The following is a 112358-nucleotide window of genomic DNA, read 5'->3' as shown; positions in this document are numbered from 1 at the left end:
CAAGCCGCCGGTTTCTCCTCTGCTGTTCGAGTACGGGCGCGAATTTCCGTCCTTCATCGAAACCTTCGAGTACGCACGCGAGATGCCCTGGCTCGCGGATACCGCACGCATCGAACGCGCCTGGCTCGATGCCTATCACGCCGCCGATGCGTCGCCGCTCACCGCCGATGCGCTCGCTTGCATCGATCCGTCCGCGCTCGCGCAGGTGCGCTTCGTTCCGCACCCCGCCGCACGCATCGTGCGCTCGCGCTACCCGGCTGTCGCGATCTTCGCGATGAATCGCGCGAGCACGCCTGTCACGCCGCTGCATTCGGGCGATGCGGAGGATGCGCTCGTCACGCGGCCCGACGCCGACGTGATCGTCTCGCGCCTGCCTGTGGGCGGCGCGGCCTTTCTCGTTGCACTCGTCGAAGGCGCCACGCTCGGTGCGGCTGCGGAGACGGCCTTCGAGGAATCCGCCGATTTCGATCTGCCAGCCAATCTCGCCGCGATGATTTCAGCCGGTGTATTCGCTGCGGTTCAAACGGGGCAGTAGTTGGCCTGTCGATTCGGCAAGCCCGGAGGCCGGCCATGAAAACGCGAGATCTCGTCGATCGCCTCGCAAGCGGCGTGTCGCCCGTCGAGCACAACGCCGTTGCGCGGTTGCTCAATCGCGCGCTCATGACTGGCCTCGGCGGCAGCGCCGTGCTGCTGGCCGCGCTATACGGCGTGCGCAGCGACATGCCCGAGTTGATCCTCACCGCCATGTTCTGGGTGCGCCTTGCGTTCCCGCTCGCGATCATTGCCACCGCCATGAAGCTCGCGGAGCGGCTCGGCCGTCCCGGCGCGCCATTGAAGCTCGCGTGGTGCGCGGCGGCGCTGCCCATCGCCGCAATGCTGCTCGCCGCCGGCAGCATCGTGCTGGCGACGCCGCCGGGTTACCGGCTCCAGTTAATGCTCGGCATGACGTGGCGCACGACGACTGCGAACATCGTGCTGCTGTCGCTGCCTTCGCTCGCCGCGATGCTACATGCGATGAAGCAGCTTGCGCCAACCCGTCTCGCGCTGGCCGGAACCGGCGCGGGCCTGCTCGCGGGCGCGCAGGGCCTGCTCGTCTACTCGCTGTATTGCCCGGAGATGGCCGTGCCGTTCTGGGGCGTCTGGTACGTGCTCGCGATCGTCATCACGACGGCCATCGGCGCGGCGATCGCACCGCGTTTTTTGCGCTGGTGAGTTTTTCGAATTAAATATTCGGCCGCTGTAACCGGCACATTGCCATTCCCGAATTAGCTGGTGTATCCGCTGCGGATACCACTCTTTCCTTCTACTGGAGATCGCTCATGTCCACCAAGATCAATGTCAGTTCCGCGCTGCTTGCCGGCGCCGTTGCCAGCCTTCTCGCGGCCACGGCCCATGCCGCGCCGCTCACCAAGGCGGAAGTCAGCGCGGCAATGGCCGCGCATAAGGAAAAGTGCTATGGCGTCGCGCTGAAGGGGCAAAACGATTGCGCCGCCGGTCCGGGAACGACCTGCCAGGGCACGTCGACGATGGATTTCCAGGGCAACTCGTGGAAGTTCGTTCAGGGCGGTACATGTGCGAGCATCGTCGTGCCGGGCGGCGGCCACGGCTCGCTCACTCCCATGAAGTCCTGATCGCGCATCTGATGAGAGGAGACGGACGGCCATGAACCCTTCCACTGGCAGCGTGACGGCACATGCGCCCGGCCGTCCTCTTCGCTCAGTCGACGCCGCACGTGCGAAGCCCGTGCTGACCGGCACCAGCTTCAAGCACGAGCACTTCGCCGCCATTCTCGACGATGGACTGGAAAACGGTTTCTTCGAAGTCCACGCCGAGAACTACATGGGCGCGGGCGGCCCGCCGCATCGCATGCTAGGCACGATCCGCGAATCCTGGCCGCTCTCGCTGCATGGCGTGTGCATGTCGATCGGCGGCCCGGATGCGCTCGACGTCCAGCACCTCGCCCGCTTTCGCGCACTGGTGGAGCGCTACGAGCCGCTGCTCGTCTCCGAGCATCTGGCGTGGTCCTCGCATGGCGGAACCTTCCTTAACGACCTGTTGCCGCTGCCTTATACGAAGGCCACGCTCGACAGGGTTTGCGCGCACATCGATCAGGTTCAGGAAGCCATCAAGCGCCCTATCCTGCTCGAAAATCCTTCCACCTATGTTGCGTTCGCGTCTTCGACCATGAGCGAGCCCGAGTTTATCCGCGCCGTCGCGCAACGCACGGGCTGCGGATTGCTGCTCGATGTGAATAACGTTTTCGTTTCGGCAGTCAATCACGGCTATCCGGCTCGAGCGTATCTTGCGGAATTTCCGTCCGAATACGTTGGCGAGATTCATCTCGCGGGACACAGCGAGCAGCGCGACGACGAGAATGCGCCGCTGCTCATCGACAGTCACGACCGTGCCATTGCAGAACCCGTCTGGGAACTCTACGGGCTCGTCATCGAACACCTCGGCCCCGTGCCGACACTGATCGAATGGGACAGCAATCTGCCGGCGTGGTCCGAATTGCGTGCGCATGCAAAGACGGCACGGCGGATCGCTGCCGCTACGCTCACTTCCGTTTTGAATGGAGAGCAATCATGATGTCGATCCAGCAAGTTCTCAAGCCATCCCTTTTCGGCATCGTCACGATAGCAATCGTTCGTGCGCGGCGCCTGGTCGAAAAGCTCGCGCAACCGTGGTTCGTGCAATTGCTGCTGCGCATTGCGCTTGCCGTGCCGTTCTGGCGGTCGGGGATACTCAAATGGCACGGCTTCCTCCAGCTCAACGGCACGGCCATCGATCTGTTCACCGAAGAATTTCGGCTGCACCTGCCGGGCGGGCCTTATCCGTTTCCTGCGCCGGCTGTCTTCGCGTTTCTTTCGGCATGCGGCGAGATCGCATTCCCGGTGCTGCTCGTGCTCGGCATCGGCACACGTTTCGCTGCGCTGGGTCTGTTGCTAATGACCTGCCTGATCGAATTGACGGTACCGGATGGCTGGCCGGTCCACATTACCTGGGCCGCCATGGCGCTCGGCGTTGCCGCCTGGGGCCCCGGCTCGATCTCGATCGATTATCTGCTGGGCGACCGCAATCACCGGACATGAGCGTGCCACGTTGCCCGCTGATTTACCGGCAAGCGAGTAATATTCAAGCCCTGCATGTTGCTTTATTCATCTGGAGGGGGCGGCATGGAGGCAGTCAAGGAGATTGCCGCCAGCCAGACGCAAGCGCGTCATGCATGAAAGGTCTCGAGTAGCCGATTCAGCGGAGCACACCATGGATGTAGCGGTTTTCAGTTCGACGCGCTACGAGCGCCAGTTTCTCGACGAGGCCAACCGGGCCGCGCAACACGATCTGCACTACTTCGACGTCCTGCTCGATATGGACAGCGTCGGTCTTGCGGCCGGCTACGGCGCGGTGTGCATCTTCGTCAACGACCGTGCCGACGCACAGGTACTCGAAGCGCTGCACAAGGGCGGCACCCGCCTGCTCGCGTTGCGCTGCACGGGCTTCAATAACGTCGATCTGGAAGCTGCCGCGCGGCTCGACATGAAAGTCGTGCGTGTAGTCACATACTCGCCGTACTCGGTGGCCGAGCACGCGGTGGCGCTGCTGCTCGCGATCAACCGCAAAGTGCACCGCGCCTATAACCGCACGCGCGATTCGAATTTCTCGCTCGATGGCCTGACCGGCTTCGACCTGCACGGCAAGACGGTTGTGGTGGTGGGAACGGGTCAGATCGGCTGCGTGTTTGCGAAGATCATGCTCGGCTTCGGCTGCAAGGTGATCGGTTTCGATCCCTATCCATCGCCTCAATTCGAAGCGCTTGGCCTTGGCTACGCAACAGCAGGCACATTTGCCGAACAAGCCGACGTGATTTCGCTGCACTGTCCGCTGACGCCCGAGACGTATCACATCATCAATTCGCAGACGCTCGAGTGCGCGAAGCCCGGTGCCATCCTGATCAATACGAGCCGGGGCGGCCTGATCGACACGGAAGCCGCCATCGAGGCGTTGAAGAGCGGCCAGCTAGGCGGCCTGGGGATCGACGTTTATGAGCAGGAGGCGGATCTGTTCTTCCGCGATCTCTCCAGCGAGATCATCACCGACGACGTCTTTCAGCGCCTCGTGTCGTTTCCCAATGTGATCGTCACCGGGCATCAGGCCTACCTCACGCGCGAGGCATTGACGACGATCTGCGAAACCACGGTGGAAAGCATTACGAAGTTTGAGAAACAGCTGGAATTGAAGAACGAGGTGAAAGCCCGCTAGGCATACGCGTCGACTCCGCGCACGAGCCGCCGGGCCAGCCGCGGCTCCCTCAACTGCTCCAGCCACCATTGCAGCGCGCGGCCCTCATGCTCGTTGCGCCAGCCGACGTACAGCACGTTAGGCTCGCGCGGATTCGCGGTGCGCTTTTCCACCAGTTCGCCGCGCTTGAGCAGCGACGCCACGCGATGCCGGGGCAACCAGCCGATCCCGAGCCCAGCGCGCTGTGCCTGCGTCTTGGCGCGCATGGAAGGCGCGGCCAGCGAACGCTGCCCGCCCACCGTGCCGTACGCGCGGCCCGCTGTGGAACGCGACGAGTCGGCCACCACCACCGCGCGGTGGCGGGCGATGTCCTCACGCGTCAGCGGTTCGCGGGCCGCCGCGAGCGGATGCCGGGGCGAGATCGCGAACACCCACTCGACCACGCCCAGCTCGAACCACCCGAGATTGGGAATCGCCGGCGGCTCGTTGGTCGCGCCGACGACCAGATCGGCCCTGCCGTCGCGCAGCGCTTCCCAGGTGCCGGCGAGCACTTCATGGGTGACGCGCAGGGCCACCCCGGATTCGAGCTTGTCGAATGCATGCATGACCGGCATAAGCGTTTCGAACTCCATCAACTCGTCGGTCACGATCCACAGCTGGTCCTCCCAGCCGTTTGCCACTTGCCGCACGCGCTGCGTGACGCGCGAGACGTCCTGCGCGAGCCGCGCGGCTTCGTCGGTGAGCACCTCGCCCGCGCGCGTCAACTGCAAGCGGTAGCGGCGACGGTCGAACAGCAGCGCGTCGAAGCGCTGCTCGAGTTGCCGCGCGGCGTGCGACACGGTCGAGGGCGCCTTGCCCAGCCGCGCCGCCGCGCGCGACAAGCTGCCTGCGTCGCGGATGGCCTCCAGCAGGGCCAATTCGTCTTCCGACAACATGTGCAATTCCTTCGAACGTGTTCATCGATACGATCGTATGGCAAACCGCTATGCCGCGTCCATACTGCACTCACGCAATCGACGAAGTTCCACCCAAGTTCCACTTTTTCCACTGGAGAACATCATGAATCGCTTCGAAGGCAAGACCGTTCTGGTCACTGGCGGCAACAGCGGCATTGGCCTGGCGGCCGCACAGGCATTCGCGAGGGAAGGCGCACGCGTGATCATCACCGGCCGCGACGCGGCAACGCTGGAAACCGCCCGCGCCACGCTGGGCAGCAAGGCTCTCGCCATCCGCAACGAAACCGGCACAGTGCATGACGCGCGCGACCTGGCCCGCCAATTGTCCGAACAAGGCATCCGTCTGGACGCCGTTTTCATCAACGCCGGCGTCGCCAAATTTGCGGCGCTGCCCGATGTGAACGAGGCGCTCTGGGATGCCACCTTCAACGCCAACGTGAAAGGCGCGTACTTCCAGATTCAGGCGCTGCTGCCGCTGCTGAACCCTGGCACCTCGATCGTGCTGAACGGCTCGATCAATGCACACATCGGCATGCCGATGTCTTCCGTGTACGCCGCCAGCAAGGCCGCGCTGATCTCGCTGGCCAAGACGCTGTCGGGCGAGCTGATCGGTTCGGGCATTCGCGTGAACGTGGTCAGCCCCGGACCGGTGACGACGCCGCTGCACGGCAAGCTCGGCATGGATGCCGACACGCTGTCGGCCACCGTTGCGCAAATCCAGAACCAGGTTCCGCTGGGCCGCTTCGGCCTGCCGGCGGAGATCGCCTCGACCGTGCTGCATCTTTGCGCGCCGGAATCGGCTTTTATCGTCGGCACCGAAATCATCGCCGATGGCGGCATGAGCCAGCTTTGAGCCTTCAGGGGGAGGGCCTGAGTTGTTGCTGGGAGCAAGATTTCCAGCACGATCGATTTCGCTGTGGCTGCGTCCACTGTCGAAGCACCCGGCGTTCTGAAGATGCGGGACGTGCCGCTGTCGAGCTCGCAGCGGAAACCAGGCGCGACGGGAGTCGCTCTGCTTCGCGCCTGCCAAAGAAAAACCCGCGAGGCGCAAAGCCATCGCGGGTTGGCAGCGATGCGGGGGTGGCGGCGAACTTCGCCGCCACATCCGATCAAGCCATCAGAAGCGGTGGATGATGCCCACGCCCACCGCAACCATGCTGCGCGACGACGAAGGCGAGCCGTTCTGGCCGTCGCCGATGTCCGCCGTGGCGTTGATGATGGTCTTGCCGTTCGTGCCCAGCGTCTGGCCGTTCGCGCGCTGATACGCTTCCAGCGCATACAGGCCCGTGCGCTTGGACAGCGAGTAGTACTGCGAGAGGTTGAACTGGTTGTAGCTCGCCGCGCTGGTGATGCCGTTCGATTGCGTCGCGGCGGTGTAGCTATAGCCAGCGGCCAGGTCCAGCGCCGTGGTCGGCTTCCAGTGCAGCACGGCGCCGGCCGTGTTCCAGATCTGCGTGCCGTGGAACAGCGAAGCCGTGCCCGCCGCGTATTGCACGTTCGAATACGAGAGCGACACGTCCCACTGCGAATTGAACGCATAGCCGCCCGTCACTGCCACGCGCTGCTGCTTGGCTGCCGACTGGAAACCATTGTTGATGCCCGAAACACCCGGCTGCGAGCCGTTGTTCGACGCGGTGGAGTTCGCACCCCATGCGCCGCCGCTCGTGTTGCCGTTGTCGATGCGCTGGATACCCGCCGCGATGCCGACCGGGCCGTTCAGGTACTGCGCCGCCACGCTCCAGGTCTGGCCGGCGCCCGTGCTGCCCGGCGTGCCGCCCAGCGCGTACGAGCCGCTGACGGTGAGGCCGGCGATGGTCGGCGACGTATAGACGAGCGAGTTGTTCACGCGGTACAGCGTATCGAGCGAGTCGATATCGCCCGGGTGCGCGCCATATGCGCCGGTCAGCCAGGTAGTCGGGCTGTACGGCGAAAGCAGCGTGTAGTACGAGGTGTACTGGCGGCCCGCCGTCAACGTGCCGAAGCGCTTGTCCGTCATGCCCACCCACGCCTGACGATTGAACATCAGACCCGACACGGCTTGCGCGCCGTTCGCGCTGTTGAAGCCCTCTTCCAGCTGGAAGATCGCCTTCGTGCCGCCGCCCAGATCTTCCGAACCCTTCAAACCGAAACGGCTGCCGGCCCAGATGCCGTTATTCATCTTGACCACCGAGCGGCCGCCCGAGTTCGAGCCGAGCGCCGCCGAGCTGCTTTGGTAGCCGATCCCCGTATCGACGATACCGTACAAGGTCACACTGCTTTGCGCATGGGCGCCGAGGGCGACCAGCCCCAGAGCCGAAGCCAAAAGCGTCTTTTTCATTTTTTCTCCTCTGCTAGAAACGCTATTTATGCGGCCTTGAATGAAGGCCGCCGAGTGTGAAAGCCAACGTGGTTGAAACATCCAGAATCAATACACCGGGTGGCCGTTGATGAGGCTCGGCAACCAGGTCGAAAACCACGGGACATAGGTGACGATATTGATAGCCGAAAAGATAGCGAGGTAGTACGGCCACGCGACCTTGGTGGTTTCACCAATCGACACATTGCCGATCGCGCAGCCGATGAACTGCACCGAGCCAATCGGCGGATGCACGAGACCGAGCGCGCAGTTCAGCAGAATCATGATGCCGAACTGCACCGGACCCACGCCGTTGTGCATGGCCATCGGCAGAAACAGCGGCGTCGTGATCAGGATGTGCGCCGCCATGTCGACGAAGGTGCCGAGAAACACCTGAATGATGTTGATGTACAGGAGCATCAGCCACGGCATCGAGGTCGCGCCGTCGAGCATGCGCTCGATCGAATCGGGAATCTCCAGGTAGGCCATCTGGAAGCGCAGCATGTTCGACACGCCGATCAGCAGCAGCACCACGCCGGTCGTCTTCGCCGCCTTGCCGAGCGCGTGGCCGAGCTTCGCCAGCGACATCGAGCGGTACACCACGATGGTGAGAATCAGCGAATACGCCACGGCAATCGCGGCTGCTTCCGTCGCGGTGGCGATGCCGCGCGCCACGCAGAACAGAATGATCGCGATGACCATCAGGCCCGGCAACGCGCCGATGAAAGTGCGCAGGACCGCCATCCAGCCGGGAAAACGCTGCAGCTCGGTGGAGCCGTCGGCACGGCGCGGATAGCCAAACTTGACGGCCTGCCAGTAAGCGGCAATCAGCACGAGGCCCATCACCCACAGCACCGGCAAGAGCCCCGAGAACAGCAGATCGCCGATCGACACGCCGCTCATCTGCACGCCGTTGAGCGAGCCGCTCACGCCCTGGGCCGCGAACGCGTAGATGATCATATTCGTCGAAGTCGGCATCAGCGCGCCGGCGAGCGACGAGTGCGTCGTCACGTTGACCGCGTACGCCGCGCTGTAGCCTTCGCGCTTCATCAGCGGGATCACCACGCCGCCCATCGCCGAGGTATCGGCGGTCGGCGAACCCGACACGCCGCCGAACATGGTGCAGGCAACGACGTTGGCCATGCCGAGGCCGCCGCGGAAATGACCGACGGTCGCCTGCGCGAAGCGCAGGATGCGGTCGGCAATGCCGCCGTGGAGCATCAGTTCGCCCGAGAAGATGAAGAACGGCACCGCGAGAAACGAGAACGCGTTCATACCCGAGATCATCGACTGCATCGCGGTGGCCGTCGGAAGTCCTTCGTAAAGGTACGTCAGGACGCAGGACAGCCCGAGCGCGAACGAGACCGGCACCCCGAGAAAAAGGAAAACGAGAAAACTGGCGGTGAGAAGGGCGAGTTCCATGATGGTTCTATTTGTTTTTCCGGGCAAAGAGCCCGAGCAGATGCTCGGCCGAGAACATCGCGATGCAGACGCTGGCGACAATGGGAATGCAGTAGCGCAGCCCTTCCGGCAAGCCGAGAATCGGAATCCGGTCGTGCTGCGTGGTTTCCGCCATCTCCAGGCAACCGACGAAAGTCGCCACCGCGAAAACGATCAGGCAGATATGCTGAATGGCCGTCACGACCGTCTGGGCCTTCGGCGGCAGTCTCTTCACGAACGAGTCGAGCCCGATGTGGCCGCCTTCGCGCACCCGCAGCGCCGCGCCGAACATCGCGATCACGATGACGAGCAGCAGTGCAATGGGCTCGACGAAATCGGGCGCGTCGGCAAAGACGTAGCGCATCACCACGCTATAAATCACGAGCGCGCACAGCGCCGCGAGGCTCACCGCCGCGACGACCACCAGCACGCGAAAAAGAAAATCGTTGGGGCGTTTAAGGAAATTCATTGACGCTGCCCTTCTTGCGACAGACCGGTCTTGAACATCTTGAGCGTTCAGCATGTCGTCTCCTGACACACCCGTTGCGCGCGGCGCGGCACGGTACGGCGCGAAGCCCGCAGGATCGCCTGCCGCAGGATCGCCTGCCGGGCAAGTCGCGCCGCTCCTGCCACAAACGGTGTTGATGCGGTTGGCGTCCGGGACGCGGGACTTACTTGATTGCCTGGATCTCGTCGACGATCTGCTTCATTTCAGGCGTCTTTTCGTACTTTGCCCAAATCGGCTGCATGGCTTTCACGAAAGCGGGACGGTCGATCTGCGAAGCGGTGACGATGGTGGCGCCGCCCTTCGTGACCGTGTTCTGCGCCTCGGCTTCGCGCGCGGTCCACAGCTTCTGGTAGTACGGCACCGAGTCGGCCGCCGCCTTCTTGATGATCTGCTGCTCCTGCGGCGTCAGCGTGTCCCACACCTTCTTCGAGAACACCAGCACTTCCGGCGTCATCGAATGCTGGGTTTCCGAGTACACCTTGGCCACTTCGAAGTGCTTGGTTTCTTCGTAGGATGGCAGATTGTTTTCCGCGCCGTCGACGAGACCGGTCTTCAGGCCCGTGTAGACCTCCGCGAACGGCATCGGGGTCGGCGTGCCGCCCATGGCCTTGATTTCGTCGACCATCAGGTCGGACGGCTGCACGCGCACTTTCAGGCCCTTCATGTCGGCCGGCGACTTGATCGGCTTCTTCGCGTACATCGAGCGCGCGCCGCTCTCATAGAACGTCAGCGCGATCATGCCCTTCGCGGTAAAGGCGTCGAGAATCTTCTGGCCTTCTGGGCCGTACATCACCTTGCGGAAATGGTCGATGTCGCGAAACAGGAACGGCAGCGACGGGATCATCGATTCGGGCACGATCTCGTTGAACGCCGCGCCGTTCGCGCGCGCCATGTCGAGCGCGCCGATGCGCACCTGATCGATAGTGTCGTTCTCGGAGCCGAGCGCGCTGTTGCCGAACACCTTCACCTTGTCCTTGCCGTCGGTCGCCTTGCTGATTTCCTCGCCCATGTACTTCACGGCCATGTTGGTCGGATAGTTGTCGCCATGCACATCCGAAACGCGGAACACGCGCGCTTGAGCCGACGTCGTGCCGAACGCCAGCGCTGCGGCGGCAACGATCATCGAAACACGGGAAGATGCAAACCTCTTGTTCATCGTGACATTCCTTGGAAATTGACCATCCCATCGATTGCGGATGCGACATGGTTTTGATGCGTCTGCGGCTGCGCGCATCGCCCCTTCGCAGGACGCGGCGCTCGCCGTGCTGGTTGTCCAACAACCCCGGCACAGGTTATCCAGCACTCCTGTCGATTACTCGACTGCCCTGCTTCGACCAGGCCGACAAACTTTCGGGTACGCATGGAGAAACGCGATGCCCATTTGAAAGCCGCCAGCTTTGTACGGCGACTCGACTTTCAGGTGAAAGCGATTTGTTGGACCCGCTTATGTTGTACGACGACAGACGAAGTCTATAAAAGCACTTTTCGCTTGTACAGACAGTATTTACCCGCAGAAAAGCCCTCCCGGCAGCCATGAGCACCATGAGCGAAGCCGCACGCTGCCATGGCTGGCGCTTGTTCTGAAGGATCCTGAAATAGTGTTCGAAGCGCCTCGCAAGATGTTGTTGTTTTGAAGCATGAACTCAGAACACGGTAGCTTCTACGCATCAAGTTGTACGACGAGTGATGATAAACGGCTGCAGAAAAGGCGCCGTAAACGAAAAACGCCGGGAGAAAGACGTCCTCCCGGCGCACGCTTCGCGCAAGCCTGATTACAGTTGCCCTGCAAATTCGGGCTCGGGAAGTCCGCTCACGCCGGGCCGCAGCGCGAACACGTGGCCGTCGTGCTCGCTCGCGCCCGTTCCCGGACGGATCGACGTGACAAACAGCGTATCGAGATCGCGGCCGCCGAACGCGCACATGGCCGGCTTCACGGCCGGCACGGCGATCTCGCGGTCGAGCTTGCCTTGCGGCGTGAAGCGCAGTAGCCGTCCCGCGTCGTTCGCGCAGATCCAGTAGCAGCCATCGGCGTCCACTGCCGCGCCGTCGGGGCGGCCCGCGTAGTGATGCAGATCGGCGAACACGCGCCGGTTGCGCGGCGCGCCCGATTCGATGTCGTAGTCGAAGGCCCAGATCAGGCGGCGCAGCGGATGCGAGTCGGTCAGATACATCGTCGCGCCGTCCGGCGACCAGCCGAGGCCGTTCTGCGTAATGAGCGCATCGACGACCGGCGCGGACAGCACGCCGCTTGCGTCGTAGCGGTACAGCGCGCCGTCCGGAATGGCCGCGGCCATGTCCATGACCATCGTGCCGGCCCAGAAGCGTCCTTGCCGGTCGCAGCGGCCGTCGTTGAAGCGCATGCCGGTGCGCGGGAACACAGGCGCCGCGAGCTTGCGGACGGCAGCCGTCAGCGGCTCGCCTCCGTCAGCACCCGACGCATCCGACGCCTCATCGAGCGTAACCGCGAACAGCCCCGTTTCGCAGCCCGCGAGCACCGTGCCGTCACGATTGAAGGCGATGCAGGCAACCTGCTCCGGCAGCCGCCATTCGGTGCGCCGGCCCGTTTCGATCTGGGCGCGCACGATCTTCTGCGCCGGAATGTCCACCCAGTACAGCGCCTGCTCCGCCGCACGCCAGACCGGGCTTTCGCCCGTCGCCGCGGGCAGCGGCCCGGCGGCTTCGAGCCGCTCCACCTTCGGGTTAGCCGTTGCGCCCGTCATCTGGATTTACCCGTCGCGTTGCCGTGCTTCGGCTCCAACGGTCCGGCGAGCACGAACGGGCCGCCCTGGTACAGCTGGGTCGGATCGTCGAAACGCGGGTCGGGCGCGCCCGCGGGAAACAGATGCTCGAACGGCTCGGAGCTGTCCTTCGGACGGAAGCCGAGGAACGCGGCCTTGGTATTGTCCACCCACGAAATGCGATTGTTCGAGACGCCGTAGACGATTGCATGGCCGACGCGATTGGTGAACAGCGAGCAGCGCACGAGTTCGATGAAGTCGCGATAGCTCAGATACGTGACGAGCATGCGCGCCGACTTCGGCTGCTCGAACGACGAGCCGATCCGCAAACACACGGTCTCGAGCCCGAAGCGGTCGAAGTAATAGCGCGACAGCGATTCGCCGAAGCATTTCGTGACGCCATACAGGCCATCGGGGCGCAGCGGCGCGTCGGCATCGAGCACCGAGGTCACCGGATGAAAGCCCACCGCATGATTCGAGCTCGCGTAGACGATGCGCTTCACGCCCTGCCTGTATGCGGACGAGTACAGGTTGTAGAGGCCGCGGATATTCGCTTCGAGCAGATCCTCGAACGGCGCCTCGACGGAAATGCCGCCGAGATGCACCACGGCGTCCACGCCTTCGAGCAGCGCGTGCACGGCCGCCGCATCGGCGAGATCGACGATAGCGGCCTCTTCGTGCGCAGCCACTTCGCCGAGCGGTGCGATATCGGACACGCGCACGATGTCGGCCCAGTCGGCGAGCGCGCCGCGCAACTGCTTGCCGAGATTGCCCGCCGCGCCGGTGAGAAGCAGGCGGCGGAACGGCTTGCTTGCCGCGGAGCGGTTAACGTTCGAATCGTTCGAATCGGTCATGTCCTTTTGCTTCTGTGAGTGCATCTGTGAGTGAGATTGGATCGGTTCGCCGGATCGACGCGCGAGAAAGCGAAACGGCGCTCAGGTCACCGGCGCCGGGTTGAACAGCACCAGCGCGTTATGGAGCTTGAGCTTCTCGGCGCAGGTCTCCTTGCGCCCACTCGCGACGTCGAGCATCAGCCGGAACAGTTCCCAGCCCACGTCCTCGATGCAGGACTCGCCGGTCGCGATGGTGCCGGCGTCGATGTCCATCAGATCGCGCCAGCGGCGCGCGAGATCCGAGCGCGTCGCGACCTTGATGACGGGCACTTCGGCGAGGCTGTACGGCGTGCCGCGGCCCGTCGTGAACACGTGCAGCGTGATGCCCGAAGCCAGTTGCAGCGTGCCGCAGATGAAGTCGCTGGCCGGTGTCGCCGCATAAATCAGGCCCTTCTGCCGCACCTTCTCGCCCGGCGACAGCACGCCCGAGATCGCCGAGTTGCCCGACTTGATGATCGAGCCCATCGCCTTTTCGACGATGTTCGACAGGCCGCCCTTCTTGTTGCCGGGCGTCGTGTTCGCGCTGCGGTCGGCGCCGCCGCGCTTCAGATAATCGTCGTACCACTGCATTTCGCGGATGATCGCCGCGGCCACCTCCGCATTGGCCGCGCGCGCCGTGAGCTGGTCGACGCCGTCGCGCACTTCGGTGACTTCCGAGAACATCACGGTCGCCCCCGCGCGCACGAGCAGGTCGGTGGCGAAGCCGACGGCCGGGTTCGCGGTCAGCCCGGAGAACGCATCGCTGCCGCCGCACTGCACCCCGACCACGAGATCGGAGGCCGGACAGGTTTCGCGGCGGCGGTTGTTCAGACGCTTGAGATGGCCCTCGGCCATGCGCATGATCGACTCGATCATCGACTGGAAGCCCACGTGCGCTTCGTCCTGCAACACCACGACGTCGCCGTTATGGTCCGCCGCGACATCGCCGATATCGGCGATGTCGTCCGCGTTCGCGGCCGCCGCGATCGGGATCGTGCCCGGCGGCATCAGGCGCTCGGGCTGCAGCTTCTCGCAGCCGAGGCTCACCATCATCACCTCGCCGCCGAAGTTGGGATTCAGCGCGATGTTGCGCACGGTGCGGATCGGCACCATCGCGTCGGGCGCGTCGATGGCGACGCCGCAGCCGTAGGTGTGGCCGAGACTCACGACGTCGTCGACATTCGGGTACTTCGGCAGCAGCTCCGCCTTGATGCGCGTGACCGCGTGCTGAACCACGTCGGCCACGCACTGCACGGTGGTCGTGATCGCGAGGATGTTGCGCGTGCCGACCGAGCCGTCCGCGTTGCGATAACCCTCGAACGTGTAGCCGTCGAGCGGCGCCATCTCCGGCGCCTTGATGGTGGCGATGGGCAGATCTTCGAGCCGGGGCGGGCTGGGCATGCGGATCACGTGCTCGTTGATCCAGCTGCCTCTCGGCAGCGCCTTCAGCGCGTAGCCGATCACCACGTTGTAGCGGATGACCTCGTCACCCTCGGCCAGGTCGGCGAGCGCAACCTTGTGCCCCTGCGGCACGCGCTCGCGCAGCCTGAGGCCGTCGGCAAATACCGCGCCCTCGCCCAGGCCGCCGTCGTTGACGACGATTGCGACGTTGTCGTTGGGGTGAACGCGTATGTAGAGCGGAGTGGGTTCCATTGCATCGATCCTCAAGGCGCGGCCGGCTTGCCGCGCCAATATTCATACGTCATCATACAACATAGGCGTTAACCACAACGTTCCGTATTTACCCTACCGTGCGCACTATGCCACGAATCTCCGTTGAATTCCCGGATTCCTTGTTGTACGATGACGTATAAGTTTTCGAGATTTATTTAACGAATCCCTACTTGTCGGACCTTCGGCCCCACGAGTCGATCAGACCGGGCCCAGCCGACCCACCGAAACATACCGCTTCTGGATATTCACATGACGACACCGCAGGAACTCAAGCAGATCGTTTCGGAAGGCCTCCTGTCCTTCCCCGTCACCGACTTCGACGCACAAGGCGATTTTCGCGCCGACACCTACGCCGAGCGCCTCGAATGGCTGGCGCCGTACGGCGCTTCCGCCCTGTTCGTGGCCGGCGGCACGGGCGAATTCTTCTCGCTCACGCACGACGACTACTCGAAGGTCGTGCGCACCGCCACCGAAGTCTGCAAGGGCAAGGTGCCGATTCTCGCCGGCACGGGCGGCCCGACCCGCACCGCGATTGCCTACGCGAAGGAAGCGGAGCGCCAGGGCGCGCAAGGCATTCTGCTGATGCCGCACTACCTGACCGAAGCCAGCCAGGAAGGCATCGCCGCGCACGCGGAACAGGTCTGCAAGGCCGTGCCGAACCTGGGCGTCATCATCTACAACCGCGCCAATTCGAGGCTCAACGCCGACATGCTGGAGATCCTGGCCGAGCGCTGCCCGAACCTGATCGGCTTCAAGGACGGCGTGGGCGAGATCGAAAACATGGTGACGATCCGCCGCCGCCTGGGCGAGCGCTTCTCGTACCTCGGCGGCCTGCCGACCGCCGAAGTCTATGCCGCCGCGTACAAGGCGCTTGGCGTGCCGGTGTACTCGTCGGCGGTTTTCAACTTCATTCCGAAGACCGCGATGGACTTCTACCGCGCCATCGCAGCCGACGACCACCCCACCACCGGCAAGCTGATCGACGAATTCTTCCTGCCGTATCTGAAGATCCGCAACCGCCGCGCGGGCTACGCGGTCAGCATCGTCAAGGCGGGCGCGAAGCTCGTGGGCCACAGCGCGGGCCCGGTGCGCGCGCCGCTCACCGACCTGACCAGCAAAGAAATGGAACAGCTCGACGCGCTGATCCGCAAGCTCGGCGCGCAGTAAAGCCGCGGCGGCGCGCCACGTGCACACCCGCGCGCACGCCGCCAGCCAGATCGACGAGGACCGCGCAGACGGTCCCGTCACGAACGCCCGGCGCGGCCACGCCGCCGGGCGCGCATAACGGCCCCTGCCGGATAACTCAGGAGACAACCATGAACATGAGCCGCACGGCCAGTTCCGCCAGCGCCGTCGCGCGCACCCGGGTTCGCTACGCGATCCTGGCGCTGATCTTTCTGATCACGACCCTCAACTACGCTGACCGCGCGACCCTCTCGGTCACGGGCTCCGCGATGCGCGCCGCGTTCAGCCTCGACGCGATCCGCATGGGCTACATCTTCTCCGCCTTCAGCTGGGCCTACGTGCTCTCGCAGCTGCCGGCCGGCTGGCTGCTCGACCGCTTCGGCGCGCGGCGCGTGTACGCGGCCAGCATTTTTTCGTGGTCGCTGTTCACGCTGCTGCAAAGCTCGATCGGCCTGCTGGGCAGCGCGGGCGCCGCGGTGGCCGCGTTGTTCGTGCTGCGCTTCGCGATGGGCGCGGCGGAATCGCCCGCGTTCCCGGCCAACGCGAAGGTCGTCGCGAGCTGGTTCCCGACCAACGAGCGCGGCACCGCATCGGCCATTTTCAACGCCGCGCAGTACTTCGCCGCCGTCGTGTTCACGCCGCTGATGGCATGGCTCACCCACGCATTCGGCTGGCAGACGGTCTACGTGGTGATGGGTGTGCTCGGGCTGCTGCTCGCGCTCACGTGGCTGACGTTCATGAAAAATCCCGCCGACCACCCGCGCGTTTCGCGCGCCGAACTCGACTACATCGAGCAAGGCGGCGGCCTCGTGAGCGGCGCGCGCAAGATTCGCTCTGACGACGCCGAAAAATCCGGCGGCTGGGCGCTCATGCGCCAGCTGCTCAGCAACCGCATGCTGCTCGGCGTCTATCTCGCGCAGTACTGCATCAACGTGCTGACCTACTTCTTCCTCACCTGGTTTCCGATCTACCTCGTGCAGGCGCGCGGCATGACGATCCTGCAGGCCGGCCTCGTCGCTTCGCTGCCGGCGGTCTGCGGCTTTTCCGGCGGCGTGCTCGGCGGCCTGATCTCGGACGGACTGATCCGGCGCGGCGCATCGCTCACGCTCGCGCGCAAGGTGCCGATCGTGGGCGGCATGCTGCTGTCGACCTGCATCATCGGCTGCAACTATGTCTCGACCGACTGGATCGTCGTCGCGCTGATGTCGCTCGCGTTCTTCGGCAAGGGGATCGGCGCGCTCGGCTGGGCCGTGGTGGCCGATACCTCGCCGAAGGAAGCCCTGGGCCTGTCGGGCGCGATTTTCAACATGTTCGGCAACGTGGCCGGCATCGTCACGCCTATCGTAATCGGCTATCTGGTCGCACGCACGGGCTCGTTCAATGGCGCGCTCGTGTTCGTCGGCGCGAACGCGCTGCTGACCGTGTTCAGCTACCTCGTGATCGTGAAGGACATCCGGCGCGTCGAACTGCGCACGGCCTGAACGGCGATCGGACAACGATATAATCCCACGCAGAGACCTCTGCCAATTTCCGATCAAGGGGCGTTTTCGATGGCCACACCAGTCGCGCCTCCGCCACGACGCGCACGCAATCTTGCCGAACTCGTCGTCAACTATGTCACCGAGCAAATTGCCGCCAAGGCACTGAACCCCGGCGACAAACTCCCGACCGAATCGCAGTTGATGCACACGCTCAGCGTGAGCCGCACCGTGATTCGCGAAGCCATTTCGCGCCTGCAAGCGGGCAAGATCATCGAGACGCGGCACGGTATCGGCAGCTTCGTGCTCGAACCGCCGCGCGAAAAACTCGGCATCGCCGTCGTGCCCGCCACTACGTTGCGCGACGTGCTGTCGATTCTCGAACTGCGCATCAGCCTGGAAACGGAATGCGCGGGCCTCGCGGCGCAACGCGCAAAACCGGACGACCTCGCGCGCATTCGCGCCGCGCTCGACGCGATCGAAACCTCGCGCCACAACGGGCAAGACAGTGTGGACGCCGATTTGCAGTTTCACGTTTCGGTGGCGCGCGCCACGGGCAATCGCTATTTCGTCGACATCCTCTCGCAGATGGGCAGCGCGCTGATTCCGCGCAAGCGGCTCGACTCAGCCGGCATTGCGCGCGCCGATCCGGATGCGTATCTGTCGCTCGTTAATCTCGAACATGAGAGCATTTTTGAAGCGATTTCGCGGCATGATGCCGAAGGCGCGCGGGCGGCGATGCGGATGCATCTTTCCAATAGCCGGGAGCGGCTGCGGCGGGCGAATGAGGTGAGCGACGCGAATAGCTGAGCGGGTTTCAGCTGATATCGCGGAGTTCGGAGCCGCGGCGCGCCCGGGCATCGTCAGAACAATCGAAACCCACCAGCGCCCGGCTGCAACGGCTGAAAGGCGAATTCCCGCGCAACGAAATGCCATTGCCCGAACTCCGGGTCGTACACCGCATACTGGTTGCCTGCTTCGGGTGTCGAGGTGGTCACGAGCGGCATCGTGTCGAGCGCCCGATCTAGTACCCGCTGCGTGCGCGGCCGCTCCCAGAGCCTGACCAGTTCCGCAGTTTCCCGCCAGGCAAACAGGCCCCCCTGTTCGTGCAGGTAGTCGATATGCACAAGCGCATCCGCGTCCACTTCGATGCCAGACGACGTGGAGCGCGTTCGCGAACCTTGCAGGCAGACCACCGTCCATAGCGAACCATCGGGGCGCTCGAGCACGCGTCCGTCATGCGCCGCCCAGGCGATGTGAAGGGAAACCTGCATCTGTTTCGCATCCGGGCAAAAGATGTTCGGTTTAACCCCGGAAACGCGCGCTAACTGGAAGCTCCCGCCATTGCGCCTCGCCTGGTACTCGCCTGAAATCAGCGCATTGAACATCGACAGATAGAAGTTCGGGGCCTCGCCTTCCGGAAGACGACTCCCTTGCACCTGCACCGCAACGCCATCCGCTGCCAGGCGGATCAACATATAAGGGTCGATTATTTCGCCGGCCTTGATGTTTTCGTCCGAGGCGCGACGACGCATGCGATTCCAGCCGAACATCTAGTTGCGCCCCGATGACGGCATACTCGAAATCAGTTCAGCCCCGCACGAGGCCTTGTGACCTTCGAATGCCGCGGCGGCGCCATCGACTTCGAAGCTGTCATCGCCGTCGGCAATTACGACCTCGCCATGCAACGCGCAGAGGCAAGCATCGCCCTTGCGCGCAACCGAGCGCCCCATGACCGTGTAATTGGGCGCCCCAGCCTCCACATGCCCGCCGTGACTGAGAAGGTCGCCGACCCTGATGATGCCTCGCATAACGTCTCCTTTACTCTGAATAGCCCTGCTTTAACCCCTTGTCCTCATCGAAGCGGCGCCCCCACCACGGCAGATAGGCATTGTTCCCGCCGCGTGCGCGGAACCAGTCGGAATCGGCGTCGATGGGGTTGAGTTTCGATGGCGGCACGATCACGACCGCAACGGGACGGTTCGCGTCCGTGGTGCCCGCGACCAGCACATTGCCGCCCAGATGATTCGCTCGGCCAATGGCGAGCGCAACGTCCGTCAATGCGGTGCCCGCGCCCATGTCGCCAAGCAACGCGGGCGTATTGAACATTTGTTTGCCGTAGTCGAAATCGGGCAGCGTCTCGGTAAGCGTGCGCGACAACGGACCGATACGCGCCGATGCCTCGTCGCTGGCCCTGCCAGCATCGTGTATGACGTAGTGAATGTCGGGAACAGTGACGCCTGTGTTGTGCGCGGCGGCTTCAATCGTTGCCTTCCACGCCTGCACCGTGCGTGTCGTTCCGGCCTTCGCTTCGAAATCGCTCGCGTTGCCGGTTGCCGCGCGTCCGATCCAGGCGAGCGGTTCGCGCTCCGTTTTGAAGTCGGGGCCGGTCAGGATCAGCAGCACCATGTTTTCGTTAAGCTGGCCATCCTTCGGCGGGAAGCTCGGTGCGTCCCAGTTCATGACCCACACGCTTTTGTCCGGGTTGGTCTGGAGGTAATCGAGTGCGGCGTTCAGCGAGGTGAAGCCTGCGTTCGGGCCGCCGGGTGTTACGCGAACCTCAGGCGGCGTGCTGTCGCTCCAGAGTTTGGGGAAATATTTGTTTCCGATGTTGAATTCGCTGATGATCTGCTTTTGCAGATAGGTTTGGGCTTCAACCGGATCGAGCCGCGTGGGAATGGCGAACTCGACATGGATGCCGGCCAGTTCTCGCCAGTCTCTCTTGTTTGCTGGTTTGACCGTGTAGAAATATCTGGAATTCATTACGTAACGGGTTCCGAGCAGAGGCAGCAACTCTTCAACATATTTGTGATAAAAGCCTTTGAAAGTCTCTGTGCCATGATTTCCATAGGCAATTCCGGCAACGTACTGGAGCGTGGAGTATTTTTGCGGTTGCGTCCGCACCATGTCGTCGTTCTTGTTGGGCTTCACCAGACTCAATGCCCACAGCAATTGCCATTCGGTCGGATAGTCGCGCCGTTGCCAACGACCTGTGCAACGAAGGGCCGGGAAGACACACTAGTTTCGGCCGCGGCTTCTGCCGATGACGTGGCAGCCTGCGCCGTCGATGGCATCAGCACCGTGCTCAGCACGAACGTTGCCCAGGCGACAAGACCCGGCAGCAAAAGCAGTCGTTTCATGAGTTCTCCAGTATCGAGCGGTTCCAGGTTGTCATGCGCCATCCACACCAGCATGACAACCACTGACAGGATCAACGCGCAAAGTGCAAGCGCCGCGCGGCGCGGCCAGGTTGCAATCAGGGCGCTCATGCAACTCCCCCGATATTCAGATAGAAGCTGCCTTCTCGTTCATCCGCGATCTTTGCGGGCATTTTTGCTTCGTCATCTGTTTTGGCCCATATATCCAGTGACACGCCTCCGAGAAAGCCACTGATGAAGTACTGAAAGTATTTCTTGTTCGGATTGTCATCATCCATTCCTTTGCCAAACCTCCAGTCAGCTTCAATACGAAGGGCTTCCATCTGCTCCGGCGACAGGTAACAAAACCCGATCGCGACGTCATACGCGAGCGCCTTCTCCGCATGCATCGGATTCGTCATGATGGTCGAGTGATTGGTCGGATTGTTGTTCGCGCCCTTGTTCAGAATGCTGACGACCTGCGCATTGCGCCATTGCGTGTATCCCTCCGGGGCCGTGCTCTTGCCGTCCTCGCCAATCACGTTGCCGTTCCCGTCGATCCAATCCGGATTACGTTGGCGCAGCGCGCGCATGCGCAGAATGGCGTGATCCTCATAACGCTGTGCCGCTTCGCTGCCTTTGTCGCCGATGGCCTTCGCCCCTTTCTCGTAGTTGTCGTACGGATCGTCGGGTTTCGCATCGGTCTTCGCCGCGTCACGCGCCGCAGCGGGCGGGTCATGGCTTTCGTTGAAGTCGCTGTGCGCATTCGGGCCGTCTTCGATTTCGCATTCCTTACCGTATCGCAACGCTTTCGGCGTGAACGGCTCGTCCAGCCTGGGCGCATCGGCCACGACTTTCCAGCCGGTCGGCGGGTCCGCGTTCACGCGCATCGCGTCGAGCGACGACGTCACCAGCGTCACGATGGACAGCAGCGGAGCCGTCATGGTCGTGGCAAACCATCCGACAGGGTTCTCATTGCCGCTCCACGCATCTGTCAATCCATATTTCGCGGGCGGCGACGGCGGATACCAGAAGCCGCTGGTCTTTCCTTTTCCGTGCCGCCAGTCGTCTTCCCAATAGCGATATTCCAGCGGCGTGTTCTTCAGGCTATACAGCCCCACCGGGAAGTGCGTCGCGAACACGCGCTGTGTCAACACACCCTGCGCCCCCGTATCGGCAAGCTCCCGGCCCGCAAGTCCGCGCCAGCCGATGCCCTGCACCGTCGTGGCCGAGATGACCTAGTCGTGCGGACAGCAGTACAGCGTGACGCGACCGTACGTGCTGTTGTTGACGCCGTGCGCCGCACGATCTTCCGCTGCCTTGTAGCGCTTCCCGCTGGTCGGCGATATGCGCTCGTTAGCCATGTCTTCATCGACCTTGTCGACGGGCATTTCGAATGCCCGGCGGGCACGGATGATATTGAAGAACTCCCGCAGCGTCTTCGTGCGCGCCTCGTAAGTTTCACGCCCCCGGTTGTCGCCCGCATCGCGAATCTTGCGCTGCGACCAGTTCTCCATCACCGTGCCCGTGTTCGAGACGCTGTACGGCGGATTCGCGAGCACGTAGGCATCGGCCACGCAGCGGCCGACGTTGCCCCATGGGTCGGTGACTTCCGGCAACTGATCGCCGAAAAATTGCGGCCGTGAGGCCCACCATGTTTCCCTGGCTGTGGCAAACGATCGTGATCGGGACATTGGCCTGCGTCTGCCGGATCGACTGGATCAGCTTCGCTAGCCGCAGTGCGGCCAGCACGCCGTAGGCGCGCGGTGGCGTGCGGTACAGCGGGCGCTGCGTCGGGTTGAGGCCCAGGACGGTGATGAAGCCGAAGATGCGGTCGTCGATGCCCTCCTGCCACAGGTCCGGCAGACTCGAGCAGCCGTTGGCGAATGGACCGCCGCCCCAGTAACCCTGTTCGTTCAGGAAGATCTTGTCGCCGTACTCCTTCAGTTCGTCCTTGTTCGCCTTGTAGCCCCAGCGGAAATGAATCACGGGAGAGAACGACGCATCGGGCTTGATGTAGTTGCCGGCCCACAGGTCAGGATTGAGAAACCCATCGGGCGTCAAGCTCTCGGTGTAGTGTGCCGGAGACATCTGCCCGCCGACCACGCCCCTGTGCGCCATCTGGTCATCCAGACGCGCAAGCCGCCGGTTCAGCCCCTTGCACAGCCCTGCCTCGGCGGGTTCGAACCACTCGCCTTCGGAGTTCACGCCATGCACAAAGATGACGACACCGGGCAGCGGCTGCTGCTTTACGCAGATCAGTTCGCTAGTTAAATCGAAGACCAAAGGCCCCTGCCCCTGTCCGATCACGATGCGCGGCGGCTCGGTGGCAGGTGCTGCGGGTGGAATGGATGACGCCGTATCTGGATTCGGGAAAGAGTCGGTCATGCTCGAGCAAACTCTTCAGAATGGAAACCAGGTATTCTGCTCGACGAACTAATTCACGAATGATTCAAACGACTTGCTGTTGACAGGCAACAATTTTCCGCGTCGTTTGCCCATGTCGAAACAAGCCGATGGCCACGAATATGTTGTGCCTGCAATTAAAATCGGCGGATGTTTTGGATCTACTGTAGCTATTCCGGGCGGCAATCAGTATTAGCGTCCCGGCACAATCTTCCCAATATGAATGAGAGGTTGGTCATGAAACATCAGAATGCCTGAACCTGCACTGATTCGTATCGCGGGCAAAAAAATGGCCGGAGATCTGTGAACCATCCGGCCATTTTTTCGCTGTCGTACCTTCAATTTAACCCCGCACGATCTCCCCATCGCGGCGACGCCACAAATCAAGCGGATTCTCATCAGCCAGCGCTTGCGGCAGCAACTCAGCCGGAAAATCCTGATAGCACACAGGGCGCAAGAAGCGATCAATCGACGTCGTCCCAACCGAAGTCGCGCGTGCATCCGAAGTGGCCGGGAACGGACCGCCGTGGACCATCGCGTGGCACACCTCCACACCAGTCGGGAAACCGTTGACCAGAATCCGCCCCGCCTTGCGTTCGAGTATCGTCACCAGCTTTTTCGCGCTCGCCACATCGGCGCTATCCATCTGCAACGTCGCGGTCAGTTGACCGGCAAAGTGCTCGGCCACCTTCAGCAACTCCTGCTCGTCCTTGCAGCGAATAACCGTCGACACCGGGCCGAACACTTCGTCTTCCAGCGCCGGGGTCGACAAGAACGTCTGCGCGTCGGTCACGAACAGCGCCGCGCGCGCCTGGGTCGGACCAGTCGCGGCCACGCCACGCGCCACAGCCTCGACGCCCTTCGTCGCAGCGAGCTTGCCCTCGCCATCCTCATACGCGGCATGAATGCCCGAAGTCAGCATCGTCTGCGCCGGCTTCACAACCAGCGCCTCGGAAGCCGCAGCGACAAAGCGCTCCAACGCATCGCCTTCAATCGCAATCGCAAGCCCCGGGTTCGTGCAGAACTGCCCCGCTCCCAGCACGAGCGAGTCGACGAAACCACGCGCGATGCTCTCGCCGCGCGCTGCAAGCGCATTGGACATCAGGAACACCGGATTGATGCTGCTCATTTCCGCATAGACCGGAATCGGCTCGGGACGCGCTGCCGCCACGCGCATGAGTGAGGTGCCGCCCGCACGCGAGCCCGTGAAGCCAACCGCCGTGATAGCCGGGTGCGCAACAAGCGCCTCGCCGACCGAGTTGCCCGCGCCGACAATCATCGAGAACACGCCTTCGGGCAGATCCATCTCCTGCGCGACGCGCTGGATCACCCGACCGACCAGTTCCGAGGTGCCAAGGTGCGCACGATGCGCCTTCACGACAACCGGGCAGCCCGCCGCGAGCGCCGCGGCGGTATCGCCGCCCGCCACCGAAAACGCGAGCGGGAAATTGCTCGCGCCGAACACGGCAACCGGGCCGAGCGCGATCTTCTGCATGCGCAGGTCCGAACGCGGCAGCGGCTTGCGCTCGGGCAGCGGCGAGTCGAGCGTGGCGCCGAGCCACTGGCCCGCGCGCACGACCTGCGCGAACAGCTTGAGCTGACCGGTGGTGCGGCCGCGCTCGCCTTCCAGGCGCGCTTTCGGCAGGCCCGATTCGGCCTGGGCGCGCTCGATCAGTTCGTCGCCTAGCGCGGTGATGCCGTCGGCGATGCGCTCGAGGAACTCCGCGCGCACCGCGAGCGGCAGTTGGCGATAAGTGTCGAAGGCTGCGCGCGCCAGCTCGCACGCCTCATCGACATTGGCGACGGTGCCGCTGCCGAACACCGGCTCGACAATCTCGGCACCCATCGCGGGATTGAAGGCGCGCAGCGCTTGTTCTTCGCCGCGCACGGCTTGGCGGCCGACCAGCATCTCTCCGGTAACAGGCATTTGGGCTTTCCTCGAATGGCGTCTTTAGATATATGTCATCCTACAACATGAAATAACTTGCACGCAACCGGGAGCACGCCTATCTGACTGGGGATTCCGGGTTTACGCACCCATTACAAGCGAAGCCATCGGTGTTACCCTGCCACTAGACATACGATGACTTATAACCTCACAATAGACTGCGTTTTTTGCAGCGGGTTTGCCGTCATCGTCGCCGGTTTTCAGATCCATCGCCATTCAGGAGACATCCGATGTCCACCGTCACGCCTTACCAGTCCCTGCCCAACCGCTTCCGCCAGGCGGTGCGCGGCGGTGCAACCCAGATCGGCTGCTGGGCGTCGCTGGGCAGCCCGATCGTCACCGAGCTGCTGGGCACGGTCGGCTTCGACTGGATCCTGCTGGACGCCGAGCACGCGCCCAACGACGTGCTCACGCTGATCCCCCAGTTGATGGCGCTCAAGGACAGCGGCAGCGCGCCGGTCGTGCGGCCGCCGGCCAACGACAGCGTCGTCATCAAGCGCTTTCTCGACAGCGGCTTCTCGAACTTCCTCGTGCCGTTCGTCGACAGCGCCGATGACGCCGCCCGCGCCGTCGCCTCGACGCGCTATCCGCCGCAGGGCATCCGCGGCGTGTCGGTCGGCCATCGCGGCAACCGCTACGGCACGCTCGCCGATTACTTCGCACTCGCAAACGACAACGTCTGCGTGATTGCGCAGATCGAAAGCCGCAAGGCGGTCGAGGCGATCGACAGGATTCTCGCGGTGGAAGGCATCGACGCGGTCTTCGTCGGCCCCTCCGATCTCGCGGCGTCGTACGGCCATCTCGGCAACGCGAATCACCCCGACGTGCAGCAGGCCATCGCGCACGTATTCGATCGCGCGCAGGCAGCGGGCAAAGCGAGCGGCACGCTCGCGACCGTGCAGGCGGACGCGGAGCATTATCTGTCGATGGGCGCGCGCGTGGTCGCGGTGTGCGCGGATCTCGGGCTGCTCAAGGGCGCCGCGCAAGCGGTTCAGAAACATTTCATGCAGAAGCGGGCGGGCGAAGCTTGAGCGCCGCCCGCATGACTCAGGAGCATTCGATGAAAAAAGCAGGTTTTATTGGACTCGGCATCATGGGCAAGCCCATGGCCGCCAATCTTCTGAAGCACGGCGTTGCGCTTGCCGGGTTCACGCGCAGCGGCGTGCCCGACGAGTTGACCCGGGCCGGCGCCGTGGCGTGCGACAGCCCGGCCGCGGTGGCCGCCCACGCCGACGTGATCTTCGTGATGGTGCCGGACACGCCGGACGTCGAGCGCGTGCTATTCGGCGAACAGGGGCTCGCGAGCGGACTGCGCGCGGGCCAGATCGTCGTCGACATGAGCTCGATTTCGCCGATGGCGACGCGCGATTTCGCGGCGCGGGTGCGCGAGCGCGGCGCCGACTATCTCGACGCCCCGGTCTCGGGCGGCGAGGTAGGCGCGAAAGCCGGCTCGCTAACCATCATGGTGGGCGGCGAGCAAGCGACGTTCGACACCGTGAAGCCGCTGTTCGACATGATGGGCAAGAACGTCACGCTGATCGGCGCGGTGGGCGCGGGCCAGGTGTGCAAGGTCGCGAACCAGGTGATCGTCGCGGCGACCATCGAGGCGGTGGGCGAAGCGCTGCTGCTCGCCTCGAAGGCCGGCGTCGATCCGGCGCGCGTGCGCGAAGCGCTGATGGGCGGCTTCGCGTCGTCGCGCATTCTCGAAGTGCACGGCGAGCGCATGACGAAACGCACCTTCGATCCGGGCTTCCGCATCGAGCTGCACCAGAAGGATTTGAACCTCGCGCTCTCGACGGCGCAGGCGCTCGGCGTATCGCTGCCGAATACCGCCACCTGCCAGGCGCTCTTTAACGCGTGCGTCGCGCACGGCGGCAAGGCGTGGGACCACTCGGCGATGGTGCGCGCGCTAGAACTGCTCGCGAATCATGAAATCGGGCAACAGGTGGCGTGATTTCGCCGCGCAGGCATGGTTCAAACCGCGATTCAAACCTCGATGCCCAGCGCGACGATGCGCCGGTATAGCGTCGCGCGCGCCATGCCGCTGCGCGCGGCGGCATTCGCCACATGGCCGTGCGCCGCGCGCAGCGCATCGGTCAGGAAGCGGCGCTCGAAATCCTGCATCGCTTCGTCGTACTGCTGCGCGCCGGCGCGATCGGGCACGGCGGCAATCGGTGCGCCCTTCGGCTCGTCGCGCTGATCGCCCGCTGCGCCGCGCGCGTCGTCTTCGGCCTCGATCTGGCCGCGCCCGCCACCGATGAAGCGCGCCAGCGAACGCGCATCGATCCGCTCGTTCTCCGACAGCAGCACCGCGCGTTCGAGCGTATTGCGCAACTCGCGCACGTTGCCCGGCCAGCTATACGCGCACAGCACCGCGAGCGCATCGCGGTCGAGTTCGAGATGCACGGCGCCGCTTTCCACCGACAGCTTGTCGAGGATCGCATACGCCATCGCCTCGATGTCGGCCAGGCGCTCGCGCAGCGGCGGCACGCGGATCGTCAGCACGTTGATGCGATAGTAGAGATCCGCGCGAAATCCGCCCTGCGCCACCAGTGCGGGCAGATCCGCCGAGGTCGCCGCGATGATGCGCACATCGGTGCGCACGATGCGGTTCGAGCCGAGCGGCTCGAACTCCTGGATTGGCGGCGTGGCGGCCTTTCTCTGCTCCGAGTCCGCGAACGAAATACGCGGCGCGGAGATCAAGGTCGACGGCGGATGGATCGCGCAGTGAAACCCGCATGAAATCTTTGCTGGAATCGGCAACCCGCTTGTTCCAGGAGGCTGTTCAGATTCATAACGGCCCTTCTGGCGGCCAGCCCCGAGATTAAATTGTAGAGTTTGGGGAACGTGCCTTGCCGGCCGCATTGCGGCCTCGCGCGTCGCTTGTTTGGCTCGGCCAAACGGCGCGCCGCGCTCCTTGCACTGCAGCCGGCAAGGCACGTTCGCAAGCCCGTTATGAATGTGAACAGCCCCAGGCTCCGATGATGCCGCGGCCCCATCAGGTCTGAACGTCTTCTCGAAGCAGCACCCGTTGCCTGAACAACAATCATGGAGACATCGATGAGAGATACCCCGTTTGCAGTCCGACATAAATTCGCGCTGCTCGGCGCGGCACTGGCGCTAGCCGGCGCGGCGCTCGTGCCCGGCGCTCATGCAGACAATCAAGCCGGGAAACGCAACGGTGGCAACGGCGGCAACGGCGGCCACGCCGCGCTGAACCGGCTGCCGTCGTTCGTGGTGGCGGGCAGCCTGAAGTCGACGAGCTACGACGGCGTGAGCGACGATCTGCTCACGGCCGGTCTCGGCAAGACCGGTCTGGCGGGCGCGGCGCCGTCGATTGCGAACCCGGCGGCGCCCACCGCAGCGGAGTTGCGCCGGCTTGCCATCTGGTCGAACTACCGCGCGCTCGTCGACATGAGCGCAAACGGCGGCTATGGGCGCTTCTGGGGACCTAACGTGGACGTGTACGGCAACGACACGCTGGGCGAAGGGAAAATTGCCGGCACCGAATATCTCGCGTATGCCGACGACGGCTCGGGCCGGCAGAACGTCAGCCTCCTCGTTCAGGTGCCGGCAAGCTTCAACCCGGCGAACCCCTGCATCGTGACGGCAACCTCGTCGGGCTCGCGCGGCGTGTACGGTGCGATCTCGGCAGCCGGCGAGTGGGGCCTCAAGCGCGGCTGCGCGGTGGCCTACACCGACAAGGGCTCGGGCAACGGCGCACACGAACTGATGACCGGCACAGTCACGCTGATCGACGGTCTCCCTGCCGATGCCGCCACGGCCGGGCGCAACAGTCTCTTCACCGCGAACCTGCCCGCCGCTGCGCTGGCCGCGTACAACCAGCAATACCCGAATCGTTACGCGTTCAAGCACGCGCATTCGCAGCAGAATCCGGAAGCGGACTGGGGCAAGGACACGCTCGAGGCGGTGCAGTTTGCGTATTGGGTGCTGAACCAGCCGTTCGCGCCGCGCGCTGATGTGTCGAATGCAGCGACAAATGCAGCGCCGAACCACGGCGTGCGCTACGCGCCAGGCGACATCACGACGATCGCGGCTTCGGTGAGCAACGGCGGCGGCGCATCGCTCGCGGCCGCCGAGCAGGACCCCGGAAAGTGGATCACGGCCGTGGTGGTCGGCGAACCGCAGATCAACGTGCGCATGCCCGGCAACGCCCAGGTCAGGGAAGGCGGCCAGCGCATCGCGGCGGCGGGCAAGCCGCTCGCCGAATACATGACGCTCGCCAACCTGCTGCAGCCGTGCGCCGCGCTCGCGGATAGCGCCGCTGGCGCGCCTTATCTCACCGCGCTGCCCGCCGCCACGACGGCGGCCATCCGCCAGGCGCGCTGCGCCTCGCTGGCGTCGGCGGGCTACGTGCACGGCAGCGACACGCAAACGCAGGCAAACGACGCGCTCGCGCGTTTGCACGAAGCGGGCTATGAAGCCGATTCCGACCTGCTGCAAGCGCCCATGTGGGACTCGCAGGCCGTGCCGGCCGTGGCGGTGACTTACGCCAACGCGTACACGCGCTCGAGCGTGATCGACAACCTGTGCGGTTTCAGCTTCGGCACGACCAGCGCATCGACGGGCGCAGCAGGCGCGACGCCCGCGCTCTCGCCCATGTTGACCGTGTTCGGGCTCGGCAATGGCGTGCCGCCCACCAATGGCGTGAATCTCGTCTACAACGTCACGCCGCCGGGCGGGGCCGACCATCGGCTCGCCACCCCCGATGCCAGTTTTGCAGGCGCCGTATGCATGCGCGCGTTGTGGACCAACGGCGACCCGCGCATGCGCCAGAGCGTGCAGGCGATCAGCGTGAATGCGAATTTGCACGGCAAGCCCGCGATCATCGTTCAAGGCCGCAGCGACGCACTGGTGCCGATCAATCATGCGTCGCGCGCGTATCTCGCGGCCAACAGCGTGCGCGAAGGCTCGCGCAGCCACTTATCGCTTTACGAGGTGATGAACGGACAGCACTTCGACGCGTTCCTGGGCGTGCCGGGTTTCGACAATCGTTACGTGCCGGTGCATTACTACAACATCGCAGCGCTCAATCTGATGTGGGATCACCTGAAGAACGGCACGCCGCTGCCGCCTTCGCAGGTCATCCGCACCCTGCCGCGCGGCGGCAACCCGGGCGCCGCGCCGGCGCTGGCGCTGACCAACCTGCCGGCGATCGTTGCGAATCCCGGCAGCAATGCGATCAGCGCGCGCGACGGGGTGGTGAACGTGCCGCATTGACGGCAGTTTCAGCCATCCTGGGCAAGTGCGTGAAACAGTTCGTCTTCCTGTGCACAGTGCAGCCGGATGATCGCATCGAGCCCGTACAGCAGTCGCTGGGCTTCGCGCCGCCAGTCGGCGCCCGCGCAATCTTCGGACAGGTCATTGGCCATGCGGTCCAGGGCCTGTGCGAGGCGAAATATTTCCCGATGCATCGCGCTCATGGTTGACAACGGGTCCTCGCCTTCGAGCAGTCCGGCGATTCGCGGATAAAGATGGGTGTCGTCGCTCACCTCGTGCGGTACGAGTATCCGTCTCAGCGAGTCGTTGAGGTGCGCGAGCCGGTCCTTGACTGCCGCGGAGGACAACCGCGGCAGCTCGTCGGCGAGCCGGCGTATCTGCTCCGTCACCGGTTCGAGTTGCGCATGCTCGCCGCTCAGGCGCGCGACGTCGTCGGGCGCCAGCACGCCGGCCGCGCGTCGAGGCGCACCTCCCAGCGCCCGCAGCGCGTTCGCGATGGCCGCCACGTCGATCACCTCCTGAAGGATCGCGCCCGCCAGTGGCGGCAGGAAGCCGAGCGCGGCAACAATCATCGCGACCAGAGAAAGTCCCATGCCGACAAACACGCTTTCGATCGCAATGCGACGCGTCCGGCGAGCGACGCGGCGTGCGTCGACCAGCCGGTCGAGCCGGTCGACGAGCAGCACGACATCGGCCGCTTCGGATGATGCGGCGGCGCCGCGCGCGCCCATTGCAACACCCACGTCGGCGGCCGCCAGTGCGGGCGCATCGTTCACGCCGTCGCCGACCATGATGACCGGGCCCTGCCGCTTGGCCTCCTGAATCGCAGCGAGCTTGCCGGCGGGCGTCTGGCCCGCCCGCACCGCATCGACTTGCAGGACGGCCCCCACGGTTTGGGCGACATCGGCGTGGTCGCCCGTCAACATCTCGATGCGCGCGATGCCTTCGCGCCGCAGCAAACGCAATGCGCGCGGCGTCTCCATGCGAATGCTGTCGGCCATCTGGATAGCGCCGGTCATGACGCCGTCCTCACTGACGAAGACCGACGATGCGCCTTCATAGGCAATGCGGCGAAGAAACCGGCCGGCCCACGGCGCGACGGCCGATGCCGAGCTCACGAAATCGAAGCTTCCTATCGCCACGGCGTGCCCGTCGACGTTGCCGCGCATCCCGGCTCCGGCCGTCTCCCGCACGTCGAGGGGCGCGCTCAGCAACAATTGGCGCGTGCGTGCCTCCGCCGCGAGCGCGTCGGAGATGGCGTGGTTCGAGGCCTGCGCCAGCGAAGCCGCCACACGCAGCACGCGCTCCGGCGTACCGCCGGGCCCCGTCTCGATAGCGACGACGCGCGCGGCGCCGCCGGTCAGCGTTCCGGTCTTGTCGAAGAAGAGCGTTTGCGCCGTTGCCAGCTGTTCGAGCGCGGCGCCGCCCTTGATCAGCACGCCGCGACGCGCACATCGCGAGATTCCCGAAACAATGGCGACCGGCACGGCGAGGATCAGGGGGCAAGGCGTGGCGACCACGAGCACGGCGAGCGCCCGCTCGATTTCGCCGGTGCCGATCCAGCTCCCCCCCGCCATCACGAGCGTGCAGGCGACGAACCACCAGGCGTAGCGGTCCGCGAGCCGCGCGGCCGGACTGCGGTCGCGCTGCGCCACTTCCACCATGCGCACGATGCCGGCAAAGGTGCTGTCCGCCGCTGTGGCCGACGCGATCATCTCGAACGTCGGCCCCGCATTGATCGCGCCGCTTCGCACCGCCGCGCCGGATTCGCGCGTGCACAGACGCGACTCTCCCGTCAGCGTCGACTCGTCGAGCTCGGCATTTCCAGCCAGCGTTCCGTCGACCGGCACGATGTCCGCGTGACGCACCATCAAGCGGTCGCCGACGCCAATCTGCTCCAGCGACACCCGGTTCCACTGTCCCGCTTCCAGCCGGGTCGCGTTTCGTGGCGCATGGCTCAGCAGCGCGGTCATTTCAGCGCGGGCGCGATTGTCCGCATAGGCCTCCAGGGCCCGGCCGCTCGCGAGCATCAGGGCGATCACCGCAGCGGTCAGCCATTCGCCCAGCAGCAGCGCGAAGGCGATGGCGAGCACCGAAAGCATGTCGACGCCGCCCTCGCGGCGACGCAACGCCCTGGCCGTCGAGACGCCGAGCGCCGCCAGAACCGGCAAAGCGCCGGCCATCCACGACAGGCGCGCGGCGTCGGGAAAACCGGCCCCATCGAGCGCAAGCCCGGCGAACAAGCCGGTCACGCACGCGGCAAGCCAGACAAAATTCAGCGAATGGATGACGTCCCGCATGGCCCGCTATGCGTCCTGTTCAGTCGAACTCGAATCATGCGCGCCCGGAACCGCACACGATTGATCTTCATCAATCGCGCAGACGGATTTGCGTTCACGGTAAGCGTGCCAGCCCTCACTACCGATCGAGACAGCGATGACGACTCCTTCAAACGACTCCAGCGCGCCCGCGTCCATTACGTCTGTTACGCCTGTTACGCGCATTCTGGTCGCCGTCGACGCGTCGCCCGCGTCTACGGCCGCGCTTCGCTATCTAGGCCAGCTGTTGCGCTCCGCATTGGGCCCTGCATCGCGCCCTGATGCTGCGGTGCGCATCGTGAGCGTCGCGGAGAACCCGCGATCCCTCGTGCCGCTCGGGACTTGGGCGGCCGAGCAGCTCGACGCCGCGAGAGACGAAATTCACCGCGACGCCGAAAAAGCCGCCCAGCTGGCGCTCGATGCATTGCATGGCTGCGGACTGAGCATCGACGCAGAGGTCGTCGATCTTTGCAAGGAAGGGGGCGATGTGGTGGACGCGATCGCCGCCGCCGCGTCGCGCTGGCCGGCCGACCTGGTCGTTCTCGGCACGAGCCACCATCGAGGCCTCATGCGCTGGGTGGAAGGCGAGGTTGCCGCGCCGTTCGCGCGTCTGCTCCGCTGGCCGGTTTTGCTCGTGCCCGCGGGCTACGAGGCGCCTGAGGACGAGGCTGCGTCGCGTATCCTGTTCGCGACCGATGGCAGCGACGCCTCTTTCACCGCCTTGCGGACGGCCACGGCGCTCGCCACGCCCGACGCGCACTGGTGTGCGATCTATGTGGTCGACCGGTTGCTGGCGCCGGGCACCGGATTTTTCGAACGCAAGCTGGAGGAAGCGCTGAGCGAAGCCGGTGGCGTGGCTGTCGCGAAAGCACGCGCCGACCTCGCTGCGTGCGGGCAGGAAGGATGGAACGTCGAAACCGCGATAGTCAAAACCGCTAATTCATTTGACGACGTCCCGCACACGCTCGAACGCGAGGCGGAGCGCTGGAATGCGCAACTGCTCGTGCTCGGCACGCACGGGCGGCGTGGCCTGACGCGCTGGCTGCTTGGCAGTGTCGCGGAGCGGGCCACGAGGCTCGCCTCCGTTCCCCTGCTGCTCGTGCCGCCGGCAATGGAGTGAGAGGGAGTGGGCGCCGCCCCCTTCGGGGCGGCGGGTCGCGCCAGGTAGCGGCCACAAGCGGCCACAAGCGACTACGAAGCGGCTACGAAGCGGCTACAAAGCGGCTACAAAGCGGCGTCAAGCATCCAGCGCATCCGGGACGTCGACCAGCAGCAGCGGCGTGCGCGTGAGATGGGCGACCTGGCTGGCGACGCTGCCCACCACGAGACGCTTCAGCCCCTGGCTGCTGTGCATGCCCATGACCAGCAGATCCGCATGCCATTCGGCTGCCTCACGAACCAGGACGCGTGCAATGTCGTCGCTCGTTTCGGCGGCGCCGATGGTGGCCGTCGTCACGTTGATCGAGGCGCGCTCGAGGACCTGCCTGGCTGCGGCAAGCGCCTTCGCGCCGCGATCGAAGCCCATTGCACGGTGCTCGACCGGCCATACCGGGGCAGGCGCGGCAACGCATACCGCGCGCAAAAGCGAGTCCGGCGCCGCGAAGCGCAACCCATACATTGCGCAATGTCGCGCATCTTCCGCGGAGTCGGCCGCGAAGAGCATCCGTGCCGGCCAAGCACCTTCGCCGCCGTGCCAGCCATGCGGGACGATCATCAGCGGACAGGGGCACAGCCGTGTCAGTGCGCCGGAGACGCTTGCCTCGAGCCAGCGCAGCCACTGCCGGTGCTGCCGCGCCCCCACGACCACAAGCTCCGCGCGCCACGCCGCAGCAGCAGCGACGATGGCGTGTCCGATATCGGCGTCATGCCAGGACATCTCGATCGTCTGCGTGTCCGCGCGGATGCCGGCGTTCGCAAAAAAGTCCGCCGCGTCCGCGAGCGCATCCCTTGCATCGTGCCTGCTCTGCCTCGCCCGCACCCGGCCGTTGCGCGACGGCTCCGCAACCGGTATGGCCGCATCGCCGGGCAGCAAAGCCGACGCTTCGCCCGGCGCCACGTTGACGACGCGCACCACGCTATCGATTGGCGCCACGTCGCGAACAAATCTCAGCACGTCGCGCGAAACGTCTGATGTATCTATGGCGACGAACATTCTGAGCGGCACGCGTGCGTTCATTGTCGAATTCGCCCCATGACCCGCACGGCCGGCAAGCGGGTCACCGCGCCTTTCGGCACAGGATGATCACACCGCATTCGTCAGGATCCTCGAGGCGGATAACCGTTTCCGCACCGCCACGCGCCGGCACCTGCACCGTCTGCGTCACGCTTTGCGACCGAAGATGAACTTCGATCTCGTAGCGGCCCGCGGGCACGCGGACGAACAGGAATGGCCCGCGCGTACGCACGCGCAGCAGGCGATGATGCGGTTCGGTCCAGATGCTCACGTCGACATCGGACAGGTAAGAGCCCGTTTTCGTCGCGAAGGTCATGCGCAGGTTGTATTGGCTCGCCTGCGCCCTGAACGCCTCGACTTCGGTTTGCCCGATGCCGCCCGTGATGTAGGGAACGCCGTTTCGCCCGGCGGGCATATGGGCCGTCTGCGCGTCACCTGCCCCGGCAAAGGCGCAAAGTCCGGCAATGAAAACGATGGCGGGGAGGCGGAATAGAACAGACATGACGGGCACCCATTGGCGTGATCCTGGCGACGGCGTGTCTAGCCGCGCGGCATCGATGAAGCAAGAATAGGAGTGGGCGGCAAACGGCCGTTGATACAGATCAATCGCGCCAGACCCTCGCGACGTAAGCTGCATCCCACGGTAACCGTCAAAGTTCTCTTCCTGTCATACAGCAGAGGCCCGCCATGAGCAATCTTTCGTTATCCAGAACAATAGGAAAAGCCAGCATTGCGCTGCTAATCGGTCTCGGCGTCTCCCTGTCGTTCGCCGACGAACGCAACGCCCCGAACAACGCCAACACTGCCAACAGCGCCAGCTACGGTCCGGGCATGATGGGCGAGTACGACGGCAACTACATGGGCCCCGGCATGATGGGCTTTGGCATGCCAGGACGAGGCATGATGGGCGGCGGCATGATGGGCGGTTACGGTTGCGGCCCGGGTTACGGCAGCGCAATGGGCGGTCTCGACCTCTCCCGCGATCAACGCAGCCGCATCAACGCTATCGTCGATCAAACGCGCAAGGCGCATTGGGTGCTGATGGGCAAGATGCTCGACCAGCAGGCCAGCCTCCGCGATTTGTATATCGCGCCCACGCGCGACCAGAACGCGATCGACCGGAGTTATAAGACGTTGCGCGACTTGCGCCAGCAGATGTACACCACATCGATCGATGCGCGTAAGCGGATCGAAGCCGTTCTGACCCCCGGACAGCGGGACAAGTTGCGCGAGGACTGGCGCGAAGGCGGGCCGATGGTCTGGTAGCGGAAAAAGGAAACACCCCAAGCCCATCTGCCAGGAGGCATCATGGCGACGCTGGCGATTCTTTTCGCCGTGGTCCTGCTGATCAACCTGATGCCCGCGTTCGCACCGCCTACGTGGATAGCCATGTCATGGATCGGGTTCAACGTTCCGGAAGGCAGCGCCTTGCAGTTCGCCATCGTCGCCGCGAGCGCGGCGACCATCGGGCGGCTCGTATTGGCGAACTGCGCGCGATCGCTGGTGCGCGGAAAACTGATGCGAGACGCCGACCGGCAGAATATCGACGTGATCAAGGCCTGGCTCGAAAAGCACAACACCACGACGGTCAGCGCGTTTTTTCTTTATGCCTTGAGCCCGTTCCCTTCGAACTATCTTTTCATCGCCTATGGACTATCGGGCTTGCCGCTCAGGAACATCGGCGTCGCATTCTTCATCGGCCGCACGGTCAGCTATACGGTGTGGGCTCGACTCGGAAAACTTGCATCCACCTATGTCGATCCGGAATTCCAGCTCGAAGGCGGCTATTTCAGCGTCTGGTTCGTGATCACGCAGCTCGCGCTGCTCGGTTTCGTCTACCTGCTCATGAAGATCGACTGGAAAATGCTGATCGAGCAACGCAAGCTCGCGTGGCGACGCTCGCTCAAACGGCCCGATGACGCAGGGCGCGGCCACACCACAGAGTCCTGATCGGGCCACCGTGACCGAGGCAGGCAGCGGGAGAATCGGCCGGACCGGCACGTCCTTAAGCCTGCGTTAACCTTGCCTCCCCTACGCTTGCCGCTTCCACACTCCAGGAGCGACAACGAACATGTCCGGGTTTCCGCTTTCCCTTCGCGCCAGCGTGCTGCTGTGCGCTGCGCTTCTTGCCGCCCCGTCGTTCGCACAGGCGGGCGAGATCAAGGCGCTGATGAAAGACATGAAGCTGGCCATGCAGGGCGCGATGGCCAGCACCACGATGCCGGAGCTAAGCGGCTATGTGGCCCGACTCGAACGCGACGCGCAGCAAGCGAGTCGTCAGACTTATCGCGACGACCAGCGCACGTACGACGAAGGCATGCACGCGTTGCAGCAACAGTTGGCCGAGGTGGATCAGGCCATCCGTGTGAACGACATGAATGGCGCGAAGAAAGCGCTGCACCAGATCAACAACACACGGAAGCATTATCACCACCTGCTCAGCTGACCGATTCGCACGTTCATTCGAAAATCGAACACCGCCCATGGAAAAATTCTCGCGATATCCCCTCTCGGTCAGCCTGCTGCACTGGCTGCTCGCCGTTGCGCTGACCGGCAATCTCGTCATCGGCTGGCTGCTCGACGACCGGGAGGAGCTGGTCATCCTGCACAAGTCGATCGGCATTGCGATCCTGGGCCTCGTCCTGATTCGCCTGGCGAACCGTGTACGTGTGCGGGGCCGGGTGCCGGAATCGGTCAACCGGGCGGGCACGCCGGCACATTTTGTGGAAACGGCCGTGCATCGTTTGTTCTACGCATTGATGCTGGCCATACCGCTGATCGGGTGGATGAAGACCAATGCGGCGGGACACGCCGCCAGTTGCTTCGGACTCTTTTCGCTGCCTGCGCTGATACCGAAAAACCGCGAGCTCTCGCATCTGCTCGGGCAACTGCACTCGCTGACGGCCTACGGGCTGGCTGCGTTGATCGGCCTGCACGTGGCCGGGGTCCTGGCACATCGGGTTTTCAAGGCACGAAATATCCTTCCACGCATGCTTCCCCTGCCTCTGCGGAGGCCGGACCGTCAGGCGCATGCCCCTGAATAAGTCGAATGCTGCTGGTTGAAATAACGCACGCAGCGGCACGTCTGGCCTTTCACTGAAACCCGCGGCCAACTCCATGGCGGCTTTCAGACGAAGCCCCCCGGATTGCTGACAACCCCACGTTTTTCGGAGCGTGGGGTTTTTGCTTTTGGTCCAGGCGCGCGCGCAGCGCTTGATGCACATCAATCGTGACGGCATGGAAGCAAGCAAATCTGTGTGTCGGGACGGATGTTTTCCTTGGGTGGCGGTCATGCGCGGCGCTCGAGCCACGGCGCGCGCTCGAGGGCACGCATCCGGTTTTCACACCACGGAGAAAGCACCATGCAACGCATCGGTCGAAGTGGAATGCTTGCTGGCGTAGCGGCACTCGCCATCGGCGCGGCATCGATATGCACGGCAGCCGCCGACGAAACCATCGCGCCGGCGGCGCCCGCCGACGCGGTCTCGGGCGCCAGTGTCAGGCATGCGAATGCGGTTGTCTTTGCCATCGATACCGGGCGCAACAGCATCACGCTGCTCGAAGACAACGGCCAACCGGTGGACGTGATCGTCGACCGCCGCCTCGGCGACGTCGCCAGGCTCCAGCTCGGCGACACCGTTGCCGTCACGTTCAGCAAGGCCTTGCTGCTGCGCGCCGACAAGTCCAATTCGGACGGGATACGCAAACGCATCGATAAAGGCTTCACGTCGGGCGTGCCGCTCGGTTCGTCGCTGTCGCTGTACCGGGTCGAGGAGGTGGCGACCGTCGTGCAGGTCGACCCCGGCAAGCACGAGCTCACCGTGCGCGGGCCCACGCGCACGATGACCTTGCAGGCAACGGCGGATAGCCTGATGGACGGGCTCAAGCCGGGCGACAGCGTGAAGGTCGACTACGTCGAGGCAACCGCCGTCCAGATCACGCGAAACGGCATGCCGCTGCGCTAGGCCGGTCCCGCATCAATTGACGTGAATCAAGAGCGGCCAGACACCCAGCCAGACAATGAATGCTCTCTTCAAGGAGGATTCACCATGAATGACGAAACGACCAAGCTGCCCGTGAAAAAGCCGGAAGAAAGCGCCCAGCGGCCTGCGGTGTTCCAGGCGTGGCACCCGGTCGAAAACCTGCGCCGCGAGATCGACCGTCTCTTCGACGATTTCGACCGCGGTTTCAGCCTCCAGCCGCCGCGCCGCGCTTTCCTCGGCATCGAGCCGTTCTGGCGCCGCGAACGCGCGTTCGCGGCCGCGCCGGCGGTGGACATTGCAGAAACCGACAAGGCGTATGAGATCGTGGCCGAGTTGCCCGGCCTCGACGAGAACGACATCGAAGTGAAGCTCGCCAACGGCGGCCTCACGATCAAGGGCAAGAAGCAGGAAGAGAAGGAGGAAAAGAAAAAGGATTACTACCTCCACGAGCGCCGCTTTGGCGCGTTCGAGCGCTACTTCCAGCTGCCGGAAGGCGTCGATCGCGAAAAAATCGAAGCGAGTTTCAAGAAAGGCGTGCTGACCGTGACGCTGCCCAAAACCGCGGAAGCGCGCAAAGCCGAAAAAAAGATTCCGGTGAAGGCGGCCTGACGCAAGGCTGGAGCCGAAGCCACGCTCGCCCCGGCTCATGCGGGCGGTGTGGCTCGGGAAGCGCGCCATGCGGAGAATGAAAGTGAAAGCGGCGCAGCCGGAGTTGAGGGTTCCGCGCTAAACAACGGCGGCTCGCGTCTGGACCTCGTAGCCGTCCGCCGCAATGTTCCAGTGGCTCACGCACTGTATCCGCTCGAACTCGAAAATGGCCCCTGCGATGGCCTCGTCGCGTTCCACGGACTCGCCATGCACGCGCATGAGCTCGCAGCGGTGCGGGAATCCGCGATGGTCGAGAATCTCCTTGTAAAAGACGACCTCAACGCTCGCCAGCCCCGAAGCCGCCGTACACGACGCCCCGCGCTGTTTCGCACGGCGCCGGCTGCCCTTGTCCGCCGCGCTTGCCTGCTGCCCCAACGGCTGCCCGCCCGGCGGCGGCTGAATGCGCGGCGCGCCCCCACACATGCCCATGATTGCCGCGCGCGGGGCATCGGCGCGCGGTACCGGACAGGGCATGGCCCTGTTGCCTGTTTGCGTGGTCGAATGCAAGTTCATGATCGGACCTCTCTCGCGGTTTCGTCGCTGCGCGCCGCCCCCGCCTCGCATTTCACATTTCGATGATGACCTTCAGCGCCTGCGTGCTGGCCGCGTGCGAGAACGTTTCGTATGCCTTGAGAACATCGTCGAACGCAAACCGGTGCGTGATGAGCCGGGCCGGATCGATGCGCCCGGCGCACACGGTCTTGAGCAGCATGGGCGTGCTCACCGTGTCGACGAGACGCGTCGTGATCGACACGTTGCGGTCCCACAGCTTGTCGAGGAAGATCGACGCGCTCACGCCATGCACGCCGACATTCGCAATCGTGCCGCCCGGCGCCACCAGCTGCTCGCACAGCTCGAAGGTGGCGGGCACGCCCACCGCCTCGATGGCGCAGTCCACGCCCACGCCGTCCGTGAGCTTCATGACCGCTTCCACCGCGTCCGCAGCGCGCGGATCGACGCACGCCGTGGCGCCGAAGCGCTTCGCGCATTCGAGACGGTTCGCGTCCATGTCGATCATGATGATCTGCGCGGGCGAGTAGAACTGCGCGGTCAACAGCGCCGCCAGCCCAATCGGCCCCGCGCCCACGATGGCGATGGCGCTGCCTGGCTCGACCTTGCCGTTGAGCACGCCGCATTCGAAGCCCGTGGGCAGGATGTCCGAGAGCATCACGAGCGCCGCTTCGTCGAGGCCCGCGGGGATCTTGTAAAGACTCGTCTGCGCATGCGGCGTGCGCACGTATTCGGCCTGGGTGCCGTCGATGCGGTTGCCGAGAATCCAGCCGCCCGTCTTGCAGTGCGAGTACATGCCGCGGCGGCAGTATTCGCATTGCCCGCAGCTCGAAATGCACGACACCAGCACGTGATCGCCGGGTTCAAGCGTGCTCACGCCGCTGCCCACCGCATGCACGACGCCCACGCCTTCGTGGCCGAGGATGCGCCCCGGCGTGCAGCTCGGCACGTCGCCCTTGAGGATGTGCAGATCGGTGCCGCAGATCGTCGTCTTCGACATCTTGACGATGGCGTCGCCGGGCTCCCGCAATTCCGGCATCGGACGCGTTTCGACCGCGAAGCGGCCCGGACCGTTATAGACCAGTGCTTTCATGTTTTCTCCATCGGCGTTCGGAAATGGGCCGGCGCGGCGCCTGCCAACGGCGTGGCAACGGCGTGCCGGCGCTATCGGCTTTGATCATGCGCCGCCGAGCCCAGGCGCATTTGACTTCGATCAAGAGCACCGGGGCCGACGCGCATCAGGAAGAAGGAAGCGTGGCGGGGCTACGCCACCGGCGTCTGAGCGCTGCCCTCGCGCCGGTGCCAGCCCGCCGCCGGTTCGAGCGGTTCGAGCGCGCTGGTTTCGTCGAGATGGAACAGCGCATCGAACTGCGACGCGAGCGAGGCTTCGAAGTAGTGGCTCTGGCGTTCCGTCTGCGGCAGGTACAGCACGCCGATGGCCCGCTCGAGCATGGGTTCGTCGAGCGGGCCGGACGCCTCATCGCGCAGCGGCATAAAGAACCGGTCGTAGCCCGTCGTGTGGAACAGGTGCTCCCAGCTCTCGGGCAGCGCGGGACGCACCCACTTTTGCTCGACCTCGCCGTCCCACTGCGAGGCCGCCGACACGTGGCCGGTGCAGGTCGTGAAGCCCACCAGCAAGGCGCGATGCTGCGCGCTCTCGCGCACGATCTGGCCGAGGTTCCACTCGCCGCGCCGGCGCGATTCGGTCGCGCGGGCGTCGCCAAGGTGCGAATTGTGGGCCCAGACCACGACCTTGCCGCTGCCGCCGCGCCGCACGCGATAGCGCGCCAGTGCGAACAGCGTATTGGCCATGTGCGCGTCGCGCAGGTTCCAGGTGTTCAGCCGGCTGCTGAACATGCCGCGGTAGTACGCCTCGGCATTGACCACCACCTGGGCGTTCTGCTCCGCAAAGAACTGCGCGTCGAGCGCGTCGGTGCCGTCGCGCGAGAGGTACTCGAATTCGCCGGCGCGCAGTTGCAGCAGCTGCTGCACCGCGCCCGCGCGCGCAGCAGGCCGCGCGCCGAGCGCCACCGCGTAGCCATAGGTCTGCGCCTCGCGCACGTGATCGAGCGCCGCATAGCGCTCGCGCGCCAGCGCCGCTTCGTGCGGATCCACGGCCTCGAGATAGCGGATCACGGCGTCCGCCGAGCGGTAGAGGCTGTACAGATCGAGACCATAAACGCCCGCGCGCTGCCGCCGCGGGCGCGCCGCGTTCAGCTCGCGCAGCGCCGCGATGAAATCGCGCATCTCGCGATTGCGCCACATCCATTCGGGGAATCGCTCGAAGTCGTCCAGCGCGGATGTGGCGTCGTCGGCGCCCACGCCTTGCACGAAACGGTTGATGCGCCAGGCGTCGGGCCAGTCGCCTTCGATCGCCACGGTGTCGAAGCCGCATTCGCCGATCAGGCGCAGCGTGATTTCTGCGCGCATGCGGTAGAACTCGGCGGTGCCGTGAGTCGCCTCGCCGAGCAGAACCAGATCGCGGCCGTGCGCCATCTCCAGCAGTGCGTCGTAGTCCGCAAGCGTTCCGTCGAGGCGTTGCGCGAGGTCGCGAACGGCCAGAAAGGGGGTCTTCGAAGGCTGCATGATCCATGCCCTCCTTGCCAGAATCGGTTTACCGGCCGCTCAAGCCGGGCCGCCGCCGGGCGGCACAGAATGCGCGCCGCCCGCAGCGCCATCCGCAGCGCCGTGAGCCGGGTCCGGTTGCCCGCCTTGCGCGGCGTCGAGGCAGGCTCGAACCTCCTCGTCGCTGGTCTGGGCGAAGTCGGCATAAAACTGCCCGATGCCCATGAACCCATACGGCTGCAACACGCAAACGAAATCGTCCGCCACTCCGGCGAAGCGCTCTTCGGCGCCAGCCGGGCAAACCGGCACCGCCACCACGAGCGCCCTCGGCCGTCTGCCACGCAGCGCCTTGAGGGCCGCATGCATGGTCGCGCCTGTCGCCATGCCGTCGTCCACCACGATGACGGTCTTGCCCTGCACCGCCGCCGGCGGCCGCTGCCCCCGGTAAGCCGACTCGCGGCGATGAAGCTCGATGCGTTCGCGCTCGAAGGTATCCGCGAACTGCGCCTCGCTCACGTAGAGCGCGCGCATCACTGCGTTGTTCACGTAGAGCGCGTCGCCGCTGGCGATGGCGCCCATGGCGAGCTCGGGATTCTGCGGCGCGCCCAGCTTGCGCACGATCAGCACGTCGAGGGGGCAGCGCAAGGCCTTCGCCACCTCATAGCCAACCGGCACGCCGCCGCGCGGCAGCGCGAGCACCACGACGTCGTCGCGCGCCGCGTAGCGCTCCAATGCCAAGGCAAGCTGCCTGCCGGCATCGACACGATTCTGGAACAGGTCACGCATGATCTGGCGTCCTGATCAAATCTCGACCCCGCGGGTCATCGGGCGCGCCTCGAGCCAGCGTCCGAACCAGTCGCTGGCAAGACGCGTCACCGCCTCGAGCGCGCCCGGCTCCTCGAACAGATGCGTCGCGCCGGGCACGATCTCGATGCGATGCTCGCAGCGCATCTGCGCGGCGGCCTTGCGGTTCAGGCGGACGACCTCCTCGTCGAGTCCGCCCACGATCAGCAGCGTGGGCGCCGTGACCGCGGCAAGCGCCTCCCTCGCAAGGTCGGGCCGACCGCCTCGGGACACCACCGCGCTCACCGAATCCGTCTGCGCCGCCGCGACGAGCGCGGCGGCCGCGCCCGTGCTCGCGCCGAACAGACCGACTGGCAGCGGCGCGATCTCGGGCCGCTCGCGCAGCCAGACGAGGGTCGCAGCGAGCCGGCGCGCCAGCAGCGAAATATTGAAGCGGTACGTGGCGTCGACGCTGTCGTGCCGCTGCTCCTCAGCCGTGAGCAGGTCGAACAGCAGCGTCGCGAAGCCCGCGCGATGCAGCCCCGCCGCCACCTGCCGGTTGCGCGGGCTGAAGCGGCTACTGCCGCTGCCGTGCGCGAACACCACGATGGCGCGGGCCTGATCGCGCATCTCGAGGGTTCCGCCCAAGGTCACGTAATCGACTGGAATCTCCACCTGCAGCGCTTGCATCTGTCCCTCCTGGGGTGGCGTCCGTGCATGGTTCGCGGGGCGCTTGATCCCATCATCGTGGCGGCTTCGCACCGCCGGTTGACTTCGATCAATCGCATGCGGCGCGGGTCGGGTCGAATGCACTTAGCCGGCGCGCCGCCTGCGCATGTGCGCCCACCCTCGACCCGGAGCTACGATCATGACCCTGCCGCCCCTCCTGCACCGCCTCCTGCACCGCCTGCTGTGCGGCCCGTGCCGCGCACGCCGCGTGCGCGTCATCACGCTCGAGCGCACGTGCGCCGCACGCGCGCATGCGCCGATTCCTGTGCTTCTGCCATGTCCCGCGCACACCACGTTCCCTTCGCGCTAAGCGGCGGCAAGGCGCGCCGCGACGCCCGCCGCGTCGATCGCGCCTTGCGCCGCGCAAGCACCTACCCGCATCCCGCGGGCCGCATCCGGCGCATCGAGACGCACCTGTCGGTGGTATTTCTCGCTGGACGCTACGCTTACAAGCTTTTCAAGCCGGTGAAGTTCGACTTCGCCGATCTCACGCGGCTCGCGCGGCGCCGCCGCTGCGCGCAGGCCGAGTGCACGCTCAACCGCGCGCTGGCCGGGCCGCTCTATCTGGGCGTATGGCCGCTCGTCGCGCGGGGCCGGCGCTGCGTCTTCGGCGCCGTCTCGAGCGCGCCGGCAGGCCGCCGCCAGGCGCCGCCTGCCGGCGCGCTGGAATACACGGTGCGCATGCGCCGCTTCGATGCGGGTGCGGTGCTCTCCGCACGCTGCGCCCGCCGCGACGACGGTCTCGCGGACGCCGACGCGCTGGCGGCGCGCCTCGCGCACTATCACCTGCACGCGCCCCGCCGCGCACCGCGCGCACGCTACGGCAGCGCGGCCAGCGTGATGGCCCAATGGCGGCCGCTCGCCGATGCGCTCGACCCCGCCGTGCCGGCCGAGGCCGCGTTGCGCGCGTGGTGCGAGGCGGCGCTGACGCGCCTCGCGCCGCAATTCGACGAGCGCCGCGCGAACGGCTTCGTGCGCGCCTGCCACGGCGATCTGCATCTGGACAACCTGATCCGCTGGCGCAACCGGTTGCTGATGTTCGACTGCATCGAGTTCGACGACGCGCTGCGCTGGATCGACGTCGCCAGCGATCTCGCGTTCGCGGTCATGGATTTCACCGCCCACGGTCGCGCGGACTGCGCGCATCGGCTGCTCGGCGCATGGCTGGCCGCAACCGGCGATTACGCGGCGCTGCGCGTGCTGCCGTTCCATACGGCCTTGCGCGCCCTCGTGCGCGCGCTGGTGGCGCACCTGCGCGGCGATGCCGCCGACTCCGCGCGCTACCGGCGCGTGGCGGCGGACGTCGCGGCGCGCCTGAGCGATGCGCGGCCCGCGCTGCTGTGCCACGGCGTCTCGGGCCCGGGCCGATCGGCTCGCGAGCCGCGCGCTCGCGCAGCGGCTTGGCGCGATCCGCCTGTCGAGCGATGCCGAGCGCAAGCGCCTCGCCGGCGTCCCGGACGCCGCGCGGCTGCCCGCTTGCGCCTATGCGGCGGGCCAGGTCGAGGCGATCTACGGCGGCCTCCTCGCGCATGCGCAAACCGTGCTCGAAAGCGGCTATACGGCGATCGTCGATGCGACCTTCCTGCGCGAACGCAACCGCAGCGACTTCATCGCGCTCGCGCGCCGCCTGGGCGTGCGCATCGTCCTGCTCGATTTCACGGCGGATCGCGCGACGCTCTTCGCGCGCGTCGAGTCGAGGGCGACCTTGGGGCGCGATGCGTCCGACGCCGGCCCGGCGGTGCTCGCCGATCAACTCGCGCGGGCCGAGCCCCTGAGCGCCACGGAGCGCGCGCTGGCGATGCGCTTCGACACCGGGGGCGAACCCTCGGCTTACGAAACCGAAGCCTTCTGGACGCCGCTGCTCGACGCGCTCGCGCGCCCGGGCCTTCATCCGGTCAGCCGATAAACCACCGCAAAACCGCCGACATCATGCCGATCCACAATGCCGATATCGCCGAAGTGTTCAGCGAGATAGCCGACCTGCTCGACATTCAGGGCAGCAATCCCTTTCGCGTGCGCGCTTACCGCAACGCCGCCCGCTCGGTGAGCGAATACGCGCGGAACGTGCGGACGATGGTGGCCGAGGGCGCCGACCTGAGGACGATTCCCGCCATCGGCGACGACCTTGCGCTGAAGATCCAGGAGATCGTGCGCACCGGCACCTGCGCGATGCTCGCGAAGCTGCGCACCGGCATGCCGTCGGCGGTCACGGCCCTGCTGCGCATTCCGGGCCTCGGGCCGCGGCGCGTGCGCAAGCTCTACGAGCATCTGCACGTGCAGTCGCTGCAGGAGCTGGAGCGCGCCGCGGCCGAAGGCCGGATCCACCAGCTACCCGGCTTCGGCAAGCAGACCGAAGCGCAGATCCTCGCGCACATTCAGGCGCGCCTCGACAAGGCGCGCCGCTTTCCGTTCGTGCAGGCGAGCCAGCGCGCAGAGCCGCTGCTGGCCTGGCTCGCCGCCTCGCCGCAGGTGGAGCGCGTCGAGGCGGCGGGCAGCCTGCGGCGGCTGCGCGACACGGTGGGCGACATCGACATCGTGGCGAGCGCGCGCGATCCGGCTGCCGTCACCGGCCGCTTCGTCGGTTACGAAGACGTCATCGAGGTGCTCGCGCACGGCCCGACCCGCGCCAGCGTCGTGCTGCGCGGCGGTCTGCAGGTCGATCTGCGCGTGGTCGAGCCCGCAAGCTTCGGCGCCGCGCTGGTCTACTTCACCGGCTCGAAGGCGCACAACGTGGCGTTGCGCCGGCTCGGCCAGGAGCGCGGCCTCAAGATCAACGAATATGGCGTCTTTCGCGCGGACACCCGCATTGCCGGCGAGACCGAGGAATCCGTGTACGCGGCCGCCGGCCTCTGCTGGATCCCGCCGGAGCTGCGCGAAAACGCGGGAGAGATCGACGCCGCGCGCACCGGCGCACTGCCGGCATTGATCGCGCGCGCCGATCTGCGCGGCGACCTGCACGCCCATACGGCGGCGAGCGACGGCCGCGCCTCGCTGCACGAAATGGCGCTCGCCGCGCGCGAGCGCGGCTTGTCCTACCTCGCCATCACGGATCACTCGAAGCGCCTCGCCATGGCGCACGGTCTCGGGGCGGCCAGGCTCGCCGCGCAGATCGACGAGATCGACGGGCTCAACGCGCAGCTCACGGGCATCACGCTGCTCAAGGGCATCGAGGTCGACATCCTCGAAGATGGCAGCCTCGATCTGCCCGACGCGATCCTCGCGCGCCTCGATCTCGTGGTCGGCGCGATTCACAGCCATTTCGACCTGCCGCGCGAGCGCCAGACCGAGCGGATCCTGCGCGCGATGGACCACCCCTGCTTCACCCTGCTCGCGCATCCGAGCGGCCGCCTGATCGGCAGCCGCGAACCGTGCGATATCGACATGCTGCGCGTCGTGCGCAAGGCGCAGGCGCGCGGCTGCTTTCTCGAGCTCAATGCCCAGCCCGAACGCCTCGACCTGACCGACACGGCCTGCCGCATGGCGAAGGATCACGGCGTGCTGGTCTCGATCGGCTCCGATGCGCACAGCATGGCCGGGCTCGACGACCTGAGTTTGGGCGTCAACCAGGCGCGCCGGGGCTGGCTCGAAAAGGCAGACGTGCTGAACACCCGGCCGCTCGCGAAGCTGCGTGCGCTCATTGCGCCTACGATGCGTGAAACGCCGGAAGACAACATGGCCGCCCTTGCGCGAGCGCCTCGCGTTCACTCGCAAGTGGCGGGCCACGGCCGCTCGGGCCAACAAGAGGCCGCAAGCCAGTGAGGTCAACCATGTGGTATGCCCTGGTCGAACAGCAGCGCCAATGGCTGCGCGCATGGCGCGCGGCGTCGCAATCCATGCGCAGCGCCTGCGAGGCGTGGCCCGCGCCCCCGCTCGCGCACGCCGCTTCGTCCTGCTACGCCGATCTGTGCGAGCCCCTGCTCGGCCTCGCGGACGGCCCGCCGCCGTTCGCGATCGACGCCATCGCGCTCGCGGGCCGCCGCTGCGCCGTCGAGGAAAGCATCGTCGCGCGCACGCCGTTTTGCGACCTGCGCCGCTTTGCATGTCATGGCGCGCGCCCCGGCGCCGCGCGCGCCGTGCTGCTATGCGCGCCGCTGGCCGGACATGCGGCCGTCATGATGCGCGAGACCGTCGAGGCGCTGCTCGCCGACGGCGACGTCTACGTCACCGACTGGATCAACGCGCGCGACGTGCCGCTCGCGGCGGGACGCTTCGGCCTGAACGAATACGTGACGATGCTCGACGGCTTCATCGGCCAGCTCGCAGGCGATGGCCGGCCGTTGCATGTCGTCGCCGTCTGCCAGTCGACGTTTCCCGCGCTCGGCGCGCTTGCGCTGCGTGCGCAGCGCGCGCTGGCGCCGCCCGCCAGCATCACGCTGATAGGCGGCCCGCTCGATGCGCGCCGCAATCCGGGCACGCTCGGTCTGGCCGCCGCGTCGCATTCGCTCGACTGGTGCGAGCGCCACCTGATCGACGTCGTGCCGCCGGGGTTCGCGGGGCACGGCCGGCGGGTGTTCCCAACATGGCTGCAGCGGGCCGAGATCGCGATCGTCTATCCGCAGCGGTACATGTCGCTGATCGACTGCTACACCCATGCCGCCGCGAGCGGCGACGCCCGCGCGCTGGCCGCCGCGCGCCGGGCATTGATCGAATACTCCGCGCTGATCGACATGCCGGCGGAGTACTTCCTCGACACTGTCGATATCGTGTTTCAGCGCGCGCTGCTAGCGAACGGCACATGGCGCGTGGCGAGCGGCACGAGCGGAACCAGCGCGGGAAGCACGGGAAGCGCGGAAAGCGGCACGCTCGTCGAGCCGGCAGCATTGCGCGACGTCGCGCTGCTGAGCGTGGAGGGCACGCGCGATGCTGTCACCGGGGCCGGGCAGACGCACGCGGCGCTGGAGATGTGCAGCGGCATTGCGCCTGATGCGCGGCAGCGCCTCGACGTGGACGGGTGCGATCACTACGGGCTGTTCACGGGCGAGCGCTGGCGCGCCGACGTGCATCCGGCGCTGCAGGCGACTTTCGTTCGCGCGGAAGCCGCCCGCTCGCCGCTGCACGCGCTCGCGCGCACGCCCCGCGACGAACGGACCTGATTTGGGCCTGATTCAGGCCTGCAGCACGTATTCGCCCGGCGCCGCGCCCAGTCCCGCAGCCGGCGTGCGCGCCGGCGCTTCGCCGGTCGAGCGCTCGCGCAGCCAGTCGCGCCAGCAGGTCCACCAGGACCCCTCGACCACGGGCGCGCCCCTCACGAATTCGCGCCCGCTGCGGTACGCCGCGCCGGCCTCGCGCGTGGCGCACCGGTAGTAGCGCTGCGCGTGGCCGGGCTCGGAGACGATGCCCGCATTGTGGCCGCCCGCGGTGAGCACGAAGGTGAGCGCGTTGTGGGTGAGCAGATGCAGCTTGTAGACCGAGCGCCACGGCGAGACGTGATCGCGCTCGGTGCCGACGACGAACATCGGCGCCTCGATATCGGAGAGCGCGACCGGCTGGCCGCCGACGCAATAGCGGCCCGCCGCGAGGTCGTTGTGGAGAAAGAGCTGCGTGAGGTACTCGGTATGCATGCGATACGGCATACGGGTCGTATCCGCATTCCACGACATGAGGTCGTTGGGCTTCGTGCGCCGCCCGAGCAGATACTCGCTCATCATGCGCGACCAGATCAGGTCGCGGGCATTGAGCAGCTGGAACGCCGCCGACATCTGCGCGCCGTCCAGGTAGCCCTGGCGCCACATCAGCGCATCGAGCGCCGAGAGCTCGCTCGCGTCGATGAAGAGCCCGAGCTCGCCCGGTTCGCTGAAATCGGTCAGGGCGGCCAGCAGCGTGATCGAGCGCAGCGCGTCGCGCCGGCCATCGCGCGCGAGCGCCGCCGCGCCGATCGCGAGCAGCGTTCCGCCGAGGCAATAGCCCATCGCGTGCACGGCCTCGCCGCAGCGCGAGCGCACCGCTTCGAGCGCGGCGCAAAAGCCGTCGCGCAGGTAATCGTCGAGTCCGAGATCGCGCGCTTCGGCGCCCGGATTGCGCCACGAGATCGCGAACACCGTGAAGCCCGCTTCGACCAGAAAGCGGATCAGCGAGTCGTGCGGCTGCAAGTCGAGGATGTAGTACTTCATGATCCACGAAGGCACGATGAGGATCGGCTCGCGGGCCACGGCGGGCGTCGCCGGATCGTACTGAAGCAGTTCGCAGATCTCGTTGCGCCACACGACCCGGCCCGGCGTGAGCGCGACGTCGCGGCCCGGCACGAAGCTCTGCGCACCGCGCGGATGCACGCCGGCCAGGCTGCCGGTCATGGCCACGGCGTCTTCGAGCCAGTTGCGCAGGCCGGCCGCGAGATTCGCGCCGCCGTTGCGGATCGTCGTCTCGAACACGACCGGATTGGTGGCGATGAAGTTGCCGGGCGAGCACGCATCGAGCCACTGGCGCGCCGCGAAGCCCACCAGTTGCGCGTGGTGCCGCTCCACGCCCGGCACGCCGCGCGTCGCCTCGTTCCACCAGCGCTGAACCCCGAGAAAGGCATCGCGATACAGCTGAAAAGGCCAGTTCGACCACGCGGCGGCCGCGAAGCGCGGGTCGGCCCCGCCGGCGTGCACCGCGACGCCGTCTTCATCCTCATCCGCGTGCGCGCCGGCAGCGGGCACGGCGGCAGGAAAGAGGCTCGCGGCGAGCCAGGCGTGCGTGGCGAGGTCGAAGCATTTGCCGGGCGCAATCGCCAGATGCGCGCCCCAGTCGATGGCGGCGAGCGCAAGCGAGATCGGCGAGAGGCCGAAGGTGATGGCGGCCAGGCCCGCGTGGGCCGCCCGGTTCCATTCGTCGGCGCTGACCGTCTGCGGCCGGGCGCAGCCGATGTCGCAATCGGCGACCCAATCGGCGACCCCATCGGCGGCGCGGTCGGCGGCGCCGGCGGGCGCGCGCTCGTCGATTCGTGATTCGGCATCGTGCACGGCAGCTTTCATCGTCCTTCCCCAGTTTTGATCCGGCCGGTTGAGCGGCCGCGCGTCGGGCGTCAACCGGCGACGCCGCGCGGCCACAACCGCTCAACTGTGGGTTCGCCGCGCGCGGGCCCCGTTGATCTGAGTCAAGCGTGCGGGTGCCTCCCGGCATAGACTGCGTTGCACCCACTGCCGGAGCAGACACCGTGCCACGCGATGGCCGCCGGCAGACGCCTGAACCCGCACCGGGGAGGCCCATGCGCACGCTTGCACTGCTTGTCATCAACGCCGGCTCGTCGAGCGTCAAGTTCGCCGTGTTCGCCTGGCCGGCGCATGGCGACCCGCAGCGCCAGCCGCTGCACGAAGGCGAAGCGATCGACGCGGCCGATGGCATCGCGATCCGCTTCGACGCGGCCCCCGCGCGCCTGCTGCAAAAAACGCCCAGCGAGGACCCGTTTCGCTGGATCCTGCGCGAGGTCGTCGAATGGACGCGCGAGCAGCTCCCGCATCTCACACTGGGCGCCGTCGCGCATCGCGTGGTGCATGGCGGCACGCAGTATGCGGCGCCGGCGATCGTGGATGCCGGCGTACTCGGCGCGCTGCGCCGGCTCACGCCGCTCGCGCCTTTGCATCAGCCGCACAGCCTCGATGCAATCGAGTTGCTGCACACCGCCTTTGCGGGCATCCCGCAGATTGCCGTATTCGATACGGCGTTCCATCAGACGCTGCCGCGCAGTGAGCAACTGCTGCCGCTGCCGCATGCCTGGTTCGACAAGGGCGTGCGCCGCTACGGCTTTCACGGCTTGTCCTACGAATACCTGAGCGTCGCGCTCGACGAGGCCTTCGGCGCGCGCGCGCGGGGCCGCGTGATCGCGGCCCACCTCGGCGGCGGCGCGAGCCTGTGCGCCATGCGCGCGCTGCGCAGCGCCGCGACGACGATGGGGTTTTCCGCGCTCGACGGCCTGATGATGGGCACGCGCTGCGGCACGCTCGATCCCGGCGCGGTGCTGCATCTGCTCGACGTCGAGCACCTCAGCCACGAAGCGCTCGGCCAGATCCTCTATCACGAGTCGGGGCTCAAGGGCGTGTCCGGCATCTCATCCGATCCGCGCGAGCTGCTCGAGCGCGAGGCGAGCGGCGACGAGCGCGCGCACGACGCGCTCGCGCTGTACGTGCACCGGATCGTGCGCGAGACGGGCGCGCTCGCCGCGCTGCTGGGCGGTCTCGACATGCTGGTTTTCACCGCCGGCATCGGCGAGCACTGCGCGGCTTTGCGCGAGCGGATCTGCGCGGCGCTCGGCTGGCTCGGCGTCGAGCTGGACCCGGCGGCCAATGCCGCGAACGCGCACGTCATCTCGCGGGCGTCGAGCACGGTCACGGTGGTGGTCGAGCCGACCAACGAGGCGTGGATCGCCGCGCGCGACGCGATCCGGCTGGTGGATGGCCGGCAGCGGGACGTTGCGGGTACGTGAAGCATGGCGCGCCTCTCCGGCGCGCCGTGTGCCTCAATCCGGCTCCGCTTCCTCGACGATGGCAAGCGGCATCGTGATTTTCACCGCGAAACCCCGGCCCGGAGCGGTCTCGATAGCGAGCTTCCCGCCCAGGCGCTCGGCACGCTCGCGCATGCCCAGTAATCCGAACGATTTGAGGCCCGGCCGAACTTCGTTGGCGGCCCCGCGGCCGTTATCCGCGATGCTCACGTTACAGTCGGTTGCGCCGCGCAGGATCTCGACGCGGACTTCGGTCGCGTTCGCGTGGCGCGCGATATTCGTCAGCGCTTCCTGGATCATGCGAAACACCGCCGTGGCGCTGTCGCGATTGAACGCGATCGCGTCTGCGTCGATGTTCGCAATCACCTCGATCCCATACCGGGTCGAGAACTCCTCGATCAGCCAGTCGACCGCGGGAATCAGGCCAAGGTCATCGAGCATGCGCGGACGCAGGTCCGAAGCGATGCGCCGCACGGAAGCGACGATCTGGTCGATCATCGCATTGAGCCTGCCGATCTCGGCATGGTCCGTGCCGGGCTCGGCCCTTCTGAGCCGGTTTTCGAGCAGCCCCGTTTCGAGCTTGAGCGCAGTGAGTTGCTGCCCAAGGTCGTCGTGCAGTTCGCGCGCGATGCGCGCCTTCTCCTCTTCCCTGACACGCTGGATGTTCGCGGAGAGACGCTTGAGCTCCTCGCGCGAGTCCCGCAGCGCCTCCTCCGCGCGTCGGCGATCGGTGACGTCCACGATCCAGCCCACCATGCGGTAAGGCTCGCCTGCGCTATTCCATAGCGCCTGCCCCCGCGACAAAATCCAGCGCAGGTCACCCGATTTCGTGCGCACCCGATACTCCACGCTATAGGCGCCCTGGTGCGCGAGGTGCGCCTCGAGCGTGGAGCTCACACGCTCGATGTCGTCGGGATGAATCGCATAGCGGTGCACTCTGATGTCGCGGGGCAGTTCATGCTCGGCATAGCCGAGGATTTCACAGAAGTGCGGCGAGAAATAAACCGCGTTGCTACGCGGGTCCCAGTCCCAGAGTCCGGCAGCCGCGCCGCTGACCGCCAACTGAAACCGCTCCTCGCTGGCCGCCAGCACGGTCGACACGCGCTGCCGCTCGATCGCGTAGCGGATCGCGCGGCTCAACAGCATGGGCTGAATTTCCCGCTTGAGGAGGTAGTCCTGCGCCCCGTCCTGAATCGCCAGCAGGCCGGCCGACATGTCGGCGAGCCCGGTCAGCACGAGCACGGGGGTCTCCGGTTTTTGACGATGGAGCGTGTGGAAGGTATCGAGACCCTGCGAATCCGGCAGCCCGAGGTCGAGCAGCACCACGTCGAAGGGCGTCGCCCGCAGATGCGCCAGCGCCGCCGACAATTGCTCCGCATGCACCAGCACCGGCGCGAATTCCGGCACATCCGCTAGCGCCTCGCGGACCAGGAGCGCGTCGGTCGGGCTGTCCTCGACAAGCAGGACGCGAAGCTCTTCGAGCGCAACGCTCATTGTTCACCGGGTGGCAGCGTGACCACGCCGAACCAGAATTCGCTGATGCTGCGCACCACGTCTGCAAACTTCGCGAAATCCACCGGCTTCGCGATGTAGCAGTTGGCATGCAGTCCATAGGATTTCACCACGTCCTCCTCGGACCTGGAAGTTGTCAGGATCACAACCGGAATGTTGCGCAGCTCGGGATCGTCCTTCAATTCCTGAAGCACCTCTCTGCCGCTCTTCTTCGGCAGATTCAGATCCAGAATGATGAGTCCTGGCCGGCGCGCGGCGTGGTACGGCCCCTCGCGGCGCAGGTAGGCCATCGCAGCCACGCCGTCATCCACCACCCGCAGCGGGTTGAGCACCTTGTGGTACTCCAGCCCCTCGCGCGTCATCATCACGTCCGTCGGGCTGTCCTCGACGAGCAGAATTTCGACAAGGCCGTCAAACGCGTTGCGTGACATCGGCTCGCTCCTTCCGGGTTGCGCTGCTATCGCGATTCGCTCCCGCCTTGCCCCGGCAGCGTAAAAAAGAACGTCGTGCCCTTGCCCGGTTCGGATTCGACCCAGATCCGGCCGCCGTGACGCTCCACGATGCGCTTGCACAGCGCGAGTCCGATACCGGTGCCCGGGTAATCGCGACGGGTATGCAGGCGCTGAAAAATCAGGAAGATCCGTTCGAAATACTGCGCGTCGATACCAATGCCGTTGTCTTCCACGCGGAACTGCCAACCTGCTCCGCGCGCTTCGGCGCCCACGCGAATCTCCACTGGCCCCTCTTTGCGCCGGAACTTGATCGCGTTGCCCACCAGGTTCTGGAACAGCAGCGAAAGCTGGGGCGCAATCGCGCGCACGGCGGGAAGCGGCTCACGATGCACCTGTGCGCCGGCTTCCTCGATGGCCGTGCTCAGGTTCTTCAGGGCGTAGTCGAGCGCGGCTTCGCACTCAGTCGGCTGGAACACATTTTCGGCCCGGCCCACGCGCGAATAAGTCAGAAGATCCTCGATGAGCGCCTGCATGCGCGCGGCGCCTTCAACGGCGTGGCCGATGTATTCGTCGGCCCGCGCGTCCAGTTGCCCCTCGTAGCGCCGCTGCAGAAGCTGCAACGGTCCGGCGACGGCACGCAGCGGCTCCTGCAGGTCGTGCGAGGCGACATAGGCGAACTGCTCGAGGTCGCGATTGGAGCGGGCCAGTTCGTCGGTGCGCTCCTGCAGCGCGTCTTCGGCGCGCCTGCGCTCCGTAATGTCGACGACCGCTGCCAGAACGAACATGCCTTCGTCGGTCTCGATGGGATTGAGGCCGATTTCCACGGGAAACTCGCTGCCGTCCCGGCGCAGGCCGTAAAGATGCCGCCCGGTGCCCATTGGCCGGCTCTTCGGGTCGCCGAAGAAGGCCGCGCGCCAGGCAGGATGACCCGCGCGAAGTCTCGCCGGCACGAGTTCGTCGATGCCGAGGCCGAGCAGCTCGTCGCGCGAGTAGCCGAACACGCGCTCCGCCTGCGAATTCACGAGCACGATGTGGCCGGCGCGGTTCACCATGATCATGGCGTTGGGCGCTGCCTCCACGACGAGCCTGAGCCGCTCCTCCGCCCGCTTGCGTTCGCTGATGTCGGTGGAAATGCCGCCGATCGCGACCGTGCGGCCTTCGGCGTTGCGGATCGGAAAGCCCACGGAAAGGAAGGTGTGCAACTGGCCGTCGAGCGAGACCTCTTCCTCCCGCTCGACGACTTCTCCCGCCAGCACCCGCTCGTCCGCCTCGCGGAAGGCGAGTGCGCGCTTTGCCGTAAACAGTGTTTCGTCCGTACTACCCAGCGCACGCTGCCTTTCGATGTGAAAAACCGCTTCGAAGCGCCGGTTGACGAGCGCGTAACGGCGATCCAGCTGTTTGACGGTGATCACGGTGGCCGCGTTATCGACGATCGACTGGAGCCGCTGCTGGCTATCGCGCATCTCCCGCTCCGCGCGCTCGTGCTCCGCTGCCTTGCGGCGCAGCGCTTCGTTGGCGCTTTCGAGTTCCGCCGTGCGCTGCGCGACCCGCTCTTCGAGCTCGCGCGTGAGCGAACGCAACCGTTCTTCCGCAGCCTGGCGCGCCGCGACCTCGCGCACGAGATCCCGGTTCGTCTGGTAGAGCTGCTTCGGGCTTGGCAATGCGAGCGCTTTCGGAATCAGCGGCCACATTGCGGCGGCAGTGGCCAGCGAAGCCAGCGCCGTGACGGTCTTGACGCCCGCGTCCAGCCAATAGACGGGGTGCCAGATGTCGACGATGGCGAGCAAATGCGTGGTCCCGCAAGCGAGGATGAACACCGCGAACATGAGGAACAGCCAGCTGAAAGGAAGATCGGTGCGGCGGCGCGCGAACGACCACAGCACCACCGGTATCGAATAATACGAAAGTGCGATGACCGCGTCGGATCCCACGTAGGTCCAGATCAGCGGGAGCGACCAGTGCAAACAATAGCCGTGAGGGATGAAATCCGAGGTCGCAAGGAATTGAGCAATGGCGTCCACGCTTTGTTCTCTCCCAACGATGGACTTTCGGACTGCTCCAGATGGAGGAAGGTACGCGCGGTTGTCAATCGACGGAGTAAGCGATCAGGTCAAGCCCGAAAGGTTTCGCATGACCGACAGATCCGCACCGTGGCTCAAGTGAAGCACTCATCAAGATTAGGCACCGAAATTGCCGGATTCAAGGAATGGGGTGGTGCGCGGCCGGCTGCGCGCCTCGTCGGGGTGGTCCACGACTGGCATCTCCGCGGCGGCGAACGCTTCGTCGGCCCTCATGACGATTGAGAACATCGCCCACGCAGGTAATGCTTCATGAACAGCAGCAACGCGATGTGCTGCCTTTCGTAGAGCTCAGCAGGGTGAATCGTGAGCGGCGGACGCCAGTACGGCAGGACTGGCTCGCCGCACAGGATCGCGATGCTCGCGCCCGGCGCCTCGTGGCGCAGCGCGCGCGCCGCGGACTCGCTGGCAATGCCGCCGCCCACGCGCGCTTAATCGAGCCGAAGCGAAGCTCGAAGCGAAGCGAAGCGCCGCTCGCGCGCGGCATGGTCCTGCGCCATGTTCAGCGGGACACCGCCTCGTGTTCGCGCGCGGCCAGCGCGTCCTTGATCGCGAGCACGAAGCGGGCCACCTTCTCCACCGCCACATCGCGCCGCATGTCGCGCGCGGAAATCGCGCAGGTGGCCAGCGGCGCGCGGTGCGCGAGCTGCTGCATCTGCGCGAATGTGTCTTCGCTGCCGCGCGAGCCCATCGTGCAGAAGAACGCCGTGGCACGCACTTCGTGCGCGTGCCGCGCAAGCCAGCTCGCGACTGGCGTCGAGGCGCGGGCGGCCCACACCGGCGTGCCGACCAGCACCATGTCGTAATTCGCGATCTTGTGCGTCATCGGCCGCAGATGCGCGGGGCGCTTGCTGATCACGTCGATAATCGAGCGCAGGAATCCGAACGGTCCCGCGCGCCGCCCAAACTCGACCTCCTGCAGCCGTTCGTAATCGCCTTCGAGCTCGGCGGCAAGCCGCCCGGCAAACTCGGCCGTGGTCTCGCTGCGCGAGTAGAAGACCACGAGAATGCGTGATGAAGCGCTCATGGAGACCTCCTCGTTGCTACGCAGCTACTCGAACGACTTCGGCTCGCCGCGGTGTTTCGCTTCGAAATGTTGCTGGCGCGCCGCGATGAGGCGCAGCTCGTCGAGCAGCGTCGCGGCCGCATGAATCAGGTCGTCGAGCGAGACGATTCCCACCAGCCCGCCGTCGTCGCCGACCACGGGCAGCCGGCGCACGCCATGCAGACGCATGCGCCTCGCGAGCAGCCAGAAGTCGTCGATGCCACGCGCGAGCACGGCGGGCGCCGACATCACGTCTCCGGCATAAAGCGTCGCCGGTGACGCATCCTGGCTCACCACGGCCAGCACGATGTCGCGATCGGTGAGCATGCCGACCGGCACGCGCACGCCGCCCTCCTCGTTCACCACCACGAGATCGCCCGCATGCAGCGCGCGCATTCTGGCCGCTGCTTCAACGATGGTTGCTTGCGGGCCGCACGTGGCGACCTCGCGCGTGCATAGCGCTAAAGCGTTCATTGCGCCCCCTTCCATTCGGCCTCGAGTTGTGCGCACGGGGCCGGCTGGCTCGCCTGCTCGCAGGCGAGCGCGTTGTCGGCAGCCGCATTGGCGGCGAGCGCATCGAAAAAGCGCTGCACGGGCACGCCGCCGCATCGCTCGACGACGATGAAACCCGCACAAGCGATGGCCGACGCCGTCACCAAGCTGAACGCCAGCCATTCGAATCGGCGAAACAAGCGATACATGACCGTGCTCCTTGCGTTGCCATTCATTCGATGTTCAGCAGATCGACGATCGCCCGCACGCCCGGCGTCGCCCTCGCCGCCCCGCACACGAGCCGCCGCTCGGCGTGCGAGGCGACCTTGCCGGTCAGGATGGCCGTGCCGTCGTCGATCTCGATCCCGATGTGCTTCGCTTCGCGATCCCCGTGCCGCTGGATCGCATCGCGAATGCCGCTTGCGATGTCCTCGGCCGAGGCCTCGCCACGAATGCGGATTTTGTCGGTTACTCCGGTCACGCCGCGCATGCGCGCGATCGCGCTTTGCGCGGCGTGGCTCTGGTAACCCCAGTCGCAATCGCCCGTCAACGTGACCCAGCCTTTCTCGACCTGCACCTGCACGTTCTGGTTGTTCAGCCCGACGGTCCATTCGAGAATAGAGCGCACCGTGTTGGCGATATCCTCATCGCTGCGCATGTCGTGGCGCGGCAGACGCACCTCCATTTCGACGACGACCCCGCGCACGCCCGAGACTCTGCCCGCCGCCCGCTCCGCGGCGAGCTTCTGCGCGAAGCTGGCCGGATGCCCCGACAGCGTGACCACGCCGTTCGACACTTCCACGCCGATCTCGGCGAGATTGATCGACTTGTCCCACGCGAATTCGGCTTCCACGTCGCGCTTCAATTCGATATCGGTTTTCATTGCAGGTCACTCCTGATCTAAATGCTGATATAGCCCCGGAAGCACCATGGCTGCGGCATCTGCTGCGGTGCGGGCGAAGCGCCCGGCTGCTCCACGCAAGTGCCGAAGAAACCCGGCGCGCCATCGGCGGAAAAGACCGGCACGAACGCGAAGGCGTCGTTCACCCGGATGAGGAAGTCGCGGTTGTAACGTGACGGCGCAAAGATCTCGATCGACTGGAAGAACGCGCGGCCCTGCGCCATTTCCCGCACTTCCCGCGTGGCCGGCCCCCGCATCTCGTATCGCGCCGGCAGCTCGTCGCTGCGCGTGCCGCGCCGCACCGACTCGCCGGGGCTGAAGACCAGTTCGACGCCGGGGTACGGCAGGCAATGCGGCTGCTGTGCGACCGGCCCTTCCGGGCCGAGCAAAAGCGGCGGATAGACCCACATCGACATATTGACCACCGGGGTTCTGCGCGAAAAATATTCTGCGAGCCAGTTCATCACTCCTCCTTGCCTTGAAAACACCGCGTGCGCCTGCGTCCACATGCGCTCATCCTCTTGCGTCGTACCACTCGCGGATGGCCGACCAGATATGCTCCGCGCTCTCGCAAAAACGAAATAGCGCGAGATCGCCGGGCGCGATCATTCCTTCTTCGGCCATCAAGTCGAAATCCATGAGCGCGCGCCAGTAGGTTTCGCCCACCAGCACCACCGGAATCGGCTCGATCTTGCGGGTTTGCAAAAGCGTCAGGACTTCGAATAATTCGTCGCAGGTTCCGTAGCCGCCCGGAAAGAACACCGCGGCTTTCGCCTTTTCCAGCAGATGCAGCTTGCGGATGGCGAAGTAGTGAAACCGGAAGCACAGCTCGGGCGTCAGATACGGGTTCGGAAGCTGGTCGCGCGGCAACGCGATATTCATGCCGACGGTAAGCGAGCCGCTTTCGAACGCACCGCGATTGGCCGCCTCCATGATGCCGGGGCCGCCGCCCGTGACGATCGTGAGCCGCGCAAGCCTCGGCGTCGCATCCGCGGCGCCGACCAGCCGCCCGAACTCGCGCGCGATTTCGTAATAGACGCTATGCCGGACCCGCGCCTCGGCCGCGCTAACGGCGCGTTGAGCTTGCGCATCGGCGGCGTCCGCCTTGACCCGCGCGCGCGCCACGGCCAGCATGCGGCGCGCGCGAGCGGGGGCTTCGACGCGCGTGCTTCCGTACACCACGACCGTCTCGCAAATGCCGAACTGCTGCAGCTTCTCGGCGGCTTTCCAGTAATCGAGCTGCAGGCGCACGCCGCACATTTCGGGGCGGCGCAGGAAGGCGCTGTCCTCGTCTGCCTGAACGTAGGTCGGGCTTTCGATCAGGCGGCGCACGCGCGGCGGCAGCGCCTGCCGCGCCTTGCGGGCAGGACGGCGCGCACGCCTCGCGATCGTGCTCATGCTGCCGGCACCGAAGCGAAGTGCTCGCGCACGAACTCGCGCACGCGCGCGAGATCGGCGGCGGCAGTCGAACGGTCCATCGCCGGCCCGACTTCGTCAAAGTGCAGATGCCCGACGAACTCGAATCCGGCCGCGCGGAAGATGTGCGTGTCCTGCAGCAGCTCCATCGCCTGCCAGCGGCCGTCCTGCACGAGCGCGGCAAGCGGCGCGCCCGACACCGTGACCGCCGCCGCCCGGCGCCCGGACAGCAGGCCGCGCAGGTTCCCCTGCTCCACCTCGTAGGCAAAGCCGCGGCTGAACACGCGGTCTATGTAGCCCTTCATCATCGCGGGCATCGACATCCACCAGAGCGGATAGATAACCGTCACGACATCGGCCGCGAGCAGGTCCTCCTGCGCCGCCAGCACGTCGACCATGCGAATGTGCACGTCTTTCCCGTCGATCAGTTCACGTGCGGACAGCACGGGATCGAACCCCATCCGGTAAAGGTCGTGCACGTGCACGTCGTCGCCCGCGCGGATCAGTTCGCCGACATAGGTCCGCGCCAGGCTCATGGTGAAGCTGTCTTCCACCGGATGCGCGACCACGATCAGATGCTTCTGCATGGCGAGGGCTCCCTTTACATTCGAAGCGCGCAGCACTTTTGCTGCACCGACACCTCGATCGTGCGCGCCATCGGCGCGATCCAATTGACACATATCAACGATGCGGATCGCGCGCGACGGACGCCTGCAGTGAGCGCGCGCGCCGCGCCTGGCGGCGGTTCATTGCACGACCAGCCGATCCACCACGGCCCGCACGCCTCGCGTCGCCCAAGCCGCGCCGCAAGCCGCGCGCCGCTCGCGCAGCGAAGCGACCGTGCCGCTCAGCGTCACCACGCCATGGCTCTCGTCGATGTGGATGCCCGCGAAATCGCGCTGCGCCCGCCGCGCCAGCGCCGCGCTGATATGCTGCGCGACCTCGAACGCCGCGTCGCTGTTGCGCACGTTCAACCGGTTGGCCACACCCACCACGCCACGCATGCGGCTCACCACTTTCTCGGCCATATTGCGCTGGTAGCCCCAATCCACGTCGCCGATGAGGGTCACGCAGCCGCGTTCGACCTCCACGCGCACCGCGTCGCCGCTCAAGCCCGCTTGCCAGTGCAGGGCGACCATGATCGCGGCGGCCAGATCGGCGTCGGGATGCGCGTTGCCCGCAGGCCGATCGGTCGACAATTCCACCACGATCGCCCGGCAGCCGGCCACGCGCTCGACGGCGCGCTCGACCGCCAGCTTCTGCGCATAGTCGGGCACCCGCCCTGATAACGTGACGACGCGGTCTCGCACCGCCACTTCGATGCCCGAGGCGTCGAGCGCCATGTCCCACGCCAGTTCCTGCTCCACGTCCTGCCTGAGTGCTTCATCCGTTTTCATGGTCCGCTCCATGGTTCGTTATCCCTACCGGTTCGAGCATGGCGCAGCCCATCGCCATGCGGCTGATCCCGGTCAATTGGTCGTGCATTGGCCGGCACGATGCGACGCGCTCGTCATACGCACCGCCCCGATTGATCTGAGTCAATCGCGCACCCGCGCCGGGCGTCGAGACTAAAGCAGCAAACGGATGCCGGCTGTGAACCATCTGGAGAACGCCATGACCGAATTTCAACGCATCGACTACCAGCCCGCGCCGCTGCTGCCGCCCGCTCCCGCGAGCGGCGAGGCGCCCGCCTTTATCGACCTGCCGCGCCCGCGACTCGACGCCGGCGCGCCGCTGATGAAAGCGCTCGCGCAGCGCAGGAGCACCCGCGCCTACGCGGACACGCCCATGACGCTCGACACATTGGGCGAACTGCTGTGGGCCGCGAACGGCGTGAACCGCGCCGAAACCGGCGGCCACACCGCGCCCTCCGCGCACGGCTTCAATGAGATCGATGTCTATGTCGCCCTGCCTCACGGCGTCTATCGCTATGAGCCCCAGTTCAACCGGCTTGCGCTCAAGCACGCCGTCGACGCGCGCAACATGACGGGCTACCAGGACTTCGTGGGCAAGGCGCCGCTCGATCTCGTGTACGTGCTGCGCGGCTCGCAGGTGCTCGCCGCGCCGCGCCAGCAGCGCGAGCTGTTCGCGGCTATCGCCACCGGCGCGATCAGCCAGAACGTCTCGCTCTACTGCGCCTCCGAGGGCCTCGCCACCGTGGTGCGCGGCTGGATCAACCATCGCTTGCTCGCCGACGCGCTGCGCCTGAACGAGGACGAAACGCCGGTGCTCGCGCAGACCGTCGGCAGCCCGGCGGCAGCGTAAGCGGCTCACACCGCGCCCGCGAAACACCGCGAAACAGGAAGCTGGCGATGACGACGCGCGTCGACTTGACCGCCGTTCAGGAGACCTACCGTCTCTGCTATGTGCACGCGCCGTGGGCGTACTTCACGCGCGTGCCGCTCGATCAGCAATGGGGCGACCATTGGGAGCGCTCGCCCTATACATCGGAGGCCGGCTTGCCCTATGGCGGCGAACCCGACCAGATCCTCAAGGTCGCCTTCGACGGGCCGCTGCTCACGCCGGAAACGGGCGAGCACGCGCACCCCTACAGCGTGCAGGAGATCAACGACCGGCGCGCGCCCTGGCTGCGCACCGACAGCTATTTCGGCGGCCCGCCCGTGCACATCATGGCGGGCGCGACGCTCCAGCACTTCACCGAACGGGTCGAACTCGCGGGCGGAACCGTCTATGCGCCGGTCGGCTGGGGGCAGTTGCCGGCGCGGGGGTCAAAGCGGGCGGCGGCCTGCTGAACCCGGAGCTTCTGCATCTGTCCGGCCGGTGCGGGTGCGTCGAACGGGCGGGAATCCGTGATCCGCGAGGAGTGAATCAGAAAACCACGGAGAAAAGCGCGCGCACCCGCGCGCTTCATCCTCACGCTGCGGGTTCGACACTCTGGTTCTCTTTGACATCCGAAGCATTTTCCGCGCTTTGCCCGGCGCTGGCACCCGGAACAGACTCGCCCGCAATCAGCGCGACCAGTTCGTCGTGCTCGAGCACTTCCCGCTCGAGCAAACGCCTGGCAATCCTGTCGAGCGCCTCGCGCCGTTCGGCGAGCGTGTGCGCGACACGTTCGTGCGCCTCGTTGAGCAGCCGGCGCACTTCGTCGTCGATGCGCTGCGCCGTGTGCTCGCCGCAGCGCGGGCCATCCGCACCGCCGAGCGCGCGCGCCATGCCGTCGTGGTCGGCGCAGTTCGCGAGACCGATGCGTTCGCTCATGCCGTAGCGCGCCACCATGTGCCACGCCATCGCGGTCGCGCGCTCCAGATCGTTCTGCGCGCCGGTGGAGACGTCGCCGAATACCAGCTCTTCCGCGACCCGTCCGCCGAGCAAGGCATCGAGCCGGTCGAGCAGCTCGCTGCGCCTGAGCACATAGCGGTCCTCGGTGGGCACCTGCTGCGTATAGCCAAGCGCGGCAACGCCTCGCGGGATGATCGACACCTTCTTGACCGGATCGCAGTGCTCGCGGCTTTGCGCCACGAGCGCATGGCCCGCCTCATGCCAGGCGATGGTCTGCTTCTCCTGCGCGTTCATCACGCGGCTCTTGCGCTCGGAGCCCGCGAGCGAGCGGTCGATGGCCTCGTCGAAATCCGCCATGGCGACGCTCGAGCGGTCGGCTTCCGCCGCATGCAGCGCGGCCTCGTTCACGATGTTCGCGAGGTCCGCGCCCACGCAGCCGGGCGTGCGTGCCGCCAGCTCCTCCAGATCGACATCGGGCGCGAGCGGCACCTTGCGCGTATGCACGGCGAGAATCTGCCGGCGCCCGACCAGGTCGGGGCGGTCGATCGCGATGTGGCGGTCGAAGCGGCCGGGACGCAGCAGCGCCGGGTCGAGCGTTTCGGGCCGGTTCGTCGCCGCGAGCAAGATGACGCCCGCATTGGGTTCGAAGCCGTCCATCTCGACGAGCAGTTGATTGAGCGTCTGCTCGCGTTCGTCGTTGCCCGAAATGGGACTTGCGCCGCGCACCTTGCCGAGCGCGTCGAGTTCGTCGATGAACACGATGCACGGAGCCTGGCGCTGTGCCTGATCGAAGAGGTCGCGCACGCGCGCCGCCCCCACGCCGACGAACATTTCCACGAACGAGGAGCCGCTGATGGAGAAAAACGGCACCCCTGCCTCGCCCGCGAGCGCCTTCGCGAGCAGGGTCTTGCCGGTGCCGGGCGCGCCGACGATCAGGATGCCTTTGGGTATTTTTCCGCCGAGCCGGCGGTATCGGTCCGGATTGCACAGGAACGAGACGATTTGCTGAAGCTCTTTTTTGGCCTCGTCGATGCCGGCGATATCGTTGAACGTCGCGCTCGTCTCGCGTTGCACGTAGACTTGCGCACGGCTTCTGCCGATGCCCATGAAATCGCGCGCGCCGCCGCCCCGGCGCATCATGAACTGCCACACCATCACTAGCAGCACGAGCGGAGCGAGCCAGCCGAGCAGCGTGCCGCCCCAGTTGCTGTCGAGCGCGCCGCTATAGCGCACGCCGGCGGCGGCGAGACGGGACGGCAGCGCGTCGTCGGCAACACGCGTGGTCGCAAAGAAATAAGGCGCCGGCCCCGTGCCGAACGCGGCGGCCTCGGAAGCCGGCAGCATCGTTTTGGCCTGTTCCGTGCGCAGCTCTCCGGTAATGCGGGTGGGGCTGATCACGAGATTGTCGACCGCGTGCGCGTCGACGAGGCGCAGAAAATCGCTGTACGCGAGCGGCGGCACGTTCGGCGTGCCCCAGAAGAGCTGTAGCGCCAGCAGCAACAGGAGCCCGATAAAAAACACGACGCCGCCGGAATCGAACTTCTTCTCCATGCTGAACTCGCTCCTCGTTGCATTTCGACGGCCGGCGGCCCAGCGGCCCGGCTCACCCGTGCCGCGTCACGCGAGCACGAGTTCGTCGACGACCGCGCGCACGCCCGGCTGCGACCACGCCACGCCGCGCACAACGGCGCGCTCGGCCTCCGAGCCCACTTTGCCCCGGAGCGTCACCACCCCCTCGCAGATCTCGGCATGGATTCGGACCGCCTCATCTTCAACGTGGTAGTGCAGCGCCTTGCGGATGCGCTCGGCAATCCTGCCCGGATCGGTGCGCCGGCGGGCGGTCACGCGGCTCGTCACGCCGGACACGCTGCGCAACTGCGTCAGTGTCCGGACCGCTAGCTCGCGCTGCCATTCCCATTCGACGGTTCCTTGCAAGAAGAGATGTCCGCGCACCGCCTCGACCTCGACGGCGTTTTGCGGCACTCCGGCTGTCCAGTGCAGGACCGCGCGCGCCATCGTCGCGATCTCGTCGTCGCTGTGCTGGTTGGCAGCCGGCCGCTCGAGCGCCAGCTGGTCCGGTACGTCCTGCCCCGGTTGTGGGTTGCTTTTCATGGCGTACATCCCGTTCAGCTTTCCAGATACACCGCGAAGCAGCCGGTCGCGAGCCGAGGCGGCGCTTCTTTCCGCTTCGCGTGCGGCTGCGACCACTATCGGCCCGCAGGCGGCGATTCGTTTGATGCAGATCAGTCTGAATAGGGTTCGGACGACCACGATGAAATCTCATGATGCGAGGAGGTCGCCATGGCACACATCCATCACTTTCATCCGGAGTTGCGTCACGCAACCGTCCCCACCTATCTGGCGAGTTACGGCTTTCCCGCGATTCTCGCGATCTACGAGATTTACCGTGTGGCCTGGTGGATCTCCCAGCATGGCTGGAACCTCTTTGGGTTCAACCAGGCGGGATTCGAGTTTTTGATCATGCTGGTTTTATTCGCCATCCAGATCGTTACTCAGACGATATTCCTGATGGCGTCTGCGGCCGGGCCGCGTCCCGACCTGGGTCACAGGCTGGCGAATATCGGCTTGGGGCTGCTCTGCTCGGCAGCCGTCCTGATGTTCGATCTCCTGCTGCAAGCACGATCCTGAGCGCTGGCGCGCCGCGGGCAGCCCGGGGAGGCATCATGCGCGGCGGCAGCGGCAGCCTCGCGCACTCGATGCGCGTCCCCGCGGCGCGACGATCACGCGGATGTCGCGTGATGTTGCGCACTCGCGGGTTTCGCCTCGCCGTCCGGACGCATGCCCATGAACGGCCCAAGACAGGACATCCAGTCCGCCGCCTGCGGCGCGGTTCCGGCCCGCCGCGCCATCTGGGCCGGCGCCGCCCGCCACCAGGCGTTTCCGGCATTGAAGACCGCGTCGCGAAGCAACGCTCCGTATGCCGCCTGATTTTTCACAGCCGAAACCAGGCCTTGCTCCCACAAGGCAATGCTCGCCGCAAGGTACTCGCGCGTCATCGCTTGCGAGGCCTGCGCGATAGCCCCCGCATCGCCGGCGCGCGCGTGCATGAGCGCATCGCCCACGCGCTGCGCGGCGGCGCGATCGCGTTCAATGCACTTCGCTTGCAGCGCCAGCGCGGCCGCGAGTTGATCGAAGCCGATCTGCGCCATGCGCGTGCCAATGCTCGACGGGGAAGCAGGCTGAAGCGGCATGCTCGAGGGGATATCGCTCATTTCATTCTCCTGATCATTCGAATGTGTGCCGAGATCCGCAGCACACGAGTCCATGCGGGGAGTCGCATTCCTCGTCCAATCTAGCGGCCGTGTTCTTCGCATGATTGACTTGCATCAGTTATCGCCGTCATCCGGAGACCCGATGGCCGGACGAGGCGCGCACCGGCTTTTTCTTGACCTGTATCAGCCGCCGCCCCCTCCGCGCGCGCGAGTCTTCTGACTATTCCGACTGGTTTCCTGCGCCACGCGCGCCTTGCCACCATGCCTTACGCAACCAACGACGATTTGCCCGCGAGCGTGCGCAATCACTTGCCGCCGCACGCGCAGGACATTTTCCGCGCCGCATTCAATCGCGCCTGGGCCGACCACGCCTGGGACCCGCGTCATGAAGAAGCGGCGCGCCGGATCGCTTGGGCGGCCGTCAAGCGGCTCTACGCCCGCGAGGGCCCGCGCGGGCACACGTATTGGGTGCCGCGCTGAACGATTTCCGGTGCGTTCCTTGCATGAGGGCATTGCCATGAATCCGCAGCCGCACGACGACCGCGATATCGAGGACAGCCGCGCCGCACGCATCGTGCGCCTCGTCGACACGCTTGCCGGAGAGCTGCACGGCGAAGGACACCCGCCCGGGCGCCTTTCGATGACGACGCATCTCGAACGCGATCTCGGCTTCGACAGCCTCGCGCGCGCCGAACTGGCCGAGCGGATCGAGCAAGCCTTTGGCGTGCGGCTGCCGCCCGATGCGTTCGCGGCCATCACGCCGGGGGACCTGCTCGCGGCCATCGAGCGGGGCGCGGAGGCCGCGCCCCGCGCCGGCACGGCGGGTACGCCAGCCGCATTGGCGGCGCGCAGCGTGTCCGCATCGGCGGCGCCGGAACAAGCGCGCACACTGGCCGAAGTGCTCCAGTGGCACGCGCACCGGCATCCGGACCGGCTTCATCTCACGCTCATCGAGCCAGGCGCCGCGACGGAACTCAGTTACGGCGCACTGTTCGAGCGCGCCTCGCGCACGGCCAACGCGCTGCGCGCGCGCGGCGTCGATCCGGGCGCGCGAGTGGCGCTGATGCTGCCCACCAGCATCGATTATTTCGTCGGCTTCGCGGCGCTCGTGCTGTGCGGCGCGGTTCCGGTGCCGATCTATCCGCCGACGAGCCTCGCGCAGGTCGAGGAGCACATCGCGCGCCACGCGCCGATCCTCGCGAATGCGGGGGTCTCGGCGTTGATCGCCGCAGGGCCGCTCGGCCCGGTGGCGCAATTGCTCCGGCTGAAAGTCCCGACGCTGCGTCAGGTGTTCACCTGCACGGCCCTCGAAGCGGCCCAGCCGCATAGCGAGGACGAGGTGCCGCTGATCCAGGCCGGCCCGGACGATCTCGCCTTGCTCCAGTACACCTCCGGCAGCACCGGCGAACCCAAAGGCGTCATGCTGAGCCACGCGAACCTGCTTTCGAACATCCGCGCGATGGGCGAGCGTATGGGCGTGCAGCCCGGCGACGCGCTCGTGAGCTGGCTGCCGCTCTATCACGACATGGGGCTCATCGGCGCGTGGCTCGCTCCGCTCTATTTCGGCTTTGGGCTCGTCGCCATGTCGCCGCTCGCGTTTCTGGCCCGCCCCGCGGTCTGGCTCGAAACGATCTCGCAACGCCGTGCGACGATCACGGCCGCGCCCAATTTCGCGTACGACTGGTGCGCGCGGCGCGTGCCCGAGCGTGCGCTCGCTGGGCTCGATCTCGCCTCGCTGCGCTTCGCGTTCTGCGGCTCCGAGCCCGTGAATCCGGACACGCTGCGAGCCTTCGCCTCGCGCTTCGCGCCGCTCGGGTTCGACGCGCGCGCCATCACACCGGTCTACGGCCTCGCGGAAAATACGCTTGCCGTCACCTTCCCCGCGCCGTCGCGCGGCCTGCGCGTCGATCTCGTGCAGCGCGAAGCGCTCGCCACGCGCAGCGAGGCGGTGCCCGCCTACGCGGGCGACGACACCCTCGCGCTCGTCGCCTGCGGCTATGCGCTTGCGGATACGCGCCTGCGCATCGTCGACGACCAGCGCCAGGCGCTCGCCGAACGCCACATCGGCCATATCGAGTTTCGCGGCGCGAGCGCCACGGCAGGCTACTTTCGCAATCCTGAGCAAACCGCGCGCCTCGTGCGCGACGGCTGGCTCGACAGCGGCGACCTCGGCTATCTCGCGGACGGCGAGCTTTTCGTCACGGGGCGCGCGAAGGACCTCATCATCCGTGCGGGCCGCCACCTCTTCCCCGACGAACTGGAGCACGCGATCGGGCAACTGGGCGGCGTGGAGCCGGGCGGCGTGGCCGCCTGCGGCGAGCCCGATCCGCTCGCGGGCACCGAGCGCCTCGTCGTGATCGTCGAGACCGCACTGGGCGAAGCCGCCGAACGCGCCGATCTTCAGGCGCGCGTCAACGCCATCGTGCTGCGGCTGTGCGGCGCGCCCGCGGAGCGCATCGTGCTGGTCGCGCCGCATGGCATCCTCAAGACGCCTGGCGGCAAGATCCGCCGCGCCGCAACGCTCGAGCGTCTGCGCCACGGCGCGCCCGCCGCCCCACCTTCGGGTGCGTTCGCGCCATGGCGCCAAAGCTTCGCGCTCGCCGCCGCCAGCGCGGTCCCGCTCGCGCGGGCCGCCGGCCACTCGCTGCGGCACATCGCTCGCGGTCTGTGGTGCGGGTCGCTCGTCGCACTGGCATTTCCGGCCGTCTGGATCCAGGTCGCGCTCGATCGCAACCCCGCGCGCCGCTGGCGCTCGGCCGCTCGCGCGTGCCGCTTCGTGCTGCGCGCCGCGGGCCTGCACACGACGCTGCATGGAGCGCAGCACTTCAGCCGCACGGCGCATCCGGTGCTGGCCGTCAATCACACAAGCTATCTCGACGTGATCGCGCTGCTCGCCGCGCTGCCCGCGCCGGTCCATTTCGTCGCCAAGCGCGAGCTCGCGCGCCGGCCGTTCGTCGGCACGCTGCTGCGCGCGCTCGGCACGCGCTTCGTCGCGCGCGACGACTATGGCCAGAGCCTCGCCGACGAAGCGCAGCTCGTCGAGTGCGCCCGCGCCGGCGAAACCTTGCTGTTCTTCCCCGAAGGAACCTTCGTGGCTGCCGCCGGGCTGCGCGCGTTCAAGCTGGGCGCGTTTCGCGCCGCAGTGCTGGCAGGCCGTCCGGTGTTGCCCGTGGCGCTGCGCGGCGCGCGCGCGGCATTGCGCGACGGGCACTGGATTGCGGAGCGCGGCGAGATCGAGGTCGAGATTCTGGCGCCGGTCGACGCGCAAGGCAGCGATTTGCGCGCCATGGCGAACCTGCGCGAGCGCACGCGTGCGGCGCTGCTCGCGAAATGCGGCGAACCGGACGCGGCGGCCCAGCCCGCGCCAGCCGAACCCGTCCCGGGCGCGCCGGAGGAGGCGCCCATCTCGACATGACGCCGCCCAGCGCTGCTCAAAAAACGCTGCTCAAAGACGGCAGCCCCTCACAACGGCACCCGCCCGGCAAGCGTCACCGGCATGCCGGCATGCGTTTCGCGCGCCGACTCGCTGGCCGCGACGCGCTGCTTGAGCGCAACGAAGCTATCGGGGTTCACCGAAATCGAGTCGATGCCGCACTCGACCAGGAACTCGGCAAACTCGGGATGATGCGCGGGCGCCTCGCCGCACAGGCCGACCTTCGCGCCGGCGCGGTGGGCCTCGGCGATCACCGTGCGCACCATCCACTTGAGCGCATCGCTTTGCTCGTCGAAGAGCCCGGCGAGCTGCGCCGAGTCGCGATCCACGCCGAGCGTGAGCTGCGTGAGATCGTTGCTGCCGATCGAAAAGCCGTCGAAGCGCCGCGCGAACTCGCGCGCCAGCACGACATTGGAGGGAATCTCGCACATCACGTAGATTTCGAGCCCGTTGCGCCCGCGCTCGAGACCGTTCTCGCGCATGACCGCGAGCACGCGGTCGGCCTCCTCGGGCGTGCGGCAGAACGGGATCATCACGACGACGTTGGTGAAGCCCATCTCTTCGCGCAGCCGGCGGATCGCGCGGCATTCGAGCGCGAAGCCTTCGCGGTACAGCGGCGAGTAGTAGCGCGACGCCCCGCGAAAGCCGAGCATCGGATTGGCTTCGTGCGGCTCGAACTGCGCGCCGCCCACGAGGTTCGCGTACTCGTTGGTCTTGAAGTCGCTCATGCGCACGATCACGGGATGCGGAAAGTGCGCGGCCGCGATGCGCCCGAGCGCACGCGAGAGCTGGTCCACGAAATAAGCGGTTTTGTCGGCGTATCCGGCGCTCAGGTCGCGAATGATGCGCTTCGCCCGCTCGTCCTTCAGCTGGTCGTAGTGGACCAGCGCCATGGGATGCACGCGAATCTGGCTGCCGATCACGAACTCCATGCGCGCGAGCCCCACCCCGTCGGCAGGCATGCGCCACCAGCGAAACGCGGCTGCGGGGTTGGCGAGATTGAGCATGATCGCGGTGCGGGTGGGCGGCAGATGCGAGAAGTCGATCTCCTGCGCGTGAAAGTCCGCGATGCCTTCGTACACCGCGCCTTGCTCGCCCTGCGCACAGCTCACCGTGACCTTCTGGCGGTTGCGCAGCACGCGCGTGGCATTGCCGGTCCCGACGATGGCCGGCAGGCCCAGCTCGCGGCTCACGATCGCCGCGTGCGAGGTGCGGCCGCCGTGATCCGTGACGATCGCCGCAGCGCGCCGCATGACCGGCACCCAGTCCGGATCGGTGGTCTGCGCGACCAGCACGGCGCCGTCCACGAAGCGCGCCATGTCGCGGGGCTGCTCGATCACGCAGACCGGTCCCGCGCCGATCGCCTCGCCGACGCTCACGCCCGAGAGCAGCTTCGGCCCGGCTTTGTCGAGGTGCCAGGTTTTGAGCGCGCCCGCATCGCGGCGCGACTGGACCGTTTCCGGGCGCGCCTGCACGATGAAGATCTCGCCGGTCGCGCCGTCCTTCGCCCACTCCATGTCCATCGCGCAGCCGTAGTGCGCCTCGATCCGGCAGGCCCAGCGCGCGAGCTTCAGGATTTCGTCGTCTTGCAGCACGTAAGCGCGGCGCTCGGCCAGCGAGGTCCGCACGTTTCGGGTCGGCTGCATGCGGCTGCGCACGCAGATCATCTTGAGGGTCTTGGCGCCGCGCTGCTTGCCGACGATGGGCGCAAGCGACGGGTCGTCCAGCAGCGGCTTGAAGACCTCGTATTCGTCCGGGTCGACGGCGCCCTGCACCACGTTCTCGCCGAGCCCCCAAGCCGCGTCGATCAGGACGACGCGCTCGAAGCCGGTCTCGGTATCGATCGAGAACATCACGCCCGCGCCGCCCAGGTCGGCGCGCACCATCTGCTGCACGCCTACCGACACCGCGACCTTCAGCGCGTCGAAGCCTTTGGCCTGGCGGTAGCTGATCGCGCGGTCGGTATAGAGCGACGCGTAGCAGCGCCGGCAGGCGTCGAGCACCGCCGGGCCGCCGGAGATGTTCAGGAAGGTCTCGAACTGCCCCGCGAAGCTCGCCTCGGGCAGGTCCTCGGCGGTCGCGCTGGAGCGCACGGCGACGCTCAGCTTCTCCTGACCGCTCTGGCGGCACAGGTCCGCATAAGCGGCGTGGATGGCGTCCGCAATCGCGGCGGGCCATTCGCCGCGCAGGATTGCCGCGCGGATCAACGCGCCGGTTTCGGCGAGCGTGCGCCGCTGCGCGTGCAGCTCGTCCAGCGCGGCGGCGATCGTTTCATCGAGGCGGTTTGCTTCGATGAAGTCGCGATAGGCCTGCGCCGTGGTCGCGAAGCCCGGCGGCACCTTGATGCCGTGCGGCGCGAGGTTCGCGATCAGCTCGCCGAGCGAGGCGTTCTTGCCGCCGACGCGCGCGAGATCGGCGCGCGTGACCTGCGAAAGCCAGACGACCGCAGCGGATGCGGCGCTCATGAATGGCCCCGCACGAGCAGCACCGGACAGTCCGTCTCGCGCACGAATTCCTCCGCCACGCTGCCGAGCAGCGCGCGCCTCACGCCGCGCCGGCCATGCGTGCCGAGCACGACGAGCTGCGCGCCCACGCGCGCGACGCAGCGGTTCAGGCAATCCGCCACGCTGTCGGTCACGCTTTGCAGCTGCAGCAGTTCCGTTTCGCAGTGCACGTCGGCCGCCTTTGCCTCGGCGTGCGCAGCATCCAGCAGCTTTCTGGCGTCTTCCCGATACATCGCGATCAGGTCCGCCGGCACGTACGACAGGCCCATGCCGAACGGCGCCAGAATGTCGATCACATGCGCTACATAGAGTTGCGCGCCGGTCAGCCGCGCGACGCGCAGCGCCTCGGCGAGCGCCCGCTTCGACGTCTCGCTGCCGTCGAACGCCACCAGAATCTTGTCGTACATGGTCGGCCTCCTCACTCGGGATATCCCTTGCCTGATGCCACATCTTCGGTGTGGCCAGCGTCACGCCATTGATTTGCATCAAGAGACAAACGCGGCCGGAACACCGCCGTGGCCGCATCGGGCCGCCGCTCAGCGCTGGCCGTCTCCCGCGTCGCCCCAGCCGCCGCCCAACGCTGCATAGAGCGCGACGGTGTCCTGCAGCCGCTGGGCGTCGGCTTCGAGCCAGGCGATCTGCGCCTGATGCAGCTGGGCATCGGCGACGAGGATCTGGACGTAGTCCACCGTTCCCGCGCGATAGTCGGCGCGCAGCAAGCGCAGCGCCTCGCGCGCCGCCGCGAGCGCGCGCGTCTGCGCCTCCAGTGCGCCGGCGTCGTGCTCGAGCGCATAGAGCACGTCCGCGACCTGCGCAAAGGCGCTCAGCACGGTCTGCCGGTACTGCGCGCGCGAGGCATCGTAGGCGTCCTGCGCGGCCTTGCGCCCGTACCAGAGCGTGCCGCCCTCGAAGAGCGGCGCGGCCACGTCCGCGGCCAGCACCCACGACTGGCCGGCACGCGCGCCCATCGACGCGAGCGATGTACCCGCAAGCCCGCCGCCGGCCGAAAGCGTGAAGTTCGGCAGCATCGCCGCCGTGGCCACGCCGACCTGCGCGCTCGCCGCGTGCAGCAGCGCCTCGGCCTGCAGCACGTCGGGCCGTTGGCGCACGAGCTGCGACGGCACGGTCGCGGGCAAATCCGCCGGCAGCGTGATCTCGTTCAGCGAAAGCTCAGGCGCGGACCACTGCACCGGCAGCAGGCCGCTCAACGTGGCCAGCAGATCCGCCGCCTGGGCGCGCTTTTGCTCCAGCACCGGCAAGGTGGCTTCGAGCGCGGCCTGCTCGTTCTGCAGCGTGAGCACCGCCGCGTAGGCGGCGGTGCCGGCGCGCGCGCGCACCTCGGCAATGTGGACCTGCTCGCGCAAGAGCCCGATCATCTCGCGCGTGGCGTCGATCTCGTCGCGCCAGCCGGCGCGCGCGATCATCGTGTTGACGACGTTCGATTCGATGGTCAGATAGGCCGCCGCCAGCGCGTAGCGCTGCGCATCGCGCTGCGCCGCGAGCGCCTCGACGAAACGCCGGTTGCCGCCCCAGAGATCGACGGCGTAGCTGATCGACGCCGACAGCGTGAACAGGTTGAAAATCGAGGGTGCCATGCCGGAGCCGACGTGCAGCGGGGCATAGCGCTGCCGGGAGGCGCCGGCCGCGGCGCTCGCCTGCGGATAGAACACGCCCGCTCCGGCGCGTAGCTGATGATCGGCATGCCGAAGCGATGCCTCGGCCGCATCGAGCGTGGCGTTGCCGGTGAGGGCGTCGTCCACGGCCGCATCGATCGCGCGGCAGCCGAACTGGGTCCACCAGTCGTCCCGCACCGCGACGCCGGCCCGCAGGGTCTGCGAGACGCCGGCTGCCGCGAAGGCCGCCGGCGTGCCGGCGCGCACATACGCATCGACCTGCGGCGGCGCCGGCCGCGTGAAATCCGGCCCGACCGCGCAGCCCGCCAGCCCGGTTGCAGCGAGCCATGCGAATACGCGCAGCGCGCTGTGCGCGCGCGCGCGATGGCGTCCCCCTCGCGTCCTGCTCGAAGCAGGTCGCCTAGCGCGCGGCAATGTACACATCGACGATCTGCCCTGGATAGAGGCGCAGGCCCGCCTGCGGCTCGATGCGGAAAATCACCGGCAGCACGCGCAGGTCCACGCGCTCGGTACGCTGGTCGGAAAGCTCGATCTTCGGCGTCACATAGGGCTGGATGCGCTCGAAGGTGAGATTGGCCGCGATGTTCGCGCCGCGCACCGTCATGCGCCCCTTGAGCTGGTCCGGCTGCGGCAGCCGCGAGATCAGGATCTCGTCCACGTAACAGCGCACCGCGAGACGCTCGGGCGCGCTGCCCAGCACGATCACGGGCGCCATGCCCCGCGTGTAGGTGTCATAGACGCCCTGCTGCGAAAGGTACGAGCCCTGCGCCGTGTTCACCGCAAGCACGATGCCGTCGGACGGCGCGCGTAGCGTGTAGTGCGCGAGCAGCGCCTCGGCCGACGCGGCCGCCTTGCGCAGCGCCTCCACCTGCCCCTGCTGGTTGCGCACTTCGTAGACCCACGCGCCCGCGCGCGTGAGGCGATCCTGGCGCGCGACGACCTCGAGGTTGGCGCGCGCGACGTGCATGGCGTTCTCCGCGCTGTCGAGCACGTCGCGGCTCACGGCTTTGGGGTCGATGTCCCATGCCTGCTTTTGCTTCGCATAGGTGTCCTGAGCCATCTTCAGGCTGGCCTGGGCCGCCCGCACCTGGGCGTCGGCAACGTCGCGCGTTTCCGGCCTGGGCTGGGCCTCGAGCTCGTCGAGCAGCGCCTGCGCGGCAAGCGCCTGGGCCGCGAGCTGCCCGGCGTTCGCGCGCTGCACCGAATCGTCGATCGTGAGCAGCACGTCGCCCGCCTTCACGCGGTCGCCGTCGTGCACGAGCAGCCGCGTGACCGTCCCGCTCACTTCGGGGTAGAGATTGACGTTCGCTCCGGCGCTCTGGTCGCTTTCGACGATTCCCGTGGCATAGACGCCGTGCGCGTAAGGATTGGCCGCCGGCTGGAACACCGGCGGCTGCGGCGGCTGCTGGATGCCGAACACCCAGGCCGCGGCAACGGCCGCGAGGAAGCCGATCAGCGACGCGGCAAAGACCAGCCGATGCTTCATCGCGCGCCTCCTGGGACGATGTCCTTGAGCTTGCCGTCCTCCATATGCAGGATGCGGTCCGCGTACTCGAAGATGCGGGCGTCGTGGGTGACGATGACGATGCAGCGTCGCTCGTTGAGCACCTGATGCTTGACGAACTCGATGATGGTGCGCCCGGTGTCGCCGTCGAGCGAGGCGGTGGGCTCGTCGAGCACGAGAATGTCGGGCTGGCTCACGATCGCGCGGGCGATCGCCACGCGCTGCTGCTCGCCGCCCGAGAGCTTCACGGGCGGCAAGGCGGCCCGGTTTTCGAGGCCCACGACTGCCAGATAGCGCCGCGCCTCGGCGAGCGCGTCGTCCCAGGGCCGGCGCTTGAGGATCAGCGGAATGGCCACGTTCTCGGCCGTGGTGAGGCGCGGAAACAGATGGTAGTCCTGAAAGACGAAGCCGATGCGGTTGAGCCGGAACTCCGCGAGCCGGTCGTCGGGCTGGGCCCACAGATCGACGCCGTCCACCGACACGGTTCCGCCATCGGGCCGCAGAATCCCGGAGATGACGCTCAGCAGCGTGGTCTTGCCGCTGCCCGACGGCCCGACGATCAGCACCATCTCGCCGTAGTGCGCCTGCATGGAGACGCCTTGCAGCGCCTGGGTGCGCGCCGCGCCCTCGCCGAACCACTTGTCGAGCGCATGTGCCTCGATGGCAATCGAATCGGCCATTGCCTCAGCCCCGGAAGATGTCGAACGGCTCGATGCGCAGCACGCGGCGCACGCCGAGATAGCTGGAGAGCGCGGCGATCACCACCACCATCGCGAACGCGATCGCGAGGTTGCCGAAGGTGATCATGGCCGCGTAGTCGCGGATGCGCAGCCGCGCGAGGCTGATCAACGCCGCGCACAGTCCGACGCCGAGGCCGTAGCCCGTGAGCGCCGTGAAGGCCGCCTGGAACAGGATCATCGCGACCAGCTCGCGCCGCTTCGCGCCGATGGCCTTGAGCGCGCCGAATTTTTCGAGGTTTTCGAGAATGAACGTATAGAAAGTCTGCCCCGAGATCGACAGGCCGACCACGAAGCTGATCACGGTCATCAGGAGAATGTTGGTGCCGAGGCCGGTCTGGTACTTGTAGAAGTCGGCGATGTGCTGCATGAACTCGTCTTTGGTGTAGGCGACATAGCCGAGCGCGGCAACCTGCGCCTTGATGTGCGCAATGTCGGCTGCCGACTTAGGCTCGACGAGAATGTACGAGGTCGTGTAGCGCGTCGACGGAACGTCCTGGATGGCGCGGCGGTACGTCGTGTAAAGCGTAGGGGTGCCAAACAGGCTGCTGCTCGCCACCGCCGCAATGCCGACCACCACGGCGCGGTGGTCGTTCAGCTCGAAGTCGGTGCCGGGCGCGGGGCTGCCGAGCTTGTAGAACTCGGCGTCCTGCACGGCAATGAAGCCGTCCTCCGCAAAAATGTCCTCGATGCGCCCGGTCTTCATCTTCGGCCAGCCATAGAGCGTGGTGTCGTCCAGCCCGATCACGGTGGCCGCCTGGTAGGTGCCGTTGCGCAGCTTCACGAGCGCCATGCCCGAGTAGAGCGGCACGGCGTACTTCACGCCGTCGATGCTGCGCACGGCGTCGAGCACGTAATCGGGCATACCGATGCTGCTCGCGATCGTCTGCACCGCCGGGTCCATCACCCAGACCTTCGCGCCCACGTTGATGACGGTGGACGACGAGCGGTTGAGGATGCCCGCGAACATGGACGTCATCTCGACCATCAGAAACACCGCGAACGTGATGCCGATCAGCAGCGCCGTGAACTTGGCGCTGTCGTTGACAAGCAGCTTGAACGCGAGGCGCAGGATGCACCGCATGGACGCCCTCCGGTTTGGCCAGCCTCGCTCGCCGTGCACGAGGCGCGTGCAGGGTCCGGGCCGGTTGAGGCGATTCTGCGGCGCGCGGCCCTGTTCCAGTTGACGTGTATCAAACAAGCGCCCATGTTTGACTTGCGTCAAGAATCGACACGAGCCCGGCGATAACACTCGACGCCAGGGTGATTGCCCGTCCGCACGCGTCCTGCGGCAAAACGAGACGCACGGCTCCAGGAGACGCAGCCATGCACTACAAGACCCTGCTCGCTTATCTCGACCCGGGCGAGCGCGCGCAAGCGCGGCTCGACTTCGCGCTGACGCTCGCGGGCCGCTTCGACGCGCATCTCATCGGCCTTTACTCGCCGTTCGCGCCGGAAGCGCGCTCGTGCTTCACCGTCGCCGGTTGCGCGCCCTACTACAGCGAATACTGCGACGCGCGGCGCAGCCAGCAGGCCATGGCGGAGGAATCGTTTCGCCACGACTTGCGGCGCGTCGGCATGGAAGGCGAGTGGATCGCATTCGACGACTACGCCGACGAGCCGATCATCCGCCGTAGCCGCCACGCCGATCTGCTGGTCGCCGGCCAGGCGAGTCCCGACGATGATGCCCATGCGCTGCGCGCGCGCTTTCTGGAAAGCGTGGTCATGACATCCGGCAGGCCGGTGCTGGTGCTGCCTTACGCGGGCGCGCTGCGCGCCGCGTGCGAGTCGATCGTGATCGGGTGGGACGGCAGCCGCGAAGCCGCGCGCGCGGTGCACGACGCGATGCCCCTGCTGCAAGCCGCGAAGCGCGTGACGGTGCTGCATATCGGCACGCCCGCTGCGCCGCGCGCCGCGGCGGCGGACGACGGAATCGCGAACATCGACCTGATGCTGGCAAGGCACGGGGTCAATGTCGACTTTGCGCAAAGCTTCAGCGACGCGGACGAGACGGCGGGCGACACCCTGATTTCGTGGGTCGCGACGAGCGGCTGCGACTGCGTCGTGGCGGGCGCCTACAGTCATCCGCAATGGCGCGAGCACCTGCTCGGCGGCGTCACGCGCGCGCTGCTCGAATCGGCCACCGTGCCGGTTCTGCTATCGCATTGACGGCGACGCGCGCGGCGCGCGATCGGCTGATGCAGGTCAATCGAGCGAGGTCGACGTGATTTAAGCTAAATCCATACTCCTGCCTTCCCCGCGAGATTCAACCATGTACAAGCGCCTGCTTTTCCTTGCCGCCCTTGCGCTGCCCGGCTCGTTCCTCATCATCGCGGCGTTCGCCTTCCATCCTCGCGGCCGCGCGCTGCTCGCGGACGTAACGGGTTTCTCCGTGCCGCATGCCAGATACGCGCCCTCCCGCGACGGCGCGGCGCGCTGAGACCCGGAAACCCCACGAAGCACGTTTGCCGCGGCCGCACTGCTGCTGCGCAATTCACGCATTCAGCACACGGGGCTCGCGGCCTCATAGAACCGTTGCACCTGCGCAGCGTCGCAAAGCGCCGTGCCGCTCGTCAGCAGGGTTGCCGATGCCGCCGCCTGCGCAAGACGCGCCGCCGCCGCCAGCCCCTCGCCCCGGCGCAACGCCACGACCAGTCCCGCAAGAAAGCTATCGCCCGCGCCGGTCGCACTCGATACCGATACCGGCAGGGCCTTCACCCGCAGCGTTTCTTGAGCCGATACCAGCAGCGCGCCGTGTTCGCCGAGTGTGAGCGCAACGATTTCCGCGCGCCGCCGCGTCACGATCTCGCGCGCGGCGGCCAGTTGCGCGGCCTCGTCGGCGAGCGGCCGCCCCGCCAGCCCGGCCAGTTCGCCCAGGCTCGGCTTCACGAGATAGACGCCCGCCTCCAGCGCCAGCGCGAGCGGCGCGCCCGAGGTGTCGAGCACCACACGCATGCCGCGCGCACGGGCCCGCTGCGCGAGATCCGCATAGGCCCGCGCCGGCAGTCCCGGCGGCAGGCTGCCGCTCATCACGAGGTAGCGCGGCGCGGGCACGAGCGCCTCGCACGCCGCCATGGCGCTCGCCCATTCGCCAGCCTCCACCGGCGCGCCGGGCAGCACGAAACGGAACTCGCGCCCGGTCGAGCGTTCTTTCACCGAGAAGTTTTCCCGCGTTTCGCCCGCGACGGGCAGCCTTCGGCTGTCCACGCACTCGGCTGCAAGCAGTTGCTCCAGCAAGTCGCCCGTCACGCCGCCCGCGAGATACAGCGCGAGGCAGCGGGCCTGCGCGCCGTCGAGACGCTGGATCACACGCGCGACATTGATGCCCCCGCCGCCCGGATAGCGGCTTGCCACCTCGCAGCGCAGCTTGTGCGTATCGATCACGCGCTCCACCGCCGTCGACACGTCGACGGCGGGATTGGCCGTCAGCGTCAAGATTTCGATCACGTCATCGACTCCGATCCGGTGCCAGGCGCTGTAGGCCGACGCCTACAGGCTCCAAAAACCACCTACATCAGTTTCAGCGCCGGCTCATTGGGACGCCTGGCCATGCCGTCCATACTTAAGACGTAGCGAAATCCGCTCGAACGTTTATCGCCCCTGGAGCGCCGTCATGCACACCGCCGAAAACCGTACGCCATCTCCCGTTCCGCTTGCCGGCGCGATTGCGATCGACGACGCCGATGCGCTGCTCGCGCTCGCGCGCTCCTCCGGCATGCTCGTCACGCTCGACGGCCAGATCGGCCGCGAAAAATACCAGAGCGTCGCGGGTTCGCTGCGGGCGTTCCAATGTTTTGCCGCCGCGCTGCGCGACGCGCTCAGCGCCGGCACCGCTCGCTGAGAAGCGGCCGCGCAGCGCGGCCGCCATTGCTTCACTCCACGCTCAGATCGTCCACCACGGCGCGCACGCCCGGCGCGGCCCAGGCCGCGCCTCGCGCCACGGCGCGCTCGGCGAACGAATGCACCTTGCCGGACAGCCTCACCGTGCCTTCGTCGACCGTGACCTGAATATGCCGCGCCTCTCGGTCCGCATGACGGCGCATCGCTTCGAGAATGTCCTTGCTGATCTTGTCCGGCGCCACCGCATGCCGGACTTCGATGTGATTCACCACGCCCGCGACCCCGCGCAACTGTGCGACGGCGCGCGCGGCTGCCTGGCTCTGCCATGTCCAGTCCACCGCGCCGTTGAGCACGACGTGGCCGCGCTCGACCTGCACCTGCACCGCGCCCTCGCTCAGCCCGGCGGTCCAGTTCAGCACCGAGCCCGCGATGCGTGCGATGTCCGCATCGGTGCGCATGTCGTCGCCCGGCAAGCGCACATCCAGCTCGACCACCAGCGCGCGCACGCCGCCCACGCGCTGCGCCGCCTGCTCCGCCGCGATCTTTTCTCTCAGGCTCGCGAGATGGCCTGCAAGCGTCACGACGCCGTCCTTCACCTCCACGCCGATATTCGAAGCCGTGACCGCCGGCTCCCACTCCAGTTCCGCTTCCACGTCGTGCTTGAGCTGCAAATCGGTTTTCATCGCCGTCTCCATCGAAGCCGGTCCCGAACGGACCGTCGCTGCGAGCTTCGCATGGGGCGCAGCCGCGCGGCTGATCTGCATCAACTGGCGGGGACGCCGGATTGGGCGCCGGATCGGGCTTCGAATCGGACGCTAAATCGGGCTTCGGCTTGCCGTCACTTGCCGTCCGGCGTTTCGGGTCATGCATGATCAATGCATGTGCATGCCGCCGTTGAGGGCAAAGTTGGCGCCCGTCGCGAATGCGCCGTCGTCGGAGCAGAGGTAGGCGATCAGCGACGCCACTTCTTCCGGACGCCCGAGCCGGCCCACCGGAATCTGCGGGAGGATGCGCTTTTCCATGATGTCCTGCGGCACGGCCTCCACCATCGCGGTCGCGAGATAGCCGGGCGAGACGGTGTTCACCGTGACGCCGTGCTTCGCGACTTCGAGCGCCAGCGACATCGTGAAGCCGTGCATGCCGGCCTTCGACGCCGCGTAATTGGTCTGACCAAACGCGCCGCGCGAACCGTTCACCGAGCTGATGTTCACGACGCGGCCAAAGCGCCGCTCCACCATGCCGGGAAGGAACTGCCGGGTGAGGTTGAAGACGCTGTCGAGATTCGTATGCATCACTTCGTCCCACTCGCGCTTCGTGAGCTTCATGAAGCTCGCGTCGTGCGTGATGCCGGCGTTGTTGATCAGGACGTCGACCGCGCCCAGTTGCGACAGGACCCGCTGCGCGCACTCGACGCATGAGTCGTAGCTCGCCACGTCGATCCCGAAAGCGTGGAACGTGCGGCCCGCCGCGCGCTCGCGATCCAGCCAGCGGATCACGTGATCGTTGTGCTCCGAATGCGAAACCGCGACCGTCAGGCCCGCATCGTGCAGCCTCCGGCTGATCGCCTCGCCCAGACCGCCCATCCCGCCGCTCACAAAAGCAACGCGTTCGCTACGCATGATCCATCCTCCTCGCAGATTGGCGACCGGCCGCGATTCGGCGCGGCCGGAACAAGGCCCCACTGTAGGTTCCGCCTTCGGCTCACGATTGACTCAAATCAATTGCGGGCGGGCTTCCGCGCCTAGACTGAGCCGCACGAGACACCGCTTCGGTGTTGCATCCACCATGGAGCGCCGATCATGGAGTACCGCAACATCCTCGTTCATCTGGACGAAAGCGATAGCGCGCGCACGCGCCTCGAGGTCGCGCTGCGCGTTGCGAAGCGGCACGGCGCCCAGCTCAGCGCGCTGTTCGCGCCTGCCGTGCCGGAGCACGAGGTGGCCTACGCGTTCATTCTGGACGCCGAGTATTGGTCTCGATGCCGCGAAGAGCACGAAGCATGTCGCCGCTCGCTCGAGCATTACTTCTTCGCGCGGCTCGCCGAGGAAGAGTTGAAAGGCCATTGGCGCACCGCGAATCACGCGCAGCACGAGCTGCTGATGCGCGCCCGTTTCGCAGACCTGATCGTTCTGGGCCAGAGCGCCCCCGATGATCCCGACGCGTCGCTCGCCAACCGGCTGCAGGCGCGCGTGACGCTGAGCGCGGGACGGCCGGTCCTGTGGGTGCCCTATGCGGGGGGAGGCCCCACGGTGGGCGAGCGCATCATGGTCGCGTGGGACGCGGGCCAGTCGGCCACGCGCGCGCTGTATGACGCGCTGCCGTTCATGCGCCTGGCCGAGCGCACCGAGATCGTGACCTTCACGCCCTCGCGCAAGGACCGCGATCGCATTCCGGGCGCCGACATCGGCCTCGTTCTCGCGCGTCACGGACTCGAGGTGCGGGTCACGGAGTTGCATCCGCCGCCAACCATCACGGTGGGCGACGCGCTGCTCGCGCACGCCGACAAGACCGGCTGCGATCTGATCGTGATGGGCGCCTATGGCCACGCGCGCTGGAAAGAGCTTCTGCTCGGCGGCGTGACGCAGACGGTGCTCGGCTCGATGCCGGTGCCGGTGCTGATGTCGCATTGAGCGGACCGCTCGCCATTGACATTCAGGGAAACCGCCATGGGCTACAAGACTCTGCTCGTCCATCTCGACGATTCGGCGCGGCGCGAAACGCGTCTGGCACTCGCGCTCGATCTTGCCGTGCGCTTCGACGCGCACCTCATCGGGCTGTATCTGCCGATGCCCTATCCGCACACGCCAGTGATGGGCGGCGAGCAGGCGCTGGAGCGCCGCGAGCAGGCGCAAGCCGCGTTTATCGATGCCGGCGTGCATGCGGGCTGCAGGGTCGAATGGCGCGCGCCGCAACCCGGCGACACCGGGACCGCGGTGCTGCACGCCCGTCACGCCGACCTGCTCGTGCTCGGACAGTACGCGCGCGGCGACTTCGCGATCGACCCGTCCGGCGACTTCGTCGCCGATCTCCTGATGACGGCCGCGAGGCCCGCCATCGTGGTGCCGCATTCCGGAGCGTTCCCGACCATCGCGCAAAACATCCTGATCGCCTGGGACGGCGGCCGCGAAGCGGCGCGCGCGGCAGCGGATGCCTTGCCGCTATTGCGCAGCGCCAGTTGCGTCTCGATCGAGGTGGTCGCCGCGCGTCACGGCGCCAAACGCGTGCAGGCTGAAGTAGAGGCGGCCGATGCCGCGGCATGGCTGGATCTGCACGACGTCAGCGCATCGTTTCACGAAAGCGCCCGCGAGCTGGGCGTCAGGACGAGCACGGCGCTGCTGGGCCGGGCGAGCGATCTGCGCGCCGACCTGATCGTGGCGGGCGCTTACGCGCATTCGCGCATTCACGAGCGCGTGCTGGGCGGCGTGACGCGCAACCTGCTCGAAGCCATGACGGTGCCGGTCTTGATGTCCCACTGACGATGTCCCACCGATTCACCTTTGCGCGGCGGCGCGTCTTGCAGGCAGCCGTGCGTCTACCCGACGGGAGCTGATCATGCTCGACAATCCAGCCGCCATCGCTGCCATCGCCGCCAGAGACCGTGCCCGCCAGACAGCACCCGAGGATGCCCTTGCGGACGCACCCGGCGACACGCACGCGTTCACCATGCGCTTCGCCGCGCGTCATGCGACGCTTGCGCCGTCGAGCCACAACAGCCAGCCCTGGCGCTTCGTGCTCGGCACGGACCGCGTGATGCTGTGCGCGGACCGGCTGCGCGCGCTGCCCGTGGTGGACCCGTACGACCGCGAACTCATCATCAGTTGCGGCGCTGCGCTCTTCAATCTGCGCGTGGCGATCGCGAGCCTCGGCATGGGCTACGCGATCACCCTGTTCCCGTCGAGCACCGATCCCGATCTGCTCGCCGAGGTGCGTCTGTTGCGCGAGCGCACCACCGCGCCGGAGCTGGCTGCCCTCGTGGGCGCGATTTACGAGCGGGTCACGACGCGCCATCCGTTCTCCGCCGAGCCCGTCGACGCCACCATCGAGCAGCATCTGATGGATGCCGCGCGCGCCGAGGGTGTCGAAGTCGCCTGCGTGAGCGAGAGCGAGCCGCGCAACGCGGTCGCCGGCCTCATCGCCGAGGCCGACCGGCAGCAGTTCGCCGATCCGCGCTTCAGGCGCGAGCTCGCCAAGTGGATCCATCCGCGCCGCACCGACGACGGCATGCCGACTTACGCGGCCGGACTCGGCGGCCTGCTCGATTTCGCGAAACCGCTCGTGGCCTCGGCGATCCGCACGTTCGATCTCGGCGGCGGCGTGGCCGCCACGCACCACGATCTGGCGGCGGGTTCGCCGCTGCTGCTGTGTCTCGCGACCGGCGTGGACAATGCGCAGGCCTGGCTCGCCACGGGCCAGGCCCTCGAACGGGTGTTGTTGCTGGCGACCCTTCACGGCCTGTGCGCTTCGTATCTGAACCAGCCCATCGAAGTCCCGGAGCTGCGTCCCCGGCTCGGCGCCCTGATGGGGCTGGAGGGTCAGTACTTCCCGCAGCTGCTGTTGCGCATCGGTCACGGAACGCCCGACGCGGCGACGCCGCGACGCCCGCTCGAAGCGGTGATGTCCTGAGCCTGAGCGCGCGGTTGTTCGCGGGGTGGTCCGCCGCCGCACGCCGCCGAAATCTGCCTGACGGCTCCGAACCCGCGGCCCCGACCCCGGCGCGCCCCGACTCGTTCATTGCGCGCCGCCCACCTCGCGCGCGAATTCGAGCTGGGCCTCGCGCAACTGCTCCGCGCAGGACCGGTAGAGCCATCCCGGCCCGTTGCCGGTGCTGTACATGCCCCGGCACATGCCCTTCAGGCGAACGGTCGTTGCGCCGTCGGCCGCGGTCTCGCGCACGGCCCAAAAGTATGCCACGCCGAATTCGTGAGGCATGCGCGTTTCGATCGTCTCGTCGGTGATCCGCTCGATCCGCGTGGGCGAATGCAACTGGACGAACACCCGCGCGCGGCTCCAGGCCCGCGCACAATCGTCGGGCGCCGCGCAATGGACCGCCGCTTGCTCGCGCGCCGCCTGCAGGCCGGTTTCCGTATGACGAAAGGCCTCGCGGGACGCGTCGGTGGCGCATGCCGCAAGCAGTGCCGTGAGCAAGACCAGAGCCCGGCGCACACTCGATCCATGGTTCATCGCAGGGACTCCCAACCGAAAGCCGGCTCGCGACGGCGAGCCGCACGCCCCAATGTATGAATCGTCCGGTCGAGCCCGATTGATCTCGCTCAATCCATGCCCTCGCCCGCCAATGGTTTCCAACCCTGATCCAGGTCAATTGCGTGGCGGCGAAGCGCGCTCCAATGAATACCAGACGCACCTTGGGGTGCATGGCGAGGAGAGCATGATGAAGCTGACTTTTCTGGGCGCGGCGCAGACGGTCACGGGCTCGCGCTATCTGCTGGAAGCGCAAGGCAAGCGGGTGTTGATCGACTGCGGGCTGTTCCAGGGCACCAAGAACCTGCGGCTGCGCAACTGGGACCCGTTGCCGTTTCCGGCCGATACGCTCGACGCCGTCATCCTCACGCATGCGCATATCGATCACTGCGGCTATCTGCCGGTGCTGGCGCGCAATGGCTTCCGCGGACCGGTCTATTGCACGCCGGGCACCGCCGATCTGTGCGAAGTCATGCTGCGCGACAGCGCGCGCCTGCAGGAGGAGGACGCCGCGTTCGCGAACCGCCACGGCTTTTCGAAGCACCATCCCGCGCTGCCGCTCTACACGCTCGAAGACGCCGAAGCGGCGCTGCGGCTCATCGGCGCGCGCGAGTTCGATGCGCCGGTCTCGCTCGGCGAGAATCTCACGTTCCGCTTTCTGCCTGCCGGGCATATCCTCGGCGCCGCGAGCGTCGTGCTGTGCAGCGGGCATACGGTGCTTGCGTTCTCCGGCGACCTCGGACGCCCCGACGATCCGCTCATGCGCGCGCCGGTGCCGCCCGTGCACGCCGACTATCTCGTGGTCGAGTCGACCTATGGCGACCGGCTGCACGCCGCCCTCAATCCCGAAGACGAACTCGCCGATGTATTCGCGCGCACCTTTGCGCGCGGCGGCCTCGTGGTGATGCCCTGCTTCGCGGTCGGGCGCGCCCAGGAGGTGCTGTACTACATCGCGCACCTCAAGGAGGCGGGGCGCATGGCGAACGTGCCGGTCTATCTCGACAGCCCGATGGCGATCAGCGTCACGGAGCTCTATCGGCACCATATGCGCGAGCACAAGCTGACCATCTCGCAGCTGCACGCCATCGACCACGCGGCGTTCATGACGCGCAGCGTCGACGACTCGAAGGCCATCGCTTCGCGCAACGGGCCGATGGTCATCATCGCGGGCAGCGGCATGGCCACGGGCGGGCGTGTGCTGCACCACCTGAATCTCTATGCGTCCGACCCGCGCAACACCATCGCGCTGGTGGGCTACCAGGCGCCCGGCACGCGCGGCGCGGCGCTCGAAGCGCACGCGCCGGCCATCAAGCTGCACGGCGACTACGTGCGCGTGCGCGCCGAAATCGCCTCGATCTCGTCGCTGTCGGCGCATGCGGACTACCGGGAGACGTTGCGCTGGCTGGCCGGCATGACGTGCCCGCCCACCCGCACCTTCGTGACGCACGGCGAGCCTGCCGCGGCCGACGCGCTGCGCCGGCGCATCGCGGAAACGCTGCACTGGGACTGCTGCGTGCCGGAGCAAGGCCAGACGATCGAACTTCCCGAGAACCCCGCTCGCACCCTTCCATGCCCGCTCCGCGAAGCCGCGGATGCCACGGATGCCGCGCGGCCAGTAGCCTGAGCGGGCTGCGCCGGACCGGCGCGCGCCCGCCCCCCCCGGGCGGGATTGCGCGCCGCGCCGCACAACGCGCAAGTTTTTCCAGACACGCGCGTGCGCTGCACATAAAATTCTGTCAGGCAGCCCCTGCGATTTCGGGCAGCGGGCGTTCTCCCATGAAGCCGCTACTTTCCCAATGTGAATGGCTCACGCACCCGTTCCATACAAGCGTCATTTCGTTCTGGACCGTTTCCATGAGCACAGGCGCTAAGCCGCACGAAAGCGCCGCCCGCGGCGCGGCGCGCAGGCGCCTTGCCCAGATTCGCCAGCCGGCCGTGGCATCGGCGCTGGCATTCGTCGTCGTTTTGACGCTCGCGCTCGTCGTCGCGGCGTTTGTTGCGCAGCAGTGGCAGACCGCCGCCGGGCAGCGCTTTGCCCGCCGCGCGTCCGCGCTGCGCGAGACCGTCGCACAGGCGCTTGTCGCCGACGAAGCCATGCTGCGCGGCGCGCGCGGATGGCTCGCGCAGAACCCCGTTCCCAATGCCGAGGACTGGCAGCGCGAGGTCGGCGCCGCCGATCTGGAAAACTCGCGCCTCGCAGTCGTTGCCATGGGCTATTTTTCGCAATCGTCCGTCCCCCCCTCCGGCGCGCAACACGCGGCGCCCGCGCAGCCCGATGCCACTGCGCTGTGGGCCGGGATCGCCGCCGAACCCGGCAATGTGCGGCTCCAGAGCGTCGCCAGCGTGGTGGCGCGCCGCTACGCCGTGCAAACCGGCAAGGCCGGGCTCACTGCCGAGCCGGCCTCGGACGGCGTCCCGCCTCGCCTGATGCTTTATCTGCCCGTCTACGCCTCGCGGGGCGCTGCGCACGATGCGCAGCAGCCGCCCGCGGGATTCGCCGTGGCAATGCTCGACGCACGGCGGCTCTTCGAGCCGATACTCGCCGCCCAGCCGGATCTCGCGCTAACCGTCCATGCCGCGCAGCCGGCTGCCGAGGTGTTCCGCAGCGCCCCGACCGAAGGCGCCGAAGTCATGCCCGGCGCGCGCTTCGAGCACCGCGCCACCCTCGCGTTCGGCGGCGCCACGCTCACGCTCGATGCGAGCACGGACGGCAGCCCGTTCGTCACGGGCGCGGCCACCTGCGCCGCGGCCGTTCTGCTCGCCGGCGCCGCCGCGGCCGCGCTCTGCGCGTGGCTCGCCTACCGTCTCGCCCGTGCGGCTGCGGCTCCGGCTGTCGTGCCCGATCCGGTCAGCACCGACGCCAGTCTGAACGAAGCGCGCATGATGGGCATCATCCGGTCGTCGATGGAGGCCATCATCACCGTGGACGAAGCGCAGCGCGTGGTGATCTTCAATCCGGCCGCCGAGTTCATCTTCGGGCTCTCCGCCATGGAAGCGATCGGCGCGCCGCTTGCACGCTTCATTCCCGAACGCTTTCGCTCGGCCCACGAGCACCACGTCGACCAGTTCGGCGCCACGGGCGTCACCGAGCGCCAGATGGGCCGCCAGCAGCGCGTGCTGTTCGGCCTGCGCGCCAACGGCGAGGAATTTCCCATCGAAGCATCGATTTCGCAGATCCGCGATGCCTCCGGCAAGCTCTACACGGTCATGCTGCGCGACATCACGGAGCGGCTGCGCGCGGAGAACTCGCTCAAGCGCTCGCGTGAAGAGCTGCGCGAGCTCTCGGCCAACCTGCAGAACGTGCGCGAAGCCGAAAAAACGCGTATCGCCCGCGAGCTCCACGACGATCTCGGCCAGCGGCTCACGGCGCTCAAGATCGATCTCTCCGCGCTCGCGCACCGGCTCGGCGCCGCCGCCGTCGGCGAGGACATCGCCGGGCGCCTCGACGGCATGAGCAAGCTGATCGATTCGACCGTACGGGCGGTGCGCCGCATCGCCGCCGACCTGCGCCCCGTGATGCTCGACGACCTCGGGCTCGTGCCGGCCATCGAATGGCTCGCGAACGATTTCACGAGCCGCTACGGCATCGACGTGCAGCGGCACATCCACACCACTGACACGGCGTTTTCGAGCGCCGCGGCCTCGGCGCTCTTTCGCATCATTCAGGAAGCGCTCACCAACGTCGCGCGCCACGCCGAAGCCAGCGTCGTCATCCTGAACCTCGAAGTCCACGGCCAGCAGTGCATCCTGAGCATCGTCGACAATGGCCGCGGCGCCCAGGACGACCCCGGCAACCCGCTGAGCCGCACCCGCCACGACAAATCGTTCGGATTGCTGGGCATTCGCGAGCGCGCGCACATGTTCAATGGGGTCGTCGAGATCGATACGGCTCCCGGTGAAGGCTTTGCCATTTCCATCACCTTCGAGCTCGACGCCCTCGTGTCCGAGGAGACCGCTTCATGATCAAGGTGATCCTCGCCGACGACCACACGCTGGTGCGCGATGGCCTGCGCCGCATCCTCGAGGACGCCCACGATTTCGAAATCGTGGGCGAGGGCTGCGACGGCGCCACCACGCTCGCGCTGGTGCGCGAGCGCGCCGCCAAGGTGCTGGTGCTCGACCTTTCCATGCCGGGGCGCAGCGGCGTGGATCTCATCAAGCAGATCAAGGACGAACAGCCGGCGCTGCGCATTCTCGTGCTGACCATGCACGCCGAGCAGCAATACGCGGTGCGCGCGTTCAAGGCCGGCGCGTCGGGCTATCTCACCAAGGAAAGCGCCAGCGCGGAACTCGTGAACGCCGTGACGAAAGTCGCCACGGGCGGCGTCTACGTGAGCATGGCCATGGCCGAGCGCTTCGCGCAAAGCCTGAACGAGCCCGCCGACACGCTGCCGCATCAGCGGCTCTCCGACCGCGAGTTCGAGGTGTTCCGGCGCCTTGCCAACGGTGAATCCATCGGCCAGATCGCCCAGGCGCTCTGCGTGAGCGCGAAGACCATCAGCACCTACAAGGTGCGCATTCTCGAAAAGATGGAGATGCCGCACGAGGCCGCCCTCGTGCGCTATGCCCTGCGCAACAAGCTGCTCGACGATGAGGACGAGCCCTGACCCTTGCCAGAGGTGCATCGCCACAGGGCTCAGCGTCGCGATGTCGCACGTCTGTAGGAATTGCCCTACACAACTTCTATCCTGCGTACGCTGCTTTCCATCGCCGCCGATTTATTTCTGAGATGGCGTCGCCGATACTGCCTGCATGGAAGCCAAACTGATTCGCCCGAAGCTGCGTGAATCCCACACAGCTCGCGCGATGAACTGGAGACTGTCATGTATGCCGAGCCTGCCTGCGATTCCTCCGTGCCTGCTTCTGCGGCGCTGCCCTGGCCAGTGATTACGCTGCAGCCCGCGGTGCGGGAAGCGGCCCCGCGCCACCCGGCCTCGCGCTGCTCCACCTGCTCGCTGCGCGCGGTCTGCATGCCCGCCGATCTCACCACCGCCGAGCTTCAGCAACTGGATACCGTGGTCCTAACGACCCGCAACGTGCGTCGCGGCGAAACCCTGTTTCGCACCCACGACGCATTCCAGAGCCTGTACGCCGTGCGCACCGGCTCGTTCAAGACGGTCGTCATGCATCGCGACGGCCGCGAGCAGGTCACGGGCTTCCAGATTCCCGGCGAGCCGCTCGGCCTCGACGGCGTATGCGCCGGCACGCACAACTGCGACGCGATCGCGCTCGAAGACAGCACGGTCTGCATCATTCCGTTCGGCCAGTTCGAGACGCTCTGCCGCGAAAGCCGCCGCATGCAACGCCATCTCTACCAGTTGATGAGCGGCGAAATCGTGCGCGAATCGAGCCTCATGATGCTGCTCGGCACGATGACCGCGGAGCAGCGCCTGGCGGCCTTCCTGCTCGATCTCGCTGCGCGCTTTCGCACGCGCGGCTACTCCGGCGCGCAGTTCAATCTGAAGATGAGCCGCGAGGAAATCGGCTGCTTTCTCGGCATGAAACTCGAGACCGTGAGCCGGATGTTTTCGCGCTTTCACCGGGACGGGCTGGTCGAGCCGGCCGGCAAGCAGATCCGCATCGTCGATTCGGAAGGTCTCGCGCGCGTGTGATCCGCGCCGCGCTTATCGGATTGATCCAGCGATTGACGCAGCGATTGAATCAGCATCGACCCAGCGATTGACCAAGGTCAACGGCATGGCGCCCGCCAATGGGAGCATGGGCCGAGACAGCCAGCCTTTGCGGCCCGAGCGCCGCCCCAAGGAGACCCGCCATGCCTAGCCAACGCATCCCCGCCGCCACGTCAGCCGCTATCCCGGCCGCTACCCCGGCCGCCATTGCGCGGCGGCGCGAGCCGGGCCGGCTTCCGGTTCGCGCGATCCTCGTGGGCGCGGCCGCGGCGCTGGCGGTTTTTCTGCCGGCGGCCAGCGCGTTCGCCGAGCTTGTTGCTGAGCCGACCGATCTCGTCGATCAGCAGCACTGCATGTTCTGCCATACGTCGGACGAACCCTTTCTCGCGCCATCGTTCCACCAGATCGCGGAGCGCTACCGCAACCAGCCCAACGCAACCACGATGCTGGTGGAGAAGCTCCGGCACGGCGGCAAGGCGCACTGGGGCGACATGGCCATGCCGTTGCCCGAGGATCGCGGCGGCCCGCTTTCGGCCGAGGACGCGCGCAAGCTCGTCCAGTGGGTGCTGAGCCAGTAGCCAGCAGCCGATAGTCCAATGGCCAATAGCCAATAGCCGATAGCCGAATAAGGCCAGTCAACCCGTGCCAGGCAGGCCGCGTTCTCGCGGCCGGAAACGCACGCGGAACGATCCGGCATCGCCCGATCCCCGCCCTCTCAATTTCAATGATCGCGCCGCATGCGGCCGTCTTGCGCCGCGCAGCCCGAAGTGCCGGCCCGTCGCAACTCGTGCTCGGCGGCATCGAAGACTTCGCGCATGGCGGCGATCGGATCTTCGCCGGTGCTATGAACGATGGGCTTGAGTTCGCTCGCAGCGGAAAGCAGATCGAGCCGCACATCGTAGACGTCTGCATGACCCGACTTGCGCACCGACTCGATGGCGAGATGACAGGCTTTGAGCAAGCCGCTGAAGCGCTCGAGACGCAATAGCTGCACGCCGGCTTCCGCCTCGATGGCAGCGGTGCCCGCAAAGCCCAGATACACAATTTGCATTCCCAGTCCCATCGCACTGGCTCCCCTGCCTCGTCCTGCTTTTGAGCTTCCGGCCTTGCCGCGACCTATACGCGAAACGCATGCAGGTTCTTGAGATCGACCCACAACATGCCTTCGCGCAGGCCGTCCAGCACTGCGGCGGCCTCCGTGTCGAAGGTTCGATGATGCGCGAACGCATGGCCAAACGGCTGCTCCGGCTCGCTCTGCGTAATGCTGATATGGCAGGCAAAACCGCCGTGCGGCGCGGGCGACGTGATCGCTTCGACGATCCATGTGCCCGAGTTGACTGTGCCCTTGAGTGTCATGACCTCGATCTCCGTCCCGCGCTGGTGGCGCATCTGGTGGCGTAAGCAATGGCGTACGTGGCGGTGTACATAGCGGCTCGCGTCATCGGCCACAAACGCGGAACACACCGCTGTGCAGCAGGATCGGCACGCCGTGGGTGGCTTCGATCATCGAGGCCGCGGCGTCCTCGATGGCGCCGCGATGCTCGCAGAATGCCGAGACGAGATCCGTCTCGCGGATCGACGCCGCGCCGAAATGGTCTTCGAGCGCCTCGGCAGTAATGCCACACTGGATCCGCTTGCCGTCCACGTGAACCGGGAACACCAGGGTGTAGCACTCCGCATCGTACTGGGGCGCTACCCGCGGGAACGAAATTTCCATGACCAGTTCTCCTCACCGCGCCAGCGACAAACCATTCCAGCTAGCGATTAAATTCAGGATAAGGTTCGGCGTGCTGCGCCCGTTGATGCATATCAATTCAATGGATGCCGCTCACGCCCGCGAGCGACGCTTGTCCTGAAAGCTGCGGCACGAGCAGCAGCGGCAATACGGTACGTTGCGCGACCTCGGCCGCGACGCTCCCGAAGCGCCACCGTCCGCCCTCGTGGCCGCCGCGCGTGCCTACCACCAGCAGGTCGGCGCGCCATTGCAGCGCGGCCTCGACGATCGCGTGCGCAGCGGCGTCGCCATCGTGCCGCGCCGGCAGAACGACCGCTTCGAAGTCTTCGGGATGCCGCGCCGCCGCCGGGTCGCAGGCCAGATAGCCCACCCGCAGCGCAGCGCCGGCGAACGCGACGCGCGCGGCTTGCCGAACCGCAACAGCCGACGCGGCGCTCCCGTCACTCGCGACGAAAATGCGCTGCGGCGGCACCTGGCATCGGCGCGCGAAAGGCTGCGGCAGCACCAGCACGGCACACGCCGACAAACCCGCGAGCGCGACCGGATCCGAGGGCGCGCCAATCGCGAGATCCGCTTGCCAGGCGCGCATGGCGCGCGCGAACGCTTCTGTCTGCCCCTCGCCCTCGCTCGGCTCGAGGATCTCCGGATGGGCCTCGATGCCGCGCAGCGCGAGCGTCTCGCAGGCCGCGTCGACGGTCGCGCTCCGGAGGATCCGCTTGACGGCATCTTGCTCGGCCCGGGTTCCCGCGCCTGCCTCCGAAGGCCCAGGCGCCATCGCCGCGATGCACACGTGCACGCGCGCACCGTGCTGTGCCCAGCCGGCCACGCAGTCGAGCAGCGAAGCCGCATGCTCACGCCCAGTCATCAGGACAACTATGCGTGAGAACGGCGCAACGACCGGCATGTCGATCGATCGAGTGGCCGAATGTCTCATTTTTGACTCCCCGGCACAAGCGCGCGCCGTCCCGTGCCGGCGCGCGCCTTGTGCGTATTGCGGATGGCCTGAACGTGCAAGGAATCAAAAGAGCGCAGAGGCTACGCTCCGCGCCGCCTCGGCGCGCCGACCTCCCGTTCAAGCCATGCAGTGCTTATTCGACCTGCAGGCGCTTGTGCTCCGTCGGCGCCTTCTTCGGCAGCGTCAGCGACAGCACGCCGTCCTGATACTGGGCGCTCGCCGTGCTCTCGTCGATATCGCTAGCCAACGAGAATGAACGCGCAAACGCACCGCTATAACGCTCGCGGCGGATGACCCGCTCGCCTTCCTTCTGTTCGGTATTGCGTTCGACCTTCGCGTGTATCGACACCACATTGCCGTCGATCTTGACGTCGATGTCCTGCTTGTTCACGCCCGGCAATTCCGCCTTGACCGTGTAGGCCTGATCGCTCTCGGTCACATCGAGCTTCATCGCCGCCAGATCGTTGTCCTCCGTCGCGAGCAGACTGCGCATCGGGCGGAAAAGCCCCTGAAACAGGTCGGAAACCGGCTCGATCGAAAACGGGTCGTAACGTGTCAGATTGCTCATCGCCATTTCTCCTTTGAGCTGTGACTCGCCGCACGGTCCACTCGTCGAACCGCACGACTGCCTGGGCTTGTGCCCACACCTTGCGCACCGCACGCTGCGATGCGCTCCGTCTTCAATCTAAGAACACGCGGCTTTTCTCAATTGATCTGGCTCAATGCCAGGGCTTCCGCCCGACGCGTTGACGCCGCGCTGTCGCGCGGTCGTTCGCCACGAGCAGACGCTTGATTTAAATCAAGGGCGATGGGTCGCCCATTCTTAGACTCGAATCAATTCGTCGCCCGCTTCGGGTTGGGCCGCGATTGCTGGCCCGCGATTGCTGGCCGATTGCCGCTCGCCCGATTGCCACTCCTCCTTCCCGGAGTCCTGCCATGACCTACAAGACCTTGACGGTTCATCTGGATACGAGCGCGCGCGCCAGCGCACGGCTCTCGCTCGCCTTGAAGCTTGCGCGCACGTATGGTTCGCATCTGAACGGCCTGTTCGCCGTCTTCGAGCCGAGCCCGCGCGAGTTCCATGTCATGGCGGGCACCGCCGACTACTACGACGCGCACCGCAAGCTCCGCGCGGAGCAGCGCGCCGCGATCGAGCGGCTGTTCCATGCGGAGCTTGCGCGCGCGCAGGTCGAGGGCGTGTGGCTGGCCGCCGGGGACGAACCGGTCGCCGCCGTCACGCAGCGCAGCCGCAGTTCCGACCTGACCATCATCGGGCAAACCGATCTGAACGAACCGGAGGCCTACGTGGCCGATCATTTCGCCGAGTCCATCGTGCTGGGCGCCGGCGGCCCCGTGCTCGTGATGCCGTACACCGGCTACTTCGAATCGGTCGGCGAGCGCGTGCTGATCGGGTGGAACTGCAGCCGCGAGGCGGCGCGCGCGGTTCACGATGCGATTCCTTTCATCGCGCGCGCCGCGCACGTCACGATTGCCGCCACGTCGAGCACCTTCAAGTCCGGGGCCTCTCCGGCTTCGTGCACGGATCTGGCGGCCATGCTCGCACGCCATGGCGCGAACACGGTCGACATCGCGCACATCGACCGCGGCGCCTCGGAATCCACCGGCGACGCCCTGCTCAACTACGCTGCGGATGGCGGCTTCGACCTGCTCGTGATGGGGGCATACGGCCACGCGCGGCTACAGGAAACGGTGCTGGGCGGCGCGACGCGCTCGATCCTGAGCACGATGACGCTGCCCGTGCTCATGTCCCATTGAACGGCCGCGCATCTCACGCTCCTCACACGTCCCGCAAGCCGCTCTTCCCGCATCCCCGGACGAGCCTGGAGGCACACCATGTATTCCCGCATTCTCGTTGCACTCGACGGCAGCCAGACCGCTTCCACAGCGCTCGATGCCGCGATCCAGCTCGCGCGCGATCACGGCGCGGAGTTGCAGCCCCTTTATGTGATCGACATTCCGGTGCTCGCCTACGACGTGCCGGGCTTCGATCCCTCGATCGTCCGCGATGCGTACGTCGAAGAGAGCCGGCTGATCAGCACCGACGCCCAGACGCGCATGACATCCGCGGGCGTGAAAGGCGCGCCGCGCACGGCCGAAGTCGAGTTGGGCGTGGAAGACATCGCGCAATGCATCGAACGCGTGGCCGCCGAGTGGAGCGCGGACCTGATCGTCATGGGCACGCACGGACGCCGCGGCGTGCGGCGGCTGGTGCTTGGCAGCGTCGCGGAGCGCGTGCTGCGCAGTGCGTGCCGCCCCGTGCTGCTGGTGCCCGCACGGGCCGCAGCGCCCGAGGCCAAAACGACCGATGACCGCCCGGCAAGCGTGACGGCATGAGTCTCGCGCAGGCGAACGCCACCGTTGCACCACCACCCCGTTGCCCGGCTGCGATGCCTGCAACGACCCTTGGGGTCCAGGGTCTGTTCACATCGCAATGCGGCCGGAAAGGCACGTTCCCCAAATCAACAATTTCATTCCAGGGGCTGGCCGCCAGAAGGGCCGATCGCCGCGTCGTGCTCCTCACGAATACGTCGAGTATTCGCTTCGTCGCAATCCTCGCGCTCGGCCCTTCTGGCGGCCAGCGCAAGCCTGTTTCCAATGTGAACAGACCCTAGCGCATCGTCAGCACCGCGGCGCCCGTGAAGCGGCCCGCGCGCAGGTCCGCGAGCGCCTCGTTCGCCCGCGCGAGCGGCCAGGCCGTGGTTTCGATCTCGATCTTGTGTCTTGCGGCAATGGCCATGAACGCCGCGCCGTCCTCGCGTGTGAGGTTCGCCACCGAAACGATGCGGCGCTCCTCCCACAGCCATGCGTACGGAAACGATGGAATGTCGCTCATGTGAATGCCGCCGCACACGACCGTGCCGCCCTTGGTCACGGCGCGCAGCGCGGCGGGCACCAGCGCGCCAACCGGCGCGAATAGCAGCGCGGCATCGAGCGGCTCGGGCGGCGTCTCGTCGCTGCCGCCCGCCCACGCCGCGCCCAGGCGCCGCGCGAAACGCTGCGCGTCGAGGTCGCCTGGACGCGTGAACGCATACACCGTGCGCCCCTGATGCCGCGCGACCTGCGCCACGATATGCGCCGCGGCGCCGAACCCGTAGATGCCGATACAGGGCGCGTCGCCCGCCATCGCCAGCGTGCGGTAGCCGATCAGCCCGGCGCACAGAAGCGGCGCGGCTTCGATATCGCCGTACTGGCGCGGCAAGTGGAAGCAATAACGCGCGTCGGCGACCGTGCGCTCGGCATAGCCGCCGTCGATCGTGTAGCCCGTGAAGCCGGGCGCGTCGCAAAGGTTTTCACGCCCGCGCTGGCAAAAGCGGCACTGTCCGCAAGTGTGGCCGAGCCACGGCACCCCCACTCGGTCGCCCGGCGCGAAGCCCGTGACGCCGGCGCCGAGCGCCGCCACCGTGCCGACGATTTCGTGCCCCGGAATCACCGGCCGCTTCGGGTGCGGCAGATCGCCGTCGACCACATGGAGGTCGGTGCGGCACACGCCGCAGGCATGAACGTCGATCAGCAACTGGCCCGCCGCGGGAACCGGGTCCGGCACATCGGCCTCCCGCAACTGCGGACTCGCACCGTCGAATAGCATGGCTCGCATCGTCGATCTCCCGTCGATCCGGAATGAATGCTCCGGCACTGCGCCAATTCTCGCTCTTCCCGTTATTCCCGATTCGATATCAGCATCACACGCCTCCAGCGTAGGCAATTTCCGACACCGACACTACACATCACACGCCAATCTCAGCTAGCGCTGATTGTTGCCGACCGCCCCAAAACCAATACTTAAGGCGTGACGAGAGCAACTGCGCACGGGCCATGCCGCAAGACCCGGCTTCAGTCGCATCCGGATCGTCACACTGTTCGGGAGCAAGCCATCATGGGCCAGCGCGAAGAATCGGAATGCACAGACGTCCTGTTCACCTGCGATCTGTCCGTCGGGGCCCATCTCGCCACGCGGCGGCCAGGCTATGTGCATCACGGCATCTACATCGGAAACGGCCGCGTCATTCACTACGCCGGTTTTTCCCGCCATCTCGGCAGCGGCCCGGTCGAAGTCATCTCGATCGAGGATTTTTCGGCGGGTTTCGGTCTCCAGCTCGTCCAGCATCCACACGCGCAATACACCGGCCGCGAAATCGCGCGCCGCGCGGCATCTCGCCTCGGCGAGCACAACTACAAGCTGCTGACCAACAACTGCGAGCACCTGTGCCTCTGGTGCGTGCTCGGGCAAGGACGCAGCCATCAGGTCGATGCCTGCATGCGCAACCCCGCCCGCGCCATGCGCGTGCTGTGCACGCTGCTCCTCTGCAAGGTGGTCCGTGACTGGATGCAAGCCTCATCGGGCAGGACCATCGAAGCCTCGGTCCCGGCGATGAGCTGATCCACATTGACGACTTGCGCACGCATCGAACTGGGCGCGAACCAGGCCAGGCGCAAGTCCAGCGCGGCAACGACATGCGCCGCCGCGCGACGAGCGCCGTCCCCGACGGCCGCTTGCCGCGCCGCACCGCCCCGCTCGCCTCCATTGCTCACATAGGCGTGAAGTACGTGGGATAGCCGAGATGGTCCTCGATGCCCTTCACGCCGGCGACGCGTTCGGCGCACACGGATATGGCCTTGCGCTCTTCCTCGGAGGTCACGGTGCCCCAAAGATGGACCACCCCGTCCTTCACCACGATGTTATCCGCCGGCATCGCCCAGCGATGCCCATCGAGCGCATGCAACACGCTTTGGCGAATCGCCTCGTCGGAAGCGAGCACCTCGGGGCCGGCCTGCGCCGCGCGCGCGAGCGCCGCGACCAGGTTCGAGCGGCTCACGATGCCGAGCACTTTTCCGTCCGCCACCACCGGCACCCGCTTGATGTGATGCCGCTCGAGCAAGTCCGCGACTTCGGCAAGCGGCGTGGCCGGAAGCACGGAAATTACGTTCTCCGTCATGATGTCGCTGACCTTGACGGCATGCTCCTTCAGGTATTCCGCCGCGAGCTTGCGGGTCGAATACAGGAACTCCGCGAGCCACGAACGCTGCGGCTTGCCGGTCCCCGTCTCCACGCGGCGCAACAGATCGCCTTCGCTCACGAGACCGATGATCGTTCCGGCCTCGTCGACGACCGGCAAGCCGCTGATGTGATGCTTCGCCATGAGTTCGGCCGCCTCGAATACGGTTGCGGTGGACGCGACGGACACGACGTCCGTGGTCATGATGTCCGATGCTTGCATGAGTGTTCTCCTCGATATAGGTCAGCACTTCGACCACACTCAATGTAGGCTTCGACGGCCACTTTATCTTGATGCTGATCAATTGATCCCGGCAGGGATCGCACGGCGCGCCGGCCGTGGCGTGATGGCAATCGGCTTGATATGAACAGAGGCTTCTCGCCAACGGCGCGGCGGGCGCTCTTTCATGGCAATGCAGAGCGCGCTTGTCGCCGCTGACACCTTAGCCGATCACCGCGACACCGTCCGCCGCCCTGACGCCCTGCCCGTCTGGCAATACGAAGATCGGATTGATCTCCGCCTCGAGCAAACGCGAACCGGCCGCGGCCGCCATGCGCGCGAACGCGACGATCGCCGATGCAAGCGCATCGATATCCGCACGCGGTCGGCCCCTGAATCCGTCGAGCAATGGAAACGTCTTGAGTTCCCGGATCAGTGCCAACGCGTCTTCGCGCGAGAGACCGGACTCGGGATCGAGCATGCGCATCGACGTGTCCTTGATCAGCTCCGCCGTGACGCCCCCCATGCCGAGAAGCACGGCCGTACCCAGCGGGTCGCGGTGCAGACCGAGAATGAGCTCGACGCCTCCCGTCACCATTTCCTGAACGAGGAAAGCCTGCACGGGCGTCCCCGTTGCCGTCTCGACATCGTCGCGCATCCGGTTGAGCCGTGCGCCGGCCGAGCTGGCCGGGACGCCGACCGCCACGCCGCCGACATCGCTTTTGTGCGTAATGGTGTTCGAGAGCAGCTTCAGCACGACCTTGTCGCCGAGCGTGGATGCCGCTGCTTCGGCCTCCTTCGCGCTGCCGACCACGACTTCTCTAACCGACGGCACGCCGAACCGCGCGAACAGTGCTTTCGCCTGGGCTTCATCGAGAGACCCTGATAGCAGGTCGAGCGCGTCGGGTTCGACGCGCGGGAGCGGCGCTTGCCCGTCACGGCCCTGGCGCAATGTCTCGCCGTACCGCCACATCGCTTCGATTGCGCTCGTCGCACTCTCCGGGCTGGTAAAGGCCGGCACCCCCTCGCGATTCAGCAAACGGGTAATGGCCGGTGCGTGCGGACTCACGTAAGCCACCACGGGCTTGTTCGTGCCGGGCAATGAATCCCGGATGGCGTTGGCCATCAGATCGGGCATCGCCAGCCCCGAAGAGCCGACGATGACGGCGACCGCGTCATAGCCCGGACTGTCCAGCAGGGTGCGGATTGCCCCGCGCAGCAACTCGGGCTGCAGGCCGGCCAGCGTGACGTCGATCGGGTTGCGATCGAGCACGGCGTGGTCGCCCGTTTGCAGCGCCCGCAAACGGGCTGCGGTCGTCTCGTCGGGCGGCGGCGTTTCGAAGCCTGCCACGCCCAGACTGTCGGCGACCAGGGTGCCGGCGCCGCCCGTCGAAGTCAGAATGGCGACGCGCTTGCCTGCGGGGTGCCGGCCCACCGAAAGCGCATTGGGAAGGTCGAGCAGGTCTGCGAAGGTGCCGGCCCGGATCACGCCGGTCTGGCGGAACAACGCGTCGTACATCCGGTCGGAGCCGGCCAGCGCGCCGGTGTGCGAGACGGCCGAGCGGGCGCCGGACTCCGATCGTCCGATCTTGAACGCAACCACCGGCTTGCCCGCTTGCCTGGCGCGCAACGCAGCGGCACGGAAGCGCTGCGGATGGCGCACGGCTTCCATGTACAACGCAATGACGGACGTGGCATCGTCGTCAACCAGATAGTCGATGAAGTCCGCCATGTCCAGATCGGCTTCGTTGCTGGTCGATACGAGCTTCGAGAGCCCGATGCCGCTCGCCGCCGCGCGCGAGAGCAGCGCACCGAGAATGCCGCCGCTCTGCGACACCACGCCGATGCTGCCGGCCAGCAAGCCATCGGCTTCCAGCGCGCCGCTCGCCGATAGCGTGATGCCGTCCGTCAGGTTGACGAGGCCGATCGTATTCGGCCCGAGCAGCCGCATCGAGCCCGCCGCCTCCAGGAGTTGAGCCTGGCGTTGGGCGCCTTGCGCACCGGTCTCGGCATAACCGCTCGCGAGCACGATTGCCGCGCGTGCGCCGCGCTTCGCCAGCTCTCCCACTGCGAGATGCGCGCGCTCCGCGCCGAGCAGCACGATACCGACGTCGGGCGCAGCCGGCAGGGATGCGACGTCCGGGTAGCACTTCAGCCCGTCGATGGCCTCATAACGTGGATTGACGGGATAGACGGTCCCCGTGAAACCGTGCTTTTTCAGGTACGCAACCGGCCGGCCAGCGGTCTTCGAAGGATCGGCGGATGCACCGATCACCGCAACACTTTGCGGACGCATCAGATGGGAAATTCCGTTCATGTTGGTGTCCTTATCATTGTTTGTTCAGGAATGCATGCACGGCTTCGCGATGCTCGCGGCTCGTGTAGCAGACCGCCTGCGCCTGGCTGCCCTGAGCGAATACCTGATGTGCCGACAATTCGTAGCTCTGGTTCAGGATGGCCTTGCCGAGCGCCAGCGCCGTAGCGGAGCCCTGGCCAAGCTCCAGCGCCCAGGCGCGGGCCTCTTCGATCAGACGTTGCGGTGCGCACACCCGATCGGCGATACCGATTTCTAGCGCCTCTTTCGCTTCGACGCGGCGGCCGCTGAAGATCAGGTCCTTCGCGCGCGGCAAACCCACGCGCCGCGGCAGGAAATACAGGCCGCCGCCATCCGGAATCAATCCGCGCCGGATGTAGCTCCATGCGAAGCTGGCTTCTTCCGAGGCAATGATGAAATCGCAGGCCAGCGCCATGTCGGCGCCCAGTCCTGCCGCTGCCCCGTTTACCGCTGCGATGGTGGGCTTGGGCATCGAGTAGAGCAGGTTCACGCTGTGATGCACGCGCTGCTGGCGCGACCAGCCATTGAACGCCACTTCGCCGGCTGGCGCTTGCATACGTTGCGCCATGCCGCTTACGTCGCCGCCTGCGCAGAATCCCTTGCCGTTGCCGGTCAGAACGACGGACCGCACGGCGGCGTCGCGCGCCACGTTTTCGAGCAGGGTGATGAGTTCGGAGCGCATGTCGTCGGTAATGGCGTTGCGCTTTTCAGGCCGGTTCAGGGTGATGAGCGCGATGCCCGATTCCACTGCAAACTCGATCATGGATGTATTCATGGTTGTTACGGCTCTTCGGACGATATGAGTTGGAGGATGGCCCCGCGCTGCGAGGCGGCGCATCGTGTGATGAAGCATAGCCTTGGCGCTTGCGACGGGCATCGGGCGCGTTTCACTGCATGGAACAAGGCCGCTTTCGCGTACCCTCGCGTACCTTCGCGTACCCTCGCGTGCGCGCGCCTCGCGGCACGGCGCAGCACTGCGCCGTTCACTGCGAAGCCGGGCCTCCGACCGGATCAAGGCCGGCCTGCTCGAGGATGCGTTTCGCCTCGGGCGTCTGCAGATAGCGAATCAGCGCGCTTGCGGCGTCGGGCTCCGCGGCATGCGGGGCGACGGCTGCGGCGATCACGCTCACCTTTTGCAGCGGCTCGGGAAGCGGCCCGACGTATTGGATGCCGTCGATTGCGCGCAGCTCGCTGATCTGCTGCAGGCCCATGTCTGCCTCGCCACGTTTCAGCGCCACGCCGACCAGCTCCTTGCCTTTGATCTGAACCGTCTTGCGTTGCAGGGCATCGGCCACGCCGAGCTTCGGAAAGAGCGTCTCGGTGATGTACTTGCCGCTCGCGCCCTCCGAGAACGCAATCGAGTGCGCGCCGAGCAAGGCCGTTCGCACCGCGTCGACCGAGCCAATGTCGGGCTTCGGCACGCCCGCGCGCACGGCGATGCCGATGCGTGAAATCGCGACGTCGGTGCGCGTGCCCTCGACGAAATAACCTTGGCGAATCTGCTCGTCGAGCGCCGCGCCGATCATGAAACACACATCCATCGGCTCGTGGTTCCTGATGCGCACCGGCAAGTCGTCTGGCGAATTGCCGTATGAAGGCCCCCAGGACAGAATCAGCCTGTTGCCGGTCGATGCTTCGAAAGCCGGGACGATCTTGCGAAAGGCCGCCGACAATGCCCCGGTCGCAAGAACATGGACGTCTGCGGCCTGCGCAGTCAAGGCACCGCACAGCGAAAGCAGTATCGGTGCAACAATACGCAAACCAGCGCGCTTGATGGGGATATTCATGGGTTCACATCGCTCCTGTTGGTGAAGACAATCCACGGCGGCCTGCAATGGTCCGATCCGCTTCGTTTGTGCGAGCCGGGGCGCTGGGCCGGCACCGCGTGCGCCATGCACTCCTTTGCTTCCGACACGATGAATGCTTCTGAAAAGGCCCTTCGCACGGCGCCTGACACCGTACTGAACCGCTCTCTCGAACGGGGGCTGCTACTGCTGCGGGCCTTCGGCCCAGGCGCCGATGCGCTCGGCAACGGCGACTTCGTCGAGCGCACCGGATTGCCGAAGGCCACGGTGAGCCGCCTCGCGCGCACGCTGGTGGAGTGCGGGTTTCTCGAACACGACGCCGCGCGCCAGGTCTACCGGCTCGGCGTGCCGATACTGAGCGTGGCGCACGCCATGCGCACAGGATCGAAAGTCCTGCAGGCGGGCGCGCCGCTGATGCGCGAAGCCGCGCAAAAGCGCCAGATCAACGCGGGCCTCGCGGTGGCCGATGGCGACGACATGGTCTATCTCGAGTCCTTCCGCTACAACCAGCGAGCCGCGCTGCGCACCGTGGTCTCCGGCCAGCGCGTGCCGATGGAGCTGACCGCGCTAGGACGCGCGCATTTGTCGACCTTGAGCGAGGACGAGCGCGCAGCCCGGCTCGCATCGCTCGAGCGCCGCAGCAGCCGACGCTGGAAACCCGTGAAAACGCAGATCCTCGAAGCCATCGACCAGGTGCGCCGTCTGGGTTACTGCGTGGCAACCTGGCAGCCCGAAGTTGTCGCGCTTGCCACGCCGTTGATCGTGCCGGGGCATCAGCCGGTCATGCTGAATTTCAGCGTGCGCACGACCGACACGCCATCCGGCGTCTCGACCGCGCTCGCGGCGCCGCTCCTGCAGTTGCGCGACGCTATCGTTCATGCGGTGGCGGTGCTCGAGCCAGGCTGAGTTACTGTTCGCTGATTGCGCGCCTCGGCACGCCCAGCACGATCGCGAGCCCCCCGAGTATGGAGACGAGCGCGACGGCATAAAGCCCTGGCGCATTGCTGCCGAACCGCGTGGAAGCAAAGCCGATGACCGTTGGCGCGAGCATGCCGCCAAACTGCCCGAGGCTGCTGATGAGGCCGATGCCGCTCGCCGCCACCGCAGGCCTCAGATAGGCGGGCGGCAAGGTCCAGAAGAGCGAGAGCATGCCGAGATAGCCCGCGGTGGCGGCACACAGCAGCACCATCAATGCACCGACGTTATGTGCGAACAATGGCAGCAGCACGACGCCCACTGCGGCCAGCGCCGAGCTGACCATGAAATGCCAGCGCCGTTCGAGCCTGCGGTCGGAGCTGCGCCCCATCAGATACATCGCAATAGCGCCAACGATGTACGGAATCGCCGACAACGCACCGATATGCCAGAAGTTCGTCACGCCACTGTTCTTGATGACGCTCGGCGCCCAGATATGAACCACGATGCTGGCCCAGGGCACGCTGAAATAGGCAAAGGTGAGGAAGTAGAACTTCGGCTCCCGAAGCGCGACCCAGATGGATTTCGGCGCACGCGCTTCTTTCAGTGCGGCTTCGCGGTGCAGCGCATCGAGCACGATGGCCTTTTCCTGCTCATTGAGCCACCGCGCCTCTTCGGGCCTATCGGTCAGGCACAGCCAGGCAACCACGCCTGCCAAAATGGATGGCGCCCCCTCGATGATGAACATCCATTGCCAGCCGTTCAATCCGAGCGCACCGGTGAGCTTTTCCAGGATGAGCCCCGACACCGGCCCGCTGACAATGCCTGACACGCAGATGGCGCTCATGAAAAGGGACGTCACCCGGGCCCGCCGCGCGGCGGGAAACCAGTAGGTGAAGTAAAGGATGACCCCGGGGAAGAAGCCCGCTTCGGCCACGCCGAGCAGCACGCGAGCGAGATAGAACTCCATAGGGGTGCGGACGAATGCCGTGCAGGCCGACACCACGCCCCAGAAGGTCATGATGCGCAACAGCGTCAGGCGAATGCCGATACGCTGCAACCAGAGATTGCTGGGCACCTCCAGCAGCATGTAGCCGAGATAGAAGAGCCCCACGCCAAGTCCGAACGCCGCCTCGGACAAACCGACATCGCGCCGGAACTGAAGGTGGGCAAAACCAATGTTTGCCCGATCGATATAGGCAAACACATAACAGACGAAGAGCAGCGGCATCAGCCTCCATGTCACTTTGCGGTATACCGCTTCGGTCATCGAATGCTGGACGGCCGTCGCCTCGGGCGAAGGACTTGTCACTGCTTGCATGGTGTCTCCGGTCATTTATTGGCTGCGGAATGTGGATTGCCGCCCGGACCGTCCGGTCGGATCCCGCATGAACACGATTATGGTTGCCGCACGAAGAACGCCAAGGGAGCCGTTCCACTGTGTGGAACACGCAACCGGGCCGGAGCACCATGGGGACGTGATCATTGCGCGCAAGCCCGAAAGCCATCTCGAGGTTTACAATCGGCTCGGCGGCGGCGCGCTTCGACCGAAAAATTAACCTGCTTTGCGGGCAGATGAAGGTGTCGCGCTCAATCACATTACGCTGGATGCGCGCGAACCGGTCTTCCGGAACCGCAAACTCTGAGACTTTCGATGGAACTCCGGCAGTTACGATATTTCGTCAGCGTCATCGAACACGGCAGCATGGGCCGGGCGGCGCTCGAGCTGGGGGTCGTCACGTCGGCGCTCAGCCAGCAGATCAGCAGGCTGGAAAGCGAGCTCTCCACGCGCCTGCTGCAGCGAACCTCGAGCGGCGTCGTGCCCACCGATGCAGGTCTCGCATTCTGGCGTCAGGCGCAACTCGCGCTGCGCCACATCGACGACGCCGCCCTGGCCGCCCGCCAGGCGCGCCTCTCGGGCCACGTCAGCGTGGGGCTCGCGCCCAGCACGGCAGGGGTGCTCGGGCTCGCGTTCATGCAGGCGATGCGCGAGCGCTATCCCGACGTGCGGCTGCGCATGGTCGAAAGCCTCTCCGGTTATCTGGGCGCAATGCTCGGCGCACGGCAAATCGATCTGGCGATCCTGTTCCGCGAAGAGCCCGCGCAACGCTGGAGCGTCATGCCCCTGCTCGATGAGCGCCTGTTCGTGATCGGTGCGGCGACGCTGCCCGGCATGCCTGAGCGGCCGAGAACCTCGATCGCGAAGCTGGGCGCCCTGCCGCTGATTCTGCCAAGCGGCGCACACGGCCTTCGCGCCCTGCTCGACGCCGCCTTCAAGCGCGCCGGCTACGCGCCGCGCATCGCCGCCGAGATCGACGGTCTCGCCATGCTCATGGACGCCGTGCGCGGCGGACTCGGCGCAACGATTCAGCCCGGAGCGGCGCTCGCACGCGCCGAGAACGCATCTCTGGCGAGCGTGCCGCTGGTCGAGAAATACGCGACGAGACCGAACCTCATCGCGAGCGTCTCGGACGACGAGCTTTCGCCTGCCGGCCTTGCCGCACGCGTCGTGCTCGCCGACGTCGCGCGCGATACACTCGCCGCTGGCCGCTGGCCTGGCGCAACCCTGCGTCGACCCACCCTTCACAAGGCCTGAAGACCCCTTGCCGGCCCCCTGATGGCGGCGCCCACCGGCGCTTCTTATAGTTGTCTCAAAGGAGACAACTCAGATGGTGGACGTTCTTGTAATCGGCGGCGGCAATGCCGCGCTGTGTGCGGCTTTGATGGCGCGAGAAGCCGGCGCCTCTGTCCTGCTTCTCGAATCGGCGCCGCGCGAATGGCGCGGCGGAAATTCCCAGCACACTCGCAACCTGCGCTGCATGCACGACGCGCCGCAGGACGTGCTGGTCGATGCGTATCCGGAAGAGGAATACTGGCAAGACTTGCTCAAGGTGACCGGCGGCATCACGAACGAGGCGCTCGCGCGGCTCGTGATCCGGGCCTCGTCGACGTGCCGTCCGTGGATGCACAAGCATGGCGTGCGCTTTCAGCCGCCGCTTTCCGGCGCCCTGCACGTCGCGCGGACCAATGCGTTCTTCATGGGCGGCGGCAAGGCGCTCGTGAATGCCTACTACCGCAGCGCCGAAGCGCTCGGCGTGCAGATCCGCTACGACACGCCTGTCGACGTAATCGAACTGGACGCGGGCCGCTTCGTCGCGGCGCGCAGCGGCGGGCAACGTTTCGAGGCACGCGCCTGCGTGCTCGCAGCCGGCGGATTCGAATCGAATCGCGAATGGCTGCGAGAAGCGTGGGGACAAAACGAGCGCGGCGAATGGCCCGCCGAGAACTTTCTCATTCGCGGCACGCGCTTCAATCAGGGCGTCCTGCTCAAGCACATGATCGACTCGGGAGCGGATGCGATTGGCGATCCGTCGCAGTCGCACTGCGTGGCCATCGACGCGCGTGCGCCGCTCTATGATGGCGGCATCTGCACGCGCATCGACTGCGTGTCGCTCGGCGTCGTCGTCAACCGCGACGCACAGCGTTTTTACGACGAAGGCGAAGACTTCTGGCCAAAGCGCTATGCGATCTGGGGGCGGCTCGTCGCGCAGCAGCCGGGCCAGATCGGCTACTCGATCATCGACGCGAAGGCCATCGGGCGCTTCATGCCTCCGGTCTTTCCCGGCGCGAAAGCCGATTCGCCAAACGATCTCGCGCGTCAACTGAATCTTCCCGAAGCCGCGTTCGCCGAGACGATTCGCGCCTACAACGCCGCGTGCCGCGCCGGCACCTTCGATCACACGGCACTCGACGACTGCCGCACCGAAGGTCTCGTGCCAGCGAAAACACACTGGGCGCGGCCCATCGATACCCCTCCCTTCTTCGGCTATGCATTGCGCCCGGGCATCACGTTCACCTATCTGGGGCTCAAGGTCAATGAACACGCCCAGGTCCATTTCGGCGGACGCCCGAGCGAAAACCTTTTCGTAGCAGGGGAAATGATGGCCGGCAACGTGCTCGGCAAGGGTTATACGGCCGGCGTCGGCATGTCGATCGGCACCGCGTTCGGACGCATTGCCGGCACACGCGCCGCGATGGCCGCTGCTCATCACACTGGAGTTGAACGTGCAAAAGCTTGAAGCACTTGCCCGCGAGGCGCGAGAACTCGCCTCGCCTTCCGTCGCCGTCCCGCGCACCGCCATGAGCGAGCCCGCGACGCCGGTCATCCGCGTGCTCCCCCTCACTCAAAATGAAGCGGAAGTCGCACGGCAGATGCAGATCTGCAATGCATGCCGTTACTGCGAAGGATTCTGCGCGGTCTTTCCCGCGATGACACGGCGCCTCGAATTCGCCAAGGCGGACGTCAACTATCTCGCCAACCTGTGCCACAACTGCGGCGCGTGCTATCACGCTTGCCAGTACGCGCCGCCCCATGAGTTCGCCGTGAACGTGCCGAAGGCAATGGCCAAGGTCCGCGTCGAAACCTATGCGGAGTATGCGTGGCCCGCATCGATGGGTGCGCTCTACAAGCGCAATGGCTTGACCGTCGCGCTTGCGCTCGCGATCGGGCTCGCCCTCTTTCTGGCGCTTGGCATCGGGTTCAAGGGCTCGCTGTTCGCGGGCGCATTGGGCGGCAACTTCTACGCGATCTTCCCGCATAACCTGCTCGCGGCGATGTTCGGCGCGGTCTTCTGCTTCGCGATCCTCGCGCTCGGCGTCGGCGTGTCGCGATTCTGGCGTGACGTGTCGGCGGGACCGGCCAGCGCGCCGGCCGTCGCCGAGGCCGCGAAGCATGCGCTCACCCTGACGTATCTCGACGGGGGCCATGGCGAAGGCTGCAACGAATCGAATGATGCGTTCACGCTCGCGCGGCGGCGTTTTCATCATTTGACTTTCTATGGCTTCATGCTGTGCTTCGCGGCAACGGTGGTGGCCACCTTCTATCACTACGCGCTCGACCTCCACGCGCCCTACCCGGTGCTCAGCCTGCCCGTGCTGCTCGGCACGACCGGCGGAATCGGCTTGCTCGCCGGACCGGCGGGCCTGCTCTGGCTCAACCTGCGTCGCGACCCGGACCGCGGCGACCCGAAGCAGCGTCCGATGGACCGCGGCTTCATCGCGCTGCTGCTGCTCACCAGCGCCTCGGGCCTCGCGCTCCTCGCGTGGCGCGATAGCGCCGCGATGGCCTGGCTGCTGGCCCTTCACCTCGGCGTCGTGATGGCGCTCTTCGCCACGCTGCCCTACGGAAAGTTCGCCCACGGGATCTATCGCAGCGCAGCGCTTCTCAAGTCATCGATCGAAAAGCGGCAAGCCAGCCGCCTGCAGCTCGGCTCGGATTGATGGCGCCCCCACCGAAATACTTTCGGTGGGCAAGCGCACTCGCATAACACAACCACGGAGACAACTCATGCATCCCTCAACGCTCAACGCCGGGGATAACGCGCAGGTTCGAACGTCGAAATTCGGCGCGGTCCTGCGCGTGACCAGCGGCAATTTTCTGGAGCAGTTCGACTTCTTTCTTTTCGGCTTCTATGCGACCACCATCTCGCACATCTTTTTCCCATCGAAGAGCGAGTTCGCCTCGCTGATGCTCACTTTCAGCGTGTTCGGAGCGGGCTTTCTGATGCGTCCGCTGGGTGCGATCGTGCTGGGTGCGTACATCGATGAAGCAGGCCGACGCAAAGGGTTGATCGTCACACTTTCGATCATGGCATGCGGCACGATCCTGATCGCGTGCGTGCCCGGATACGCGACGATCGGCTTGCTGGCGCCCGCTCTCGTGCTGCTCGGACGCCTGCTGCAAGGCTTTTCCGCGGGCGCCGAGCTGGGCGGCGTCTCGGTCTATCTGGCGGAAATGGCGACGCCGGGGCACAAGGGCTTCTATACGAGCTGGCAATCCGCGAGCCAGCAAGTCGCCATCGTGGCCGCGGCGGCGCTCGGCTATCTGCTCAATCATCTGATGGCGGCCAGCGAAATCGGCGCATGGGGATGGCGCATTCCGTTCTTCGTCGGCTGCGCGATCGTGCCGATTATCTTCGTGCTGCGGCGCACGTTGCAGGAAACCGACGCATTCAAGGCGCGCACGCACCATCCGCGCGCCCGCGAAGTCTTCGCCACGATGCTGCAAAACTGGCGGACGGTGCTCGCCGGCATGCTGCTCGTCGCCATGACGACCACCACCTTCTACCTCATCACGGTCTATACGCCGACCTTCGGCAAAGCCGTTCTGAAACTCACCACCGGGGATAGCCTGATCGTCACGCTGTGCGTGGGCCTGTCGAACTTCTTCTGGCTGCCGGTCGGCGGGGCGCTCTCGGATCGCATCGGCCGCAGGCCGATTCTCATCGCCATCACGGTGCTGGCCATCTGCACGTCGTATCCGGCGCTCTCCTGGCTTGCATCGGCGCCGAGCTTCGGCCGCATGCTCGCCGTGCTGCTATGGCTCTCGTTTTTCTTCGGCATGTACAACGGCGCGGCAGTCGCAGCGCTCACGGAAGTCATGCCCGCCGAGGTCCGCGTGGCCGGTTTCTCGCTTGCGTTCAGTCTCGCCACCGCGGTTTTCGGAGGCTTCACACCCGCCATCTCGACGTATCTCATCGATATCACCGGCGACAAGGCCGCACCGGGCTACTGGCTGGATTTCGCCGCCGCATGCGGGCTCGTCGCCACCCTCGCGCTGTATCGCCGGGGCGGCGCCGCCCTTGCACTCCGGAATTGATCAGCTTTTAACATCAATACTTCGAAAAATTGCAATTTTCGTTTAGGGCGTCCTGGGTCAATATTCCCTGAATACAAGCGCGGACCACGCCTATTCCGCGATTTCAGGAGACACGTTGATGCATCCTTCGCCCTCTACCCTTTCGTCGGGCCGCTCAAAGGCCGCTGCGGTATTCCGCGTGACAGCCGGGAATTTCCTCGAGCAGTTCGACTTCTTTCTGTTCGGCTTCTACGCGACGCAAATCGCCAGCGTATTCTTTCCCGCGACGAGCGAATTTGCCTCGCTGATGATGACGTTCGCGGTCTTCGGCGCCGGTTTTCTGATGCGCCCGCTGGGCGCGATCGTGCTCGGCGCGTACATCGACGATGTCGGCCGTCGCAAGGGCCTGATCGTCACGCTTTCCATCATGGCGAGCGGCACGATCCTGATCGCGTTCGTGCCGGGCTACGCGACCATCGGCCTGCTGGCGCCCGCGCTGGTGCTCGTTGGCCGGTTGCTGCAGGGATTTTCAGCAGGTGCTGAATTGGGTGGCGTGTCGGTCTATCTCGCCGAGATGGCCACACCGGGCCGCAAGGGCTTCTTCACGAGCTGGCAGTCCGCCAGCCAGCAGGTCGCCATCGTCGTGGCGGCGGCACTGGGCTTCGCGCTCAACCAGTCGCTGAACGCCACTGCTATCGCGGCCTGGGGATGGCGAGTTCCCTTCCTGGTCGGCTGCATGATCGTGCCGTTCATTTTCATGCTGCGCCGCAACCTGGAGGAAACGCAGGAGTTCAAGGCACGCCAGCATCGCCCTACGATGAACGAAGTGTTCCGCACGCTGGTCCAGAACTGGGCGGTCGTGGTCGCCGGCATGATGCTGGTGGCGATGACCACCGCGAGCTTCTATCTCATCACGGTCTACGCGCCGACTTTCGGCAAGACGGTCCTGCACCTGAGCACCGCCGATAGTTTGCTCGTGACGCTGTGCGTCGCCATATCGAACTTCGTGTGGCTCCCCATCGGCGGCGCACTCTCCGACAAGATCGGCCGCAGGCCGCTCCTCGTCGCCATGACGGTGCTCACCATTGCAACCGCTTACCCCGCGCTGTCGATGCTCGCTCATGCGCCGAGCTTCCTGAATATGCTGCTCGTCCTGCTTTGGCTTTCGTTCATGTACGGCATCTATAACGGCGCGATGATCGTGGCGCTCACCGAAGTGATGCCGGCGCAAGTACGCGTTGCGGGTTTCTCGCTCGCCTATAGCCTCGCAACGGCGGCTTTCGGCGGCTTCACGCCAGCGATTTCGACGGCGCTCATTCACATGACCCACGATAAGGCCGCACCCGGCTACTGGATGAGCTTCGCCGCAGCCTGCGCGCTTTTCGCGACGTTCGCGCTCTATCGCCGGCGCGCCGCAACGTTGACCCCGGCGCATTGACGCGCATCTCGTTGCACAGACACCGACCACCTGTTATCTGAACGACTCCAATCAATCATGAAGAATCTGCTTCTGAAACTGTGCGCCACCGCGCTCGTCGCAGTCTCGGCCGCTGGTGCACACGTGCAGGCCGCTGAACTGCACGTCATGAGCTCTGGCGGCTTTACCG

109 protein-coding genes and 3 pseudogenes (2 of these 112 cut by a window edge) are annotated in these 112358 nt (G+C 66.4%); 52 read left to right on the top strand and 60 right to left on the bottom strand.

The features are described from left to right. From PWP93_RS21110 to PWP93_RS21085, 6 genes are all read left to right on the top strand, one after another. Nucleotides 1-535, top strand: the 3' portion of a protein-coding gene (locus PWP93_RS21110; RefSeq protein ID WP_421045810.1) for a putative DNA-binding domain-containing protein. Its footprint begins 254 nt before the window's first position; only the last 535 of its 789 coding nucleotides appear in the window; its start codon lies off the left edge, out of view; its stop codon occupies nt 533-535. Nucleotides 536-570: 35 nt separating this feature from the next. Next, nucleotides 571-1212: a DUF1109 domain-containing protein gene (locus PWP93_RS21105; RefSeq protein WP_421045809.1), complete on the top strand. Its 642-nt coding sequence runs from the start codon at nt 571-573 to the stop codon at nt 1210-1212. Between the two features lie 107 nt (nt 1213-1319). Next, entirely contained in the window at nt 1320-1631 is a 312-nt protein-coding gene (locus PWP93_RS21100; protein ID WP_035529754.1) for a DUF2282 domain-containing protein, read from the top strand. A 31-nt stretch (nt 1632-1662) separates the two neighbouring features. After that, nucleotides 1663-2589: a DUF692 domain-containing protein gene (locus PWP93_RS21095; RefSeq protein ID WP_421045808.1), complete on the top strand. Its 927-nt coding sequence runs from the start codon at nt 1663-1665 to the stop codon at nt 2587-2589. Continuing rightward, nucleotides 2589-3092: a DoxX family protein gene (locus PWP93_RS21090; RefSeq protein WP_421046148.1), complete on the top strand. Its 504-nt coding sequence runs from the start codon at nt 2589-2591 to the stop codon at nt 3090-3092. The genes PWP93_RS21095 and PWP93_RS21090 overlap by 1 nt, the downstream gene beginning before the upstream one ends. A gap of 172 nt (nt 3093-3264) precedes the next feature. Next, complete coding sequence (locus tag PWP93_RS21085) at nt 3265-4260, top strand: 2-hydroxyacid dehydrogenase (protein WP_421045807.1); 996 nt, start codon at nt 3265-3267, stop codon at nt 4258-4260. Here PWP93_RS21085 and PWP93_RS21080 read toward each other — a convergent pair. Then, nucleotides 4257-5174: a LysR family transcriptional regulator gene (locus PWP93_RS21080; RefSeq protein WP_421045806.1), complete on the bottom strand. Its 918-nt coding sequence runs from the start codon at nt 5172-5174 to the stop codon at nt 4257-4259. The genes PWP93_RS21085 and PWP93_RS21080 overlap by 4 nt on opposite strands. A gap of 124 nt (nt 5175-5298) precedes the next feature. Here PWP93_RS21080 and PWP93_RS21075 point away from each other — a divergent pair, with 124 nt between their 5' ends. Further along, nucleotides 5299-6048: an SDR family oxidoreductase gene (locus PWP93_RS21075; RefSeq protein ID WP_421046147.1), complete on the top strand. Its 750-nt coding sequence runs from the start codon at nt 5299-5301 to the stop codon at nt 6046-6048. 264 nt (nt 6049-6312) lie between these two features. Here the strand turns inward: PWP93_RS21075 and PWP93_RS21070 are convergent, their stop codons facing one another. From PWP93_RS21070 to garD, 7 genes are all read right to left on the bottom strand, one after another. Beyond that, nucleotides 6313-7512 (bottom strand): porin, encoded by a 1200-nt coding sequence (locus tag PWP93_RS21070; protein WP_421026803.1) that lies wholly within the window; start codon nt 7510-7512, stop codon nt 6313-6315. Nucleotides 7513-7599: 87 nt separating this feature from the next. Continuing rightward, nucleotides 7600-8952 carry a TRAP transporter large permease gene (locus tag PWP93_RS21065; protein WP_421026802.1) on the bottom strand — a complete coding sequence of 451 codons (1353 nt, stop codon included), beginning with the start codon at nt 8950-8952 and terminating at the stop codon, nt 7600-7602. Between the two features lie 7 nt (nt 8953-8959). Beyond that, nucleotides 8960-9439: a TRAP transporter small permease gene (locus PWP93_RS21060; protein WP_421045805.1), complete on the bottom strand. Its 480-nt coding sequence runs from the start codon at nt 9437-9439 to the stop codon at nt 8960-8962. Between the two features lie 202 nt (nt 9440-9641). Next, nucleotides 9642-10634 (bottom strand): TRAP transporter substrate-binding protein, encoded by a 993-nt coding sequence (locus PWP93_RS21055; protein ID WP_421026800.1) that lies wholly within the window; start codon nt 10632-10634, stop codon nt 9642-9644. Nucleotides 10635-11250: 616 nt separating this feature from the next. Then, a complete protein-coding gene (locus tag PWP93_RS21050) occupies nt 11251-12198 on the bottom strand; it encodes an SMP-30/gluconolactonase/LRE family protein (protein WP_421045804.1) in 948 nt (315 codons plus the stop codon). After that, nucleotides 12195-13070: an NAD-dependent epimerase/dehydratase family protein gene (locus tag PWP93_RS21045; RefSeq protein ID WP_421045803.1), complete on the bottom strand. Its 876-nt coding sequence runs from the start codon at nt 13068-13070 to the stop codon at nt 12195-12197. The genes PWP93_RS21050 and PWP93_RS21045 overlap by 4 nt, the downstream gene beginning before the upstream one ends. An 81-nt stretch (nt 13071-13151) precedes the next feature. Beyond that, nucleotides 13152-14741, bottom strand: coding sequence for a galactarate dehydratase (gene garD, locus PWP93_RS21040; protein WP_421045802.1), 1590 nt, complete (start codon nt 14739-14741; stop codon nt 13152-13154). Between the two features lie 270 nt (nt 14742-15011). On the opposite strand from garD, the gene kdgD reads away from it, so the two are divergent. The 3 genes from kdgD to PWP93_RS21025 all read left to right on the top strand — a co-directional run bounded on the left by kdgD (nt 15012) and on the right by PWP93_RS21025 (nt 18235). Beyond that, nucleotides 15012-15929, top strand: a complete 918-nt coding sequence (gene kdgD / locus PWP93_RS21035) for a 5-dehydro-4-deoxyglucarate dehydratase (protein WP_421045801.1) — start codon at nt 15012-15014, stop codon at nt 15927-15929. Nucleotides 15930-16078: 149 nt separating this feature from the next. Next, nucleotides 16079-17428, top strand: a complete 1350-nt coding sequence (locus PWP93_RS21030) for an MFS transporter (RefSeq protein ID WP_421045800.1) — start codon at nt 16079-16081, stop codon at nt 17426-17428. A gap of 69 nt (nt 17429-17497) precedes the next feature. After that, nucleotides 17498-18235 (top strand): FadR/GntR family transcriptional regulator, encoded by a 738-nt coding sequence (locus PWP93_RS21025; protein WP_421026794.1) that lies wholly within the window; start codon nt 17498-17500, stop codon nt 18233-18235. 53 nt (nt 18236-18288) lie between these two features. On the opposite strand, the gene PWP93_RS21020 is transcribed toward PWP93_RS21025, so the two are convergent. The 5 genes and pseudogenes from PWP93_RS21020 to PWP93_RS21000 form a co-directional block, all read right to left on the bottom strand. Continuing rightward, nucleotides 18289-18978, bottom strand: a complete 690-nt coding sequence (locus PWP93_RS21020; protein WP_421045799.1) for a hypothetical protein — start codon at nt 18976-18978, stop codon at nt 18289-18291. After that, nucleotides 18979-19236 (bottom strand): PAAR domain-containing protein, encoded by a 258-nt coding sequence (locus PWP93_RS21015; RefSeq protein ID WP_421026792.1) that lies wholly within the window; start codon nt 19234-19236, stop codon nt 18979-18981. Between the two features lie 10 nt (nt 19237-19246). Then, nucleotides 19247-20694: pseudogene (locus tag PWP93_RS21010) on the bottom strand (virulence factor). Then, a pseudogene (locus PWP93_RS21005) lies at nt 20691-22950 on the bottom strand (T6SS effector phospholipase Tle3 domain-containing protein). The pseudogenes PWP93_RS21010 and PWP93_RS21005 overlap by 4 nt, the downstream one beginning before the upstream one ends. A gap of 361 nt (nt 22951-23311) precedes the next feature. Next, entirely contained in the window at nt 23312-24895 is a 1584-nt protein-coding gene (locus PWP93_RS21000) for an aldehyde dehydrogenase (NADP(+)) (RefSeq protein WP_421045798.1), read from the bottom strand. Between the two features lie 251 nt (nt 24896-25146). Here PWP93_RS21000 and garL point away from each other — a divergent pair, with 251 nt between their 5' ends. Both garL and PWP93_RS20990 read left to right on the top strand, forming a co-directional pair. Next, nucleotides 25147-25947, top strand: a complete 801-nt coding sequence (gene garL, locus PWP93_RS20995) for a 2-dehydro-3-deoxyglucarate aldolase (RefSeq protein WP_421026789.1) — start codon at nt 25147-25149, stop codon at nt 25945-25947. Between the two features lie 11 nt (nt 25948-25958). Then, the gene (locus PWP93_RS20990; RefSeq protein WP_421045797.1) at nt 25959-26870 is read left to right on the top strand and encodes a 2-hydroxy-3-oxopropionate reductase; all 912 of its coding nucleotides are present in this window, start codon (nt 25959-25961) and stop codon (nt 26868-26870) included. A gap of 32 nt (nt 26871-26902) precedes the next feature. Here PWP93_RS20990 and PWP93_RS20985 read toward each other — a convergent pair. After that, nucleotides 26903-27553: pseudogene (locus tag PWP93_RS20985) on the bottom strand (sigma 54-interacting transcriptional regulator); the annotation flags it as partial. A 423-nt stretch (nt 27554-27976) separates the two neighbouring features. Between PWP93_RS20985 and PWP93_RS20980 the strand changes: the two are divergent. Next, nucleotides 27977-30157 carry a D-(-)-3-hydroxybutyrate oligomer hydrolase gene (locus PWP93_RS20980; RefSeq protein ID WP_421045796.1) on the top strand — a complete coding sequence of 727 codons (2181 nt, stop codon included), beginning with the start codon at nt 27977-27979 and terminating at the stop codon, nt 30155-30157. 8 nt (nt 30158-30165) lie between these two features. Here PWP93_RS20980 and PWP93_RS20975 read toward each other — a convergent pair whose 3' ends face one another. Next, the gene (locus PWP93_RS20975) at nt 30166-32457 is read right to left on the bottom strand and encodes a heavy metal translocating P-type ATPase (protein ID WP_421045795.1); all 2292 of its coding nucleotides are present in this window, start codon (nt 32455-32457) and stop codon (nt 30166-30168) included. A gap of 136 nt (nt 32458-32593) precedes the next feature. Here PWP93_RS20975 and PWP93_RS20970 point away from each other — a divergent pair, with 136 nt between their 5' ends. Continuing rightward, the gene (locus PWP93_RS20970) at nt 32594-33595 is read left to right on the top strand and encodes a universal stress protein (protein WP_421045794.1); all 1002 of its coding nucleotides are present in this window, start codon (nt 32594-32596) and stop codon (nt 33593-33595) included. A gap of 117 nt (nt 33596-33712) precedes the next feature. Here PWP93_RS20970 and PWP93_RS20965 read toward each other — a convergent pair whose 3' ends face one another. Next, nucleotides 33713-34627 carry a universal stress protein gene (locus PWP93_RS20965; RefSeq protein WP_421046146.1) on the bottom strand — a complete coding sequence of 305 codons (915 nt, stop codon included), beginning with the start codon at nt 34625-34627 and terminating at the stop codon, nt 33713-33715. Nucleotides 34628-34691: 64 nt separating this feature from the next. Continuing rightward, nucleotides 34692-35285 carry a carboxypeptidase regulatory-like domain-containing protein gene (locus PWP93_RS20960; protein WP_421045793.1) on the bottom strand — a complete coding sequence of 198 codons (594 nt, stop codon included), beginning with the start codon at nt 35283-35285 and terminating at the stop codon, nt 34692-34694. A gap of 50 nt (nt 35286-35335) precedes the next feature. On the opposite strand from PWP93_RS20960, the gene PWP93_RS20955 reads away from it, so the two are divergent. The 6 genes from PWP93_RS20955 (at nt 35336) to PWP93_RS20930 (ending at nt 39240) form a co-directional block, all read left to right on the top strand. After that, nucleotides 35336-35914 carry a Spy/CpxP family protein refolding chaperone gene (locus PWP93_RS20955; protein ID WP_421045792.1) on the top strand — a complete coding sequence of 193 codons (579 nt, stop codon included), beginning with the start codon at nt 35336-35338 and terminating at the stop codon, nt 35912-35914. Nucleotides 35915-35956: 42 nt separating this feature from the next. Continuing rightward, on the top strand, nt 35957-36598 hold the full coding sequence (locus tag PWP93_RS20950) for a hypothetical protein (protein ID WP_421045791.1): 642 nt from the start codon (nt 35957-35959) through the stop codon (nt 36596-36598). Nucleotides 36599-36719: 121 nt separating this feature from the next. Further along, on the top strand, nt 36720-37094 hold the full coding sequence (locus tag PWP93_RS20945; RefSeq protein ID WP_421026781.1) for a cytochrome b562: 375 nt from the start codon (nt 36720-36722) through the stop codon (nt 37092-37094). A 37-nt stretch (nt 37095-37131) separates the two neighbouring features. Beyond that, entirely contained in the window at nt 37132-37692 is a 561-nt protein-coding gene (locus tag PWP93_RS20940) for a cytochrome b (protein WP_421045790.1), read from the top strand. Between the two features lie 318 nt (nt 37693-38010). Continuing rightward, nucleotides 38011-38613, top strand: coding sequence for a hypothetical protein (locus tag PWP93_RS20935; protein ID WP_421045789.1), 603 nt, complete (start codon nt 38011-38013; stop codon nt 38611-38613). 84 nt (nt 38614-38697) lie between these two features. Next, nucleotides 38698-39240, top strand: coding sequence for an Hsp20/alpha crystallin family protein (locus PWP93_RS20930; RefSeq protein ID WP_421045788.1), 543 nt, complete (start codon nt 38698-38700; stop codon nt 39238-39240). Between the two features lie 117 nt (nt 39241-39357). Here PWP93_RS20930 and PWP93_RS20925 read toward each other — a convergent pair whose 3' ends face one another. From PWP93_RS20925 to PWP93_RS20905, 5 genes are all read right to left on the bottom strand, one after another. Next, entirely contained in the window at nt 39358-39792 is a 435-nt protein-coding gene (locus PWP93_RS20925) for a hypothetical protein (protein ID WP_421045787.1), read from the bottom strand. A 52-nt stretch (nt 39793-39844) separates the two neighbouring features. Then, nucleotides 39845-40882 carry a zinc-dependent alcohol dehydrogenase family protein gene (locus tag PWP93_RS20920; protein WP_421045786.1) on the bottom strand — a complete coding sequence of 346 codons (1038 nt, stop codon included), beginning with the start codon at nt 40880-40882 and terminating at the stop codon, nt 39845-39847. A 170-nt stretch (nt 40883-41052) separates the two neighbouring features. After that, nucleotides 41053-42375 (bottom strand): erythromycin esterase family protein, encoded by a 1323-nt coding sequence (locus PWP93_RS20915; protein WP_421045785.1) that lies wholly within the window; start codon nt 42373-42375, stop codon nt 41053-41055. Between the two features lie 39 nt (nt 42376-42414). Then, complete coding sequence (locus PWP93_RS20910; protein ID WP_421045784.1) at nt 42415-43140, bottom strand: phosphoribosyltransferase; 726 nt, start codon at nt 43138-43140, stop codon at nt 42415-42417. A gap of 15 nt (nt 43141-43155) precedes the next feature. Next, nucleotides 43156-43827 (bottom strand): dienelactone hydrolase family protein, encoded by a 672-nt coding sequence (locus tag PWP93_RS20905; protein WP_421045783.1) that lies wholly within the window; start codon nt 43825-43827, stop codon nt 43156-43158. Between the two features lie 178 nt (nt 43828-44005). On the opposite strand from PWP93_RS20905, the gene PWP93_RS20900 reads away from it, so the two are divergent. Next, entirely contained in the window at nt 44006-44176 is a 171-nt protein-coding gene (locus tag PWP93_RS20900; RefSeq protein ID WP_421026772.1) for a hypothetical protein, read from the top strand. On the opposite strand, the gene PWP93_RS20895 is transcribed toward PWP93_RS20900, so the two are convergent. Then, nucleotides 44173-45213, bottom strand: a complete 1041-nt coding sequence (locus PWP93_RS20895) for a hypothetical protein (RefSeq protein WP_421045782.1) — start codon at nt 45211-45213, stop codon at nt 44173-44175. The two genes, PWP93_RS20900 and PWP93_RS20895, sit on opposite strands and share 4 nt — an antisense overlap. Here PWP93_RS20895 and PWP93_RS20890 point away from each other — a divergent pair. The 3 genes from PWP93_RS20890 to phaZ are packed head-to-tail and all read left to right on the top strand — an operon-like array spanning nt 45188 to nt 48959. After that, nucleotides 45188-45772, top strand: coding sequence for an AAA family ATPase (locus PWP93_RS20890; protein WP_421045781.1), 585 nt, complete (start codon nt 45188-45190; stop codon nt 45770-45772). The genes PWP93_RS20895 and PWP93_RS20890 overlap by 26 nt on opposite strands. Nucleotides 45773-45795: 23 nt before the next feature. Next, the gene (gene polX / locus PWP93_RS20885; protein WP_421045780.1) at nt 45796-47625 is read left to right on the top strand and encodes a DNA polymerase/3'-5' exonuclease PolX; all 1830 of its coding nucleotides are present in this window, start codon (nt 45796-45798) and stop codon (nt 47623-47625) included. An 8-nt stretch (nt 47626-47633) separates the two neighbouring features. Further along, a complete protein-coding gene (gene phaZ / locus PWP93_RS20880; protein ID WP_421045779.1) occupies nt 47634-48959 on the top strand; it encodes a polyhydroxyalkanoate depolymerase in 1326 nt (441 codons plus the stop codon). 12 nt (nt 48960-48971) lie between these two features. Here the strand turns inward: phaZ and PWP93_RS20875 are convergent, their stop codons facing one another. After that, nucleotides 48972-50819, bottom strand: a complete 1848-nt coding sequence (locus PWP93_RS20875) for a PHA/PHB synthase family protein (RefSeq protein WP_421045778.1) — start codon at nt 50817-50819, stop codon at nt 48972-48974. 233 nt (nt 50820-51052) lie between these two features. Here PWP93_RS20875 and PWP93_RS20870 point away from each other — a divergent pair, with 233 nt between their 5' ends. Next, nucleotides 51053-52267 carry an acetate/propionate family kinase gene (locus tag PWP93_RS20870; RefSeq protein WP_421045777.1) on the top strand — a complete coding sequence of 405 codons (1215 nt, stop codon included), beginning with the start codon at nt 51053-51055 and terminating at the stop codon, nt 52265-52267. A 33-nt stretch (nt 52268-52300) separates the two neighbouring features. Here PWP93_RS20870 and PWP93_RS20865 read toward each other — a convergent pair whose 3' ends face one another. From PWP93_RS20865 to PWP93_RS20810, 12 genes are all read right to left on the bottom strand, one after another. Next, the gene (locus tag PWP93_RS20865; RefSeq protein WP_421045776.1) at nt 52301-53779 is read right to left on the bottom strand and encodes a PAS domain-containing protein; all 1479 of its coding nucleotides are present in this window, start codon (nt 53777-53779) and stop codon (nt 52301-52303) included. Continuing rightward, nucleotides 53776-54228, bottom strand: coding sequence for a response regulator (locus PWP93_RS20860; RefSeq protein ID WP_421026765.1), 453 nt, complete (start codon nt 54226-54228; stop codon nt 53776-53778). The genes PWP93_RS20865 and PWP93_RS20860 overlap by 4 nt, the downstream gene beginning before the upstream one ends. A 26-nt stretch (nt 54229-54254) precedes the next feature. Further along, a complete protein-coding gene (locus PWP93_RS20855) occupies nt 54255-56270 on the bottom strand; it encodes a PAS domain S-box protein (protein WP_421026764.1) in 2016 nt (671 codons plus the stop codon). A gap of 269 nt (nt 56271-56539) precedes the next feature. Continuing rightward, nucleotides 56540-56752: a hypothetical protein gene (locus PWP93_RS20850; RefSeq protein WP_421046171.1), complete on the bottom strand. Its 213-nt coding sequence runs from the start codon at nt 56750-56752 to the stop codon at nt 56540-56542. A gap of 77 nt (nt 56753-56829) precedes the next feature. Further along, on the bottom strand, nt 56830-57354 hold the full coding sequence (locus PWP93_RS20845) for a flavodoxin family protein (RefSeq protein WP_421045775.1): 525 nt from the start codon (nt 57352-57354) through the stop codon (nt 56830-56832). 24 nt (nt 57355-57378) lie between these two features. After that, entirely contained in the window at nt 57379-57846 is a 468-nt protein-coding gene (locus PWP93_RS20840) for a CBS domain-containing protein (RefSeq protein WP_421045774.1), read from the bottom strand. After that, nucleotides 57843-58073 (bottom strand): hypothetical protein, encoded by a 231-nt coding sequence (locus PWP93_RS20835; RefSeq protein WP_421045773.1) that lies wholly within the window; start codon nt 58071-58073, stop codon nt 57843-57845. The genes PWP93_RS20840 and PWP93_RS20835 overlap by 4 nt, the downstream gene beginning before the upstream one ends. Before the next feature lie 23 nt (nt 58074-58096). Next, a complete protein-coding gene (locus tag PWP93_RS20830) occupies nt 58097-58747 on the bottom strand; it encodes a BON domain-containing protein (protein WP_421045772.1) in 651 nt (216 codons plus the stop codon). Between the two features lie 17 nt (nt 58748-58764). Further along, nucleotides 58765-59229, bottom strand: coding sequence for a hypothetical protein (locus tag PWP93_RS20825; RefSeq protein ID WP_421045771.1), 465 nt, complete (start codon nt 59227-59229; stop codon nt 58765-58767). A gap of 49 nt (nt 59230-59278) precedes the next feature. Continuing rightward, a complete protein-coding gene (locus tag PWP93_RS20820) occupies nt 59279-60163 on the bottom strand; it encodes a TIGR00730 family Rossman fold protein (protein ID WP_421045770.1) in 885 nt (294 codons plus the stop codon). Beyond that, nucleotides 60160-60768 carry an NAD(P)H-dependent oxidoreductase gene (locus PWP93_RS20815; protein ID WP_421045769.1) on the bottom strand — a complete coding sequence of 203 codons (609 nt, stop codon included), beginning with the start codon at nt 60766-60768 and terminating at the stop codon, nt 60160-60162. The genes PWP93_RS20820 and PWP93_RS20815 overlap by 4 nt, the downstream gene beginning before the upstream one ends. 159 nt (nt 60769-60927) lie before the next feature. Further along, complete coding sequence (locus tag PWP93_RS20810; protein ID WP_421045768.1) at nt 60928-61578, bottom strand: BON domain-containing protein; 651 nt, start codon at nt 61576-61578, stop codon at nt 60928-60930. 217 nt (nt 61579-61795) lie between these two features. On the opposite strand from PWP93_RS20810, the gene PWP93_RS20805 reads away from it, so the two are divergent. Both PWP93_RS20805 and PWP93_RS20800 read left to right on the top strand, forming a co-directional pair. After that, nucleotides 61796-62446 (top strand): nitroreductase family protein, encoded by a 651-nt coding sequence (locus PWP93_RS20805; RefSeq protein WP_421045767.1) that lies wholly within the window; start codon nt 61796-61798, stop codon nt 62444-62446. Nucleotides 62447-62493: 47 nt separating this feature from the next. Continuing rightward, complete coding sequence (locus tag PWP93_RS20800; RefSeq protein WP_421045766.1) at nt 62494-62934, top strand: hypothetical protein; 441 nt, start codon at nt 62494-62496, stop codon at nt 62932-62934. A 121-nt stretch (nt 62935-63055) separates the two neighbouring features. On the opposite strand, the gene ftsH is transcribed toward PWP93_RS20800, so the two are convergent. Continuing rightward, nucleotides 63056-64972: an ATP-dependent zinc metalloprotease FtsH gene (gene ftsH / locus PWP93_RS20795; protein ID WP_421045765.1), complete on the bottom strand. Its 1917-nt coding sequence runs from the start codon at nt 64970-64972 to the stop codon at nt 63056-63058. A 66-nt stretch (nt 64973-65038) separates the two neighbouring features. Further along, nucleotides 65039-65533: a BON domain-containing protein gene (locus PWP93_RS20790; protein ID WP_421026752.1), complete on the bottom strand. Its 495-nt coding sequence runs from the start codon at nt 65531-65533 to the stop codon at nt 65039-65041. 189 nt (nt 65534-65722) lie between these two features. Here PWP93_RS20790 and PWP93_RS20785 point away from each other — a divergent pair, with 189 nt between their 5' ends. Further along, a complete protein-coding gene (locus PWP93_RS20785) occupies nt 65723-66070 on the top strand; it encodes a hypothetical protein (RefSeq protein ID WP_421026751.1) in 348 nt (115 codons plus the stop codon). A gap of 92 nt (nt 66071-66162) precedes the next feature. On the opposite strand, the gene PWP93_RS20780 is transcribed toward PWP93_RS20785, so the two are convergent. Continuing rightward, entirely contained in the window at nt 66163-66654 is a 492-nt protein-coding gene (locus tag PWP93_RS20780) for a hypothetical protein (protein ID WP_421045764.1), read from the bottom strand. 261 nt (nt 66655-66915) lie between these two features. Between PWP93_RS20780 and PWP93_RS20775 the strand changes: the two genes are divergently transcribed. Together PWP93_RS20775 and PWP93_RS20770 are read left to right on the top strand one after the other, a co-directional pair. After that, nucleotides 66916-67134, top strand: coding sequence for a ChaB family protein (locus tag PWP93_RS20775; RefSeq protein WP_421026749.1), 219 nt, complete (start codon nt 66916-66918; stop codon nt 67132-67134). Nucleotides 67135-67171: 37 nt separating this feature from the next. Further along, a complete protein-coding gene (locus PWP93_RS20770) occupies nt 67172-70069 on the top strand; it encodes an AMP-binding protein (RefSeq protein ID WP_421045763.1) in 2898 nt (965 codons plus the stop codon). 47 nt (nt 70070-70116) lie between these two features. Here the strand turns inward: PWP93_RS20770 and ppsA are convergent, their stop codons facing one another. The 6 genes from ppsA to PWP93_RS20740 all read right to left on the bottom strand — a co-directional run bounded on the left by ppsA (nt 70117) and on the right by PWP93_RS20740 (nt 77550). Next, nucleotides 70117-72552, bottom strand: a complete 2436-nt coding sequence (ppsA, locus tag PWP93_RS20765; protein ID WP_421045762.1) for a phosphoenolpyruvate synthase — start codon at nt 72550-72552, stop codon at nt 70117-70119. Continuing rightward, nucleotides 72549-72998, bottom strand: coding sequence for a universal stress protein (locus tag PWP93_RS20760; protein ID WP_421026746.1), 450 nt, complete (start codon nt 72996-72998; stop codon nt 72549-72551). The genes ppsA and PWP93_RS20760 overlap by 4 nt, the downstream gene beginning before the upstream one ends. A gap of 129 nt (nt 72999-73127) precedes the next feature. Continuing rightward, on the bottom strand, nt 73128-74648 hold the full coding sequence (locus PWP93_RS20755) for an efflux transporter outer membrane subunit (protein WP_421045761.1): 1521 nt from the start codon (nt 74646-74648) through the stop codon (nt 73128-73130). After that, nucleotides 74626-75711 carry an HlyD family secretion protein gene (locus tag PWP93_RS20750; RefSeq protein WP_421045760.1) on the bottom strand — a complete coding sequence of 362 codons (1086 nt, stop codon included), beginning with the start codon at nt 75709-75711 and terminating at the stop codon, nt 74626-74628. The genes PWP93_RS20755 and PWP93_RS20750 overlap by 23 nt, the downstream gene beginning before the upstream one ends. Then, on the bottom strand, nt 75708-76409 hold the full coding sequence (locus PWP93_RS20745; protein ID WP_421045759.1) for an ABC transporter ATP-binding protein: 702 nt from the start codon (nt 76407-76409) through the stop codon (nt 75708-75710). Before PWP93_RS20745 ends, PWP93_RS20750 begins: the two co-directional genes overlap by 4 nt. 4 nt (nt 76410-76413) lie before the next feature. After that, nucleotides 76414-77550, bottom strand: coding sequence for an ABC transporter permease (locus PWP93_RS20740; RefSeq protein ID WP_421026742.1), 1137 nt, complete (start codon nt 77548-77550; stop codon nt 76414-76416). Between the two features lie 242 nt (nt 77551-77792). On the opposite strand from PWP93_RS20740, the gene PWP93_RS20735 reads away from it, so the two are divergent. After that, nucleotides 77793-78635: a universal stress protein gene (locus PWP93_RS20735; RefSeq protein ID WP_421045758.1), complete on the top strand. Its 843-nt coding sequence runs from the start codon at nt 77793-77795 to the stop codon at nt 78633-78635. Between the two features lie 103 nt (nt 78636-78738). Next, nucleotides 78739-78906 carry a hypothetical protein gene (locus tag PWP93_RS20730; protein ID WP_421026740.1) on the top strand — a complete coding sequence of 56 codons (168 nt, stop codon included), beginning with the start codon at nt 78739-78741 and terminating at the stop codon, nt 78904-78906. Nucleotides 78907-78968: 62 nt separating this feature from the next. On the opposite strand, the gene PWP93_RS20725 is transcribed toward PWP93_RS20730, so the two are convergent. Continuing rightward, nucleotides 78969-79913: a 1-phosphofructokinase family hexose kinase gene (locus tag PWP93_RS20725; protein ID WP_421045757.1), complete on the bottom strand. Its 945-nt coding sequence runs from the start codon at nt 79911-79913 to the stop codon at nt 78969-78971. A gap of 166 nt (nt 79914-80079) precedes the next feature. On the opposite strand from PWP93_RS20725, the gene PWP93_RS20720 reads away from it, so the two are divergent. Continuing rightward, on the top strand, nt 80080-80307 hold the full coding sequence (locus tag PWP93_RS20720) for a hypothetical protein (RefSeq protein ID WP_421026738.1): 228 nt from the start codon (nt 80080-80082) through the stop codon (nt 80305-80307). 31 nt (nt 80308-80338) lie between these two features. Here PWP93_RS20720 and PWP93_RS20715 read toward each other — a convergent pair whose 3' ends face one another. Both PWP93_RS20715 and phbB read right to left on the bottom strand, forming a co-directional pair. Continuing rightward, a complete protein-coding gene (locus PWP93_RS20715) occupies nt 80339-80989 on the bottom strand; it encodes a BON domain-containing protein (protein ID WP_421045756.1) in 651 nt (216 codons plus the stop codon). 189 nt (nt 80990-81178) lie between these two features. Beyond that, on the bottom strand, nt 81179-81925 hold the full coding sequence (gene phbB / locus PWP93_RS20710) for an acetoacetyl-CoA reductase (RefSeq protein ID WP_421045755.1): 747 nt from the start codon (nt 81923-81925) through the stop codon (nt 81179-81181). Between the two features lie 180 nt (nt 81926-82105). Between phbB and PWP93_RS20705 the strand changes: the two genes are divergently transcribed. From PWP93_RS20705 to PWP93_RS20695, 3 genes are all read left to right on the top strand, one after another. Then, nucleotides 82106-82936, top strand: a complete 831-nt coding sequence (locus tag PWP93_RS20705) for a universal stress protein (protein WP_421045754.1) — start codon at nt 82106-82108, stop codon at nt 82934-82936. A gap of 36 nt (nt 82937-82972) precedes the next feature. Then, nucleotides 82973-83782, top strand: coding sequence for a universal stress protein (locus PWP93_RS20700; RefSeq protein WP_421045753.1), 810 nt, complete (start codon nt 82973-82975; stop codon nt 83780-83782). 76 nt (nt 83783-83858) lie between these two features. Next, a complete protein-coding gene (locus tag PWP93_RS20695) occupies nt 83859-84929 on the top strand; it encodes an Acg family FMN-binding oxidoreductase (RefSeq protein WP_421045752.1) in 1071 nt (356 codons plus the stop codon). Nucleotides 84930-85034: 105 nt separating this feature from the next. Here PWP93_RS20695 and PWP93_RS20690 read toward each other — a convergent pair whose 3' ends face one another. Next, on the bottom strand, nt 85035-85487 hold the full coding sequence (locus PWP93_RS20690) for a hypothetical protein (RefSeq protein WP_421045751.1): 453 nt from the start codon (nt 85485-85487) through the stop codon (nt 85035-85037). Nucleotides 85488-85695: 208 nt separating this feature from the next. Here PWP93_RS20690 and PWP93_RS20685 point away from each other — a divergent pair, with 208 nt between their 5' ends. The 5 genes from PWP93_RS20685 to PWP93_RS20665 all read left to right on the top strand — a co-directional run bounded on the left by PWP93_RS20685 (nt 85696) and on the right by PWP93_RS20665 (nt 91713). After that, complete coding sequence (locus PWP93_RS20685; RefSeq protein ID WP_421046145.1) at nt 85696-87129, top strand: MBL fold metallo-hydrolase RNA specificity domain-containing protein; 1434 nt, start codon at nt 85696-85698, stop codon at nt 87127-87129. A gap of 230 nt (nt 87130-87359) precedes the next feature. Beyond that, nucleotides 87360-89468, top strand: coding sequence for a PAS domain-containing sensor histidine kinase (locus PWP93_RS20680; protein WP_421045750.1), 2109 nt, complete (start codon nt 87360-87362; stop codon nt 89466-89468). Continuing rightward, nucleotides 89465-90112: a response regulator gene (locus tag PWP93_RS20675; protein ID WP_421045749.1), complete on the top strand. Its 648-nt coding sequence runs from the start codon at nt 89465-89467 to the stop codon at nt 90110-90112. The genes PWP93_RS20680 and PWP93_RS20675 overlap by 4 nt, the downstream gene beginning before the upstream one ends. 216 nt (nt 90113-90328) lie before the next feature. Continuing rightward, a complete protein-coding gene (locus PWP93_RS20670; protein WP_421026729.1) occupies nt 90329-91117 on the top strand; it encodes a helix-turn-helix domain-containing protein in 789 nt (262 codons plus the stop codon). Between the two features lie 272 nt (nt 91118-91389). Next, a complete protein-coding gene (locus tag PWP93_RS20665; RefSeq protein ID WP_421046144.1) occupies nt 91390-91713 on the top strand; it encodes a c-type cytochrome in 324 nt (107 codons plus the stop codon). 143 nt (nt 91714-91856) lie between these two features. Here PWP93_RS20665 and PWP93_RS20660 read toward each other — a convergent pair whose 3' ends face one another. The 5 genes from PWP93_RS20660 to PWP93_RS20640 all read right to left on the bottom strand — a co-directional run bounded on the left by PWP93_RS20660 (nt 91857) and on the right by PWP93_RS20640 (nt 94393). Beyond that, nucleotides 91857-92186, bottom strand: a complete 330-nt coding sequence (locus PWP93_RS20660; RefSeq protein ID WP_421026728.1) for a hypothetical protein — start codon at nt 92184-92186, stop codon at nt 91857-91859. Between the two features lie 65 nt (nt 92187-92251). Then, on the bottom strand, nt 92252-92491 hold the full coding sequence (locus PWP93_RS20655) for a hypothetical protein (protein WP_421026727.1): 240 nt from the start codon (nt 92489-92491) through the stop codon (nt 92252-92254). An 82-nt stretch (nt 92492-92573) separates the two neighbouring features. Further along, nucleotides 92574-92852 carry a DUF1488 domain-containing protein gene (locus PWP93_RS20650; protein ID WP_421045748.1) on the bottom strand — a complete coding sequence of 93 codons (279 nt, stop codon included), beginning with the start codon at nt 92850-92852 and terminating at the stop codon, nt 92574-92576. A gap of 97 nt (nt 92853-92949) precedes the next feature. Beyond that, nucleotides 92950-93804 carry a universal stress protein gene (locus tag PWP93_RS20645; protein WP_421045747.1) on the bottom strand — a complete coding sequence of 285 codons (855 nt, stop codon included), beginning with the start codon at nt 93802-93804 and terminating at the stop codon, nt 92950-92952. Nucleotides 93805-93958: 154 nt separating this feature from the next. Next, the gene (locus PWP93_RS20640; RefSeq protein WP_421026724.1) at nt 93959-94393 is read right to left on the bottom strand and encodes an Hsp20/alpha crystallin family protein; all 435 of its coding nucleotides are present in this window, start codon (nt 94391-94393) and stop codon (nt 93959-93961) included. A gap of 368 nt (nt 94394-94761) precedes the next feature. Here PWP93_RS20640 and PWP93_RS20635 point away from each other — a divergent pair, with 368 nt between their 5' ends. Then, a complete protein-coding gene (locus tag PWP93_RS20635) occupies nt 94762-95601 on the top strand; it encodes a universal stress protein (protein WP_421045746.1) in 840 nt (279 codons plus the stop codon). A gap of 78 nt (nt 95602-95679) precedes the next feature. Beyond that, nucleotides 95680-96180: a universal stress protein gene (locus PWP93_RS20630; RefSeq protein WP_421045745.1), complete on the top strand. Its 501-nt coding sequence runs from the start codon at nt 95680-95682 to the stop codon at nt 96178-96180. 274 nt (nt 96181-96454) lie between these two features. Here PWP93_RS20630 and PWP93_RS20625 read toward each other — a convergent pair whose 3' ends face one another. Beyond that, entirely contained in the window at nt 96455-97441 is a 987-nt protein-coding gene (locus PWP93_RS20625) for a zinc-dependent alcohol dehydrogenase family protein (protein ID WP_421026721.1), read from the bottom strand. Between the two features lie 279 nt (nt 97442-97720). On the opposite strand from PWP93_RS20625, the gene PWP93_RS20620 reads away from it, so the two are divergent. Further along, a complete protein-coding gene (locus PWP93_RS20620) occupies nt 97721-98224 on the top strand; it encodes a lecithin retinol acyltransferase family protein (protein ID WP_421045744.1) in 504 nt (167 codons plus the stop codon). Between the two features lie 148 nt (nt 98225-98372). Here the strand turns inward: PWP93_RS20620 and PWP93_RS20615 are convergent, their stop codons facing one another. From PWP93_RS20615 to PWP93_RS20600, 4 genes are all read right to left on the bottom strand, one after another. Continuing rightward, the gene (locus tag PWP93_RS20615) at nt 98373-99062 is read right to left on the bottom strand and encodes a CBS domain-containing protein (protein ID WP_421045743.1); all 690 of its coding nucleotides are present in this window, start codon (nt 99060-99062) and stop codon (nt 98373-98375) included. A gap of 220 nt (nt 99063-99282) precedes the next feature. Beyond that, the gene (locus tag PWP93_RS20610; protein ID WP_421045742.1) at nt 99283-101376 is read right to left on the bottom strand and encodes an acetate--CoA ligase family protein; all 2094 of its coding nucleotides are present in this window, start codon (nt 101374-101376) and stop codon (nt 99283-99285) included. A gap of 13 nt (nt 101377-101389) precedes the next feature. After that, the gene (locus tag PWP93_RS20605) at nt 101390-102169 is read right to left on the bottom strand and encodes an enoyl-CoA hydratase/isomerase family protein (protein ID WP_421045741.1); all 780 of its coding nucleotides are present in this window, start codon (nt 102167-102169) and stop codon (nt 101390-101392) included. Nucleotides 102170-102377: 208 nt separating this feature from the next. Then, nucleotides 102378-103181, bottom strand: coding sequence for a molybdate ABC transporter substrate-binding protein (locus PWP93_RS20600; protein ID WP_421045740.1), 804 nt, complete (start codon nt 103179-103181; stop codon nt 102378-102380). A gap of 129 nt (nt 103182-103310) precedes the next feature. Here PWP93_RS20600 and PWP93_RS20595 point away from each other — a divergent pair, with 129 nt between their 5' ends. Beyond that, nucleotides 103311-104105 carry an IclR family transcriptional regulator gene (locus tag PWP93_RS20595; RefSeq protein WP_421046143.1) on the top strand — a complete coding sequence of 265 codons (795 nt, stop codon included), beginning with the start codon at nt 103311-103313 and terminating at the stop codon, nt 104103-104105. 1 nt (nt 104106) lies between these two features. Here the strand turns inward: PWP93_RS20595 and PWP93_RS20590 are convergent, their stop codons facing one another. Then, on the bottom strand, nt 104107-105450 hold the full coding sequence (locus tag PWP93_RS20590; RefSeq protein WP_421045739.1) for an MFS transporter: 1344 nt from the start codon (nt 105448-105450) through the stop codon (nt 104107-104109). A gap of 52 nt (nt 105451-105502) precedes the next feature. Here PWP93_RS20590 and PWP93_RS20585 point away from each other — a divergent pair, with 52 nt between their 5' ends. From PWP93_RS20585 to PWP93_RS20555, 7 genes are all read left to right on the top strand, one after another. Beyond that, entirely contained in the window at nt 105503-105673 is a 171-nt protein-coding gene (locus PWP93_RS20585) for a hypothetical protein (protein ID WP_421045738.1), read from the top strand. A gap of 95 nt (nt 105674-105768) precedes the next feature. Continuing rightward, entirely contained in the window at nt 105769-106710 is a 942-nt protein-coding gene (locus PWP93_RS20580; RefSeq protein ID WP_421026712.1) for a LysR substrate-binding domain-containing protein, read from the top strand. Between the two features lie 73 nt (nt 106711-106783). Continuing rightward, nucleotides 106784-108193 carry an FAD-dependent tricarballylate dehydrogenase TcuA gene (gene tcuA / locus PWP93_RS20575; protein WP_421045737.1) on the top strand — a complete coding sequence of 470 codons (1410 nt, stop codon included), beginning with the start codon at nt 106784-106786 and terminating at the stop codon, nt 108191-108193. After that, nucleotides 108180-109394 (top strand): tricarballylate utilization 4Fe-4S protein TcuB, encoded by a 1215-nt coding sequence (gene tcuB, locus PWP93_RS20570; RefSeq protein ID WP_421045736.1) that lies wholly within the window; start codon nt 108180-108182, stop codon nt 109392-109394. Before tcuA ends, tcuB begins: the two co-directional genes overlap by 14 nt. A 67-nt stretch (nt 109395-109461) precedes the next feature. Further along, nucleotides 109462-110772 carry an MFS transporter gene (locus tag PWP93_RS20565; protein ID WP_421045735.1) on the top strand — a complete coding sequence of 437 codons (1311 nt, stop codon included), beginning with the start codon at nt 109462-109464 and terminating at the stop codon, nt 110770-110772. Nucleotides 110773-110890: 118 nt separating this feature from the next. Then, complete coding sequence (locus PWP93_RS20560) at nt 110891-112189, top strand: MFS transporter (RefSeq protein WP_421045734.1); 1299 nt, start codon at nt 110891-110893, stop codon at nt 112187-112189. Between the two features lie 57 nt (nt 112190-112246). Then, nucleotides 112247-112358: the start of a substrate-binding domain-containing protein gene (locus PWP93_RS20555; protein WP_421045733.1), read on the top strand. The gene runs 671 nt beyond the window's last position; only the first 112 of its 783 coding nucleotides appear in the window; the start codon lies at nt 112247-112249; its stop codon lies beyond the right edge, outside the window.

Source organism: Paraburkholderia sp. A1RI-2L (assembly GCF_048957375.1).
In the GTDB taxonomy this organism is placed as follows: Bacteria; Pseudomonadota; Gammaproteobacteria; order Burkholderiales; family Burkholderiaceae; genus Paraburkholderia.
This window is presented reverse-complemented; position numbering and strand designations above follow the sequence as displayed.

Coding starts and splice junctions, on each gene's coding strand:
- PWP93_RS21105 (WP_421045809.1), top strand. CDS start 571: ATGAAAACGCGAGATCTCGTCGATCGCCTCGCAAGCGGCGTGTCGCCC.
- PWP93_RS21100 (WP_035529754.1), top strand. CDS start 1,320: ATGTCCACCAAGATCAATGTCAGTTCCGCGCTGCTTGCCGGCGCCGTT.
- PWP93_RS21095 (WP_421045808.1), top strand. CDS start 1,663: ATGAACCCTTCCACTGGCAGCGTGACGGCACATGCGCCCGGCCGTCCT.
- PWP93_RS21090 (WP_421046148.1), top strand. CDS start 2,589: ATGTCGATCCAGCAAGTTCTCAAGCCATCCCTTTTCGGCATCGTCACG.
- PWP93_RS21085 (WP_421045807.1), top strand. CDS start 3,265: ATGGATGTAGCGGTTTTCAGTTCGACGCGCTACGAGCGCCAGTTTCTC.
- PWP93_RS21080 (WP_421045806.1), bottom strand. CDS start 5,174: ATGTTGTCGGAAGACGAATTGGCCCTGCTGGAGGCCATCCGCGACGCA.
- PWP93_RS21075 (WP_421046147.1), top strand. CDS start 5,299: ATGAATCGCTTCGAAGGCAAGACCGTTCTGGTCACTGGCGGCAACAGC.
- PWP93_RS21070 (WP_421026803.1), bottom strand. CDS start 7,512: ATGAAAAAGACGCTTTTGGCTTCGGCTCTGGGGCTGGTCGCCCTCGGC.
- PWP93_RS21065 (WP_421026802.1), bottom strand. CDS start 8,952: ATGGAACTCGCCCTTCTCACCGCCAGTTTTCTCGTTTTCCTTTTTCTC.
- PWP93_RS21060 (WP_421045805.1), bottom strand. CDS start 9,439: ATGAATTTCCTTAAACGCCCCAACGATTTTCTTTTTCGCGTGCTGGTG.
- PWP93_RS21055 (WP_421026800.1), bottom strand. CDS start 10,634: ATGAACAAGAGGTTTGCATCTTCCCGTGTTTCGATGATCGTTGCCGCC.
- PWP93_RS21050 (WP_421045804.1), bottom strand. CDS start 12,198: ATGACGGGCGCAACGGCTAACCCGAAGGTGGAGCGGCTCGAAGCCGCC.
- PWP93_RS21045 (WP_421045803.1), bottom strand. CDS start 13,070: ATGACCGATTCGAACGATTCGAACGTTAACCGCTCCGCGGCAAGCAAG.
- garD (WP_421045802.1), bottom strand. CDS start 14,741: ATGGAACCCACTCCGCTCTACATACGCGTTCACCCCAACGACAACGTC.
- kdgD (WP_421045801.1), top strand. CDS start 15,012: ATGACGACACCGCAGGAACTCAAGCAGATCGTTTCGGAAGGCCTCCTG.
- PWP93_RS21030 (WP_421045800.1), top strand. CDS start 16,079: ATGAACATGAGCCGCACGGCCAGTTCCGCCAGCGCCGTCGCGCGCACC.
- PWP93_RS21025 (WP_421026794.1), top strand. CDS start 17,498: ATGGCCACACCAGTCGCGCCTCCGCCACGACGCGCACGCAATCTTGCC.
- PWP93_RS21020 (WP_421045799.1), bottom strand. CDS start 18,978: ATGTTCGGCTGGAATCGCATGCGTCGTCGCGCCTCGGACGAAAACATC.
- PWP93_RS21015 (WP_421026792.1), bottom strand. CDS start 19,236: ATGCGAGGCATCATCAGGGTCGGCGACCTTCTCAGTCACGGCGGGCAT.
- PWP93_RS21000 (WP_421045798.1), bottom strand. CDS start 24,895: ATGCCTGTTACCGGAGAGATGCTGGTCGGCCGCCAAGCCGTGCGCGGC.
- garL (WP_421026789.1), top strand. CDS start 25,147: ATGTCCACCGTCACGCCTTACCAGTCCCTGCCCAACCGCTTCCGCCAG.
- PWP93_RS20990 (WP_421045797.1), top strand. CDS start 25,959: ATGACTCAGGAGCATTCGATGAAAAAAGCAGGTTTTATTGGACTCGGC.
- PWP93_RS20980 (WP_421045796.1), top strand. CDS start 27,977: ATGAGAGATACCCCGTTTGCAGTCCGACATAAATTCGCGCTGCTCGGC.
- PWP93_RS20975 (WP_421045795.1), bottom strand. CDS start 32,457: ATGCGGGACGTCATCCATTCGCTGAATTTTGTCTGGCTTGCCGCGTGC.
- PWP93_RS20970 (WP_421045794.1), top strand. CDS start 32,594: ATGACGACTCCTTCAAACGACTCCAGCGCGCCCGCGTCCATTACGTCT.
- PWP93_RS20965 (WP_421046146.1), bottom strand. CDS start 34,627: ATGTTCGTCGCCATAGATACATCAGACGTTTCGCGCGACGTGCTGAGA.
- PWP93_RS20960 (WP_421045793.1), bottom strand. CDS start 35,285: ATGCAGCTTACGTCGCGAGGGTCTGGCGCGATTGATCTGTATCAACGG.
- PWP93_RS20955 (WP_421045792.1), top strand. CDS start 35,336: ATGAGCAATCTTTCGTTATCCAGAACAATAGGAAAAGCCAGCATTGCG.
- PWP93_RS20950 (WP_421045791.1), top strand. CDS start 35,957: ATGGCGACGCTGGCGATTCTTTTCGCCGTGGTCCTGCTGATCAACCTG.
- PWP93_RS20945 (WP_421026781.1), top strand. CDS start 36,720: ATGTCCGGGTTTCCGCTTTCCCTTCGCGCCAGCGTGCTGCTGTGCGCT.
- PWP93_RS20940 (WP_421045790.1), top strand. CDS start 37,132: ATGGAAAAATTCTCGCGATATCCCCTCTCGGTCAGCCTGCTGCACTGG.
- PWP93_RS20935 (WP_421045789.1), top strand. CDS start 38,011: ATGCAACGCATCGGTCGAAGTGGAATGCTTGCTGGCGTAGCGGCACTC.
- PWP93_RS20930 (WP_421045788.1), top strand. CDS start 38,698: ATGAATGACGAAACGACCAAGCTGCCCGTGAAAAAGCCGGAAGAAAGC.
- PWP93_RS20925 (WP_421045787.1), bottom strand. CDS start 39,792: ATGAACTTGCATTCGACCACGCAAACAGGCAACAGGGCCATGCCCTGT.
- PWP93_RS20920 (WP_421045786.1), bottom strand. CDS start 40,882: ATGAAAGCACTGGTCTATAACGGTCCGGGCCGCTTCGCGGTCGAAACG.
- PWP93_RS20915 (WP_421045785.1), bottom strand. CDS start 42,375: ATGCAGCCTTCGAAGACCCCCTTTCTGGCCGTTCGCGACCTCGCGCAA.
- PWP93_RS20910 (WP_421045784.1), bottom strand. CDS start 43,140: ATGCGTGACCTGTTCCAGAATCGTGTCGATGCCGGCAGGCAGCTTGCC.
- PWP93_RS20905 (WP_421045783.1), bottom strand. CDS start 43,827: ATGCAAGCGCTGCAGGTGGAGATTCCAGTCGATTACGTGACCTTGGGC.
- PWP93_RS20900 (WP_421026772.1), top strand. CDS start 44,006: ATGACCCTGCCGCCCCTCCTGCACCGCCTCCTGCACCGCCTGCTGTGC.
- PWP93_RS20890 (WP_421045781.1), top strand. CDS start 45,188: ATGCGCGGCCCGCGCTGCTGTGCCACGGCGTCTCGGGCCCGGGCCGAT.
- polX (WP_421045780.1), top strand. CDS start 45,796: ATGCCGATCCACAATGCCGATATCGCCGAAGTGTTCAGCGAGATAGCC.
- phaZ (WP_421045779.1), top strand. CDS start 47,634: ATGTGGTATGCCCTGGTCGAACAGCAGCGCCAATGGCTGCGCGCATGG.
- PWP93_RS20875 (WP_421045778.1), bottom strand. CDS start 50,819: ATGAAAGCTGCCGTGCACGATGCCGAATCACGAATCGACGAGCGCGCG.
- PWP93_RS20870 (WP_421045777.1), top strand. CDS start 51,053: ATGCGCACGCTTGCACTGCTTGTCATCAACGCCGGCTCGTCGAGCGTC.
- PWP93_RS20865 (WP_421045776.1), bottom strand. CDS start 53,779: ATGAGCGTTGCGCTCGAAGAGCTTCGCGTCCTGCTTGTCGAGGACAGC.
- PWP93_RS20860 (WP_421026765.1), bottom strand. CDS start 54,228: ATGTCACGCAACGCGTTTGACGGCCTTGTCGAAATTCTGCTCGTCGAG.
- PWP93_RS20845 (WP_421045775.1), bottom strand. CDS start 57,354: ATGAGCGCTTCATCACGCATTCTCGTGGTCTTCTACTCGCGCAGCGAG.
- PWP93_RS20840 (WP_421045774.1), bottom strand. CDS start 57,846: ATGAACGCTTTAGCGCTATGCACGCGCGAGGTCGCCACGTGCGGCCCG.
- PWP93_RS20835 (WP_421045773.1), bottom strand. CDS start 58,073: ATGTATCGCTTGTTTCGCCGATTCGAATGGCTGGCGTTCAGCTTGGTG.
- PWP93_RS20830 (WP_421045772.1), bottom strand. CDS start 58,747: ATGAAAACCGATATCGAATTGAAGCGCGACGTGGAAGCCGAATTCGCG.
- PWP93_RS20825 (WP_421045771.1), bottom strand. CDS start 59,229: ATGAACTGGCTCGCAGAATATTTTTCGCGCAGAACCCCGGTGGTCAAT.
- PWP93_RS20820 (WP_421045770.1), bottom strand. CDS start 60,163: ATGAGCACGATCGCGAGGCGTGCGCGCCGTCCTGCCCGCAAGGCGCGG.
- PWP93_RS20815 (WP_421045769.1), bottom strand. CDS start 60,768: ATGCAGAAGCATCTGATCGTGGTCGCGCATCCGGTGGAAGACAGCTTC.
- PWP93_RS20810 (WP_421045768.1), bottom strand. CDS start 61,578: ATGAAAACGGATGAAGCACTCAGGCAGGACGTGGAGCAGGAACTGGCG.
- PWP93_RS20805 (WP_421045767.1), top strand. CDS start 61,796: ATGACCGAATTTCAACGCATCGACTACCAGCCCGCGCCGCTGCTGCCG.
- PWP93_RS20800 (WP_421045766.1), top strand. CDS start 62,494: ATGACGACGCGCGTCGACTTGACCGCCGTTCAGGAGACCTACCGTCTC.
- ftsH (WP_421045765.1), bottom strand. CDS start 64,972: ATGGAGAAGAAGTTCGATTCCGGCGGCGTCGTGTTTTTTATCGGGCTC.
- PWP93_RS20790 (WP_421026752.1), bottom strand. CDS start 65,533: ATGAAAAGCAACCCACAACCGGGGCAGGACGTACCGGACCAGCTGGCG.
- PWP93_RS20785 (WP_421026751.1), top strand. CDS start 65,723: ATGGCACACATCCATCACTTTCATCCGGAGTTGCGTCACGCAACCGTC.
- PWP93_RS20780 (WP_421045764.1), bottom strand. CDS start 66,654: ATGAGCGATATCCCCTCGAGCATGCCGCTTCAGCCTGCTTCCCCGTCG.
- PWP93_RS20775 (WP_421026749.1), top strand. CDS start 66,916: ATGCCTTACGCAACCAACGACGATTTGCCCGCGAGCGTGCGCAATCAC.
- PWP93_RS20770 (WP_421045763.1), top strand. CDS start 67,172: ATGAATCCGCAGCCGCACGACGACCGCGATATCGAGGACAGCCGCGCC.
- ppsA (WP_421045762.1), bottom strand. CDS start 72,552: ATGAGCGCCGCATCCGCTGCGGTCGTCTGGCTTTCGCAGGTCACGCGC.
- PWP93_RS20760 (WP_421026746.1), bottom strand. CDS start 72,998: ATGTACGACAAGATTCTGGTGGCGTTCGACGGCAGCGAGACGTCGAAG.
- PWP93_RS20755 (WP_421045761.1), bottom strand. CDS start 74,648: ATGTGTACATTGCCGCGCGCTAGGCGACCTGCTTCGAGCAGGACGCGA.
- PWP93_RS20750 (WP_421045760.1), bottom strand. CDS start 75,711: ATGAAGCATCGGCTGGTCTTTGCCGCGTCGCTGATCGGCTTCCTCGCG.
- PWP93_RS20745 (WP_421045759.1), bottom strand. CDS start 76,409: ATGGCCGATTCGATTGCCATCGAGGCACATGCGCTCGACAAGTGGTTC.
- PWP93_RS20740 (WP_421026742.1), bottom strand. CDS start 77,550: ATGCGGTGCATCCTGCGCCTCGCGTTCAAGCTGCTTGTCAACGACAGC.
- PWP93_RS20735 (WP_421045758.1), top strand. CDS start 77,793: ATGCACTACAAGACCCTGCTCGCTTATCTCGACCCGGGCGAGCGCGCG.
- PWP93_RS20730 (WP_421026740.1), top strand. CDS start 78,739: ATGTACAAGCGCCTGCTTTTCCTTGCCGCCCTTGCGCTGCCCGGCTCG.
- PWP93_RS20720 (WP_421026738.1), top strand. CDS start 80,080: ATGCACACCGCCGAAAACCGTACGCCATCTCCCGTTCCGCTTGCCGGC.
- PWP93_RS20715 (WP_421045756.1), bottom strand. CDS start 80,989: ATGAAAACCGATTTGCAGCTCAAGCACGACGTGGAAGCGGAACTGGAG.
- phbB (WP_421045755.1), bottom strand. CDS start 81,925: ATGCGTAGCGAACGCGTTGCTTTTGTGAGCGGCGGGATGGGCGGTCTG.
- PWP93_RS20705 (WP_421045754.1), top strand. CDS start 82,106: ATGGAGTACCGCAACATCCTCGTTCATCTGGACGAAAGCGATAGCGCG.
- PWP93_RS20700 (WP_421045753.1), top strand. CDS start 82,973: ATGGGCTACAAGACTCTGCTCGTCCATCTCGACGATTCGGCGCGGCGC.
- PWP93_RS20695 (WP_421045752.1), top strand. CDS start 83,859: ATGCTCGACAATCCAGCCGCCATCGCTGCCATCGCCGCCAGAGACCGT.
- PWP93_RS20690 (WP_421045751.1), bottom strand. CDS start 85,487: ATGAACCATGGATCGAGTGTGCGCCGGGCTCTGGTCTTGCTCACGGCA.
- PWP93_RS20685 (WP_421046145.1), top strand. CDS start 85,696: ATGAAGCTGACTTTTCTGGGCGCGGCGCAGACGGTCACGGGCTCGCGC.
- PWP93_RS20680 (WP_421045750.1), top strand. CDS start 87,360: ATGAGCACAGGCGCTAAGCCGCACGAAAGCGCCGCCCGCGGCGCGGCG.
- PWP93_RS20675 (WP_421045749.1), top strand. CDS start 89,465: ATGATCAAGGTGATCCTCGCCGACGACCACACGCTGGTGCGCGATGGC.
- PWP93_RS20670 (WP_421026729.1), top strand. CDS start 90,329: ATGTATGCCGAGCCTGCCTGCGATTCCTCCGTGCCTGCTTCTGCGGCG.
- PWP93_RS20660 (WP_421026728.1), bottom strand. CDS start 92,186: ATGCAAATTGTGTATCTGGGCTTTGCGGGCACCGCTGCCATCGAGGCG.
- PWP93_RS20655 (WP_421026727.1), bottom strand. CDS start 92,491: ATGACACTCAAGGGCACAGTCAACTCGGGCACATGGATCGTCGAAGCG.
- PWP93_RS20650 (WP_421045748.1), bottom strand. CDS start 92,852: ATGGAAATTTCGTTCCCGCGGGTAGCGCCCCAGTACGATGCGGAGTGC.
- PWP93_RS20645 (WP_421045747.1), bottom strand. CDS start 93,804: ATGAGACATTCGGCCACTCGATCGATCGACATGCCGGTCGTTGCGCCG.
- PWP93_RS20640 (WP_421026724.1), bottom strand. CDS start 94,393: ATGAGCAATCTGACACGTTACGACCCGTTTTCGATCGAGCCGGTTTCC.
- PWP93_RS20635 (WP_421045746.1), top strand. CDS start 94,762: ATGACCTACAAGACCTTGACGGTTCATCTGGATACGAGCGCGCGCGCC.
- PWP93_RS20630 (WP_421045745.1), top strand. CDS start 95,680: ATGTATTCCCGCATTCTCGTTGCACTCGACGGCAGCCAGACCGCTTCC.
- PWP93_RS20625 (WP_421026721.1), bottom strand. CDS start 97,441: ATGCGAGCCATGCTATTCGACGGTGCGAGTCCGCAGTTGCGGGAGGCC.
- PWP93_RS20620 (WP_421045744.1), top strand. CDS start 97,721: ATGGGCCAGCGCGAAGAATCGGAATGCACAGACGTCCTGTTCACCTGC.
- PWP93_RS20615 (WP_421045743.1), bottom strand. CDS start 99,062: ATGCAAGCATCGGACATCATGACCACGGACGTCGTGTCCGTCGCGTCC.
- PWP93_RS20610 (WP_421045742.1), bottom strand. CDS start 101,376: ATGAACGGAATTTCCCATCTGATGCGTCCGCAAAGTGTTGCGGTGATC.
- PWP93_RS20605 (WP_421045741.1), bottom strand. CDS start 102,169: ATGAATACATCCATGATCGAGTTTGCAGTGGAATCGGGCATCGCGCTC.
- PWP93_RS20600 (WP_421045740.1), bottom strand. CDS start 103,181: ATGAATATCCCCATCAAGCGCGCTGGTTTGCGTATTGTTGCACCGATA.
- PWP93_RS20595 (WP_421046143.1), top strand. CDS start 103,311: ATGAATGCTTCTGAAAAGGCCCTTCGCACGGCGCCTGACACCGTACTG.
- PWP93_RS20590 (WP_421045739.1), bottom strand. CDS start 105,450: ATGACCGGAGACACCATGCAAGCAGTGACAAGTCCTTCGCCCGAGGCG.
- PWP93_RS20585 (WP_421045738.1), top strand. CDS start 105,503: ATGAACACGATTATGGTTGCCGCACGAAGAACGCCAAGGGAGCCGTTC.
- PWP93_RS20580 (WP_421026712.1), top strand. CDS start 105,769: ATGGAACTCCGGCAGTTACGATATTTCGTCAGCGTCATCGAACACGGC.
- tcuA (WP_421045737.1), top strand. CDS start 106,784: ATGGTGGACGTTCTTGTAATCGGCGGCGGCAATGCCGCGCTGTGTGCG.
- PWP93_RS20565 (WP_421045735.1), top strand. CDS start 109,462: ATGCATCCCTCAACGCTCAACGCCGGGGATAACGCGCAGGTTCGAACG.
- PWP93_RS20560 (WP_421045734.1), top strand. CDS start 110,891: ATGCATCCTTCGCCCTCTACCCTTTCGTCGGGCCGCTCAAAGGCCGCT.